The following is a 115,343-nucleotide window of genomic DNA, read 5'->3' as shown; positions in this document are numbered from 1 at the left end:
AATAGCAAGCCCCCGAAACAATTCCTTTTTTCCTAGGAAATAAGCTTCGAAGGTGGAGAGTAGCAGACTTTTTCCAAAACGTCGCGGACGACTCAAGAAGCAGGGAATACCCGCTTTTGCCAATTGGTAGACAAAGGCTGTCTTGTCTACATATAGAAAACCTTCATTACGAAGTTTCTCAAAGCTCTGTATGCCTACCGGAAGCTTACGGGATAAGGGTGCTGAAGTAATATTTGTATTCATAACGTCATCTTGGTTTCATATGATTGCAAGTATGCATCCACAAAAATACAAAAACTTTCAGGATATAGGGCTTTCTTCTGTCTTTATTTGATTCCAAAGAAATATCTGCCGGACAAAAGCCGCAATACCACCTTACCATCTTCTATTCCGACATACTCTATCCCTTTGCTTTTCTTTAAAGTTCTATTCCCCTCAACAATATTCTTCACTGAAGTTGCAGGAAGATGCAACGTTGCAGTTGTATTTGCCGGAACTGTACACTGATAAATAACTGTATCTTCTTCTACTCTCCAACTACTTTCGATACGTCCATACATAGAATCATAATAACCTTTGGCATAAGTCATATTCCCGGTAATATCCACTTCCGGTTTCAGCACAAAGTGTTTAAATCCGGGGAAGTCTTCATCCCGTTCTATACCTAAAGAGTAATTGTACATCCATGCGCCGACTGCGCCAAAAGAATAATGATTGAAAGAATTCATACGGTTATTTCCACCGAATCCATCTTCATGGGTATAGGAATTCAACCGTTCCCAAATGGTAGTGGCTCCTTGCTCCACCGAATACAGCCACGACGGATAGTTCGTCTGCTGTAACAACTTGTACGCCGCCTCACTGCAACCATTATCGGACAATGCTTTACTAATCCATGCCGTCCCGATAAAACCGGTCATCAACGAATAAGGAGGACACCATCTGCCTTGCTCTGTCCTATTTTCTCTGACGATTGTTTCCATCAGATTCTTGACAAATTTCGGTTTATTCTCTTCATCAATGATGCCGAATACCAACGGGAGGACATAAGAAGTTTGTGTATCCACCAGCGTTCCCTGCTTCTTCGGTACGAAAGCGGAGTGAATGGTCTTGCAGGTTTCCGGTTGCAGGTAAGTGCCATTGAAGAAAGCCTTTCTGTCACTATGCAACTTCCGGTATTCTTCCGCATCTGTAGTCTTACCCAAGATAGTGGCTATCTTGCTCATTAATTCGAGGTCATAAATAAAATAGGCTTCCCATAAGAGAGATTTATCATTCCTGCTATCTTCAAGACCGAGCCAATCACACAAATCACCCCATGCCCTGCTCTGTACAAGCAGATTTGTTTTCGGGTCGATGGTCTTGTCGAGGATATAGGAGATATATCGTTTCATGGCGTCATAGTGTTCAGCCAAGAGAACTTTGTCTCCGTATTGCAGGTAACACTCCCAAGGAACTGCGATTCCGGCACTTCCCCACAGCAAACCACCGAATCCTCCACCCAAAGGAGCAATGTCCGGAAAGCGACCATCTTCCCGCTGTACATCGCGCATAGAACGAAGGTATCTTCTCAAAAATTGAGGTACGTCCGCCAGGTACGTAGCCGTACGGGAAAATACGGAAATATCTCCTGCCCATCCCAAACGTTCGTTCCGTTGAGGGCAGTCGGTAGGGATAGACATAAAATTGGCAAAGGAAGACCAAGTAATATTCTCCCACAACTTATTTACTTTCTCGTCCGATGTTTCATAACGGGAAACCAACTCGTGAATGGAGCTAAGCACTACTCCTTTCACCGATGCTGCGGGAAGGGGTTCATCAATACCGGTTATTTCCACAAAGCGATAACCATGATAGGTGAAACGGGGAAAAATCGTTTCTTCACCTCCTTTAGCAATATAGATGTCCTGTGCCATGGCAGCACGGATATTCTCTAACATAATCATTCCGGTGTTACCTTTATATTCGGGCAAATCCGGATATTTCACTTCAGCAAAACGCAGACATATTCTTGTTCCGGGTTTCATACCGGACAGTTTTATCTTAGGTACACCGACCATATTCTGTCCCATATCATAAACAAATACACCGGGACGTACTTCCTCCACCGAGAGGGCGGTCAGCTCCTTTTTTGCTTTTACTGTCTGGCCGAACTGCCCTATCAGTTCAAAGTCGGAATAATCATTTACCCGAGGTTTATCCGGGTTTCCTTCCATACTGATGTTGCCTTCCAAAGCTACTTCACAGGCCGGTTTCCAGTCTACGGCATTATAGGAAGCCGTACTCCATCCTTCCACCCTCGCATCACGCAAAGCGTCGTATACTTCTCCCTGAAAGAAGCTACCATAACAGATAGGACCTCTATTATAATATTGCCAGGTAGAGGGTTCGGTTATTACAACCTTCTCCTGTCCATCTGCATAAGTGATTACCAGTTTTGCCAGTAATGACTGGCGGTCTCCGAAAAAGTTCCAATTATCTCCTGTAAAGGTTGCTCCTCCGCTCCACCATCCTTCGGACAGTAAAGCACCGAGTGCATTTTGACCGGAATGGATATATTCTGTTACGTCAAATGTCTGATATAAGTGCGTTTTGTTATATTGGGTGATTCCGGGATTGAAATAATCATTCCCTATCCGTCTGCCATTCAGATATACTTCATAGATACCGCGTGAAGTAACATATAACCGCGCCTTCTTTATCTTCGCCTCCGAAGAAGCAAAGACCGTTCTGAGCATGGGAGCCGAATGGGATTCAGGAGCAAAAGTAGTGAAAGTGTCCGATATCCTACCAACTATACGGCATACTGAATCTTGCAACGTAGTAATTACATTCGCCGGACTTCGAAAGTTTGCAATTTCTACTTTTGAGAAAGAAGCTGCCTGACCGGCAGGAACAAAATACCCCACATCTCCTACCACCGGAAAAGCGATAAAGTCACCGCCCTGCCCTAAAGGATTCAGATTGACAGAGCCGATCTGCTTGTCGGTATTGTCCACATAAAACTGTGTAAAACCTAAATTCGAGCGAAGGGTCACCGTGTGCCAATCATATTTATTATGTTCATTGACCATCTCCTGCGGAATAGCGAAACTTTTATAAGGAATGTCTTTCTTATCATCCGGATGGTAACCTACACGATATATATTCAACACCGCATCTTGCCCCGAAAGCAACGGAGTGATATTCAATTCAACCTTTATATATGATTCGTCTTTCTTGTTTTCCAGCTGATAGAGGTTCTTATACCGTTCCATCAAGCGCTCATCATTCGTTCCATAAATAAATCCCGAACAGGTGGTCTTTGTCGTTTCGTCCAACCGCAAGGAGAAGTTCAACTTAAAAACCGGAAGATAATGGGAATAGAATGTCCTATCCTCATCCCCTACTCCAATCCATTTCGCACCGCCCCATCCCTCATAGGCACGATCACTACTCATCAGCCCGGTTTCAAACCAGGAAGAAGCGGACATTTTTCTATGTTTCGTATCCCATACATGAACCGTCCACTGATAGCGGGTAGCAGCTTTTAACGGAAGTCCGGCATATTCAATATTCAAAGATTGATCATCGGTGATTTTCTTTGAATCCCATACTTGCACGCCAGCCTCATCGATTACAACGATTTGACGAGCTGTCTGCAACAAACCTCTTTCATCAGCACCTCCCTCCATTTGCCAACTGAAACGGGGGTTCTCTACATCAATTCCCAGCGGTGTCACAGCATATTCCACTTGCAATTTTTTCAATTGAAAAGGAGAATCAGCTACACTTGGTAAATTGTTTATCAATGTAAGGACTAGAAGGTAAATGTATCTTTTCATTTCGTATCAGTATAAGAATAAGAGCATTTCAGCTATGGGAATTAATATGATGGCAGCATGAGAGTAACTGTTTACTGCCCCATACTTCATATATTAACCTTTAATCAAACAGAGAAGCTCACAGCAGTGAGCTCTTCTATCCACAAATGTAAGCCCAAAAGCCCACTGCTGTGAGCCTGTCTATTCACACCTGTAAGCTCTTGAGAAACAAGGCAGCTTGCAAGAAGAATATAAGGAACCATCATTACAATACTACAGGCCGACATATTATCCAACGGGGTATGAGAGCAAAAGTTACCCTCATGCTACCATCATACTTACCCTCATAGCTCAAGCACCGATGAATAAGGGGATTCAAGAGACTATGAGGGTATGACAGCAAAATTGAATAAAACTTTTAGTTGAAAAGTTACTTTATTCTCACTTTTCCTACAAAATCTTTCTTATCCACGTTCAACTCTTCCAATGTAGTCACCCGTTTACCGTTCAATACGATATTCTCGAACAGAATATTCTCTACTTTGCGGTTCTTATCATAACCTTCTATCAAGGAAGGATTGATATACTTGCCTGTACAAGAGATATTACGGAACACAATATCCTTCACGCCTCTTCCCGGACCGGTATTATACTTTTGGTTATACATCACACGAAGATGGAACAGTTGCCCTTCCTGAATATTTTCGACCCGAATATCCTCGAACGTTATGTTGCGTGCCAAGTTATGGTCTCCAACGTTGATGGTCATACATCCTTGATAATTGCGGTCGTCTTCATCATGCTCCAAGATATCGATATTTTTGAATAACATATCTTCGAGCACTTCATCTCCCGTCTTTGTATTGCCATGCGTACCGATATTAATGGGGTGCGCAATATCAGCCCAAAGAGTAGAATTCTGAACACGTACTTTCCGGCAATCTCCATAATAATTCCAACGGTGAGTATAGAAAGCAAGACAATCATCGGAATTACGCAGAAACACATCATCAATGACAATATCGGAGCAAGACATGAAATCCAGTCCGTCACTCCACCCTTGATAGCTGAATGATTTCAGGTTTTTGATGGTTATTCCTTGACTTTGTCCGCCGGAAACGGTATAGTGACGTGAATTGACAACAGTAATTCCATCAATCAATACATTTTTGGAATATGCCACCGATATGCCCTGTTGCGGTTCGAGCAACATACCATACCCCAGAATCTTCACATTTTCCACGCTGTCACAATTAAGACAACCTTTCAGCACTGCCCCACCTTCCAAATAGACCGTAGTGTTGGAAGGAATACGGAAACACTTGCCTGCCGCATCGGTAGGTTCATGGATACCGGACTCAAAATACATCACGTTCGGATCATTCTTATCAGGTATATCCTTAATTATCGGATTGGCAAATACGTGTAGATTATTCAAGCGGTCACCGTTAAACTCTACAGATAGTTTTTGCGGCTTATCCAATGTGAACAGCAGAAAGTTTCCGTCTATCTTCGGCTGAATGCCTTTAGATAGTGGACGTACTATTGCCGAACGGATCTCTCCATTGTTCTTCCGTATTAATACTTCCACTTTACCGGAAAAATCAAACTGCACCATAGTTGCATCCGATTTTGTATCCATATCCACCTTTACGTTATATTCGAAAAGGTCTACCCAATCTTTTTCACCTGCTTGCCGTACTTTTACTGTGTAGTCGTCGTTGTGACGGGCATAGTAAATACCTTGCGGGACAGGGTATACGAGTATCTCCGCCCGTAAAATACTATTCCACCCTAACAACAATAAAAATACAACTATCAACTTTAATGATATCTTCATATTAAATAAATTCATTAAACACATTCTGCTTTTATCTTGCAAACATCAATGTACCGAATCCCAGTACATCGTAACCGCCGGAATTGGGATCATAATATCCACCGCCACCTTCTACGCCCACATATTCCGTAGCGATTTTAGTATATTTCAGTTTTTCATCCGATATATTTTTGATACTCTTGTAATGATAATACGGCAATGCCCAAATAGCACGTTTCATCCACTTTCCACCTCCTACAACTGTCTGTTCTTCCGGAGAAATACCATTCCACTGATTGTGTTTTTGCCATATATAAGTAGTGAAAGGCACGGTTTCCTCTGTATAGTTACAACATGCAGCATACTCACATCCCCGCAAGAAAAGATTATCATCATACGCAAAGAAATCATCTCCCTGACTCCAGGCTAACTGACAAATAACACCAACCAAACCGACACACATTAATGTATGTCCCTGATCACGTCCACTTTCCTGCCATTGTGCAAAATTATATTCTGGTGAATAATCGTGATAGATTGCACGACGCAAACGTCCGTTTGTCACTCCCGATTGGAAATGTTCAATACCTTCATTATAAATATCACGCCTATCGGTGACAATGCCAATAGCGATTGTAGAAGCAATGTTGCACAATCCCCAGTTTGCCCAATAATGCAAGTGGTTAGTATCATGATGACGCACCAGGAAATCCTTATTGGCCGGATAGAAAACCTTTAATAACCATTGTTGAAAAGCTAGAAAATCTTCGGGATCCCAACCTCTATATTCCCGCAATAATTGACCGGCAATGGCGAACTCATAACCATAAAGCCCTGCAGCCAAAGAAACATTAGAGTTACCAGTAACTCCAACACAGGTCTGGACCCATTTATTCAAGTTTTCAACAGCCTTAGCGGCATATTCATCATCATTTTCTATCTTCCAACGCAATGCCTGCTGGTAAGCTATTGACGCTCCACGTGCTGCATTGATATAGTTTTCCCCTACCGTTGCCCCATCTATAGTTACCGCAGCTCCACGTACAATATACGCAACCGGATATGTGTCTGTCCCTTTCTGAGAGAAAGAACTTTCCTTCAACATCTGATAACCTGTAATCCAAGGCTCTTCCACGTCTTTTTTCTCACGAATACGGGCAAAATCTTCTTCAGAATGTATACCGACCTTTTCCATAGGTACTGAATTATCTTTCAGCTCAACTTGAATAAGATTGATATTATTGTCCGGCAAAATAATTTTATTTAAATCGGTTTCTACACCTAAACTCGGCAAATCAATGCCATCACCGCATCCTGTCAATGACAGGAATGCGAATGTTATGGCGATATAATATATCTTTCTCATATTCTTCTATTTTTTAATTAAAGTCATGATATTATCACTATGCTTTTATTCCACCAATATAACTTTAAAACTCTCTATCTTAACATACCTCTCTTTAGAAGTCAAAGTGGAAACAAAACCGATTGATAACACAGAACATTTTGACATATTAAGTTCCATCTTTACCTCTCCAACTTTTGTTAATGAGGTCTGAGCCAAACTATTGCTGACATCTTCTATATCTAAAATTCCTTCATCTCCTACACATACCATTGCATACGATTGACCGGAAAGTTTGATATCACGCACATTAATAATAATGTCATATTGTCCTACAGGTAAGGACGTAACCTGCCATATTTTTCCATTTTCCATTTTATCCGGACATCCCCATCCTGATTGCATAGCAAGAGAAGTTACCGCATTATTCTTATCTTGCCATTGTACTCCAACAACTTTACCTTCACATGAAACACCTTCAACTTCCCAATCTTGTGGTTTCCACCATTCCCTTTTTCTTGCATCTGAACCTTCCATTACTAACCATTCATGCTTATAATTTTTCAACACATACTGAGTAATATCGCCATCTTCCGGCATTATCACAAGTTCAGGTCCTTCGATATCTACATCCACATCTTGTATCTTCATCAGCAATTTTCCGGAAGTAAAGTCATTAGGGACTGTTATAGAAATCGCATCTGCTGTAACATTACCATTAATATCAATCTGTTCCTCTCCAAGCATCACAACTATTGCATTTGCATCAGTACCAAAATTCTTACCTTTAATCGTAATATTACTACCGGCTTTTACTAATATTCCATACGGGAAATTATATGCACCTTCTATTGAAGTTATTTCCGGTGTATCGTACACCTCAAATACCCCATATTCACCCATTGAAATCGTAACACCTTGAATAGTCAATGTTAATGTGTTTGCTCCTGCCTGTAAGCCTGCAGGAACTCTAACAACAATATTTCCATCTTTGTCAAACGTAGGCACTTCACAAACTGTCTCTCCGAATTTAACTTCGATATCACTCGCTTTATTTCCAAAATCAGTACCGCTAATAACAACTTCCGCATTTACATACCCTTCCGTCTTAGAAATACCTGTGACTATAGGTTTAGGTAATATAGTATAGTCCAACCGAGTCTTTATTTCCTCAAACGGAGTAGAGACAGCAATTTTATAATTTCCAGCAGTCAACATTTCAGGTACTTTCAATGTAATTTTCTCATTCGACAATTGTTCCATATCAACAATACCCGTAGCGATAATCTCCGTACCTTGTAAAAACTCAACTTTCCATGTTCCCGGAAGTTCAATATCAGATTCCAATAACTCAGGTTTGAGATTTGTACCAGTAATAACAGATATACAGCCGGCTAATCCTTGATTACTGTCCTCTCCCGCAGTATTTTGCACTTTATCTACTGTAGCATGCTGCAAAACTGTAAACTGTCCGGAAACATTTACCGGTACATCAGCAATTGTCAAAGTAATAGCACCACTTTGCGCACCTTCCGGTACTTTCACAGAAAAGCTTTCCATTTCCGGTTCCGCCATAAATGCAGCACTTTCCTCTTTTCCACTAAACAGTACTTTATAATGAGCTGAAGGAACTCCTAAATCGTGACCATTAAATTTAATCTCATCACCGACAAAACCATACAAAGGAATCACCGTTCTAATACCCGGAACTCCGAGTACGTCGTACATCAATTGCGTATCTACACGTTGTCCATAAACTACTACGGAAATACGCCCTGCAGTAGTACCTTCCGGGATCTTTACAGTTAACTCTTCATCTTCACAAGATATGAGTTGCAATTTTGTATTGCCGACATACACTTCTACATCATTTGCCACTATACCAAAATTTGTCCCGTAAATCGTAAATTCATTTCCTACGTAACCAACAGCATCCGAAATAGATGTAACAGTTACAACAGGATCTTGATTCTGCATATGGATAATTTCTTCATCCTGTCCGTCGCAAGCAACCAACGAAGATATAAAGAATGCAGACAATATATAATTATATATTTTTCTCATAATAATCAGCTTTTACTTTAATGTCAATTTAAATTCTGATACTTCAAAATATTTCTTATCACCAACAGTCACTGCAAATCCTAATGATAACTCCGTTGCTTCACTCAATGTAAAATTCCATGTCACAGTTTTCGCTCCAATAGAATCATAGTCTTCTAATTTATAAACCTTCTTGACATTAGGATTTGACTTAGGATCCACCTCACTCGGATTAGGTATTGTGTTACCTTCCGCCAATACAGCATACACTTGCTGGTCGCCAACATTTCCTAAGAAATACGATATATCAAGGTCATATTCACCTGCAGGCAATGTTATGGTTTGATAGATTTTTCCATTTGTAATACTTTTCGCACTACCATTGCCACCCCATCCGGCTTGTGCACCCAGATAACCTTTTACCGTACCGCCAACTTTCCCATCATCAGCCGATGCATTTTTATTCACCATACATTTGATTTCATCAGAAACAGTCCAATCAGTAGGAATAGCAAACCATCCCATCTCATTACCTGAACCAGCCTGACTTCCGACAAAGTCATGTACTTTAAACGGATATTTATAATTCTTCAAATAGAATATAGTCACATCTCCCTTTGCAGCAGGATTCATCATCGCACCACACACTAATTCATAACCATGAATCGTAACAATAATACTACCGGAAGCATATCCCTCAGGAACTTCTACTTTTATTGTTTCAGAATCAAGCAAATCAAAGTTCACAGCTGGCGTTCCATTAAAGCTGACAGAAATATCTTCTTTGACATCTCCAAAATTTTGCCCTTTTATAGTAACTTTCTCACCTGCTTCCGCAATATTGGACCCTAAACTATTTTCTGAAGTAGTAGAAATATGTACCGGCGTAGGCAATACCTGATATTTTCCTATCACGCCTGCATCATTAGTCCAAATTTGCATCGTTACATCACCTGTAACCGCTCCCTCGGGTACTTCTACAGCTATACGATTATTCTTACACATTAATACTTTGTTAGCCTGTACTCCTCCAAAAAATATTTTTACCGGCTCTGTACGATCACCAAAATTAGTTCCGGTAATAACCACTTGTGAAGCGACAAATCCAACACTAGGAGAGATTCCTGATACTTCCGGCATCGGATATTCATATTTTTTTATCTGCGGATCTTGTTCGCAAGCATAGAACAGCAACACAAACAATGTTACCGCAAATATTCCAATCATATTTCTCAATAAATGTTTCATATATCCTATTTTTAATTAATAGATTATTAGATTTCGGCTAATTAATATCCCGGATTCTGTTTCAAATTCGGATTCAGATTAATCTGGTGTTGAGGTATCGGCCAGAGGTAATGTGCTTTACGTACAGTACTATTAGCCTTAGGAGAAATCACAACACAAGCATGTTCTTTTCCATCTCCTGTTATTACTGTTTCCTCACCATAAACATACGATTTAGCATCGTACTTAGAAGTTGGATTTCCAGATGCATCTTTAAACGGAGTGCTATATCCTGCTTCTCCGACTACTCTTCCCAAACGGGACTGATTCAACGTTTCTTCCAAGATTCCCCAACGTTTCAAATCATCATACCGGAAACCTTCCATATAAAGTTCTACAGTACGTTCACGACGAATCTCGTCCAACATAATCTCAGAAAGCTCCTTTTCTGAATTAAGTTGTTTTTTAATCTTCTCTACCAATGCATTGGTAAGATGAGCCACTCCGGCACGATCACGTAACTTATTGATTGATATCCCTAGTTGGGCATCCGTTATTTCACCATAACGTTCCATTATAGCTTCCGCATAATTCAAGCAGACTTCCGCCAAGCGCAGTACCGGATAATTGGCTGATTCTTTTTTATCACCCACAATAGGGTTACGGAACTTCTGGTCACCATACCCTGAAGTGCTACCAATAGATTCGGCCGGACCTCCTACATATGCCATCAGGCGATAATCACGATTCTGATACTCATCTGTAACATTCTGATATCCTTTAAACTGTTCATTATTAGTTGTCGGCATTCCGTTGGTGCACACAAACATATCAATAAACTTACGGGTAGGATAAATATAATTCATTTCATTATTCAAGGAGAATGCACCTGCATTCAGAACACGGTCAAAAACAGAGTAAATAATAAACTCTTTATTGCTATCTTTTCCATAACCTCCTGTCTGACTTCCATCTTCCAAACAGAAAAGATAACGACTGCTCAAATTATCAAGTTCGTTGTTATGGTTCCAAATTCTAAATACCTCATCATCCAATACATCTTTAGAAAGAGATATTGACTCCTCCAAAAACTCATTTACCTGATCACTTTTCGGACCTGCAGAGCCTTCATAATCGGTAGATGTTTTATTGTATTTGCGCCAAGTAGCTTCATACAGCAACACGCGGGCCTTAAATGCTTTTGCCCCTTGCTCACTTATATGTCCTTTATCCGACGTAGCAATGTTCTGCTCTTTCGGTAATCTGCTGATAGCATTTTGAAGGTCACTAAGTATCAGGTCCGCTACCTCATAACGGCTGTTACGCGTTTTTTGCAATTCCGGTGAATCCGTATCGAGAGGAACTGTAATAATAGGTACGCCTCCAAAATATTTCAACAGGTAAAAATAGTTATAAGCACGAAAGAAATACGCTTCCCCAAGATAGGGATCAATTTCACTCTGGTTACCACTATACGCTTCCCCACGTTGAAGCAATATGTTACAAGTACGTATGTTATTATAATGGTCCCAACGGGCATCATCATAACCGAGGGTCAATGTACCATATCCCAAATAAGCTTGGTTTCCATTACGGCTGTTTACTAAATCAGACTGCAAGTCCATGTGTTCCATTATACTCGAACGCCAGCCAAGCAGCTGTCCGTAAAATCCATTTGCAAACTCACGGAAATGTTCCGGTTTTTTAAAATAAACCGCATCAGTTCTTGAATCCAACGGTTCTAAATCAAGGAATGTATCTGCACAAGAAGCAAATCCCATCATGCAAGCACAAGCCAATATATAAGTTATCTTTTTCATACAATAGTCTATATCTTAGGTTGATTATAAAGTAACATTAAGTCCGAATGACCAAGTACGGGCAAAAGGATATCCGCTTGTATTGGAAGCGGAACCCATTTCCGGGTCAAAACCGTCACGAATACTAGTAGCCTCCCAAAGGTCGTTACCTGAGAAATAAAGACGGACTTTCTCCAATTTCACTTTACGTGTCCATATCTGTGGCAATGTGTATCCTACCACCAATGTCTTCAGACGGATATAACGACTATTCTGCAACATGAAGTCGTTATTCTGGTAATTCCAGGCAGAGCGGTTTGTATTATTTGTCAGACGCGGATATCTGGCATCTTTATGGTCTTCCGTCCAAGTTTGTCCGAGAAAAGTCGGATTCTGGTTTGTATAGATTGTACGGAAAGGATAAGCCATCCAGTCATTACGCATAATATATTGTTTGGCAACTCCTTGAAACATTGCGCTGATATCAATACCTTTCCACGATGCGCCAACTGTAAGACCATATACAAAATGCGGATTGGCATCTCCAATATACTGAAGGTCACTGTCGGCATTACCAAGATCAGTAATTTTATAATCACCGTTCAAGTCAAGACGTTTAGTATCACCGGGACGAAGTTCGGCAACCGTTCCCTTTCCTACATTATTTAGTGCTCCTACCTGCTCGGCATACAACGCATAATAACGGTCTACTTCCGCTTGATCCTTAAAGTATCCATCTGTACGATAAAGGAAGAATGAATTCAAAGGATAACCATTGACAGTCTTATTCACTCCTGCTCCATATCCGTCTGCTCCGGTCAGTTCTTCCAATTTGCTTTTAGTATCTCCAATATTGAAATTAGCATAATAAGAGAAGTCTTTAATCTGATCACGCCATCCGATAGTAAATTCCCAACCTTTTACATTCAGATGTCCACTATTTGTTTTCGGAGACTTACCTCCCAGTACACCGGGATAAGTGACTTCCGACAGCATACCGATATTATCCTTAATAAAGTAGTCGAAAGAAGTAGTCAGACGGCTATTGAAAAAGTGCAAGTCAATACCAACATTTTTCTGCTCTACCCGTTCCCAAGTACGATCAAGACTGATAATACCATTATTCCCCAAACCAGTACTTACCTGTGCTGCAGGAGAATAACCAAAGACAGTACTTCCTTGTGTTACAGCAACTAAATAGTCAAAATCTCCCAATCCCGCATCATTTCCGGAGTTACCGTAGCTGAGACGTAATTTTCCAAAATTAACAACAGGAGTAATAGCTTTTAAAAAGTTCTCTTCTGTAAAGATCCAACCTCCGGATACCGAAACAAAGTTTTTAAACTTATGTCCCTTTGCGAACTTAGAATTTCCGTCACGACGTCCGATCAATTCAATCAAATACTTTTCAGCATAATTATAATTCAACTTCATAATGTAAGAGTAAGAACCGTTGTGGGTCTTACCTCCTCCATTTCCTTGTGCACCGGAAGCAAGATTCAAATCATACACACCTGTATCTTCCATCTTCTCACGGGCTGTTACCATCTTTTTCTGTACCCACTTTTCAGCATTGATACCAGCCATCGCCTCAACATTATGCACTTTCGCAAAAGTACGTTTGTATTTCAGTAAGGCAGAATAATACTGATATTGCATATTATTGGCCTGCATCAAATAAGCAGGATTATGAATATCCTTAATATTCAATACATCTGTCGGATAAATCAATGACTGATTTGTATTGCTCACAACCTTATCGGCAGGATTTCCAAACCAATCATATGTCTGTACAGGAATCACATAACGGTCACGACGATATTCTTCATTTTGAAATGAAGCCATACCTTCAAAACTGATTCCTTTCCAAATATCAACAATGGCTTTCACATCAACGCGAGTAGTCAAGTTCATGCGTTCGTCACGCCCGCCATCAGAGGTTGCAGCTACAGGTTGACGGTCTCCAACTTTACCAAAATTGGCATACCACTGCCCATAGGGATTTTTAGCAGGGAAAAACGGAGGTTCGTTTCCATACAAAGATGTATCAATACCGGCAGAAGGTGATTCAGTGTTAGTCTTAATCATACTAGCCGATGTTTCCAATTTAAACCAGTCAGTAAGTCTGATTCCATAATTTAAACGCAGATTCAACTGTTTTTGACCATCATACGCTGTCGCCAAGTTTGCCTGATTATCTGCATATGCTAAAGATATACGATAATCTGTTTTCTCATTAGAACCTGATAAACTTAAATTATGCTGATAAGAAAAACGACGCGCAAACATCTCCTCCAAACGATTGGCATCTCCGATGAAGAGATCATATCCCCAGTCTTTAGCATTCGTATGATAAATACCGGAGATTCCCTGCTGCATTTTCAACATATTCTCTTCAGAAGTCCAGTTCCACCAGTCTTTTGTTTTCTGTTCTTTATTCGCTTCAATCCACATAGTAGCATATTCCTCCATACTTGGAGAGAAAGCCATGATACCGTTAGTCGTGAAACGCATATTGAAATTATAGTCTACTGTCACCTTTCCCTTACCTTTTTTCGTTGTTACCAGAATCACACCGTTGGCAGCCTTAGCACCGTAAATAGAAGCAGAACCATCTTTCAACACACTGATACTTTCTATATCATCCGGATTCAGATTCTGGAAAGAGGCATCATTCAATGTAGGAACTCCATCCACTATAATCAAGACTTTCCCGCCATTTACAGATGTCGCACCACGAATCTGGAAATTCAATCCTTCATTACCCGGGCGTGAACTGGAACGGGTAACAACCAAACCCGGAGTAGCTCCTTGTAAAGCTGCACCGACATTGGTGATGGCACGACTCTCCAAAACCTTACTACTTACTTGTTCTACCGCACCCGTCAAAGTAGCTTTCTTTTGTGTACCGTAACCAACAACCACCACTTCGTCCAATGCATTATTATCTTCTTTCAGTACAACCTTAAAATCCGAACGGTCATGAAGGGTAATAATCTGATCTACATAACCGATATAACTAATCTTTATTTGCTTAGCATCCGCAGGCACGTTCAATGCAAACCGACCGTCGATGTCGGTAATTACTCCTGCATTACTTCCTACAACCACTACGTTACAACCAATCAGCGGTTCGCCATTCACATCTGTGACAAGTCCTTTGATAGTACGTCCTGTCTGGGCTACAATCAAACTCTCTTCTACAGAATCATTCGCATAGAGCAATACACCGGGTGAACCACCCAGCAACATGGCAAAAGCCAATGCAACTCCTCTACTACATAAGAATTTGGATTTAATTTCCATAATACTATTAAATTATTAAAGTTAATATGCTTTATTCCGAGACGGTATTTAACCGACTTGGGAAAATTCATTCCGCAAACAACCACGTACAGTCTTACGCGCCAACAATAACTGGCACTCTACCGTACGAGGAGACAAAGACAATTTTCCTGCAATGGCAGGGCAAGACAATTCATGATTGAAGCTCAGCTCGTAAATCCGGCGGCGCTTGGCAGGAAGATTTTTCACCACCTCCTCATGCTTTTCTTTCAATTCACGATAACAGATTACATCTTCCGTCGTGTTTCTATCAGAGTCGTTCACCTTATTATATATATAAGCAACAAAATCTTCTTGCTTATAATAACGGCGTATCTGATCAGTCACAATATTACGGGCAATCGTAAAAAGCAAAGACCAGACAGTGTCGGGTTTTACAAACGTTCTGTATTCCCACAAGCGGACAAAAACATCCTGTGCCAAATCTTCCGCTTCATACGGACGGCAAATACGAAGAGCGATATAGTTTTTGATATACTCCCGATATTTCAGGTAGCATTCTGAAAAGAAGTCGTCAAATGTAGCTTGTTGTTTACTCATGGCATTAAATTTATCCGTTTAACGATGTTACAAAAGTAAGAACAAGTTTAAAAAACAAATAACACAAAAGTAACAGAAAACAAAACTATGGTAACAAGCATGTTTTTTTGCAAAATATCCCCATTCCATCGGCATAAATGCAGGTTTCATAGTAACAAAAAAAGGGAGGCCGTTACATTTGGCGACTCCCCTGTTCTGTACTTTGCATAAGTCTGTGGCATGATTCGCCACAGATGCAGATTATCTCTGATATTTGCTTTACTGCGCAGCCTGAAAATCCGGAATACGTTTCACATCCGCACCTTTCATGACACCTTTTTTAATGGCCTCATTTGTTTCGGTGATTTCTTTCTTGACACGCTTATAATATTCTTTTGTCAGCCCTTTCTCTATTGCATCCGATTCCGTTGCCGGCCAAAAATACTGGTAATCCATCAACATCAGGTCCGGAGCCACTACTTTAAAGAAAAGACTGTCCCCTGCAAACTTTTCACGCAAATCACCCAGATAGATGGTATCTGCCGGATTCACTTCCTGACCGTTCGCACTATTTTTTGAACTACCTCCGCAAGAGGACAACAACAAACCTCCTACCAATGAAATTAAAACTAATACTTTCATATCGCTATTTATTATAAATTGGCACAAATGTAATAATTAAACTAATAAACGTAACTATAATGTCATTCTTTTTTTCCAGACTCTTCTGCATATTGCTTAGGCAACATCCCAAACATTTCTTTAAAACACTTCGAGAAATAACTGGGAGAGCTGAATCCTACCCGATTCGCTATTTCGATGATCGGCAATCGGCTTCCTTGCAATAATTGCGCTGCCCGTTTCAAACGGATACTGCGGATAAAGTCCGTCGGAGTATGTCCGGTTATGGATTGCAGCTTACGGTAAAGACTCATGCGTACCATCCCCAAATCGCCACTCAACTCCTCTACACCATATTCCGGATTATCCATATTTTTTTCTATGTATTCCAAGCATTTCTGTATCAATTGCTCGTCTACGGAAGTAATTGTGATAGCACTCGGATTTACTTCTATATTCTTACGGAATTCCTGTTTCCTCCTTTCCTGCTGTTCTATCAACTTCTCAATGCGTACCATAAGCATATCAAAGTTGAAAGGTTTCGACATATAAGAGTCGGCTCCTACTTCGTAACTGTTTATCTTGATATCGTCAGCCGTACGGGCAGTCAGCAATATCACAGGAATATGAGAGGTCTGCACATTCGTTTTGATACGACGGCAAAGTTCGATACCATCCACTTTCGGCATCATGATATCACTGATAATGAGATCGGGATTTTCTTCAATCGCCTTTCTTTCCCCTTCTTCACCATCCGCCGCTTCCACTATCCGATAAAAATCCTCCAACTGCTCTTTCAGGAAAGTACGGAATTCCTGATTATCTTCTACCAACAACAATTTCTTCATATTCTCATCTGACGCAGACACAACGGTTTCCTTTTCTTTCATACCCGTCGATTCCATATCAGTTATTTCATCCGGCAGTTCATCCGGTTCCGGCGTCAAATCCATAGGTAACCAAACGGTGAAGACCGACCCGCGATCCATCTGACTGTCAACCTTTATACGTCCACCGTGAATATTCACATATTCCCTGACCAGATGGAGTCCGATACCACTGCCTATCTTTTCATCCCCTTCATTGCCAACCTGATAGAAACGGTCAAAGATGTAGGGAAGATCGGACTCGGATATTCCGATTCCTGTGTCGGATACCGATATTCTCACATAGTTTCTCCCTTCCACTTCCTCCGTCGCAAGTAATAAGTTCACGGTTCCTCCCTCCGGAGTGTACTTAAAGGCATTGGACAAGAGATTATTTACAATTTTATGTACTTTATCCCGATCGAAAAACATATAAAGCGCTCTGTGTTCCGACTGGTTTACAAAGTTAAGATGCTTCTCTACAGCCATCGGCATAAAATTATTGTAGGCAGAAACAATAAACTCCTCCATATCGCCATTCATCAAATGCAATCTCTCACCCTTCATTTCAAGTTTACGAAAATCCAGTAATTGATTTACCAATGACAAAAGGTTTTGAGCATTCTTATAAATTGTATTCAGTTGCTTTTTCATCGTCTCATCCGTCAAACGGCGTATCATCATATCCAACGGAGTGATAATCAGTGTCAGCGGAGTACGCAGCTCGTGACTGATATTGGTAAAGAAACGGAATTTCATCTGGTCCAACTCTTCTTTCTGCCTCAAAGCTTCCTCTTCTTGCATACGGATCATCTTCTGCCGGTTACGGCGGTTAATCACATAAATAAGACCGAAGACCAACAAAATACCCAAAACGGCATAGAGGATGCGGGCAGCCAATGTATCCCAAAACGGAGGATGAATCACAATTTTGAATTCAGACTCCGGCCCCCATATCCGGTCGTTTCCGGCTGCGGACACACGGAAAACATATTCGCCAGACGGAAGATTATTATACACAACACGTCCCTGTCCATTCTCAAACGATGTTTCAATCCATTCTTTATCAAAACCTTCCAACTGATAACGAAAAGAAGTCTGAGAAGGATTAGAGAAGTTCAGTCCCGAAAATTCAAGTGTTACATAATTCTCATCATATTCCAATTGCACTGCATCCGAATAACTCAATGCTTTGTCAAACAATATGCGACCATTATATTCCTCTCCCGACACTACCGGAACATTGAACAGGCGGAATGAAGTGAATAAAGGCCGATTGAGGCATTGGTTATCAACCATATTCTCAGGAGAAAAGACAATAAATCCATTCATCAAGCCTAAGAAGAGTTGATTGTCACGGGTTATCAGGGAAGGAAAGCTATATAAATCATCCTGCCGGATCTCATCTTCGGACAAATAACTGACAACGTGAAAACTGTATTTATCCGTCTTACGGTCTACTTTTATCTTATAGATAGAAGTGACTGTCGATATCCATATATCATGATTTTTATCTTCCACCACATTCAGGATAGCTTGTGACAACCCTTCTTCTTTCCCCAATGTATAACTTTGCCCATGATGGGTAAGGACATTCAAACCGTATTGGGTAGCAAACCATAAAGTACCTTCATGATCTTTCAATATCTGGTTATACTTCATACTTCCTTGATTAAAGATTGAATTGGCTTGTCCATCCTGTTCGGATATCCAGATTGTATTTTTTGCAGGATCATAGATATACAAGCCATTATCGCTACCCACTACCAATCGGGACCGGTCGTCAATAGCCAACGCATTGGCTACTTTATATTTCTTCAACTCGGGAAACTGTTCGGATAATAGTTTTATCTGTCCATTCTCCGGATTGAACAAGCCTACACCTCCGTATATACTCACCCACAACCGTCCGGAAGGATCCTCGACCATAACACGTATATTACTGAAATCCAACTCATTCTGATAATCCGTGTCCGGATAGTCATAAGATCTTACTTTCCCGTGTTCTATACAATATAATCCGTCATGATAGGTCCCCACCCAGATACGGTTTTCTTTGTCTTCGTAGAGGACACGGCAATTCTTTTGATTGAATTCATCATGCAGCCTGTTCAAGCTCCGTGTTGCCGGTTCGTAACGATACAGTCCCGAAGTGGTTCCCATAAGAATCTCGCCTTTCGAAGTCTCCAACATACAACGGATCTCCTCTCCTTTCCAGTCTCCGCGAATCATTTTCTTATTACACAGCATTATCTTGTTCATGCTGGGATGGTAATAGCACATTCCCTGATTGTAAAGCCCCATCCAGACGGAATTATTCTCATGATCGCAATAAATGCTCTGAACTGCATTTCTCACTCTATTGCCCGATAACAAAGGTATATCCAGTGTTTGAGTTACGGAGAAATTATGCATATCAATAACATAAAATCCATCAATAACGGTTCCTACCCATGCATTTCCACCTTTATCCACATCCATTGAGGTGAACCATGAATAATGTCCCAACCGGATACTTGAAATCGGGTTCCATTTTTTATTATAAACATCATAGTAACCTATCCCCCGATCCCACATCAGCCAGAAGTCACCGTTATCGAGTATCCGTAAGACAACACGGTCATCCGGTTTCAGCTGGCCTTTCAAGAAATCGAGTTCCTGAATAAAACGTTTCTTCTCCCAGTCATAGCAGCGGATAGCCCCTTTCTGATGCACCATCCAACTATAGTTGCCGTGACTTTCTATTCCCAACAGTCCGCCATAATATTCCATAAACTCATCATTCCTGCAAACCAGTTCTGCCGATTTCGTTTCCGTATCATACGTATAGACGGAAGATCCCGGCGTGAGAAACCAATAACGCTTCTCGGAATCAATAATCAGATCCTCCACCCTATCTTTCAGCCCGAACTGAAGAAACAGCGAATCTACATTATAGATATACTGTTCGGTAGTCAAATCAAAAACGCGCAGGCTTTTACGTTCTTTCATCCACAAACGTTTATCGGTATCAATATATTGTTCGGGAATGATGTGGTTATATACTATGGGATATTCACCATGAATATTGAAAGGGAAATTTGAATAGTTTGCACCGTCATACAGGCTTAGCAACACAGTGCTTCTCACCCCGATACGTCCGTCGGGAATAGGAAAAACACTCTTGACATAGTTATCCGGCAATCCTTCGACAACTCCGATTTGCCGGAATACGTAAGGGGATTCCTGCGAGTTCAGGTACTCCGGATATAATATCCCCCATATAATAATCAATATGCATATTCGAATCTTCATAGTTTTCTTTTTTGTAGTACTATTATTAGTACGAACGAAAAATGAAATCCCCTTATCCTACTCCACTATTATTTTGAAACAAAGATAACAGTTAGCAGACAAAATCAAGTAAAGAGCGACAAAACTTTCACTCTTGAATTTGTTTTTATCGAATATACAGCTGTATTTTTGTAAGTAGAATGCTAACTTTATTTAAAGGTAGGCATTTTAAACTTGTAAATCAATCCTCCCACCATAGAAGCAACGCGGTCGGGTCTTCCCTGATCCATACCATCATACGTGTCCGTGCGAATGCCCACTTTGGGTTCCACATAGAAGTCGAGGGAAGAGCCCAGTTTCAGTTTGACTTGCGCACCGGCGTCAATTCCCGGAACAGCTTTAAATTCACCTCTACGACGTACCAATCCGGCTGTCACTCCGACAAAAGGAACAACATCTATCACGTGATCCCGGCTATATCCCTTCGCCAAAGTAGCGAGACTCATCATATAATCCATTCCTAACCCCGCATAATGAAGATTCAACTTATCCGGTGTTTTCGCCTTATACATGATTGTTCCGTTCACACGCCATGCAGAAAGCGGAGTATACCATTTTCCGATACTACCCTTAGCTTCCACACCTATATTCTTTACCAAATCCCGATTGGCAACCAGCAGACTGCTTACGCCCAATGCTCCCGATATGAAATACCGTTTGTCATCTTTCTCAAACACACTGCGATTGGCCGCTTTGGAATAAGGAACAAAACGATAATGGAAACCGGCATTGATCCCCACCATCACATCCTTCTGCATGAAACCCAGATTTCCTTCGATAAACTTATCACGATACAGACGGATTTGCGGTTCGAGATACAAACCGAAGAAATCATTGATGTGCCATACTCCCTGTACCCCCGCATTGAGTCCCGGCTGGAACTTATGCTCTGAGTTCGACGTATAAGCCAGGTTAAATCCTACCGAACCGATCAGTTCAAAAATACGTTCCGGATCATATCCGCTCATAGTAGAAGTGATATTCCATAAATAATCCAATCCTCCGGTTATGGTGATATGTCTGAGTCTCTCCGCCTCCATATCTGTCGGAAGCAAATAATTGGAGAAGAAACCTCCCGTCCCTACCAGTCGCAGACCGGAATACGGAGTAAACCATTTTCCGATAGAAGCGGAAAGTTGCGGTCCCCATGCAGCGAGATGTTTCAGATTAGTCTTATTCAGGAATAACTGTGCCCCGATACCTGACGTCATGAATAGATTGTCGGCAATATGATTGCTTGAGAATCCATTCTGAGGACGGGCAGCACGGTCTATTGCGTGATACGTCACACCGAAGTTCAGTTCTCCGAGCTGGTCTGTACTACCGAAACCACATCCACCGGCATATCTCTTCTGATAAACATTAAGGCGGGGTTCCACAAACAAATCTACGGAACGGTTCAACCGGAAACTTCCTTGAAGCCCGATACCCAATCCCGGTGCATACTTGGCTGTCTGCGCCACTCCTTTTGTCCCGGACAGATTGACACCGGCTATACCGATCAAAGTGAAAAGCCTCTGTTCGTCATATCCCCAAAGTATATTATTGATATTCAGCAAATAATCGGCATGCAGGTCTACATGCTTGAAATAGCTGCTCGCACTACCGGCAGGCGTATCGCTGTAGCCAACGGTTCCGGACAAGCGTACTCCCGACGACGGACTGAACCATTTACCGATTCCGGCAGAGAACTGCGGTCCGAATCCTTTGAGTGTATTCTTTATCCCCGGCATTTTCAGCGTACTGATTCCACCGGACAACGAGACAAACATATGATTGAGGAATGAGCTGTTATCGAAGTTGTCAAAATGAATCTTCCTGCCCATCGCCGCAGCAGGCATATAGGTCAGACCCACCAAGACCGATCCTCCCATCTTATATTTTCTCCAACTTTCGGTATGCCCCAATCCATCGTTATACCATCCGATTCGGGGTTCGACAAATAAATCGAGTGTCCGTGAAAGACGGACATTCCCCTGCAATCCCATACGGACACCATAATAGAACTCATGTCCATTCTTCACAGCCGGATTATCACCGGCCGAATTGTCATTGGCTCTGGAATAGCCGGCTTCAACTCCCGCTATACCCAAAAGTTCGAACCTGCGCTGTTCGTTGTATCCGAATGTAAGAGAAGATATATTCAGCAGGTAGTCGAAGCTGCCTCCTACCATTTTTATCTTACTGTTATAGACTTCCGACGGCAAATAGCCCAAAGTCGCTCCCAGACGCGCGCCGTGAACAGGAGTGAACCATTTGCCTATAAAAGCATTGGCTGTCATTCCCATGCCATCCTGTCCTCCGCTCGTCAGCAAACCGTAAGGTCCCAGCCCGGCAGAGAAAAAGAGGTGTTCATTGAATTTATTACTTTCAAACCTCTCATTGGCAGGTCTTTTCTGCAACATATATTTCAATGCACCATAATCCTGTGCCTGCAAAGCAACAGACAACATCAAGAACAATGCCACTGCCGCATATTTATTTTTGATTCTGAGGATATCCATCATTTACTCTTTCGTTGTATTATCATTCTTTATTTTCTGCTCTTCGGGCAACAGGTCGATAATGTCGCCGTCCACTCTTGCGGTCTCCAGCAAGGAAGGATCCAGTTCCAGAGCTTTCTCAATATACGTAAGTGCTTCACCCACCTTTTCCATACGGTTGGCAGCGATAGCCTTCACATAATACTCGCGAGCCGAGCCCGTATTCAGCTGCGAAGCCTTCTCCCATGCTTCCTTATTCTTCTTCATCGCCAGCAACATGATCACTTCATTGAAAGGACTGGTAGCCGCCACTTTCTCAAACGCATCGTCGTAATAGCCTGCCATCGCCTGAACGATCGCCTGCAAATCATCGGCAACAACTCCCTCAGGAAGCAGTGTCAACACAGAATCAGCCTTCGTATATTTACCTTCATGCAACAGGGCAATCGCCTGATTGGAAAGCAATTCCACCGGAGCTGACTTGCTGACGAACGGTTCAAGAATCTTGGAATCCGGCGTATCTTTCTGAATATTCAACACAGCCAGCTCATTCGCCGCATACGTAAAGTTATCGTACAATTCAAGAGCTTCTTTACAATACCTCTCTTTTTCATCCGGCGTCTTAGCCGTTGCAATCATCCGGTAATATTCAAAACGTGTCAGCTCCTTCGGATCTTTCTTATAGAGCTGCATAATTTCCTCATCCGTCAAAGAACGGAAAATAGAATATCCGTAAGTGTACTGCACTTTTCTCAACTTAGGCAGATACACAGCAGCAACCTCCTTATAAAAAGGTTTCGATTTCAGCGCGCGATTCAACTGGTAATTCTTTTCTCCGTATCGCTTAATCAATTCCGTGATCTCGTCGGCCGTATCCTGTCTGGAATCTTTCCGCAGCAACTCCGCCACTTCTTTCCACGAAGCGACCGACGCGTCCGATTTCACCTCCAGAAGTTTGCGGGTCTCCGGGTCGAGTTGCGACAAGATACGGTCCAGCGCCTTGTCCGTACGCAACTTAGCCAGTCGCAGATTCGATTCATACGAACCGTCCGGCGAAGCGACACCCGTAATATGGAAACTTTTCAATGAAGCCTCCGGATTCATCTCGATAGCGTGCAACTCTTGATTCAAGCGATTCAGTTCCACCTGATTCTGTGGATTCTTATCATCCAGATCAGCTTTTCCCACAACGAAAGTCAAGTTGACTTCTCCTTTGGTATCCCTCAATTGCATCACAGGTTTGGGGAGATATTTCTCATCCGTCAGATTGAAAGCGGAGAATTTATATTCCAGGAAACGCAACGGATTGACAGTACCGCGTGCGATAGAGAAAGAATCCCGATAGATAATAGCACGGTAATTCTCCATCGCAAGATGCACATCCGCACGATAATCATGTTGCAGATACTCTATATAGATAGAATCATGATAGGCGATAATATCCCCGTTCCGCGAGGAAGTAGTCTTCACCTGTATGTATTCGTGCAGCGGGTCCTGTTCGATATTATAATCATACATACGCCGCTGGGTAGTATTATATGTACCTCCGTCGAACACCACGGGACGTAACAGCAAACGCTTCTTCTGTGTCACATCATAGATAGAAGGTTGCAATACCAGACGGCGGTTGGAAGTGAACATCTCCTTAGGCACCGGCACACGGGTTTTCAGATGGAAGTAATTGCCTTTTATCTCAATGTCCGTAGGCTCGGGCACCACTTTATCCTTCACTTTTGAAATCACAGTCACCTCGTCAAGTTCAATGACCGCATCTTTGAGCACCACGTTGATAATCTGCTTTCCGCCCACCTTGACCGTCTTGTCTTCATACCCGACACAGGTATATTTCAACGATCCGTGCCGTTCCGCCAGCACACTGTAGCGTCCGTCCTCATCGGAGATTTCAATGCGTTCATTCGTTACAGGATCTATAATATTCACGTTCGGAATGCTTTTTCCCTGTTGGTTGGTGACGTGTCCTTGCACACGCATACGTTGGGCGTACGCATCCGCACCGAGTAGCAGCATGGCTGCCAGGAGGATTCCGATTAATCTATCACGTTTACAATTGATTTTCATTCTCTTTTCTAACTATAAATGTTCGTTCCGTTACCGGATAATATACACAAAAGACACTCCCAGCTTCACCGGTGCCAGCGTTGTCTTACTGTCATTCGCCGCATCCGGTTTCGGAGCACCCTTGTCGTACTTAAACTGGCGGTAGTGCATCACCCCGATACCTGCCGTCGCCTCAATATTCCAATGATCGTTCAGCACCCAAGCATAACCGTACGTCAAACCGACTGCCAGCGCATCGCCTTTGTGATGCACATCTTTAACCAGCATATTAAAATTGTTCGCAAAAGCGGTGACACCTAGAAAATGGCTCACCATCGGACGGTTTAACCAATAACGTACTTCCGGCTGAAAATGTGTGAAAGTAGTTTTAAAATTGTCTGTACTGATCGGATTCGCAGCGACTCCCATATTGAGAGAGATATGACGACCCAAAACAAATTCGGCCTCGACATTAGGGCTGGCAGTCAGCCATCCCAACGTGTTCGTTTTCACAGCCACTCGTTGTGCGTGTACATGTACCCCACAACACAATAACAGAAATGACAACAGAGCGACCACTCTGCGACCATTTCTCAGTGCATATACCATAATTATTTTCCCACTAAATATTTCCCACTAAATATCCACCCTATATAAATAAGGACTTCTTGTCCGTTTCTTCCGAATCAGACAAGAAGCCGCAAAATTAGAAAAAATATGGCATTCACAACGTTTGCCTACGTTTTTTTTATTTTTTATTGCAATATTTCCTTAGCAGTCTGCCAATACATTACAATATTATCAATCTATGGACAGGATATACATCTTTTTGTCTTCGGTGCAGCTTTCACTTTCATCTTCTTGCCGCCGATCACCACCGTGCAAGAAGCGGAAGACAAGATATACCATTTCCCTTGCTTCTGTTCGAGCAGAACATTGGCGGGAACAGAAGTACGGATACTGACTCCCGGTGCTATCAGTTGCGTTCCGTTGCCCATAAACAGCGTACGGTTATCTCCCGCATACCGGTTACTGATTACCGCATAATCCGCTTTTACTTTCATCCCTTGATAAGTAGCCGTCTGCGTAGCGTCGGAAAGCGAGAAGATATGATCTGTACGCCCATTCTTGCTTTTCACGCAGATTCCGGCAAAATCCGTCAGAGCAGTCTCCTCCGCATCAAAGTAGGACACAGCCTGAATGGCCGACGGTTCTTTCCGTGTACTCGGTTCATAAACAGCGACAAAAGGACGGTTCCAAGCCTCTCCATGCTGGCGGGCAACAAAAGTCAATGTGGGTTGCTCCTTTATATTATAAGGCATACCGGGTGTACGGCTCAACCCTTCGGTCATAGGCGACAGAGCCGTAAAGACTTCACGGTCCGGCTCTCCCTTCATCCAGAGATTCATGGATATATCATCGCCTCCCTTATCTTTCATATCAATGGTAAAGGTCGCTTTCACATCCTTGCCGGTAGCCGCCACTTTCTTATCATATAAATAAGAATAGGCATAAAGATGCGCACCGGCAAACGCCAGTTCCTCCGTAGGCTGCAGATTCAGATCCGTTCCGTCGGCAGCGGTCAATGTGAGCGTCTGCCCGAGATTATGATAAAAATAATCATGCATTTTGTCCCCTCCTTTTTCTTTCCGGCTGCGGAACACATCCACATAATACCCCGTTTCCGGAGCGGTGGTGACGATACTCATCATACGCGTCTGATCCGCCCTGCTTTCCGGTTCGCGGAAATAGAGGTTGCTGTATGTGACAGAGGTAAACTCCCCACCCGGTTCCGCCGAAGCCGGAAAACAGGAGAGCAACTCAAAAGAATGATTGCTTTTCATCACCGGATAACTCGATATTCCATCTACGCAAACCGTATTATGACTCGGAAACTGAGAATAATATTCCGCATAATCCAACCCGCTATACAGGAAAAGACCGATACCCGCATCGGGTCCCAGCACATATCCTTTTCCGTAAAGTTCCATAGAAATGCCGTTGGCGTGCATGTGGTTGCCCTCACTCCCATTCTGCGAAATCATCAGACTGCTGCGCGGATCCATACCATTTCGCTGCACCAGCCAAGAGACGTTAGGTGCATGGAACAAAGGAGAGACATATTCTTCTATCTTTCCCGCCTGCACCTCCGGATTCAGCGTCAGTGGCTTATCTTCAAAAAAAGAATTGACAGACACCCGCACATTCTTCTTTTCCGCTTTCTCATTTCCGGCACCGGGATTCAGGCATTTCAACAAGGCAGTGAAATAGTCTTCCTGCTCCTTCTTCCCGTTTGCCTGTGCATTCTGTATCATACGGACAAAGAAATTAGTGTTCAGATACCCCGGATGCGTATCTCCGAAACCGCAAATCATACGGTTGGGAAACAGATATTGAGGGGTTGTCGCTACCGCTTTCGACAATACAGGCATCGCCTTCACCAAATCATATTGCAGGTTATTGTCAAACTGATTCACGAAATTGGCATAATCATTAATCACCACACTGCTATATCCCGGACATTCCGCCCAGATACCCGTTTTAGAGTCAAAACCATATTCGGCAAGACGCGTCAAGCTCCATTGACGAATGCCGGAACGGTTCATCACATAGTCTATGTAATATTCCCGTCCTTTCCCGTCGGCATACGCCTTGTTGTCTTCCAGCACCAGCCCCACATTCATGATAAACCGTGCCTGCAACAAATCCCAGTTATTATGCGGCACTCCGTTCGCTATGATATTGTCCGCCCATTTCTTGAATGCTCCGGCGTAGATTTCCATCTTCTGCGGGTAGTTTGCTTTCAGATAATCATACAGGAAGTCGTATAGAGGGACAGCGATATGCAACGCATCTTCGTGGATCACTTCAAAGGAAGTCAGCCCCACCAGTGTCTGCTGATGACCGTGATTCAGATCAACCGGAACATTCCTGTAATAAATACCCGTCATATAAGTATCGAACACTCCGGCTGCCAACTTTGCAAATTTCTCCTCCTCCGTCATCCAATAGAGGAAAGCAGCATCACGGGCTATTCCCAATATCTCACAATTCAGACTTTCGATGTTACGTCCGGTTTTAGACGGATGCACACTCTCCATAGGACGGTCGGGAAGCGCATTATTACAGAATGTCACATTCCCGTTATCATCATCATCGTACGGCACAATATCCGCCAGTCGGGGACGACCGTGAGTAGCGGCAGTTCCACGTGTTCCCGTATAGCGCACGGTAGGATACGGAGCTTTCTCACCGCCCGCATGGTCGAAAGTTTCACCTTTTATATATACCTCAGTAGCATGGGATTTCCAATACATAGCCAGACGCGACAACAACCAATCCGGCCGGGTGGCCGTCAGATCGGTATATTTCTCCGTACGCTCTCTCAGCTTATCGAAAACATCCTTTGCCCATTCTTCGGTCTTAATCAAGTTCCACGTTTCCTGCTTCCCTTCCGGTGTAGTCAACACTCTCGGATGAGCCTGCGGCATACTCTCCGGCAAGGGAATTTCTTGTCCGGACGCACTATTGAGGAAAGATAGAAAACATAGTCCCAGTAAAATTCGTCTCATACTTCAATATCTTTTTTAGGTTTGCTACCTATTAAATACGAAGATAAACATTTATTTACCTAAAGTCCCCGCCAAAGACAGGTTTATTTTCCCAGTATCTCTATACAACACAAAAAAACGGCTCTCCTGACAAATCAAGACAGCCGTTTTCGTAATCAAAAAAATAATGAACATGCGGAGAGAACGAGATTCGAACTCGTGATACCCTTTAGGGGTATACACGCTTTCCAGGCGTGCCTCTTCAACCACTCGAGCACCTCTCCTTAGGGGGAAAATTCGCTTCCCTATAAAATAAAAAAGCAGCTAACCTGCTGCTTTTCAGCGGAGAGAGAGGGTTTTGAACCTACAACTCTAACCGCTTATATTTCAGCTACTTCGCTTTCAAAATTTCAAATAGGTAACGAAACAGTAACGATTTTCAGATGTTGGGCTTGTCCAACTTTGACCGCTGTTTGTCTGCCTAACTTTCGGGTTCAAAGATACGGCTTTCTTTTGAAACTCGCAAATATCTGATAATAAATATTTTGGGGTTAGTGCAAGGTGCAAGCTATATATATAAATATATACTTGCACCTTGCACTAAAAAAAGCACTGGGGTACAAATGGTTAAAACAAAATCCGTATCTTCGTAACCGATTAAAAACAAACGTGTATGATAATAACTAACCGTGAAGAAGTAATAGATAAAGCGTTCGGCGTATTTATCAGGATGAACTACGAGAAAGCAAGCATCATCACGCTTGCCAAAGCCTGCGGGGTGACAAAAACGGGTATCGTTTATTATTTTCCGCACAAGTTGGATTTATTTATGGCTGTGGCGGACAAATACGTGTTGCAGATGCACGAACCGGAAAACAAGTTTGCCGCTCCCGCCGCTACGTTGGCGGAGTTCATCGGGCAATACGTAGCGGGGGTAGCCGCTTCCATGAAAAGGATTGTTGAACTGATTGGCGATAATAGCAGCCCGCATGATTGTAGTCCTAACTTCTACTACTTTCACTTTCTGTCACAAGTGCGCATGTACTATCCGGGCATCAGGCAGAAAATTGAGAAAATCTACCGACAAGACTATGACCTATGGGAGAAAGTCATACAGAAAGCAAAAGAAAGCGGGGAAATCAGGAGTGACACGGACGTAAAGAAAACGGCTATCATGTTCCGGCAAATGTTTTTAGGACTGTCATACGAACAAGCATTTCTGAACGGTCTGAACGTGGACGAACTGGCAGAAAACTTTCGCCATATCTATTCGCTGCTTAAAGCCTGATAGAGTTTTGTTTTTTTAACTTCTATTATTTTTGAACGAGTGTTCAAAATATGATGTTTTTGTTTTATCTTTGGAGCATGAAGCAAAATTCAGCGACATGGATAAGGTTCAGAAACAAAGAGGAAGCATCGTGCTGCACAAAGACGCAAGGGACGGTGCGGACTACATACGGATAGAATATGCGAACAGTCAGGCTGTCGCCCTGCTGCTCGCCCAAGAAACGGGCATAGAAATGGCTGGCAACGGCTCTGCATACATAGCGTCAGCCGCTTTCAGCCTGCCGGATTTCTATGACCGCTATTCACCCCACGCCTATATTGATTACAGCCGGGTTTACGTGCGGCATCCCAAACCTAAAAGGGAATACACACTGCCCAAAGGCTACCTCGAACTGCTGGAACAGAAGCGTTACAGCCCCTCGACCGTCAAAACATACCGTGCCTATTTCAGCGACTTCATGGAATATCACAAGGGACGGAACATCGACCGCCTGAAAGTGCCGGACATCAACAAGTACATACTCTATCTTGTGAACGAGAAGAAAATCTCGGTGTCGCAACAGAATATGCGCATCAATGCTATCAAGTTCTATTATGAGCAGGTGAAAGGCGGCAAGCGACAATACTACGGCGGTATCACCCGTGCCAAAGAGTACAAGAGCCTGCCCGAAGTGTTGAGCAAGAATGAAATTAAGCGCATCCTTGCACAAATTTCCAACATCAAGCATCACTGCATGATTTCGTTGGTTTACTCTGCCGGACTTAGAAGAAGCGAATTGCTTAACCTCACCCCGCAAGACATCAACAGTGAAACAATGTCGGTTCGCATTATGGGCAAGGGGAAGAAATGCCGTTATTCGCTCCTTTCGCCCAAGTTGCTGGAAGAACTACGGCACTACTTTCGGGAATATCGTCCACAAAAATGGCTGTTTGAGGGCGAAACACCCGGAGAGCAATATTCGGCAAGTGCATTGGTGAAAGTACTGAAAGAAGCCGCACATCGTGCAGGCATCAAACACCGTGTACACGTACACATGCTGCGCCACTCCTTTGCCACACACTTGCTGGAACAGGGAACAGACCTGCACACAATACAAGAATTGCTGGGACACAACGACATCAAGACCACAACCATTTATCTTCATGTGTCAAGTACCCATAAAGCAAAAATCCCTAATCCTCTTGATACACTGGATAATTCGTGAGGTGCAGTTATAGATGTGTAGGAACGACACCATAAGGTGCGGTTATAAATAAATTATAAGCAATAGTACACCAAATTATGAACGAACAAGTACAAGAACATTTTAGCTGTGCTGATTGGCTCCTAATACCTGCATCCGTTAAAAAAGATGTTGCAGACATATTGGGGCTAACTCTTTTGTCTGATAATGAGCAGTGGGATAACAACCCAATACTTTGTACTACTTATGAAAATGCAGACAATTATCTTAATGACCTTTTAACAAGGGTTGATAAGATATTGATTTCATCATTCATTAACGGATATTATATCGTTGAAGGAAAATGTTTACGATATATTTACGAAACATTGGGTAAAAGGCTTTCGGCAAAATGTGGTGTCTATTACTTCTCGATAGATTTATGGGAATATCGTTACGCTTATGGCTATTATGAGAGTAGCCAAGAAAAGCGTTTCTATTGTGCCGAATTAGATGCTACCGGAAATCTACAAGAAGAAGATAGAGGATGTGTATTGAATTGTGAAAATGACGCAGAAAGCCATATTCCAAAGGTAAAGATTGAGGACGAGCAAGTTCCTAACTCTTGGTTTCTTCCTTTAGGGATAATGTTCAACTTAGGGATAACGGATGCAGAGATACAGCAAGGTCTTAGTAAACCATGTGGCATTTATATGCTGAGTAGCACAGATGCTAAAATGATAAAGAATTTAATAACAAAGAAATTTAGCTTATAACAAGGTCGAGATAACAGCTAAACGCTGTTCCTCACCAAACCATTATCGTTTATCTAAGAATATGTAAAATGGAAGTATTTGAACAACTGATAAATGACAAGAAATTGAAGACACTTCGATATGAAAAAGAAGATGTTGATTTCGCAAAGATTATCAATCCTGAAAAGATTGAATGCCTTGAGATTGCTTTTTGCAGGCTCACTTCATTGTTCGGAATTGCCTGTTTAAGCAATTTACGCCGAATTTCATTATATTATTGCCGATTTCTTCAAGATATATCAAATATTGGAAATTTGCAGATGCTTGAAAACATAACCCTTTATTGCTTACCTCAAGTAGAGGAACATTTTAACATCCCGAAATTGGCTAATTTAGTAGCTCTTAGCTATACAAAAGTAAATAGAATAGAAACAATTAGAGGAATTGAAGAACTTCCCAAACTTATATATTTAGGTCTAAGTCAAGTCAAAGTTAAAGACAATGATTATTCACCAATCCTACAAAGTAAATCTCTTGAAAGAGTCTTTTGGTGTGGCTCTCCATTCAAGGTTCCCGCTTTGAAAGAATTGCGGAAACTAAGACCAGATATTGTAATCGGTGGCAATTTATATAATGAAATATACTTTGCAAAGAAAAGTAAACAAACGATAACAAGTGAATGAACTGCCCTAACGGTCAGTTATTCACAACCCATTACCAACAAATAGCGTACATATATGAATGATGTAACAAAAGTAAGAATAGTATATGAATGTAGCATAATAGGTATTGTTTTGCTGACATTCTTAAAAGGTATGTTCCCTTACATGGGAACATGGTGGCGAGTAGCCCTTATTGCTTCACTTGTAGGACTTTGGTTTTCATTGTCTTACCTGAAACGGCATAATTATAAATGGGGGTTCAATTACATAGGAAACCATTTATATATTAACCTCTTATTGAAAGTACAGAAGTGGTTTCAGAACGCTACAATCATAGCCTTATTGATACCTGTATTCTTAAAAGACCTCTTGTATAATCAATATTGCTTTGTAGCATATATATTGCTTGTAGGTATGTTCTTAGGCGTGAAGCTGGCTACTTACACAGTAGAGTACGCTATATACAAAAGTAAATTCATTGGTAACAAGGAAAGATAACCCCTGAACGGTGTTCCTTTCCAAACCATTAACATCAAAAACAGTGTACCATATATGGAATTAAGAGATAAACTTTTTACGGAAGAACAGTATTTAAAGCAATTAGCGAAATATACAAATAAAATAAGTGGCTTAGAAAATGAAATTAGCCAATTTGTTAATAATAAAGTGGAGTTTGACGCTTCAATCTATTATGGTCGCTTAGTTGATTATAGGGTTAATTCTATTGTTACAAAGTACTCTATGGGAATAGGATTAGAATGTATTCAACAAGATTATCTTCAAACAATAAAAGCAATGCACGGGAGTTGGACACCCTACGGTGACTATTTAAAAATGCTATGGTTACTTTCGATAGGTATCATGCTGGAATATGATGATAATGTTATCCACGAACTCCTTATGCTTATAGATAAGAAAGAAGTCAAAGACCGTGTTTATGATGTTTTGCTAAATTACCGCTTCCCCGAACGGAAGAAATTGGCAGATTGTGTCTTTGACAATATACCTTATAGGGCAATATTAGAAGTGTCGGATTTGGCTAAAACAGATAAGACACAGGCAATAAAACGATTAGAGAAGTATCTAAAAAAAGAGTGGTATCGTGGACACTCCGATTATTATTGGTATAACGACCATAAATATGGTATTGTACATGACGGCTATTGGAGCTTTGAAAGCGGTGCATTGGTTAAGGTTTTGGGGCTGGATGATAGCTGTCTGAAAGGATTGCCCTATTATCCATACGATATGGTACATTGGAACGACATTAAATAAAGACAAGATATGAGTTACTCGGTTTATTCTTATTTGACTGATGCCGATAAGGTAAAATCCGTTTACGGGGCTTGTGATAATTTGCTGATAACCCAACTGAAAATTGCGTTAAAGCAGGAACTTGATAGTCTGAACTATTATTTTAGTGACAGTCTAAATACGGATAAAGATGCTTATGCGGTATTAGCAGACATTGTGAACGGGGAAATCCGTTATCCCGAAATTGCTTTCATGTATGGGTATATATATGAAAAGATTTGCAACCATTACGGGACACAAATCTACCGTGCGGAAAACCTTTGGCAACTGGATAGTCAAAGTACATTCATCCCTATTCCTTTGAGCGGTGATTTTCCCTATATCATCAGCATACCCGTTTCAGATTTGGAGAGCAAGCGGACGGAATACACCTCGCTGAAAGAGGGTAACGGTCTCGGAGATTATGACTATGAGCAGGAAATGGACGACCTGAATTTTATTTTCGATGAAGCCATTGAAGAGCAAAAAGACCTCGTGATTATGGTTTATTGATATGGTACACTGGTATGAGAATAAAATATGATGTTAACGAAGCGTGATAACGCCTACCAGTGTTCCACGCTATCCCATTATCGGTAATCCAAAATAAACAAATGTATGAAGATATATGATATAGATTGGCTGTTTTGGAGTATCGGCTTGGTAATTGGAATATTAATAATAGTATGTGGTTACTTTCTGCTTATCCAGCTTGAAAGCTAAAAAACAATTATGAGTAGCCTTGTCACAGTAAAGAGATTTGGAAAAGTTCTAATATGGGTATGGCACAGATATATAAAGAAAGCCGCCATTCCTTATGAAGAACTTGATTTCCATTATTCGGATTGGGTCTTTCTCTTGACAGGTCTTGTCTTTTTTGGAATTGTACCGGGTATCACCCTGCTTTATTTTGCATTTTGGAGAACATAATTTATCGAATATATGAGCAAAAGAATAGAAAAGACCGACAACTATTTTGAACGGGTGAAACAACGTGTCGACCGGACGAATTATAGGTATTACCTTTTTGACTACCTGTATTTCAAGGGAGAGGTTTGGGGCAGGAAGTGGGGACGGATGTCAGGCTTCACGCTGCTACTTGCGTATTGGTGGTGGTTGGTGGTTCTGCCCGGCGACATTCTTCTGCGCAACAGCGTATGGTCGCATTTACGTTTGGATTATTTTATCGCAATGTTTTTGTTTTTTTGCATATTCATCCTTGTCCGATACCGGAAAGCCCGTGTGTCGGCACTGATGAGCCACTACCGCCGCTCCAAACGTATTGGCACAGCGCAGTTATTTTTCCTCTACCTGCTACCCGTTGCGCTTTTCTTCTTGGAAGCATGGCTGTTCGACAAATGGGGCTGGGCGGATGGCTGGAAGTGGTAACGAATCGTATAATCATTCATATAGAAAACATCAGATATGGAACACCGGATTACATCACTGCTGCTATCCGCTCCCGAAGCGGGGCTGGAAGCGTCCTGCAAGGAGTTGGACAAGAAAGTAACGTGGCTGCTGCACAACAGCTGGAAAATGGACAACTACTTGGAACTTGAACCGTTCAGCAAAGACGGGCGGCTGTGCGGCTGCGTGTGCCACACGCTCCGAAGCCTGCCGGAAACGCCGACACTGGCGGCATATAAGGACTACAAGGCAATCATCATCCTGCTGGGAATGTCCACCACCCATTACGCCATACTGGACGAACTGGCGGAACAGCACCGTAAACGGGACGACATACCCGAACTGACCGCCTACTGCGATGCGCTCCACTGGATGCGACCGGGGCGGCAGTACCTATGCAACGTGTACAACACCGTGTGCCACGCTTTTCACCTATTACGAAGAAACCCGGTCAAGGACAACCGACTGCGGGTGACGGAAAAGGAACTGCGCCACGCCGAACGGATGCTACCCGAACTGGGCAGGCAGACTTTCATCGAAATGGTGCGTATGAAAGGCTACATGGTATATGATGCCGAGGAACTAGCGGAAAAATGCGGCATGGAATACGGCTCGTTCCGGCGGAAGGTAAAACAAATGACAGGGTACACCCCAAAGCAATGGGTAATCAAAGAGCGGGCAAAGGACGTGGAACACTATCTGACAAATACGAACCTCACGCTTACAGAAGTGGCGTTCACCACCGGGTTTGCATCGGCATCGAACTTGAATGATTTCTGCAAGACTTACCTCTTGGACACGCCGGGCGAGATACGCAAAAAAGCAAAGGAAACAAAAAAATGCACAGTTATAGGAATGTAATGTGCAATATCAAGAATAAAACAGATTTTTAATGCCCATAACTTTGTGCTTCAAAAAAAGGCACAAAGTTATGGGACATCATATAAAACTGGAAACATACTTTGCCGGACTGCTGCAAAAAGTAGAATGGCAGATACAGGAATACGAGGACACTGCAATGGACACGCTGACACTGTGCCGCCTGTGCGTGGACTACCTGCAAGAGATACTGAGCGAACTCAAAGCCTTTATTGTCTCCTACCCGTTTGCCAGCCCGGAAGAAGAAATACATTTCTTCAAGGAACTAAAGCCGCTGATAGCGAGCAAAATCATCTATTACAACTCTGTTTACAAGATTGAGGTGCGTTTTCCCAGCGGTAGTGAGGAAGTGCAAAGGGACTACCTGCTGTCGGAAACCGACCGGATTTCAAAGTCGTTCCAGCGGAACTTGGCGTTCTACCAGTACCACCGCACGAAAGCCACTTACTTGGACGGGCAGTATTTCATGCGTGGAAAGCCTGACATGCAAATCATTGTGGACAGTTTCTATTACGAGACAGACCCACAGTTCAGCACCAGTTACGATTTCAAGGTAGCCAAGATTTTAGCCAACGAACTGCTGGAAATATACCTCACCAACCGCCTGCACGAACTGGAACGCCGGGAACAGCGCAAACAGGTGAAGAACGGCTTCATGGGTAAGATACTGCACTGGACTGGGACAAAACGGGCGTTGGTGGAACTTATCTACGCTTTGGACGCCTGCGGCTGTCTGAACAAGGGAACGGTTGATATAAAGGAGATTGTAGGCTATTTTGAGTATGTGTTCGACATAGACCTCGGCGACTTCTACCACACCTACATGGAACTCAAAGCCAAGACCAAAGACCGAACGGGCTTCCTCTCCACCCTGAAAGACAGGCTGCTGATGCGCATGAGGGAGCAGGATTAGGACAGGCGCACTTTAACAAAATTTATTTCGCCACAGGTGGGTACATCTGTGGCGTTTTATTTTTCAGGACACCCGAACTTTGCAGCGAATCAATCAGTTACCATTATGGAAATAATAACATTCGAGTCCAAAGCCTATAAGGAATTGGACAACAAGATTACCGCTATTGCCGATTACATCTTCAATCATGCGGAAATGGCAAAGCAAAGTGAAGAAGATATGTGGGTGGACAGCTACGAGGTCTGCACGTTTCTGAAAATAAGCGAAAAGACCCTGCAACGCCTGCGGGTGTCGGGTACTATCGCCTATTCCAACATCAGGGGACGCTATTTCTACAAGGTCAGCGAGATACGCCGGATGCTGGAAGAACGCCTGATAAGGAGCAACAAAGAGAACATCGACAACCTGATAACCAACCACCAACTGTATGCTAAGGAAAGAGGAAATCTTAGAAAGAACAAGTAACGGGCTGGCGATATTCAAACACTACCTGCCCGGAAACTGGCGCATAGGTCGCAACTTCCTTAACCCGCTGTACGAGGACAGCAAGGCTTCCTGCAACATCTACTTCGACCGCCGGAGCAGCATCTACAAGATGAAAGACTTCGGCAACGACAGTTACAGCGGCGACTGTTTCTTCCTCGTGGGGCAGTTAAAGGGGCTGGACTGCAACCGGGCGGCTGACTTCGTGGAGATACTGGAAATCATCGACCGGGATTTAGGCTTGGGGCTGGCTTCCGGCACTCCTGTTTCCATTCCTCCGGCAACCGTCCACCGGACAGTATCGGGCAAAACCGAAGAAACACCCGAAAAGCCCGTCAAGCCCTACCAGTTCCGGGAACAGAAGTTCCCGCTTGCCGAACTGGTGTACTGGCAACAGTACGGCATCACGCCCGAACTGCTGGAACGTTACAAGGTCTGTTCGCTCCGGGAGTATCACAGCGAAACGGCAGAGGGCAAACCGTACACCTACACTTCATCGGTGGCAGAACCCATGTACGGCTACAAGGGCAAACAGCACATCAAGCTGTACCGCCCGTTCTCCACGCCCCGCTTCCTCTATGGCGGCAGCTTCGGCGAAAACTACTGCTTCGGGCTGGAGCAACTGCCAGCAAAAGGCGACACGCTCTTCATCACAGGCGGCGAGAAAGACGTGCTTTCGCTGGCGGCACACGGTTTTCTCGCTATCTGCTTCAACAGCGAAACGGTGACTATACCGCCCACGCTGGTATATCGGCTGACGTTCCGATTCAAGCACATCGTCCTGCTCTTTGACATGGACAAGACGGGCAGGGAAAGTTCATGCAAGCAGGAAAAACTGTTGGAAGAATTTGGAGTGAAACGCCTGCTCCTGCCGCTTCCGGGTACGAAAGAGGAAAAGGACATTTCCGACTACTTCAAAGCCGGGAACACCCGTGAAGATTTCCTGAAACTGTTTATCGAATTTTTAGACAACCTGTATAGCGACACATTGATTATGCTAAAATCGTGCGAGATAGATTTCAACAACCCGCCCGCCAAAGCGCAAGAGATTATTTCGGCGGGTGACGTTCCGTTAGGAACACAAGGCAACCTGTTCGGCATTACCGGGGGCGAGGGAACGGGCAAGAGCAATTATGTAGCCGCAATCGTGGCGGGCTGCATCTGCCCGGCTGGTACGGACATAGATACGCTGGGCATACAGATAACCGCCAACGGCAGGCACAAGGCGGTCTTGCTCTATGACACAGAACAGTCGGAAGTGCAACTGTTCAAGAATGTAAGCAACCTGCTGGCACGAGCCAAACAGCCGGACAAACCCGATGAACTGAAAGCGTTCTGCCTGACGGGTATGTCACGCAAAGAACGCCTGAACGCCATTGTGCAGAGCATGGATAAGTTCTACTACCAGTACGGCGGCATCCAGTTGGTCGTCATTGACGGCATCGCCGACCTCGTAAAGAGTGCCAACGATGAAGCGGAAAGCGTGGCGGTGATAGATGAACTCTATCGGCTGGCGGGCATCTATAACACGTGTATTCTTTGTGTGCTGCACTTCGTTCCTAACGGATTAAAGTTACGTGGGCATTTGGGTAGCGAATTGCAACGCAAGGCGGCTACTATCCTTTCAATAGAGAAAGACGAAGAACCCACGCAGTCGGTGGTAAAAGCCTTGAAAGTGCGTGACGGTAGTCCGCTGGACGTTCCGCTGATGCTCTTTGCGTGGGACAAGAAAGCCGGGATGCACGTGTACAAAGGGGAAAAGCCCCGTGAGGAAAAGGAGAAGCGCAAGGAAAGGGAACTGGTGAATGTCGCACGTGACATCTTCGGGCGGCAGACACGCATCACCTACATAGACCTTTGCGAGCAGTTGCAGCAGGTCTTGGACATCAAGGAGCGCACCGCAAAGAGCTATATCCGCTTCATGCGGGAAAGGGACATCATCACCAAAGACACGGCGAACCAAAGTTGTTTTGTCATCGGTTCATATAATCTTCAAAGGAACGCAAGCTGCCCGTAGGCGTATGGGCTGAACTTGTGTATTTTTAGGTGCTTGTGTCCTGCCCTGTTGTGAAACACGGCAGGATTTTTTCTGTTTGCACGTGAAAATTCAGGGTATTTGCTTAACTTTGCAGAAGTTACACGAAAAGTAACGGCAGTTGAACGGCGGTTGCCGGAATATTGCCTTTATATATAACATATACGTTCGCCGAACGTCCCAAAGTAGAAAACTGGCACTTTTCAAAATGTGGGGATATTCAGCGCAGGATATGCTATGCGTTTGTCATAGCGTGGCTGCACTGTTTCCACATTTGGGTATGCCAGTACCTCTACTTTGAAACAGCGTCATGCCACGCTTTCTTTTTGGGGTGGCGGCTAACGTGCCAAGACAGTAGGGATTTATATCACTTTAATACCTGACAATATGGAACAAATCAAAGCGCACATCGCCGTATCGCTGGACGGGCATACCGCCACGCCGGACTATGAACTGGACTGGATGCCCCGTGAGGTCAAGGAACTGGCGGCAAGGGAATACGCCGCCGCAAGCTGCTTGCTTATGGGGGCGAACACCTACAATTACATCTTTGAACACTGGGGCGGGTGGCCGCACAAAAGCAAGCGGTCTTTTGTGGTATCACACTACGATACCAACATGACACCGGACTGCGGCGTGGAGTTCCTGACCGAAGAACCGCTGCAAAGGGTCTATGAACTGAAACAGGAAAATGACATACAGGTGGTGGGCGGCGGCAAGCTGCTTACTTCGCTGATAAAAGCCGGACTGTTGGATAGCCTGACTATCTACACTGTCCCCGTCATGGTGGGCAAGGGTATCGGTTTCATCGGGGAAACATTAGGCTCGGAATGGAAACTGTCGGAAAGCAGGGTGCTGGATAACGGGGTGGTCTGTTCGACCTACCTGTTTGGCGGGAGCGTATAAAAAATGCGCCCGGTTTCCCTCCGGGCGCAACCACTAAAATTTCAATTATCATAAGTGGCAAAACCTATCACAATGAAATTTCAGCGGTAAAGATAGGCTATTTCTTCGTTTTTTCTTTCTTTTCGGGAAATGAAAAGGCGACATTGAACTGTTCGTCCAGCATCAGCGAAGCATCGAAAGCCTTGCCGTTCTTGCCCTTGAAGCCCTTGATTAGCCCGGTCTTGCGTTTCGTCACCAGCTCGACAATCTGTTTGTCGGAAAGCTGCTTGTCGCACTTGTTGCGGAATATGGTAAGCGTACAGTCCACGTTGGAACACTTCGCCACTTTCGGGTAGAACAGGATGCGCCCGTTATTGCATTTGGGGCAGGGACAGGTTTCACTGCCCGCAACAGATAATTGTACCGAAAGCAGTTCCGCCGTGATTTGGGCGGCGTACACCTCGATACCCTTTCGGAACGTGTCGGCATCCATGTTTCCCGCTTCTATCTTGGAAAGGGCGGTTTCCCACATACCCGTCATTTCGACATCGGCAATCTTCTTGTCCTTGACAATCCTGTAAACGGCAAGCCCCTTGTCGGTGGGTACAAGGTTCTTCTTATCACGCACGATGTATTGGCGGGTGAACAGCGTTTCGATAATCGCCGCACGGGTGGCGGGTGTACCTATCCCGGCATCTTTCAAGCTGGCTTTCAGTTCGGCATCCTCCAGTTCCTTGCCTGCGTTTTCCATTGCGGCAAGCAGGCTGCTTTCCGTGTGCAGCGGTTTCGGCTTGGTCTGTTTCTCCAACAGTTCCACGTTGGAAATAGGCAGGTTTTCGCCCTTTTGGAGTGGCGGCAGGCTGGCGGTTTCTTCATCCTCTCCCGTTTCCTGCTCGCTGAATACGGCACGCCACCCGGCTTCTTTCATCACCGACCCTTTCACCGTGAAGTCGGTATCTCCGGCAGACAGCACAGCGGTGGTTACGTCTTTCACGCTCCTGCCCGAAAAGGCTTCCAGCATACGCCCGGCTACCAGTTCGTAAACCGCCCGTTCGTCTTTGGAGAGTTCACCGGGCAGGTTTTCAGTCACGATTAAGGCGTGGTGGTCGGTCACTTTGCCGTCATTCACGCTACGGCGGTTCAGCGTTACGCCGTTCAATCCGGCGGCATATCCGGCAAAGCGGGGGTACTGCCCCAGCATGGCGACACGTTCCGGCATTTCATCGAAAACGTCCTCCGGGATATAGCGGCTCCCGGTTCGGGGGTATGACATCACTTTCTTTTCGTACAGGCTTTGCGCTATGGAAAGGGTCTTGTCCGCCGAAAAGTTCAGTTTCGTGTTCGCTTCCTTTTGCAGCGTGGTAAGGTCATACAAAAGGGGCGGTTCTTGGCTGGTTTCTTTCCTTTCAACGGACTTCACCGCAAGCTGCCCGGTATCCTTTACCCGTTGCAGGGCGGCTATGGCTTCGGGCTGCTGCTCCCACTTGGCGGTAGATTGGGCGGTGAAACTGATTCTACCGCTGGCGGTATCGGCTTTGAGTTGCCAAAATTTGGCGGGTACGAAATTCTTGTTTTCCAAATAGCGGTTGCATATCATCACGAGCGTGGGTGTCTGCACCCTACCCAATGAGAATACGCCCTGCCCGGCTGCCACGCTCAACGCTTGGGTGGCGTTTATGCCTATCAGCCAGTCCGCTTCGCTGCGGGACTTGGCAGAGAGGTAGAGGTTATCGTAACACCCGCCCGGCTGCAAGTTGTCCAGCCCCTCACGGATTGCCTTGTCGGTAAGGCTGCTTATCCACAGGCGGACAAAGGGCTTGGTACAGCCTAAATAGTTATAGATATAGCGGTGTATCAATTCGCCCTCACGCCCGGCATCGGTGGCGACAATAATCTTGTCGCACTGCTCGAATACCTCTTTAATCACTTTCAACTGTTTCAACACGCCGGGGTCTGCCTTGTAGCCTTTCTCGGCTTTCACCTGACGGGGGATTAGCTGGAAATCGGGCGGCAGTATGGGCAGGCTCTCCCTGCGGAAGTTCGCCACGCCGTAGGCTTCCGGCATGGCAAGCTGGATTAAGTGGCCGAACGCCCATGTCACCATATACCCGTTGCCGGAAAGATAACCGTCATTCTTCTGTGTCGCTCCGATGATGCGGGCGATGTCTTTTGCCACGCTGGGCTTCTCTGCTATCAATGCAATCATAATTCTTTACTTTTTAAGGGTGGGTACTACATTTTCATTCCTTTGGACTTCTTGGGCTTGTCCGCTTTCAGGCTCTTGTCTTGCGCCTTGTCCTGCTTCTCTTTCTGCTTGGCGGTAGGCTTTTGCTGCCCCTGTTTCAACGGCTCTTTGCCCTGCTTGGTGGCTTCGTTGGTCTTGCCCTCTGTATTGACCGCTACCTGTGTCCGGCTCTCGGCGGCGGGGGTAACGTCTTTCGGCTGCACCTTGTCGGGTGATTTGCCTTGTGCGCCGGACTGCACATGACCGTTGAACTCAACGCCCTGCCCGTCCTTTAGTCCGGCTACTTGCTGCTGTCCCTGCTGCAAGAACTGGACGGCGGCACGGGGCAGGAACTCCAAGCCACGCTCTACCGCACTGACCTGCAAATAGGCACTGCGCCGTGTGCCGTCCCTGAATTGCAGGTTTTCCATTTTGACCGCTTGCCCGGCTTCAAAGGCGGCTTTCTGTTCCGGGCTTACTTTCACGTTACAGATTGTATCGGGGCATTTCCACTTGTCTGCCCGCATGTATTCCAGTTCGTGCGTGTACCTGTCCCGGCTGACGAACACGGGAATTTGTTCGCCGCTTTTCGGGTCTTTGATTTGTGCGATGCCGCCCAAGTTGCCAGTACCCTGCAAGTTGCCCTGTTCCTGCTTGGTGAAGTCGTGTTCATGGAACGGGCGTTGCAACAGTTTCTCGTCCTGCTGCACGCCGTGCAGCTTAGGTACTACCGTACCGTCCTTAGCCTGATAGAAAGAGAGCTTGACATCGGTAGGTTTGAGATAGAAGCCACCCACCGTCCCCGAAACGGTGTAGGTGTTGCGGGACTTGTAGCCACGCATCACCCGGTCGAAGTCCCTCGTGTTTTTCAGGGTGTCGGCGGTGATGCCGACTTTTTTCAGGTTCTCCCAGTCGATTTTTGCCGGGTCGAAGCGGTAGCCCTGCTTGAACTCGTGGAAGTCGGGCTTCGGAACTCGAAGCATTTCAGCCCGCTTGTTGCCCTCCGGTGTAGGGTTGCGGTGGTTGTCCTCGATTGCCTTTACGTGTAGCTCCACCTCGGAAGCCCTGACACTGAAAAGTTCCAGCCCGGAAGTGTCCTGGAACTTGCGGAAGAAATTGGAAATGAAGTTGCTGAACACATCGCTGTTCTTGTCCACCTGCATGAACTCGCCGCCGTGTGTCGGCGGCACGGTCTGCAAATTGCCCTCCTTGTCGATACCCTTAACGGCACTCACCTTGCACTGCTGTTTATCCAAGACCAGCAGCACGTCTTTCTCCTGCCCCTCTGCGGGCAGGGTCATTCTGTTTGCCATAAATAATTGAAATTTTAGCGGTTACGGGAATAGTCCCGCCCAAAGGTAGCGACTAAATATGCTATATTTGGACGGGCGGCAAGGGCTGTCCGAATTTGTCCTGCGCTGTCCCGATTTGTCCGGGTAGGATAAATTACTGCAATTAATGGTTGCAGAATTGGAAACGGGCATAAAAAAAAGAGAGCGAAGTTAATCACTCTCTTTAGATGAGCCATTTGTGAAACGTTTATGAAGCGTTTGTGATTTTAGCAAACGCCTTATAATAAGCTATATATAAAAATCAAAGCTAAAAAACAGCTTATTTTTGGAGCGTTTGTGAAGCGTTTGGTAAACCTTTGATTGTATAATATGTGTTTTTGCCAGTAACGCCCTGCATTTCCAACCACGTTTCCATTTGTTGCAACAAACGGTAAGCGGTGGTTCTATTGGTATTCAATATTCTTTGAACGTCCGAATTGGTAACACTTCCATTTTGGGCTGCATATTCGATAATAGGTATAAACCTTTCATCTGCCCGCTGCGCCAATAGCTGCGAACGTATATCGGTATAATAGGTAATCATCAGACCGCTTAACATTTCAAGTTTGGGCGGCAACAGCTTGTATGCGCTGACCGCTTCCAAAATACGCTTGTAACCACGTCCCCAGCTTTCAATGTCCCCGCTTCTGAAAAAGGCGTTGGCGATTAGCGGATTATAGGGAGTGGACGGGTGACTTTCAAAAAGTTTCTCGGTTGTCCAGTTCTCCGGCAACTGTCCGGCGTTCCAAAAAGTGATGTGGTCGGGGAACACGCTAATCTGAATGGGTACGGCACTGGCATAGTCTTTATGTGCCACACAATTCATCAGTGACTCCCTGACAGCTTCCACCGGGAACTGCGGTGTTTCACGCCGGGAAATACCCTCGTATGAAATGCGGTAAATCAAGTATTTGGTCTTTATCAAGTCCATTGCCTTATCCACCTGTTCCATTAAAGAGCCGTGAACCTCGTCCTGAAACTCCAAGTTACCTTTATCGTCCCGGAAGAAACCTATCTTGATGTATGCCCCGGTCACAAAGCGTTCCGGGTCGGAGTGGAACAACAGCAAGGCGGCACGGGTCGGGCATTTGGTTTGGGCATCTATCAGCCGCAAATCGTGCAACAGGTTTTCGGCTGTATCTTTCAACACATCTTCATCCACACGTCCGCTTCTCGCCGCTTCCTTGCGGAAACGGTCTAATGCACTGGTGGAAAGTTCCTCTATACCTGCCCACTCTACGGGAAATTCATCCCAATGCCTGCCAGTACGTTGCAGGATAAAGCGATTCAACGCCGCACCTTTCAACTCCTGCTTCGTGCTGCCACTACGGTAATGGTACTGCCCCTTGTAATTGATAGGATTTGAGTAAGGCGGCACGTCAATCTCGACATATTTCAGTCCGTTTTCTTCCAGCAGGTTCACGTCCACGATGATACCCAGCACGTCACGCACTTTGTTCGGTATGTCTTCCAGCAGTTTGTCGGCATCGGCAACGCCGACTACCTTACCGTTGTCATTCATACCTATATATATTTTGCCGCCTGTGGCATTGGCAAAGCCGCATATCCATTTCAGATACTCGTCACGCCAGCTTTCTTTCCATTCTATATTTTGGTTTTCATTCATAATCATTTCGTTGTCTGCAAAAATACATAAAAGTCTCCGGATTTTTACACCGGCAAGATAAAGAATCTGTTTTTTTCTTTAGAGGAAAATTAGTAAAAATCCTATGTATCAGGAAAGAATATCGGTTATTCTTCCTCTTTTATCAGGTGGCATAGCTCCGGGTCGTTCTTAATCCGGGTTATCTCGTCCTCAACTATCTGCCGGACTTCCTGCCGGATGCGGTCGTAGTTGGCTTGTATCTCTTCCTGCATCCGGTCGTTTCCGTCCTTGTCGGTGAAGTCAATTATCTGCGGCAACTTCACGTAGCGGGCGGTTTCCCACTTCACCTTTTCATTGTCCACCACGATTTCACAGTGGAAAATCTTCTGCTCTATCCGTTCATCGAAGTTGTCCGCTACCGCCCCCACGAACATGCCTTGCGTGAGGTTGGATATTTTACTGGCGGGTATCAGGCTGTCCATTTGGGTGCTTATCGAGGTGGACTTCTCCCGCTGGTTGATTGTCATGCTCTGCCGTTTCTGCAACACCTTTCCGAAACGCTCCGACAGTATTTTCGCCGTTTCACCGACTACCTGACCGCTAAACACGTTACCCACAGTATTTTGGATTACTTTGCTTTCCTTGTCCCCGTAGTCACGGGTAAGCTGGCTGTAATCCTGAAAGCCCAGCAGAACCGCAACCTTGTTACTTCGGGCGGTTGCAATCAGATTGTCAAGCCCACGAAAATATATGGTCGGTAGTTCATCTATTATCACCGAACTTTTAAGCTGACCTTTCTTGTTTATCAGCTTCACTATTCTGCTGTTGTATAATCCCAGTGCCGCCGAATAGATGTTCTGACGGTCGGGGTTGTTGCCGACAACCAAGATTTTAGGCTCTGCCGGGTTGTTGATGTCCAGTGAAAAATCATCGCCAGTCATTACCCAATAGAGTGCCGGGCTTATCATCCTTGAAAGCGGGATTTTCGCACTCGCTATCTGACCCTGCAACTGCTCTTGGGCATCTGATTCCCAAGCATCCACGAATGGGGAAAGGTAGTTTTCCAGTTCGGGATAGCTGCGCAAAATCGTGAACACATCGGCGTATTTCTTGTTCAACAGTTCTATGGCATGAGGGAACGTACAATATCTACCGCCCTGATAAATGCGCAAGTACCAAATTATAGCCGCCAAAAGAATAATCGGACTTTCCACGAAAAAGTCACCCTGCTTGCTTATATCGGGTAAGTCAAGGGCATTGCTGCCCCCTTCTCCCCTAAGAACCGTACATGAGAGTTTCCCCTCATACGGCTCAAGCAACTCAATATTTCTATTTGTTGTTAGAAATCGGCTCATACTTTCAACATTTTCGTTTATTTCGCTTGTAGCAGTTGTTGTGGACAAGTTGCCGTACAATCGAACCACCAACAGATATTTCGTTGACGTTCCATGCTTTTGTACAATCTATTTCCTTGCCACATAACGGACAAATCCGGTTCTGCTTGTTCCATAAATATAAGAGAGACTTACGTCCCTTGAGAGATTCCAGCATTTGTTGCTCCTTTCGCTGAAAGAAATAATCATCGTATTCCGGGTCGAAAGGGTTTGCCTCACCTTTGATTTGCTTGTACGGGGTATAATGTATATCCGACAACCTTTTAAGGGTCAGGTAGTTCACTTTCTTGCTCTTGGTTTCATATTTCCATGCAAACGTCCATTTACGCCCCGAATTTCATGCCAATATTTGTCTGCAACCCAAGACTTGCGTTTCTTTGGATGGCGACGTAAAGCCCATTTCTTCGTGAGATTGTAAATGTGATTGTCACAACCATGAAAAGCATCGGTTGATGCACCATATCGGTAATAGTTGCCCCAACCTGTGATTACAGGATTAAGCATTCGTATCAGCGATTCCTGCTTACACATTTTATGTCCTTTAACGATGTCACCGATTTTTGCCCTGAAGCGTTTCTGTGCATCTTTGGACGGGGATGTGTATAGCCTTTTGCCAAACTTCCTCACATTGAAACCTAAGAAATCAAAACCGTCGTATATGTTCGTAATGGTAGTTTTCTCTTCGGATAAGGTCAGCCCTCTTTCTTTGAGAAATTCTATCACGATAGGTTTGACTTCGTTTTCCAATAGCTCCTTATCTCGACCTGTGATTATAAAGTCATCCGCATAACGAATAAGGTTTACCTTGTAGTGGAATGTCTTATTGTTGCGCCATAATCTTTTGAATCTTTCAGCCAAGAGTGGTTGAAGTCCGTCAAGTGCTATATTTGCAAGTGTCGGTGATATGATACCTCCTTGTGGTGTACCCTCTTCTGTCGGAAATAGTTTGCCATTGAATACAGCTCCACATTTCAGCCATTTTCTGAGTATCGTCTTATCCATAGGGATATGATTAAGAAGCCAGTCGTGGCTGATATGGTCGAAGCAGCCTTTAATGTCTCCCTCCAAAATCCATTCGGGGGAATGCTGGCGGTTTAGAACCGTATCAATCTGACGGATAGCGTCCATTGTCCTGCGTTTCTTGCGGAAACCATAAGAAAAGCGGTCGCCTGTCGTTTCGGCTATCGGTTCCAATGCCATGAGATATAATGCCTGCATCGCCCTGTCTTTCATTGTCGGTATTCCCAACGGTCGGAGTTTACCGTTCTTTTTCTTGATGTGAACCCTACGAAGCGGCTGCGGATTGTAACCACGACGTTTCAGTTCACCGATTGCTTTGTACTTGCGCTTGGGAGAATCCCAAAGCTGTTTATCTACTCCAGACGTTTTCTTCCCTTTGTTGGAAGTAACCCTCTTTACCGCCAATGCCTTGGCGTAAAAAGAGTGGGTCAGCATCCACTGCAAGGCTTTCACCTTGTTATGTCTGCCTTCCTTTTGAGCCTTTACAATACGCGCTTGTAGCTTTCGGACATAGGCTTCACACTTGGACCAGTCCATGCCGTCCCAAGTTAGATTCCTGCTGTCAGCAGGCGCACACGATGTTTTAGTTTCGTTCATTTGCTTTCCTCCTTTTGAAAGTTCTAAAAGTTATCTTGTAAAGAGTTACCATATACGGAAGTCTGCCCACTTTCGTGTCGGATGATGTCACCAATAACAACCCGTGATGTTGATTCAATCCGTATCCACCCCATTACAGGGTGGCATTCGCTTTTTCCGTTATCTCATACCTGCACCCCATTCGGCTTGCCTTGCGGTTCGCTTACTCGCATTCTTACGAGAGAGATACAGGCTTGCCCTGTTCCACGTAATTGACAAACGGATAGTTTAGGTTCTGCCAAGTCCGCCGGCAGTGCTGTGTCCGTGTAACCCCAACATGGGCAAGGGTTATCCGACTGCTTACCTTTTGGTGAGAGCTAAAGTATCTTGCGCTCCTTCAAACCTTACGACGGCTAAAGTCAGTTCACTTACGTTAACCATGCTATCCAGCCTCGCCACTCAACGGTATGATACTAACCGTCCTTGACATTCCCTCACGGTTCAGTCTTGTCCTTTCGGAAAGTGTACTTTGTCCTATAAGCTTGGCACAACCCATCACTGGAGATGCACCTTATAGTAGGCTACCGCTGACGGAACAGCGGGTTAAATCATGCAATTAATATCACTGTCTAACAATCAATTACGTGACTTTACAGGTCACACCCAAGAGCGGTTCAAGTTGAGCATAATCGTGTAGCTGGCTTCGTAGGCATCCGCAATGTCTGACATGAAGCTGGCATTTATCGGGTTGCATCGGTGGCTCTTGCGTGGGTCGTCAAAATTGATAATGTAAAACCTCGGTTTTACCTTGTAACCGTCCAAGTGATTAAGTAGGTGATTGTAAGCAATTTCCGAAAGGTCGGGAAACTTGTAATCATAACAATAGAGTGCGAAACCTTTCTCGATTTGCTGTTTTATGTAATTATTTACCACCGCATAGGATTTCCCGCTGCCCGGAGTTCCTAACACGATGCTCGCACGAAAAACATTTACAACGTTAATATAGCCGTTGTTCCATTTCTTTTTATAGTAGAACCGGGTAGGCAAATTTACGGAATACTCGTTTTCGATAAGCCTTGTTTCCTGCATGAAACTTTCGTTCTCGGTATTAAAGACATCATCCATTAAATTGTTTTTCAATAATCGGGACATCCACGTACCTGCCATAAGCATACAGATGTAACCTGCCGACAGCGTGGCGATATAAAATACCGTACCTGCCGTGTGTGGCAGGGGAAGTTTCAGCAGCCACCAGTTCAGGAAAAACAGCACCACACCCGCCGCAAGGCTGCAATGTATCTTCGTCCATGTTATCTTTTCCTCTTTCACGCCCTTAGTGCCGATACACGACAGGGCGAGGAACACCACCGAAAATAGTTTTGTCCATAAGATAGACGAGAACAGCCCGGTAGTGCGCTGGAAGTTCCACAGTATCTTGTCTATCACTTCAAAGGTCATTCCCCACTCTTTCAGGGTGGAGTAACAGAACCAGTACACGTTTATTCCCACGAATAAAATACTGACAGCCCGCATAAAGTCCATGACCCTTGCAAGCCCTCTCAAATCATCCTCTTGCTGCATAATTGTATGTTTTTAAGTTAGTCAATGCGCCTTGTGCGCTTCTTTTTCTTCTTTCTCTTTTGGCGGGCGGTGTCCTGCGGCTCGTCACCGCCTGATACACCGCCGCCCAGCAAACCGCCGAAAGCACCCAGCACGGAAGCCACGCCCGAAACAATGTCGGCTTTCGGCGTGAAGCCCGGCTGTTCCTGATGTGCGGATTGTTCCTGCCGTATATCCGTTTTTCTTTCATCGGAATACAGGTCGTTGAACACGTTCGCCGAATACTCCTTGCCCAAGCGAGAACCGTTCAGCACCACCCGGCTGTCGTGGTCGATGAACGTAACGCCATAGATGCGCCCGCTGTCGTTCTGACGAAATACCACGTCAATGCCCCGCTTCTTTAACTGCTGTTCCAGTTCCTTGCGGCTGCGGGTATTCCTCACGGCATCGGCTACAATCTTCCGGGTACGCTCTTTCAGTTTCCCGTTCTTGATTGCTTCGCCCGATTTCTCCATTCTGCGCTGTACCGCTTCATAGCCCACCGACTTGCCTATACGGGAAGCCTTTACCGGGTTGCCCGCCTTTTCGCTCTTGTCATTGGTAGCGGAATAGACAATGCCCTGATAGGGTTTGCCGTTTACCTCGCCTTTGACTTCCTCGGCACATATATTATAGGTGGCAAGCAAAGCCTTGTACTCCCCGAACGACTGGAAACGGTAGCCGTAGCAAGCCGCTTTCACGGTATTGCCGATTTGGTGCTTCACGTCCCCGGCGGTGTAGTCCACCTTTTTAAGTTCCGGGCGTTCCGTCCTCGCTTTCTTCTCTGCCGGGTGCAGGTTATATTTCCGCTCCAGTTCACGGGTGATTTGCTTGCTGCGCCGATGCTCGAACCTGTCATTCAGCGGTCTGCCGTTCTCGTCCACCCGCAACCCGACGATGTGGATATGGTGGCGGTCGATGTCTGTGTGCTTGTACACCAAATAAGGCTGGTCGCCATAGCCCAATTTCCGCATATACTCCCGTGCGATGTCGGAAAGCTGCTGGTCGGTCAGCACGTCTTCCGGGTGCGGGTTTATGGAAATATGCAGTATCGGCTTCTTGGTGGATAGCTGGACGGGCATCTGCATCTCAAAGCTGCGCATACACTCGCCGATGCTGAAATGCCCGTCCTCGCTTAACAGCATCCGGTTGGAGAAAAGCACCTTTGCTTCCTCGCTGTCCACTTTGTTTTGGTTGTAAGCCAGTGCGCCGAACATATTGCCGCCCGTGCTTATTTTGGCAACCATAGCTCCTTACATTCATTGGTTAATGCAATGACTTGGCGGTTCAGTGCCGCCAGTTCGGTGGTCGCTTTCTCCAGTTTATAGAGAAAAGCCAGTGCCTTTTTCTCCGAAAAGTTACTGTGCAACGCCTTTACAACTTGGTTGTAATTGACCGCTACGGCTCTGAATTGTGCATAAAATTCAGTCAGCCGGGTGCAGTATTCTACCGCTGACTTCTCTACTTTCACCACCCGGAACGGCTCGCCGAACAATCGGGCGGCGATGAAACGGGACTTGCTCGTAACGCCCGACTGCTCCCATTGCGAGAGGAAGCGGGCGTTCTCCCGGTCGTTCAGGTAAAGGACATGGCGGTGCTTCGCCGGGTCTGCGAGGACGGGGCGACCGCCCCTGTTGGGTTTTCTTGTTTCCATACTTCTTTGAATTAAAAAATTACGACTTCGGAGTGATTTTTACCCCCGCAAGGGGCAAGGCGTTTTCAGGCACGGAAAACGGTTTTGTAGCATACAAAACACACCTTGCTATTTTCTGACGAAAATCGAAATCCGTCACGGACGGATTGGGGTTAGCGTGGAACGGTAAGCCCTGCCGCTCACCAGCCCGGTTTTACACCTCCGCCCCCTGCGGTTCGTTACTCCGCTGCAAAGTAACGGTGATTTATAATGCTGTAAAATAGGCGGTTGGTGGACAAATCGAGACAGCACAGGACAAATCGGGACAAGGTTTTCAGGGGACGTTTTTTCTCCCTTTTTTTGCATCGGATTTCAAGATTGAAAGAAAGATTGAAAGAAATATTTCAATCAGGAAAGAATGATTGAAAGCATGATTTCAAGAAAACATGATTGCAGGATTTCAATATTTCAAGAAAGAATGAAAGCAGGAAAGCAAGATTGAAATAAAACAATCTTTCAATATTTCAAGATTGTAACATGGAAAGAATGAATGATTGAAAGCAATAAATAAATCTATCAACCAATAATGAACGAAAGCAATATGGAAAACGAGAAAACACCCCTTTATGTCGCCTTTTCCACCCAAAAGGGCGGGGTCGGCAAAACCACCTTTACCGTGCTGGCGGCGAGTTACCTCTACTACCTCAAAGGCTACGATGTGGCGGTGGTCGATTGCGACTACCCCCAACACTCCATTGCCGGGATGCGCAAGCGGGATGCCGAGCAGGTAGGGGCGGATGAAGATTACAAGCGCATGGCGTATGAACAGTTCACCCGGCTGGGGAAGAAAGCCTACCCGGTGCTGTGCAGTTCCCCGGAAAAGGCAATCGCAACGGCTGACGAATATATAGCCGCCGGACACGTGCCGGATATAGTGTTTTTCGACCTGCCCGGCACGGTGAACAGCGAGGGCGTGATAAACTCCCTCGCTGGCATGGACTACATCTTCACCCCCATTTCAGCCGACAAGGTGGTGCTGGAAAGCAGCCTGTCGTTCGCAATGGCTATCCAAAAGCTATTGGTTAAGAATGAAGCCTGCCGACTTGCCGGGCTGTACCTCTTTTGGAACATGGTGGACGGGCGGGAGAAAACAGACCTTTACACCGCCTATGACAAAACCATAAAGGAACTGGAACTGCCGCTGATGAAAACCTTTATCCCCGACACCAAACGCTACAAAAAGGAACTGGTAGCAGATAAAAAGGCGGTGTTCCGCTCCACGCTCTTTCCCGCCAGCCGCCCGCTGTTAAGGGGAAGCAACTTGGAAGAACTGATAACCGAAATAGTGTACTACATCAAATTACAATGATATGGCAAAGCAAAGCGGCGGGATGCCGAAGATAGACGAGGATTTCATGAAAGAACTTATCTCGCAGGGCGTACCCGCCAAGCGGGAGAACCAGCCGGATGATGCACCGCAGCCCGGCGGCGAAACGGAAACCGCCCACGAGGGACGGCAGACTGAAACGGTGCGGGTGGAGAAAACGACAAACCGCAAGCGCAAGGGCGGTTCGGGTGACTACCGGGAAACCTACTTTCAGAAAGTGGAACTGGCAGACCGACAGCCCTTGTACGTGAGCCGTACCACGCACGAGAAGCTGATGCGTATCGTGACGGTGATAGGCGGGCGCAAGGTGACGGTAAGCAGCTACGTGGAAAACATTCTGCTGCGCCACTTCGAGCAGTACCAAGACGAGATAAACACCTTGTACGAAAGCAATTTTCAAAAGCCTGTTTGACTATGGTAATCTATGGCATATTTACCGGGCTTTTGGTGTACTATATCGCCCTATGGCTGTGGTATCGCTACACGGACAGCCGGACATTACCGGGCAAAACGGATGATGCGCCGCTTCCACGAAACGGGATTTCAGGCTACACGTTGATAGGTGAAAGCCGATACAAGGGCGGACTAATCGGGACAGCGCAGGACAAATCGGGACACCTCCCGCAAGCGGTTGAAAATGATACTATTTTTGCGCCGCAAGCTGACAGACAGCCGGAAGAAAACATTCCGGAAGCAGCAGCCGAAGCGGAAGAAACACCCGGTTACGAGAATGACGAACCCGACTACGAGGACGAGGAAATAGCCGGGTACATGGACGGTGACGATGATACCGGGCGGGCTACGGGCGTGAGCTTTGACGAACTGGGCGAAGCGGTACGCACGGCGAACACCGACAACTCCACCGAAGCGGAACAGCGGCAAGCCGCCGGGACGCTGGCAAGTATTGAGGGGACGAACCTCTACGATGCGGTGGTGGAGAACATCAACGGCGGGCTGGCAAAGGTGGCGGAACTGCTGGGGCGCAACGAAGCGGAACTGGCTACGGCTGCTGTCCCTGCCGGAACTGGCAATACAAGCAAGGAACACGAAGCGTTCGACATGAACGACTTCCTTTAATATAATAATGTATAAGACTAACAACATGAAACAGCGTGATTACGGTTGATTGGCAACCCTAAAACCAACAGACGGCATCCGTGCCGCAGCCACTAAAATTTCAAGTTATTCATCCGCCGGGTGACAGCGGACTATCCACCCGCTACCCCGGCATTAAAATCCAATTCGCAATGAAAAAGAAAATCTTTTTGTCAGCGGCTATCCTTGCCGCTGCGGTAAGTGCCTACGCACAGGGCAATGGGCAGGCGGGCATCACCGAAGCCACGAACCTAATCACCGGGTATTTCGACCCCGGAACAAAATTGGTGTACGCAATCGGGGCGGTCTGCGGACTGATTGGCGGGGTAAAAGTGTATAATAAGTTTAGTTCGGGCGACCCCGACACCTCAAAGACCGCCGCCAGTTGGTTCGGGGCGTGTATCTTCCTGATTGTCGCCGCCACTATCCTACGGTCATTCTTCCTATAAACCAGCGGCTATGTCTGAATATCCGGTAAACAGGGGTATCGGAAAGCCGGTGGAGTTCAAGGGGCTGAAAAGCCAGTACCTCTTTATCTTTTGCGGCGGCTTGCTTGCCGTGTTCGTGGTGTTCATCGTCCTGTTCATGGCAGGCGTGAACCAGTGGCTATGTATCGGTTTCATCGTGTCGGCTTCGCTGCTGCTCGTGTGGCAGACGTTCCGGCTGAATGCCCGATACGGTACACACGGGCTGATGAAAGCTGCCGCCCGCAAAAGACACCCACGCTTCATTATCAGCCGAAAGGCGATACCCCGGCTGTTCAACTACAAAAGAAGAAAGGAAGAAAGAACATGAGGAATACATTAAAGGCTACCACGCTGGAGAGGAAGTTTCCCCTTTTGGCGGTGGAGAACGGCTGCATCATTTCAAAGGATGCCGACATCACGGTGGCTTTCCGGGTGGAACTGCCCGAACTGTTCACCGTCACCAGTGCCGAGTACGAAGCCATACATTCGGCATGGTACAAGGCTATCAAGGTGCTGCCCGACTACTCCATAGTACACAAGCAGGACTTCTTCATCAAGGAGAACTACCAGCCCGACACCGAAAGGGACGAGCTTAGTTTCCTGTCCCGGAGTTTTGAACGGCATTTCAATGAACGCCCGTTCCTGAACCATTACTGCTACCTGTTCCTGACGAAAACGACAAGGGAAAGAAGCCGCCGACAGAGTGACTTCTCCACCCTCTGCCGGGGCAGGATTGTACCGCAGGAGATAGCCGACAAGGAAGCGGCAACAAAGTTCATCGAAGCGGTCGGGCAGTTTGAACGAATTATGAACGACAGCGGTTTTGTCACCCTTACCCGGTTGGCGGCATCGGAAATCACCGGGCAGGACGGAAAGGCGGGCATCATCGAGAAATACTTCTCGCTATCACAGACCGATACCACCTGCCTGAAAGACATCGGACTGTACCCGGAAGAAATGCGTGTCGGGGACGATATACTGTGCCTGCACACGCTTTCGGATGTGGAAGATTTGCCCGGCAAGGTCGGGACAGATACACGGTTTGAAAAGCTGTCCACCGATAGAAGCGATTGCAGGTTAAGTTTTGCCGCCCCGGTGGGCGTACTATTGTCGTGTAACCACGTCTATAACCAGTATATTTTCATAGGCGACCACGCCGAGAACCTGAAGAACTTCGAGCAGACCGCCCGGAATATGCAATCACTCTCCCGCTATTCCCGTGCCAACCAAGTGAACAAGGAGTGGATAGACGAGTACCTGAACGAAGCCCACAGCAAGGGGCTTGTATCGGTACGCTGCCACTGCAACGTCATGGCATGGAGTGACGACCGGGACGAACTCAAACGCATACGCAACGATGTGGGAAGCCAGCTTGCCTTAATGGAGTGCAAGCCACGCCACAACACGGTCGATACGCCCACGCTCTTTTGGGCGGGCATACCCGGTAACGAAGCCGACTTCCCCGCAGAGGAAAGTTTCTACACATTTTTGGGGCAGGCTCTATGCCTGTTCGTGGAAGAAACGAACTACAAGAGTTCGCTTTCGCCGTTCGGTATCAAAATGGTGGACAGGGTAAGCGGTCGCCCGCTACACATCGACATATCGGATTTGCCCATGAAGAAAGGCATCACGACTAACCGCAACAAGTTTATACTTGGGCCAAGTGGTAGCGGGAAGTCTTTCTTCACCAACCACATGGTGCGCCAGTATTACGAGCAGGGTGCGCACGTGCTGCTGGTAGATACTGGCAACAGCTACTTGGGACTGTCCCAGCTTATCCACAACCGCACGCACGGCGAGGACGGGATTTATTTCACCTACACAAACGAAAACCCGATAGCGTTCAACCCGTTCTATGTCGAGGACGGGGTATTTGACATCGAGAAGAAAGAGAGTATCAAGACCCTTATACTCACCCTGTGGAAGCGGGACGATGAAGCCCCGAAACGGTCGGAAGAAGTGGCGTTGTCCAATGCGGTAAGTGCCTATATCGAACGGATAGGCAATGACCGTTCGGTAACGCCCTGCTTCAACACGTTCTACGAGTTTGTCCGGGATGATTACCGACAGCGGCTTGTCGAAAAGAACGTCAGGGAAAAGGATTTTGACATCGACAACTTTCTGAACGTGCTTGAACCGTACTATCGTGGCGGTGAATACGACTACCTGCTGAACTCCGACAAGGAGCTGGATTTGCTACATAAACGATTCATTGTCTTTGAATTGGATAACATCAAAGACCACAAGATTTTATTCCCGATAACGACTATCATCATCATGGAAGCCTTTATAAACAAGATGCGCAAGTTAAAGGGAATAAGAAAATTAATCTTGATAGAGGAAGCGTGGAAAGCGATTGCAAGCGCAAATATGGCGGACTACATAAAATATTTGTACAAAACCGTCAGAAAGTATTTCGGGGAAGCGATTGTAGTCACGCAAGAGGTAGAGGATATTATTTCTTCGCCCATAGTGAAAGAGAGTATCATCAATAACTCGGACTGCAAAATCCTGTTAGACCAAAGAAAATATCTGAACAAGTTTGACAGCATACAAAACCTGCTCGGATTGACCGACAAGGAGCGTTCGCAAATATTGTCTATCAACATGGCGAACCACCCCGGACGGAAGTACAAGGAAGTTTTTATTTCGCTGGGTGGTACGCAGTCGGCGGTGTACGCCACAGAAGTTTCGTTGGACGAATACTACACGTACACTACAGAGGAAAGCGAGAAAATGGAACTGTTCGCCCTTGCCGACAAGCTGGGCGGCAACCTTGAACTGGCTATCAAGCGGCTTGCGGAAAGCAAACGTAATCCCCAATCATCAACAACTTAAAAATTAGGAGCATGAAGAAAATAATCCTCTTTATGGCGGTGTGCCTTTGCTTCATCGGCAAGGCATCCGCCCAGTGGGTGGTGTCAGACCCCGGCAACTTGGCACAGGGTATCATTAACACCACCAAGCAGATAGTGCAAACTTCCACCACAGCCAAGAACACGCTGGACGGCTTCATGGAAGCGCAGAAGATTTTCCAGCAGGGTAAAAAATATTACGATGCGCTCAAAGCGGTGCATGACGTGGTTAAGGGCGGTGTCAAGGTGAAGAAGTCCATTGAACTGGTGGCGGAAATCTCCGAAATCTACGTGCGCAATTTCCAAAACATGCTGGCAGACCCGAATTTCACGCCTGACGAACTTTCCGCAATATCGTTCGGCTATGCCAAACTGATGTCGGAAAGCTCGGACGTGTTGCAGGACTTGAAAAATGTAGTGAACATCACGGGTATGTCGCTGACGGATGCCGAACGGCTGGCAATCATCGACAACGCTTATCGAAGTTTGCTCAACTACCGCAATCTCGTGAACTACTACACCCGCAAGAACATATCCGTGTCCTACCTGCGGGCGAAGAAGAAGAACGACACCGACCGGGTGCTGGCTCTTTATGGCTCGGCGGATGAACGCTACTGGTAACATATAAATCGGTACGCCTATGTTATTAGCAGCAGTGGATTTTGACAACCTGCACCAAGTGTTGCGGGTGCTGTACGATGAAATGATGCCCTTGTGCAGCAACATGACGGGGGTAGCCAAAGGGATAGCCGGGCTGGGAGCTTTGTTCTATGTAGCCGCCAAAGTGTGGCAGTCGCTCGCTCGTGCCGAACCCATAGACGTGTACCCGCTCCTGCGCCCCTTTGCGCTGGGGCTGTGTATCATGTTTTTTCCAACTTTCGTGTTGGGGACTATCAACACGGTATTGTCGCCAGTGGTGAAAGGGTGCAACCAGCTTATGGAAACGCAGACTTTCGACATGAACGAGTATCGGGCGCAGAAAGACCGACTGGAATATGAAGCCCTGATGCGAAGCCCCGAAACGGCTTACCTCGCATCGGACGAGGAATTTGACAGGCAACTGGAAGAACTGGGCTGGTCGCCCTCCGACATGGTGACTATGACGGGTATGTATATGGACAGGGCGGCTTACAACATCAAGAAGTCCGTCCGGGACTGGTTCAGGGAATTGCTGGAAATGCTCTTTCAGGCGGCGGGGCTGATTATTGACACGCTGCGCACGTTCTTCCTAATCGTGTTAAGCATACTGGGTCCGCTGGCGTTTGCGATTTCCGTCTATGACGGTTTCCAAAGCACGCTGACCCAGTGGATTTCACGCTATATCTCCATTTACCTGTGGTTACCCGTGTCTGACTTGTTCAGCAGTGTGCTGGCTCGCATACAAACGCTGATGCTCCAAAAGGACATTCAGGAACTTTCAGACCCGAATTTCATTCCTGACGGGAGCAGCACCGTGTATGTAATCTTTATGATTATCGGCATTGTGGGCTACTTCACCATTCCAACGGTGGCAAGCTGGATTGTGTCGGCTGGCGGTATGTCCGCCTATAACCGCAACGTGTCGAAAGCCGGGTCGGTCGCCGGGGCTGCGGTTGGCGCAGTCGGTGGAAAAGTATCGGGAAAACTACTCAAATAAACAACATCAAATTTTTAAAGGATATGGAATTTAAGTCATTGAACAACATCGAAACGAGTTTCCGGCAAATCCGGCTCTTTGCGCTGGTATTCATCTGCCTGTGCGCACTGGTGACGGGCTTTGCCGTGTGGAACTCGTACAGCTTCGCCGAGAAGCAGCGGCAGAAGATATACGTCCTCGACAACGGCAAAAGCCTGATGCTGGCACTCTCGCAGGACATGGCACAGAACAGACCAGTGGAAGCCAAATCACACGTGCGGCGTTTTCACGAACTGTTTTTCACCTTATCGCCCGACAAGGGGGCTATCGAAAGTAATATCAAACGCTCGCTGTTCCTTGCCGACAAGACCGCTTTCAACTATTACAAGGACTTGGCGGAAAAGGGTTACTACAACCGGGTGATTTCGGGGAACGTCACGCAGACGGTGGAGATTGACAGCGTGAAGTGCGACTTCAACCAGTACCCCTACAAGGTGAACACCTACGCCCGCCAGTTGATTGTCCGGGAAAGCAGCCTGACGGTGCGCAGCCTTGTAACCTCGTGCCGCCTGCTCAACGCCACACGGAGCGACAACAACCCGCACGGCTTCATCATCGAAGCGTTCACCATTACCGAGAATAAGGATTTACAAACTGTCAAAAGATAACCGTATGGAAAGGAAACAGAGTTATATCGGAAAAGTACAGGACTGGACGGACGACCGCCTGCGCCGTATGTGCGGACGGATTACGCCGGGCAAAAGGCTGGCGGTTATCCTCGTGATGTTCTTCTTTTTTAGTGGCTTGTCTATCTATATCACCGTTTCATCAATCTACAACATCGGGAAACGGGACGGGCAACGCCTGCAAATAGAACATATCAGACAACTGCCATTGCAAGGCAATGACACAATCAACAGTATCAACCCATTAAACAGACCGGAATATGGAAGAAGTACAGAAGAATGAGAACGGCACGACCTTACCGCAGACGGACGGGAAGCCCGAAAAGAAGCCCAAACGGGAACTGACACCCCAACAGATACAGCAGCGCAGGAAAATGATAGTCTTCCCGCTGATGTTCCTCGCCTTTGCCGGGTGCATGTACCTGATATTCGCCCCCTCCGGCAAAGAGAATATGAATATGGAGAGCGTGGGCGGCTTCAACGCCGACATCCCCCTGCCCGCAGAGGACGGTATTATAGCCGACAAGCAAAAGGCATACGAGCAGGCGATGATGAACCGCAAGCAGCAGGACAAGATACAATCCTTGCAGGACTTCGGTTTCACGGGGGACAATGAAACCGAAGAACCGCAGACGGAAATCGACCTGATGCCGGAAGAAGATGCGCAACCCCGGCGGGGCGGCGGTGCTTCTTCGGCAAACGCCTACCGGGACATCAACCGCCAGTTAAGCACGTTCTACGAAACCCCGGCGGTGGACGAGGAAAAAGAGGAATTGAAGCGGCAGGTGGCGGAACTGACCGACCGACTGCAACAACAGCAGAACGCCACGCCCACCACTGACGACCAAATGGCTTTACTTGAAAAGTCCTACGAACTGGCGGCAAGGTATATGAATGACGGCAGGCAAGTGGCGCAAGTACCCGTAACGGGCGGCATTGAACGCAAGCCGGATGCGGTGGCGGTGCAGGCAATCCGAGAAACGACCGTATCGGGATTGCAGCAGCCCATGAGCGATGCCGACTTCATCCGGGCGTACAACCAGTCCCGCAACTACGGCTTCAACACGGCGGTAGGCACGGGTTACGTTATGGGAAAGAATACGGTAGCCGCCTGCATCCACCAAGACCAAACGCTGACGGACGGGCAGGCGGTGAAACTCCGGCTGCTTGAACCCATGCAAGCCGGGAACATCGTTGTACCAAAGAATACCCTTGTAGCGGGTACGGCAAAGGTGCAGGGCGAACGGCTCGACATAGTGGTGTCCTCGATTGAGTACGCTGGCAACATCATCCCGGTGGAGCTTGCCGTGTTCGACACGGACGGGCAAAAGGGGCTTTCCGTCCCGTCCTCAATGGAGCAGGAAGCGTTCAACGAAGCTATGGCGAACATCGGCAGCGGGCTGGGTACAAGCATTTCCTTTGCCCAAAGTGCCGGGCAACAGGTGGCTATGGACGTAACAAGGGGCTTACTGCAAGGAACGTCCGGCTATTTTGCCAAGAAGTTCCGAACCGTGAAAGTGAAGCTGAAAGCCGGGTACAAGGTGATGCTTTACGCCAAACAACAATAACCATTTTATCAACCGTTAAAATTTTAATTAACAATGAAACAGATTTTTGTAATGTTCGCCCTCTTGCTGGGTGTGTGTGCGGCAAACGCACAGGAAACCGATACCGTGAAGTATGTAGCGGGCAACGATTTGTACTGGGGGATTACCCGGAAACTCCCGTACCGCCAAATGGTAACGCCCTACGGCGTGGAAGTGACCTTTGCCAAGACGGTACATATCATCTTCCCCGCCGCCGTCCGCTATGTGGATTTGGGAAGCAACCACATCATAGCGGGCAAGGCGGACGGTGCGGAGAACGTAATCCGGGTGAAAGCCACGACAGAGGGCTTTCCGGGCGAAACGAACTTCTCCGTCATTTGCGAGGACGGCAGTTTCTTTTCGTTCAACGCCAAGTACGCCCGTGAACCGGAAATGCTCAATATCGAAATGAAAGACTTCTTGGAGAACGAGGACACCAGCGACTTTTCGCATACACGCATGAATATCTATTTTCGGGAACTGGGTAATGAAAGCCCGCTGTTGGTGAAGCTGATAATGCAGAGCATATACAAGAACAATGACCGGAAAGTGCGCCACTTGGGTAGCAAGCGTTTCGGCATACAGTTCTTAATCAAGGGGATTTACACCTATAACGGGATGCTCTACGTGCATACGCAGACGAAGAACAGTTCCAACGTGCCTTTCGATACCGATTTCATCAAGTTTAAGATAGTCGATAAGAAAGTACCCAAACGCACGGCTATTCAGGAAACGGTGTTGGATGCAGTCAGAAGCTACAACGAAGTGATAGAGATTGTCGGGAAATCGACCGTCCGCACGGTGTACGCCCTGCCGAAGTTTACCATTCCTGACGACAAGCTGCTGTTGGTGGAACTCTACGAGAAGAACGGCGGGCGGCATCAGGTTATCCGGGTAGAAAATTCCGACATCGTGAATGCGGAAGTGATTAACGAACTCAAAATCAAATAAGGATGAAACGGTTTCTATTTATCGGAATACTCTTTGCGCTGTGCCTGCATTTCAACCAGGCACACGCACAAAGATACCTGCCGGGTATGAAAGGCTTGCAGGTCACAGCGGGCATGGCGGACGGGGTACATTGGAACTCCGACACGGATTTTGCCTATCACATCGGGGCGGCATACAGCGTTTACACCAAAAATGCAAACCGCTGGGTGATTGGCGGGGAATACCTGCACAAGAAGTATGACTACAAGGATATGCAGATACCAGTCGAACAGTTCACCGCAGAGGGCGGCTATTACCTGAAATTCCTTTCGGACAGGCGAAAGACTTTTTTCCTCTCGCTGGGATTGTCGGCACTCGCCGGGTATGAGGTGAGCAACAAAAGCGAAAAACTGCTGCCGGACGGTTCTACCTTGCTGGATAAGGACTGCTTCATTTACGGCGGTGCGCTCACGCTGGAACTGGAAGCCTACCTGACCGACCGGGTGGCTCTGCTGCTGAACGCAAGGGAACGGGCGTTGTTCGGCTCGGACATAGGCAAGTTCCACACGCAGGTATCTTTGGGACTGAAATTCATTATCAACTGACCGCTATATAATAATGTATATGAAGAATGTAATGTATAAAATCATCATGGGCTGCTACATCGTGGCCGCCCTTGTGCTTGTCACCGCCTGTAATGACAGTTTGGATATTCAGCAGGCGTACCCGTTCAGCATCGAAACGCTGCCAGTACCCAAAAGGCTGAAAGTCGGGGAAACCGCTGAAATACGCTGCCAGTTGGTGCGTGAGGGTTACTATCAGCCGACTACCTATCAGATAAGGTACTTCCAGCCGGACGGCAAAGGGAAGCTGGAAATGGATAACGGCACGGTGTTCCTGCCCAATGACCTTTACCCGCTGGAGAAAGAAACATTCCGGCTCTACTACACCTCGGCATCGACAGACCAGCAGACGATTGACATTTATATTATCGACAGCTTCGGACAGATGCAGCAACTTTCGTTCTCGTTCAATAATGACAACAGCGAGGATGAAGAACCGGAATAGCCATGCGGCTGTTCGTTAGGATATATACCAGCCTTATACACAATGATACGCAAAGCGTAAATATTGGGCAGACAGCCCGCCGGGAAGCATCGGCGGGCTGTTTCCATGATAGGGAAACGAACGGCTTCTTTGTTACTTTCTTCACCCGCTGGCAGGCTCACGGAAGAAAGTAACGGCGGCAAACAGCCGCCGTTCTCTATCAACTGATTTTAAGGCTCTTTATGGACGTGTATTTCTCTAGCCACACCTTTACCTGTTCCATATTGTATTCGCCCGTGATAATTGCCGTATGGTCGTCTATGGCTACAAACCGGACACTCTCGTAGCTGTTTACCCAGCCTTGCAGGGAACAGACACCCCACGCCGCCGCATCTTCAAAAATACTGCGGTCTATTTGGCTGATTGGCTCACCGAAAACTACCGTCATTGTCTGAAAGTCCGGTTTGTCCTCCAGCAGTTGCAAATGGCGCAACGTGCCGAACTCGTCAATTTTACGCCCCCACGCCCCCACATCATTATATAAATCATCGCCCCACTGGTGCGGGTGGTCGAAGCGTACTTTTACCTCTATGGTGTGTTCGTTTTCTTCTGTGTCCTCGATAACGCCCGTTACCATTAAGCCCGTAAAAATACACTCGCAACGCTTGCCGATAAGCTCCTTGTTTACTTCTGTCGTTTTCATATCCCTAAAATTTACTTATTACTCTGTTCTTTTTTCGCTATCCACTCGTCACGTCTGCGGCGGCACTCGTCCAGCGTTTTGGCTACCGTGCTGAATAGTTCGCCGTCCGTGTGGCGGTAGTCATATTGAAAATAAATCTGTCCCCTGAATGCGCCTAAGCAACATTTTACGTATTTTTCTTCTCCCGGTGTTTGGGTGATGCTTACCCCGTTTTTGTTAAGTGACTGCATGATGTCTTATTTTTTTATGGTTATAAACTTGGTTGTTTTTAGCGGGCAGGGCTTTGACACCCCGCCCGGATTGGTTGTTATGCCGCACGGAACACAAAGCCGTCATCAAACCAGTAATCGCACATGAACAGGTCACGGGCAAACTTTTCATAATCGAAATAGGTCTTTGCGAACTCCGGCAGGTCGTAACATTCTTCTATAATTTCATAGGCGAAATCTTCTTCATCGTCATATTCCCCTTGATATTCATCCCGGAAATCACGTACAAGGTCGTCCGCATCTTCCTCGCCTAAATCATGGCTTTTATAGTTGCACCACACGAAAAAGGCTTCCTGCTCGGTGTCGCTCAAATCCTCCACCGCATCACGCAGGGAAAAGAAATTTTCAGAAATCCAGCTTTCGCCGATTAAGCCCTCCGGCACGTTCTCCCAGTCCTGAAACATATATTCCGCATCTTCCTCGTCCTTGTGAAGTTCCCGGCAGGCTTCGTAAAATTCTTCCTTGTCCGAATAATCCGAAAGGTTGAGCCATGCGCCGGACAATGAACCGTTGTTGTACTTGGCGTAAGTGCCTACATAAACGCTTGCTGCTGATAATGTCGTTGCTTCCATATTGCTGTAATTTTTAAGTTTTTAATTTTATGCGGATTCGAGAGGTGAGGAAGTTGAAGTTTCACTGAACTTTTTTCCTGTTTCCCGTAAATCCGACTTTTTTTTTATGCGTCTTCCGGTCGGGTCGGTCGTTTTCGTTTCACATAGGCTCAAAAGGGTAGTGTTTAGAGTTTGCAAAGTTTTGGGCAAAAAATACCTCGCAAGGCAGGGAAGATTTTTTCGCCAAACCGGAACGGCTCGACCTTGCAAAGTCGTGAAAAACACGTAACTACCTTTGCCTATTGAAATGATTAAAACGACTGTCCCGGCTGGGGGACTGCGTAAGAGGAAGATTTACAGATAGGGAAACTGGGGAAAAGTGCCTGTTCTCTTTCATCTTTTAGGGAACACTCCATGCGGGTGGGAAAGGCAAGGGTATGGCAAGTTTACCTTGCGGTACGCTTGTGCGGGTTTCCAACGGCTCTTTTCACGAAATACAGTCAGCCATGCCACGCACGGCTGGCGTTTCGGGGAATGTGCCAGTGGGAAAAGGATATAAAAAATGCGGGTAGTCGGTGGACTGCCCGCAAGGTGAAAGAATGTACTTTATTGGGATATAGTTTGTTAGGTGGAATTTCGTTACCGAAATCGTTACCTGTTCTGTTACCAACAGTATATAGGTAACTAAAAACTCACATGGCGACTTCCTTGTAAATTTTCTCGATGCCGACAAACTTCTTGTCAAGCCCCTGCATATCGCTGCCTATCTTGCTGTTGGTAATGCGGGCGTAAATTTGCGTAGTTTCTATGTTTGTGTGTCCCAGCATCTTGGACACCGTTTCAATGGGTACGCCCTTTGACAACGTGGTGGTCGTGGCGAACGTGTGCCTTGCAAGGTGGAATGTCAGGTTCTTTTTAATACCGCAAATATCGGCAATCTCTTTCAAGTAGGCATTTAGCTTCTGATTGCTGATTACAGGAAGTATCTTGCCGTCCGGCAACTTGCCCTTGTACTTCTTCAAAATCATCTTGGGAATATCCAACAGGGGAACATTCACGTCCGTGTTGGTCTTTACCCGCTTGGTGATTATCCAAAGGTTGCCGTCAAAGGACTTTTGGATATTCTCCTGCCGCAAGTTGGCAACATCACTGTAAGCCAAACCGCAGAAACAGGAAAAGACGAACAAGTCCCTGACGTGTTCCAGCCGTTCGGAAACCATTTTCTTTTTAAGGATAATTTTTATCTCGTCCTCCGTCAAGTAGCCCCTATCCACTTTTTCCAGCCTGATTTTGTAGCTGGCGAACGGGTCACCCACCAGTATGCCGTTGTTGCGGGCAATGATGATGATACGCTTGAAGAACTGCATGAACTTGGCGGTGGTGTTGTAACCGCACTTGCAGGCGGTACGCAAATACAACTCAAAATCGGTAATGAACATTGGGGTAATTTCCTTTATGGATATGTCCGATACGTTGTACTTGCTTTGGATAAATTCAGCGAGGTGGCGGCGGGTCACTTCATACTTGCGGTAGGTCGCTATCGTCTTGGATATGCCCACAAGCTGCTTCACATCGTCATTGTGCTTTTGGAACAATGAAAGGATTGTTTCGTGGCTCTCGCTGTGTCCCAAGAACTCGTTCTTCACTTTCTCGGCGGTCACGTAGTTGTCACGCCGCTGCATTTCGTGGTAAATGGTGTTCAGGGAAGAACGTATGTCGTCCAGCAGGGCGTTTATTCTTCCGGCATCCTTGCCTTTGGCTTTGCCTGCGGCAATGCTCCAGTTACCGGGCTGGATGCTCTGTTTCGTACTGAACTGGCACTGTTTACCGTCAATGGTGATACGTGCCATAATCATTACCTCGCCGTTTTTCTTTTCAGAACCTTTCTTCAAATAAAAAAGAACCTTGAATGTCGATTTCATAACTCACTTTTTTAGTTGCAAAATTACTTTTTACCTCTCGTTTTTGAGTTATGCAGACTATGGACTAATCAAGTCATTATCAGGTCATTTATGGACAAATCGTTACCGTTTTTGTCCGGTGGGGAATAGGTAACGATTTAGTAACGAAACTTTGTCTTTTACCGTACTTTTGAAGTCTTGGAAGCAGGACTTTCGGGCAATAAAAAAAGCCACAAATCATTGATTTGTAGCTTTTTGTCCGTTTGCTGACCATTTCTGTCCAGCACGTTCAGCGGAGAGACAGGCTCTCGAACCTACATATTCAAGAAATATCATAAAATTGCAAATCATTAATAATCAAGCACTATTTGGAGTACATAGTAAATCTAAATCTTTCTGAATATCTTTTGCTATTCCAAATATTGGGTGTATATTTGGGTGTAGAATTTCAAACACACCCAATTATGAATATCAAACGAAACATCATTTTTGCATTGGAAAGCCGGAAGAAGAACGGTGTGCCAATCGTGGAGAACGTGCCTATCCGTATGCGTGTCATATACGCAAGTCAGCGCATTGAGTTTACAACGGGTTACCGCATTGATGTAGCCAAGTGGGATGCTGACAAGCAGCGAGTGAAGAACGGGTGTACCAACAAACTAAAGCAAAGTGCATCTGAAATCAATGCCGATCTGCTGAAATACTATACCGAAATTCAAAACGTGTTCAAGGAATTTGAGGTACAGGAAGCCATGCCCACTACCCAACAGCTAAAGGACGCATTCAACCTGCGGATGAAAGATACAAGTGAAGACCAGGAAGACGTAAAGATAAGTTTTTGGGAGGTATTCGATGAATTTGTAAAAGAATGCGGCAACCAGAATAACTGGACTGAATCCACATACGAAAAGTTTGCAGCCGTTAAAAATCACCTCAAGGAGTTCAAGGAAGATTTAACCTTTGAATATTTCAATGAATTCGGACTGAACGAATATGTCAATTTCCTGCGCGACAAAAAGGATATGAGGAACAGTACCATCGGTAAACAAATGGGATTCCTCAAATGGTTCCTGCGGTGGAGCTTCAAGAAAGACTATCACCAGAATATAGCATACGATACGTTCAAACCGAAATTGAAAACCACCCCCAAGAAGGTAATCTTCCTGACATGGGAAGAACTGAACAGACTTAAAGACTATCAGATACCCAAAGACAAACAGTATCTGGAACGTGTCCGGGATGTTTTCCTGTTCTGTTGCTTTACCAGTCTGCGTTATTCAGATGTTCGCAACCTAAAGAGAAGTGATGTCAAGTCCGACCATATAGAAGTCACCACCGTTAAAACGGCAGATAGTCTGAGTATTGAACTGAACAAGTACAGTAAAGCCATACTTGAAAAATACAAGGACATCCATTTTGAAAACCACATGGTATTGCCTGTTATCAGCAATCAGAAAATGAATGATTATCTGAAAGAACTGGGAGAACTGGCAGAAATTAACGAATCTATACGTGAAACCTACTATAAAGGGAATGAGCGCATAGATGAAGTTACCCCGAAATACGCATTGCTCAGTACTCATGCAGGAAGAAGAACATTCATCTGTAATGCGCTGGCTCTAGGTATTCCGGCACAGGTTGTAATGAAATGGACAGGACACAGTGATTATAAAGCCATGAAGCCCTACATTGACATAGCCGATGATATTAAGGCTAATGCAATGAACAAGTTTAACCAACTATAAAAGTATCAGTCTGTTTCACAGATTATCCATTATTAGAGTTATCTTTGTTAAGTAATAGTTAGTAATATGGAAAATAACAACGAACATAATATAAAGAAAGGTCATTTTGATGCCTTTGTCCATGCTGTCGGTTCGGAAATAGAACAGGCACAAGTCCGGCTCATTACCGCAGCCAATGCCCAGATGTTGTTCCATTACTGGAAAATGGGCAATTATATACTGTACCACCAAAACCTGCATGGCTGGGGTGGTAAAATTATCAAGAAGTTGGCACAGGCAATCAGATTCAATTATCCTGAAAAGAAGGGATATTCGGAGCGTAATCTTACTTATATGTGCCAGTTTGCCCGTTTATATCCGTTAAATGTACTTCGTAGTTTTATTGAAACAGATTCAATACTGTCAGTCCCTAATATTCAAAACATTACTAATGAAGTCCTTAAACTCAACAGCGGGCAATTTACGCAGGAGCTTACTGCGCAAATACAATCAGCTGATAATCAATCTTTAGAAATTACGCAGGAGGTTCCTGCGCAATTTCAGAATGTAGAAAAAACAGTAGCAACCATCTATAAAATAAAAATAGAGGATATAGAAGATTTATTCTTGGCGTCACCGATTGCAAGAATAAATTGGGCAAGCCATATGGTCATACTCAATAATCCGCTACCATTAGGTGTAAGGTATTGGTATATGAAACAATCTGTAGAAATGGGTTGGAGCAGTAATGTGCTGAAAATGCAGATTGAAAGTAATCTGTATGACAGACAAATCAAGAGTAACAAGGTAAACAACTTCACTGCCACACTTCCGGCACCTCAAAGCGATCTTGCCAATTATCTGTTAAAAGACCCGTATATCTTTGACTTGGCAGGAGCAAAGGAAAAGGCTGACGAAAGGGATATAGAAGAACAGTTGGTAAAGCATGTAACCCATTACTTGCTGGAAATGGGTAACGGCTTTGCTTTTGTTGCCAGACAAAAACATTTCCAGATTGGGGACAGTGACTTTTTCGCCGACCTGATTCTATATAATATCAAGCTCCACGCCTATGTCGTCGTGGAATTGAAAGCAACGCCATTCAAACCGGAATATGCAGGGCAGTTAAATTTCTATATCAATGTTGTAGATGATAAACTGAGGGGAGAAAATGATAACAAGACCATCGGTCTTTTGCTGTGCAGGGGTAAGGATGAGGTCGTGGCACAATATGCCTTGGCTGGATATGACCAGCCGATAGGTATCAGCGACTATCAATTGAGCAAGGCAGTACCCGAAAATCTGAAATCTGCCCTACCGAGTATAGAAGAAGTGGAAGAAGAACTGACCTTATTCCTTGACAAGGACAAGAACCCATAATATAAAGTATATGGCAGGAAAGATACAGACGATGATTCCCCAATATGGAGAACTTAACAGAATATACAGAGACTATATAGATAATTACGCTTTTTCTTTTGACAGGCAGAAATTCATATCGGATTTCTATCAGGAGTATAATGACATGAAATCCTTTGAAGCCGCTATCCTTGAACTGGTGCTTGACAAGCAAAAAGAGCAATACACCTTGATACTCAACAGTCTGAAAACTGAAATAGAAAAGAGCATACAGGCTTATGAGATACGCCCGTTAAGTGACAGAGCCATAGAACGTGCTTGCTATCAGCACATGGAAAGGTATTCTCAGGAAATTGAAGCCCAGCTGGATGTTACAAGAAGTCTGAGCAAGCCGCTGAATGAAGCCAACAACAGGTATGATTCCATTGGTTACAGGGAGCATACAGCCGAAGAGGAAAAACAGGCAGAGAAAGAATATGAACGCTGCAAGGCTGAATATGACAGGGAAAAAGCCAAACTGAACAAACTCTATGACCAGCAAAAGGCTACAAGAACAGAGGCATTCCAATATATGAAGAACTGTTGTGCGGACATATACCGTCAAAGCTGCCTTTTTCTGGATATATTGAAGAAATACATTCCTGACGGAAAGCAAGAGAATAAATCAAGCGAGCCAATCAGTCAGCAGGAAACGACAGAAGAACAACAGGAATATTTCAGCATGAAATTACTTTCGCTCATTCATGAGGTGTGCAAAGGAGAACAGTTCGAAGAAATTTCCGCACCAGATTTCTATGCCAATATGAATCTTCACCCCTGCAACTGTAAGCTGAAAATAAAACCGAGAGAGAAAATACGTGTATGCTATCTGATATTCCTGATGAGCGAGAAACTCTCCAAACAGGACAGGGACAAATGGAAAGACAGAATACTGAAACTGCTGGATATTGACGACAGCTACTACAAATCCAAGTACAAGGAGCCTGTTTCAGATTTCCCCAGTGACAGCAACCAAAATTTCGCCAAGGAAATGGAACATATATTCAGATAATCCGTGATATATCCTGATACTTTACGAAAGTTCCACTTTTACCACTCAAAATAATTTTTGAGTGGTATTTTTGTTTTCTGATATTCAATAAGATACAATGATATTCAGTTTGTACCGTCCCCATCCTTACCACTCATAACCCTACCTAATTTTGCATCGTTCGAGAACAGAAATAACAGCCAGTGCGCAGGGCTGATTGTTTAACGACTAAATAGATTGGACGATGACAAATATCCAAGAATTATTATCAAAACCCGTCTGGCAAATGACAGGCGAAGAATTCATATTCCTGAGTAAGCACGCTTCAGGTCAGGCCGAAGCATTGCCGCAACCCGTTACAGACACGGAAAAGAAGTATGTGTACGGAATACTCGGTATAGCCAAACTGTTCGGGTGCAGTCTGCCCACTGCCAACCGCATAAAGAAAAGCGGTAAGATAGACAAGGCGATTACCCAGATAGGGCGCAAGATTATAGTTGATGCAGAACTGGCTCTTGAACTTGCCGGAAAGAAAACAGGAGGACGGAAATAATGGGAGGTATGCTTATGGACTATATGAGAGAAATAAAGGAAATATCTGCAGAACAGGCGATAATCCTTTGGCAAGCCTCACGTCTGAGCCTATCGAAAATCTATGAGAAAGCACCTGAGATTTTAAAAGTGCAAGGTTCGGTCATTGGCACACTGGGCAATTTCAGTGCATCCATAGGCAAAGCCAAAAGTAAAAAGACTTTCAATGTGTCGGCTATTGTAGCCGCCTCATTGAAAAACGGTACGGTACTACGGTATGTGGCAGAACTTCCGGAGAACAAAAGGAAAGTCCTTTATGTGGACACGGAACAAAGCCATTATCACTGCCTGAAAGTCATGAAACGTATTTTACGGCTGGCCGGTCTTCCTGATGACAGGGACAATGAACATCTGGAGTTTCTCGCTTTGAGGAAATACACGCCCGAACAGCGCATCAGGATTGTCGAACAGGCTATCTATAATACACCGGACATAGGGCTTGTAATCATAGACGGCATCCGTGATATGGTATATGACATCAACAGTCCGGGAGAATCGACACGCATCATATCCAAGTTGATGCAGTGGACGGATGACAGGCAAATACACATCCATACGATACTCCACCAGAACAAAGGCGATGAAAACGCAAGAGGGCATATCGGTACGGAGCTGAACAACAAGGCGGAAACCGTTCTTCTCGTGGAAAAGGACAAGAGCAACGGGGATATAAGCAATGTTTCGGCCATGCACATACGTGCAATGGATTTCGAGCCTTTCGCTTTCCGTATCAACGACAATGCATTGCCTGAACTCATAGAGGGGTACAGACCCGAAGCGAAGAAACCCGGAAGACCGGAAGAGGAAAAGTTCGACCCTTACAGGCATATTACCGAACAACAGCACCGCATAGCACTAGAAGCGGCTTTCGGACTGAAAGAGGAATACGGCTACAAGGATCTGGAAACCGCCTTAATCAAGTCTTATATGTCAGTAGGTGTAAAACTGAACCATCAAAAGGCGGTATCACTTATCACCATGCTCCGGAACAAACGGATGATAGTACAGGAGAACGGCAGGAAATACACGTTCAAGCCAGACTTTCACTATTAGACCGTCTAACCTGTAATCACTTCACTTTATTCGGCAGGTCTATATATTAAGGATAAAGCGAAGCGATTGCAGAGAATGTAAAACCGCTTCACTTTATTACCGTATCCTATATATACGAAAATAAAGTGAAGTGATTATACAGACCGTACTTCATAAAAAGGTACGGGCGAAAAGAGAAATAAATATTCCAACCATTATTCAAACACTCATCTTATTATGGATATACAAACAGCAAAACAAATCAGGATAGCGGATTTTCTGTACAGTTTGGGACATTCTCCCGTCAAGCAGCAAGGTATCAACCTGTGGTATAAATCCCCGTTACGGGAAGAGACAGAGCCCTCGTTCAAAATAAATACCGAACGCAACCAATGGTATGATTTTGCAATTGGTAAAGGTGGAAATATCATTGCACTGGCACAGGAACTCTACTATTCCGACTATGTACCTTATCTTCTACAGAAAATCGAGGAACAGACTCCGCACATCCGTCCCGTATCTTTCTCTTTTGGCAAGCAGTCATTTTCCGAACCGAGTTTTCAGGAGTTGGACATTGTACAGCTGACTTCTCCTGCCCTGCTTGCCTATCTACAGGAAAGAGGGATAAACACGGCACTGGCGAAAAGAGAATGTAAGGAAGCCCGTTTCACCCACAACGGCAAACGTTATTTCGCCATTGCTTTTCCGAACATATCGGGTGGATATGAAATCCGCAACCGATATTTCAAGGGATGTATCGCACCAAAAGAAATATCCCATATCAGACAGTCAGGAAAGCCAAGGAGTGCATGTTACGTTTTTGAGGGATTTATGGATTACCTTTCCTTTCTGACCTTAAGACTGGAAAGCTGTCCGCAATCACCCGACTTCGACAGACAGGATTACATAGTTCTTAATTCCGTAGCCAATGTTCCCAAGGCACTCTATCCGTTGGGAAGCTATGAGCGCATCCACTGTTTCTTTGACAATGACCGTGCAGGAATGGAAGCAATACAGCAAATCAGAAAGGAGTATGATGCTACCCGGTATATACGTGACGCCTCGCAAATCTACAGTGGATGTAAAGATCTGAACGAATATTTACAGAAACGAATAGCCGATAGGAAAGAGCAAGCGCAATCTGTCAAAAAGAGGAATGATACACTATCCAAGAAACCGAAAGGCTTCCGGTTATAGCCCACTATAACTACACGCTTCGCTTTCGTAGTTGTGGGCTCTCCCGAGGGGATTAGGGCTTTGCCCTAATGACCCACTCAGGGCGTTTCACCCCTGAGAACCCCGAGCAAAGAGTGACCCTCTCTTTGCAATCTCCGCTTATGGGTTACCCCTAAGAACCCCTCTGCGAAAGCGAGCAAAGTAAATCAATTGTAAACAAAGGAAAGAAGCTATGGCAACAAAATCAAGCATACATATCAAGCCTTGCAACATCGCATCGAGCGAGGCACACAATCGAAGGACTGCCGAGTATATGCGTAATATCGGGGAGTCCAGAATCTATGTCGTTCCCGAACTTTCCACCGATAACGAACAGTGGATAAATCCCGACTTCGGCACTCCCGAACTGCGAACTCATTATGACAATATCAAGCAAATGGTCAAGGAAAAGACCGGACGTGCCATGCAGGAAAAGGAAAGGGAACGCAAGGGAAAGAATGGAAAGATTATCAAGGTGGCGGGATGCTCACCCATCCGTGAAGGAGTATTGCTTATCAGACCGGACACCACACTGGCTGATGTACGCAAATTCGGTGAAGAGTGCCAAAGACGCTGGGGCATCACTCCGCTACAGATTTTCCTGCATAAAGACGAAGGGCATTGGCTGAACGGTCAGCCGGAAGCAGAAGACAAGGAGAGCTTCCAAGTCGGTAACAGATGGTTCAAACCAAATTATCATGCTCATGTCGTATTCGACTGGATGAACCATGAAACTGGAAAGAGCCGAAAGCTCAATGACGAGGATATGGCAACCATGCAGACCCTTGCTTCCGATATTCTCCTGATGGAACGTGGACAGGCAAAAGCTGTCACAGGTAAAGAGCATCTGGAACGAAATGATTTCATCATTGAGAAGCAGAAAGCCGAACTGCAACGTATAGAGGAAACCAAGCGACACAAGGAACAACAAGTAAGCCTTGCCGAACAGGAACTCAAACAGGTAAAAGCAGAGATACGCACGGACAAACTAAAGAAAACAGCCACCAATGCTGCTACCGCCATAGCAAGCGGTGTAGGTTCTCTTTTCGGAAGCGGTAAGCTGAAAGAACTGGAACATCACATCGAGCAGCTACATCAGGAAATTACCAAACGGGACAAAGCTACTGATGAATTAAAAATTCAGATACAACAAATACAGGAACAGCATAGCAGACAAATTCGTAATCTTCAAAGAATACATAATCAAGAACTTGAAGCCAAAGACAAGGAAATATCACGATTGAGCACCTTGCTTGAAAAAGCCCACAAATGGTTTCCCATGTTCAAAGAGATGTTGAGAATGGAAAAATTATGCGCTGTTATCGGGTTTACCAAAGACATGATAGAAAACCTCTTGACAAAGAAAGAATCCATACAATGTAGTGGCAAAATTTATTCCGAAGAACACAGGTGGAAATTTGACATCAAGAATGATATTTTTAGGGTTGAGAAACATCCGATGGATAGTGGTAAGCTTATGCTGACCATAAACCGACAACCCATAGTACAATGGTTTAAGGAACAATGGGAAAAGTTACAGCAGAATCTACGTAACTCGGTGCAGAGAGAGCAAAAATCCAGAGGATTTAGAATATAGAATAGCCTATTATTAATAAAATCAAGTATCTATGCATCCAAACAGATTGTTTTTATTACAGAATCAAAATCCTAAGAATTTATAAAAAATGAAGCCTAAAGAAGTTTTGGAAAAATGGATAGATTGCTTTAACAAAGCAGATGCTTATCATATAGCAGAGCTGTATGCTACTAATGCAGTAAATCATCAAGTCGCAAACGAACCAATAATTGGTAAAGAATCAATCTACAAAATGTTTGTGAATGAATTTGCCACTGCTAAAATGGTTTGTATGGTGGAAAATATTTTTGAAGATGGCGAATGGGCTATCATGGAATGGAAAGACTCTCTTGGACTTCGTGGATGCGGATTTTTTCATGTAAAAGATAACAAAATCGTCTTTCAAAGAGGGTATTGGGATAAACTTTCATTCTTGAAGCAACACAATCTTCCAATTGAATAAGTACTATCAGAATACGGACTGGGAAATTGAAATACCCAGTCCGAGTTATATAATGAATTTTACTTGTTAAACTATTTAAAGTCAGTTGGATAACAAACCATACCTTTCACATTCTCAGTAGCTCCAGGTATTAATTCAGCCACCATGCAATATTCATGAGAGACTTCGAAAGGAAATTCAATTCCTAAATCGATAGCCTTGCGATAGCCAAATCGAGGATAATACTCTTTATGCCCCAATACGACTGCTGTGCCGTAACCCAAAAGTGCTGCCCTCTGATGGGCTTACTGAATCAACATCCCCCCCAATTCCCTTACGCTGGAATTCCGGCAAGACTGCCAATGGAGCTACACTCAGGGATGTGACAGACTGGGTGTCACTATCTATCTTTACTTCTGTAAGTAAGATATACCAGACAATTTGTTTTTCTGTCATTTTCTTGTTCTTATCTAATTGTTAGGCTCATTGTTGTTATACATTGTTTAATTATAGATAAATCGTGAATATCCTTCTCTCTTAAATCGTAGCCCGAATGGAATACTTGTTGCCCTTTTGCAGAAATGCAAGGGATGCTTCTGCCTTCAAAGACTGCTGTTCCAAAATAGTCCGGTTGAAATTCATACCAGCCTCCATCCAAGTCGGCTTGTTTGGAAGTGCCGTCCGCATTCAAGACAAAAGGATGGATATCAATATAGCCTAATTCTTTGCTATACAGTTCCACACGGGTGGGCAACCAATTTGTTTCAATTTGATATCCTCTCTCCTGCAAAAGATCAAGGAGTTGGTCTGTATAATTGGCATCAAAATCAATGTCAATATCTCTATGCAAGCGGGTTTGCTGTCCGTACAAGACATCCACTCCCCAGCCTCCATCCAACCAAAACTGCATGTCCAGGCTTTCCAACAAGTCCAAAACTTGAAATAACTCTGTAATCGTAGTGTGTTCTTTCTTTGTCATATAATAATTCTTTAATAAATAATACTATGCGTAATTATCCAACTGCTTGATTGAAGAAATAAAATTTGCACCCACTCCAATCAGAAAGATAACCCATCCGCTGATCATAAAGACGGATGTGATACCCCATGCTTCCACCCAATATCCTGAAGCTACGATACCCAGCATTGATGGAAAGGTACTCAAACTAAAGATGAGAGAAAAAGTCCGTCCAAGCATGTCCGAAGCCAAGTTCTGCTGAATAATAGCGATGAAAAGCGCATGGTAAATGGAATAGGCTATGCCTCCTGTAAATGTTAGGCAAACAAAACCTATAAATGCGCTTGATGGTAAATAACTGGCGCTAATCAGATACAATCCCAATATCACATAAGCCGTATGCATCACTAATGTTTGCTTGCTTTTCAAAGCCTTACAGGCAAGTACTAAACCGCCCAACAATGCCCCTGAGCCCCAACCCATTTCCACAACTCCCATTTGCAAAATGTTTCCGTTGAAATGCAGAAGCGTCATAAAAGGAAATAACGTAAAAACAGGCATAAGGACAAAAGTCACCAGCGTAAAGCATACGAATAAAGGCAAAATGCCCATTGTACGCCGCAAGGTATGCCAACATTCCGTCAGTTCTTTTTTGAAATCTGGAAGAACTTTCGTTTTTTGAAGAGAAGGAATCTGGACACAAAGTAAGGTCAGACAAGCAGCAACAGCTCCGATCACATCTATGAGCAGAATATACTGTATGGGAAGCCAAACAACGAGGCTTGCCCCTACAACGGGGGCTATCACCTCACTGAAGGATTGAATGGAATGGTACAAACCTGATACCCTGACAAGATGGTGCTTGGGAACCAGTAGAGGGATGCTTGCCTGTAAAGCAGGTGCATGAAACGTACTGCCTATTGAACGACAAGCAGTCAATAGATAAAAAAAAGAAAGGTCTTTATAACCCTTGGTTATCACAATAAAAAGACATAGGGTACAGAACGCGATGAACAAGTCCGAATAAAACATCGTTTTCTTTCGATTCCATCTGTCAACATAGACCCCGGCAAACAAGCCTAATACAAATTGTGGTAAAAATCCAGCTAAAATAGCCAGAGATAAAGCTGTCGGGGATTTAAATTCGTTGCTAATCCAAAAAATAATGGAGAAGCCAACAATCGTACTTGTTAAAATAGATATGAGTTGGCCTATTCCTATCACGGCCAAAGTTGATTTCCAATGATTCATTGTGCTAATATTTCATGCGTTTATAGATAAGTACTTTCGTACATTAAGCAAAACGAAATTCTATCCACACAAAAAACTTGTATTATAATCCACTCCTGACGTTGGAATACAATAACAAATACTTTCAGGACGATGTAAAGTCCTGAAAAATCAAAGTGAATGGATAGATAAATATTAGTCTTTTCTCATCGGATTCTTTTAATATCGCTACTCTTTTATTATGTAGTGGTTGTATTATCTTAAATAAAACAAAAACACCCGACTTTACATTCTTGGGTGCAAAACTGGGTGTTTGTTTTGCAATCTGCTGATTTTCAGCGTTTGTTGCGGAGAGACAGGGATTCGAACCCCGGGAAGTGTTACCTTCAACGGTTTTCAAGACCGCCGCAATCGACCACTCTGCCACCTCTCCAAAACTCCTTTATCAGGAGTGCTTTTCGTCAAAAGCGGTGCAAAGGTACGAAGATATTTCAAATCTGCAAGAGTTTCTCTAAAAAAATCAGCCATCTATTTCCAAAAGATAGCAATTTATAGGTATTTTATGTTGGACAGCATAAAATCAGAGTATATTTATGCTGATTATATGAAAAATGATTGTAACTTTGTGCGCTCTAAAGAAAAGGATAACTACAACCTCTAATTATATCATTATGGAATTAAACAAGATCTTTAAAGACGGTCTTTGGAGCAGCGAAATCAACGTAAGAGATTTCGTAAGTCATAACATCACTCCGTACTACGGAGATGCATCTTTCCTCGAAGGACCTACCGAACGCACAAAAGCCGTATGGAACCGCTGCCTCGAAGCATTGGCTGAAGAGAGAGCAAACAACGGTGTCCGCGCACTGGATAATGTTACCGTATCTACCATCACTTCCCACAAAGCGGGATATATCGACAAGGAAAACGAGCTGATCGTCGGTCTGCAGACAGACGAACTGCTGAAGCGTGCCATCAAACCTTTCGGGGGTATCAACGTAGTAAGCAAGGCGTGTCACGAAAACGGTGTCGAAGTGGACGACCGCGTAAAAGACATTTTCACTCATTACCGTAAGACGCACAATGACGGAGTATTCGACGTATATACAGAAGAAATCCGTTCGTTCCGCTCATTGGGATTCCTCACCGGACTGCCCGACAACTATGCGCGCGGACGTATCATCGGTGACTACCGCCGTATGGCTCTTTACGGTATCGACCGACTGATAGAGGCCAAGAAAGAAGACCTCCGCAACCTGACCGGCCCGATGACCGAATCCCGCATCCGTCTGCGCGAAGAAGTAGCGGAACAGATCAAGGCATTGAAGGATATGAAAGTGCTGGGCGAATACTACGGTCTCGACTTGAGCCGTCCCGCCTATACCGCACAGGAAGCCGTACAATGGGTGTACATGGCTTATCTGGCTGCCGTGAAAGAACAAGACGGAGCAGCCATGTCATTGGGTAATGTTTCTTCTTTCCTCGATATCTACATGGAATATGAATTGAGCAAAGGAACCATCACCGAGTCTTTCGCACAGGAGCTGATCGACCAGTTTGTCATCAAACTGCGTATGGTACGCCACCTGCGTATGCAATCCTACAACGATATCTTTGCCGGCGACCCGACTTGGGTAACCGAATCTCTGGGAGGCCGTCTCAACGACGGACGCACGAAGGTTACAAAGACTTCTTTCCGTTTCTTGCAGACATTGTACAATCTCGGTCCTTCACCGGAACCGAACCTGACTGTACTGTGGAGCCCGGAACTGCCGGAAGGGTTCAAAGAATTCTGTGCTAAAGTTTCTATCGACACTTCTTCCATCCAGTACGAGAACGATGACCTGATGCGTGAAGTGCGCCAGTCGGACGACTACGGAATCGCCTGCTGCGTGTCTTACCAGGAAATCGGAAAGCAGATCCAGTTCTTCGGTGCACGCTGCAACCTGGCGAAAGCCCTGCTGCTTGCCATCAACGGCGGACGTTGCGAGAACACCGGTACGGTAATGGTAAAGAACATCCCTGTACTGACCAGCGACACGCTGAACTTTGAGGAAGTGATGAGTAATTATAAAAAGGTATTGACGGAAATCGCCCGTGTCTACAACGAAGCGATGAACATCATCCACTATATGCACGACAAGTATTACTACGAGAAAGCCCAGATGGCGCTTGTAGATACGAACCCGCGCATCAACCTCGCTTACGGTGTAGCCGGACTCTCCATCGCGCTCGATTCACTGTCGGCTATCAAATATGCGAAAGTAACCGCACGCCGCAACGACATCGGTCTGACGGAAGGTTTCGATATCGAAGGTGAGTTCCCTTGCTTCGGAAATGACAACGACAAGGTAGACCACTTGGGTGTCGACCTGGTATATTTCTTCAGTGAAGAATTGAAGAAACTTCCGGTTTACAAGAATGCCCGTCCTACCCTTTCGCTGCTGACCATCACTTCCAACGTGATGTATGGCAAGAAGACCGGCGCCACTCCCGACGGACGTGCCAAAGGTGTCGCTTTCGCTCCGGGAGCCAACCCGATGCACGGACGCGACAAGAACGGTGCTATCGCTTCTTTGAGTTCCGTAGCGAAACTTCGTTACCGCGACTCTCAAGACGGTATCAGCAACACGTTCTCCATTGTTCCGAAATCATTGGGAGCCACTGAGGAGGACCGTATCGAAAATCTGGTAACAATGATGGATGGTTACTTCACCAAAGGCGCTCACCACCTGAACGTGAATGTTCTGAACCGTGAAATGCTTTATGATGCGATGGAACATCCGGAGAAATACCCGCAGCTTACCATCCGCGTTTCCGGTTATGCCGTAAACTTCGTGAAGTTGAGCCGCGAACACCAATTGGAGGTTATCAATCGTTCGTTCCACGAACGATTTTAGTTGAGAGTTGAGAGTTGAAAGTTGAAAGTTTTGAGAATGACTAGGATATGGGGCAGGCTATAGTAGGAGGAAAATCGTACAGTTTTGCGCTTCGGATTATAAAGTTATACAAATATTTATATCATGAAAAGAAGGAATATGTTTTATCAAAACAAATACTTCGGAGTGGAACAGCCATAGGAGCCCTATGCCGTGAAGCAGAACATGCCCAAAGCAGAGCTGATTTTTTAAACAAAATGAATATCTCTTTAAAAGAAGCCAACGAAACGGAATATTGGCTCATGCTGCTGAAAGACAGCGACTATATTACTAACAGCTCTTTTGAATCAATCCACCAAGATTGCCGTGAACTAATAAAATTATTAGCAAGTATCGTAAAAACCACCAAAAACTCAATCACAAAGTCATGAACTTTCAACTTTCAACTTTCAACTTTCAACTCGTACGAGTTCATTCATACGAAAGTATGGGAACATTTGACGGGCCGGGCTTACGGCTCGTCGTTTTTCTTCAAGGTTGCAATTTCCGTTGCCTGTATTGCGCCAACCCGGATACGATAGCCGGCAAAGGCGGCACTCCCACCCCACCGGAAGAAATCATCCGCATGGCCATGAGCCAGCGTCCTTTCTTCGGTAAACGCGGAGGAGTCACTTTCTCGGGCGGAGAACCCACGTTTCAAGCCAAAGCTCTCGTCCCGCTGGTTCGCGAACTGAAAGAGAAAGGGATTCATGTGTGCATAGACAGCAACGGCGGTATCTGGAACGAAGATGTGGAAGAGCTTTTCAAACTGACAGATCTTGTCTTGCTCGATATCAAGGAGTTTAATCCGGCACGCCACCATGCATTGACCGGAAGAAGCAACGAACAGACGCTACGCACGGCAGCCTGGCTCGAAAAGAACGAAAAGCCGTTCTGGTTACGCTACGTATTAGTGCCCGGCTACAGCGATTTCGAAGAAGATATCCGCCGTTTAGGAGAGACTCTGGGAAAATATAAGATGGTACAACGAGTGGAAATCCTGCCTTATCACACATTAGGCGTACATAAGTATGAAGCGATGGAGCAGGAATACAAGCTGAAAGACGTAAAAGAAAATACCCCCGACCAACTTGAAAAAGCCGCGAAGGTATTTAAAGAATATTTCACTACTGTGGTGGTCAATTAATTCTCAAATTCTTCAATCACCTCGAAACAAGGGCATTCTTTGATCCGTTCCCACGGGTCCACGATTCCGTTATAATTCGTATCAGGACTCAGATCCCGGTGTCCCACAACTTTCGCTTCGGGATAACGCTGCAACAACTCTCCCACCAAGCGATGCAAAGCCTCTTTCTGACGCGGGGTGCGTGTATCTGCCGGTTTCCCGTTCGCGTCCAATCCGCCTTCAAAGCACACACCTAAACTGATCGAGTTGTAGCCACGCGCATGAGCACCTACCATATCCTCGTCCCGCATCGGTTCTATCTGCCCCGACTTACGCACGTAATAGTGATACCCCCAGCACGAGAATCCCCTGAAACGGTGAGCCGTATCCACATCCTTTGCCGTAAAATCACGGTCGGCACGGGTGGCGGAACAATGAATGACAATCAGACTAATCTTTCTCATCTTCCTTCGCCCTTTCCGTTGTTTTCACGTTGCACACCTCCTTGTGCGTAGCATTATAACGCACTTCCCTCACTACTCTCTCACGTTTTCCCTTTCCGAAGAAAGGAATGAGGCACATGATCACCTCCAGGATTTTACTTACGATCTCTTTCATATTTTTCCCAAATTAATGTTAGTACTATTATTCTGCCGGGTCCGGAGCTTCTCCGTTGTTGTCCGATCCGCCATCACCGGAACCGCCGTCACCTTTATCACCACTACCTCCGTCACCGTTGCCGCCGTCGCTTCCATCGCCCGACTGGGCAGCCGCGCGTGTACGCACTTGCTGATAACTAAGAATCTTCAGCAATTCCGCCAACTGTTTTCCCGGACGGAAAATGATATGCGCTCCCTTGATCATCGAAGTGGCGAACTCCTTAACCGACTCTGCTCCCTCACTGGTCAACCCGATCTGCAAACTGCCCAAATCACCCAGCCGCACAATACGCCCCGCCTTCAACGAACGCTTCGCCTCATAAAGAATACCGGAAATCGAGGCACGCACATCCGTTTCCGTACAGGTGGAACGACTGGTGATCGCCTCACACAACTCTTCAAAATCCAACTCGCCCGCTGATTGCGCTTGGGCATAATACTTGGCCGGTTCATCCTTTTTTGCAGGATTCTTACGCGGCACTACTGAATAAGAAACTGTCATTGCCATACTAAAATAATTTTAAAGTTTTTGTACATTCGAAATGCATTTCCTTCTTGTTAACGACACAAAGATACAACCTCTTCCACACTCCCTATTCCCCAACGAAGTTTCTTGATCTCGAATGAAGTTTCTTGATTTTCAATGAATAAAAGTGAGGTTATTCCTTTCTCAAACCGTTTATTTTCAGTAACTTTATAGCATACAACAAGAACAATCAGTTATGAATAACAAAGAAAACCTCTTCATCATCCGCACCTATACGAAAGCAGAGCTGGCACATCTTTACAACCCTACCGTATGTATCAAAGTTGCCTTACAAATTCTCCGGAGATGGATCCTCTTCAACCTCCCTCTCCTACACGAACTGGAAGCGGAGGGTTACCGTGCACGCAACCGCCTGCTCTCTCCCAAACAGGTGGCTACCATCGTGCAATATCTGGGAGAGCCCTGAAAGAACTTTTCACTATTTTCCCGAAAGTTTCGTTACATCTCGCTGCAAAAGAGTTATTTCGCAGCCGACTAAAAAAGTAAACTAAAGAAATGAATCAATTCAACATTTTTCTTGACTTCTATCGCATCATAGCAGAAATGACCGAAGAAGAAATCGTATCTGCCATCGGCAGTCCAAAGTATCGTAACATAGTGGAAAGCGTACGACGTACCTTCCTGGAGCAGGGAGAGAAAGCTGCAAACGAAGAGAAGAAGAAACTGCCTTCCGTCACATTCTCCGCCAATTATCGGGGTGGCCGTTCCAATGCGACCCTTGTCAAATATCTGGGATATATCGTGATAGATATAGACCATTTGAGTAAAGAAGAGTTAGCGCGTATCCTGCAAACGGTGAGAGCGTGCAGCTACACCCGAATCGCCTTTATCAGCCCCAAAGGGATGGGACTGAAAATCATAGCGCACACACAACGGCCGGACGGGACATTGCCCGACACCATTCAGGAAATAGAAGATTTCCACAATGCAGCCTACAATAAGGTCGCTTCTTTTTACTCCCAACTTTGTCAGACCGAGATTGACACCTCCGGTCAGGATGTGGGGCGTACCTGTCTGTTGTCATACGATCCGGGCATCTATTTCAATCGTGACGCCACTCCCTTCATCGTGGAACAGCCCCCTCTGTTCTATAAAACGCAAAAGAAGAAGAAAACACCCGGAAGGAAAAAGCAGGAAACGGACAACAATCCGGTCAGTGAAGAGACCGCACTCAACTATCATTCCTCACACGCTTCATTAATGGTGACCCTGAACTACTATCACAACAAGTCGGAAAAATACACCGAAGGAAACCGCAACAATTACCTGCATCATCTGGCGTGCAAATACAACCGTCACGGCATTCCCGAACAGGAAGCGGCAGCTTTCATAAAGAGCCTGTTTACCGACCTCCCGGCGGAGGAAACGGATTCGCTGATTGCCAGTGCTTATGCACATACGGAGGAGTTCAACACGAACAAGCTGAACAGTACCCAAAAACGAATGCTGCAAATAGAACAGCATATCAGCGAGTGTTATGAGACGCGCTATAACGAGCTGCTTCACATCATGGAATATCGCCGGAGGGTTTCCGAAACAGAGCAGCCGGATCCTTTCCGCATTCTTGATGACAGGATGGAGAACAGCATTTGGATGGAGATGAATGAGCTGGGCTATGCCTGCAACGTGAAGATGATTCAGAATCTGATTTACTCCGATTTCAGTAGCAGCTACCACCCTATCCGCAAGTATTTTAAGGAGCTTCCCGAATGGGACGGGATAGATTATATCCGTATTCTGGCGGACAGTGTCCGTACCAACCACCAGAGTTTCTGGACGGAGTGCCTGGAGCGTTATCTGGTAGGGATGTGCGCTGCCGCCACCCAAGACGATGTCGTCAACCACACCGTGCTTTTACTATGCAGCGAGGTGCAGAATATCGGCAAGACAACCTTTATCAACAACCTGCTTCCGCCCGAACTGCGCACTTATCTTTCTACCGGCCTTATCAATCCGAACAGTAAAGACGATTTGGCCAAAATAGCGCAATCAATGCTTATCAACCTTGACGAATTCGAGGGAATGAGCGGGCGCGATCTGAATACATTCAAGGATCTGGTGACCCGCAAAGTAATCAGTATCCGTCTCCCGTACGCACGCCGTTCGCAGAACTTCCCACACACCGCTTCCTTTGCCGGAACGTGCAACTATCAGGAGATTCTTCACGACACGACAGGCACCCGCCGCTTCCTTTGTTTCCATGCCGATTCCATCGAGTTTATCAAAATCAATTATACTCAACTGTATGCGCAGATAAAGCATTTGCTCAACACTCCGGGTTATCAATATTGGTTCACGCAGGAGGACAACAACCGGATCGAAAAGAATAATGAAGATTTCATTTTCCATTCACCGGAAGAGGAACTGGTACTCACCCATATCCGCAAGCCGGAACGGTTTGAAAAGGTACAGTACCTCACTGTCAGCGAAATTGCCGAACTGATCCGTGAGCGTACCGGTTATCAATATTCCATCGGAGCGAAGATCCAGATTGGCAAAGTAATGGTTAAGCATAATTTTGAGTCTAAAAAGGGAAGAAACGGTAGAAGATATGCCGTATTTATCATTGCCCCCGAACAGGTAAAATCGAACAGGCTATACGAATAAGAAGAGCGACCCATGATTGGGTACAGTAGCTAATAAAAATGCAGAGTTGTCAAAGATAACTCTGCATTTTTTTATCCCTACAAATTCATCGAAAATTCGATTCTACACCCTAAGGCATTCATTATCCGATAAAAAGTAGATACCTTAGGTTCAGTCTGACCACTCTCCACTCGGGATATATAAGAACGATCAGAACCTATACGCCGGGCTAATTCAGCTTGACTGATTTTAGCCTTCTTCCGTGCATCCTCAATAATCTGCCCTGTATAAAAAGCATAGGCTTTCTCCTCTGCTTCCGCACGCTCAGGAGTTCCTTCTGCACCAAATTTCGCATCAAGAACTACATCATAATCTACTAGCTGATGATTGTTTATCTGCATAATACTCCTCCTTTATTTTTAATGCTCTTTCTATTTCAATATCCGGTGTCTTTGTGGTCTTTTTTTGAAAGCCATTGAACAGTACCACAATATTACCATCATCAAAAATAAAAAATACTCGATATATATTACTATTATATTCTGTACGAAGTTCAAAAACTCCATCCCGAATAAATTTTACAAATTTAGCGGAGAGCCTTTCTTGTGTTTTTAACAAAAGTAGTCCATATTGGATCTTATCTTGTTCCTTTTCGGTTAAAGTCTCCATGAAAGCCTCAAAGTAACCCCCGTATGTACGGATCTTACGTTTCTTTTCCATACTGCAAATATACGAAACGTTGTTCAACTATACAACAAAATTTCCTGTTTTTTATCTATTTTCATTCTATTTACCAAGAAAGTGTGAGAGGTGTGAGAGAGGATTTGTAACATTTGTATTTTTTTTAATTGAATATATAGATAATAGAATTAAATAATAGAAAAGTAGAAAGTTGAAAACTCTCTCTCACACCTCTCACACTTTTGTATTCTCTTTCTGAAAAAGACAGCGGGAAATCTGAAAAAGCCCACCGTCTTTTTCAAATTTCCCGCCACGTTTTCAAATCAACTCACTATCCTATTTAATTCGTCGAAATCTCCTTCACGATAATCAGTGAAATCTCCGGTGTGTTCCTTCTTCTCATAAGACACCAGTGTTTCCACGCTAAGTACCTTGCCCGTTTTCGGGCTTATCACATCAATCAGAGTCGCCAAAGCGCGAATGGTTTGTTCACTATTAGAAGCCCCGTCATAAGTCAGGCGCCCCCGGTCAATGGCATTCAGAATAACGGCGACATACCTTTTCGGATTTCCCCGGTATTCTATGACAACAGGTGTCTGCGACTTTACTTCCCGAATCAGTTGACCGATAATTCTTTTTTTTGGTCAAGCAAGTTCATCAATTGTTCACTATGCACATCAATTTGTGCGTTCACTTCACGAAGTTCGTCTTTCAACGAACAATACAATTCATCATTAAATGAATTTTCCATAAAACAATCCTTTTAGTTATAAAAAAGCCATTCCGGAAAAGGCAGAAAGCTGCGGTATTTCCGGAATGACAAAAATAGATATTTGTTTAACTAATTGATGCAAAAAGTTAAACTTAATTATTTACAAATTTCTTATTGAGTCAAAATAGCTGATCCATGAGGCATAATTGGCTGTTGATGGAATATACACCGTACGGCCCGTTTTGCATTCAGGATCAAATGTTTGCACACCAATAGTAGGGGCTGTCGGAGCATTGGAATAAACATATTTCAACTGTGCACACTGCCAGAAAGCATAGCTGCCTACGGAAGTCACGCTGGCGGGCAATGTTATTGCTATCATTGGACATACCGTGAACGCCCATTCTCCTATTGTCTGTAAATTATTGGGCAAAGTGATGGCAGAAAGCTTTTCACAATGAGCAAAAAGATACTCCGGTATAGCTGTAACGGCTGTTTCCGACATATCAACAGCCAACAGGCTATTGCAGTTTTGGAATGCTCCGTTATCCAAAGTCGTCAATGAGGAGGGAAGCGTAAGATATCCTCCCACCGGATCTCCTGCCAAATTAATGCAATAACCAAACGCCCGTTCTTGAATTTCGGTTATGCCGTTGTGAAATGTCACACGTTGCAAGCTCTGACACTCATCAAACATATTATTGCGAATCACGGTGACTCCTTTCGGGATACGAAAATCTTTCAAAGAATAGCAGCGGAGAAACACAGCTTCACCTATCGAGGTAATTCCATCATGCAGGGTAATATGCTCCAAGTTGTGACACTCCTGAAATACCCAATCAGGAATTTCGGTCACGGTGGAGGGAATAGAGATTGACCTGATGCCACAGCCATAGAATGTGCTCGGTGAAAGATTCCGCACTCCCTCGTTGAGAGTGATCGTTTCCAGATTCTCACAACCCTCGAACAACCATCTTCCCAGCGTCTGCACACTTCCGGGAATATTGACAGTCGCCAAAGCGGTGCAATTCATAAATGCCGAGTTGTAGATGTTCTCAGTTTTTTCGCCTATATGGACATTCCGGAGACTTATGCAGTTCTCAAATGCCCACCGCCCGATGCTTTGGGCATTCTCTGTATCCATCGTTTCCAATGCACGGCAATTGGCAAAGGCGGCTTCTTCAATCGCGGTAACGGTGGCCGGAAGAACGACTCGTTTGAGCGTGGTGTTCGCCGATAGAGGTTTATTGAATGCCAGTCCACGATTGGGCATGACGGCGAGATCGGTCATCGACAAGTCTAATACTTCCAAGGCATTCAGTGATTGTCTGATATATGTAAAGTCGTCTGCATTCATGCTGCCTTTGATAGCGAGTTTGCGTACAGAGCCATCTGTAACCTCAGTACTTAAGTTCCCTGCCGTACTTTCAACAATGAGGCCATCAAAATATTTCACAGGTCGGGTAACTGTGAAGTCTTTGCCGTTTTTGTCAGTTATGGTTACTTTCAGCAGGGCTGTTGCCGAGAGTTTGATATTAGCAGGTGCGGTGAGCGTCACTTTGGCACTTCCCGTAACGACAGCACCTTCTGCGAAGCTCGGTTTAGTGACCTGCACACCCCATATTTCCTGCGTAGTGGCAGAGCGGGTTTTAACGTCCATGCCTGTCCCACTTTCGTTGGTAACGGTAGCTGCCAGGGTGGTATAATCTTCTTCTTTGAGAGTAAACGGTAGCATCAGAGTGATTTCGTTGTTGGTTGCCGAAGCATAGAAAATTTCGTAGCTGTCAAAGCCGACCGTCACAAAACTTGATTTGGGAAGCGTTATTTTCGTTGTTCCATCGGCAAGCGTAAAGATGACGTTTGCAGAGTCAGTGGTATAGTCGATCCCATTTTCTGCGAAAATAGCATCTCCCTGTTCGCCTGTCACAGGTACTTTCTTGCCATTATCAAGCAGCCATTCACCATCTATCTTCCAATAGAAGCATTCTTCGAATTCGGCAATGCTGATAACGGGGGAATGACCGTCAGCACCGGTAGTAGAGATTTTATTTCCCGAGACATCAAGCATCCAATCCGGTGCGGCATCGCCTGTTTTCACCGTCCAATAATAGTTTCCGTCCGTATCCTGCTTCACACCGATGACGGGAGTAATGCCATCCGTACCTTTTTCTCCGTGCCGAATGGTGATAGGACCGCTTTTACTGAAAGAAATAGTATAGCCCACTTCTTTTGAATTTTCCACAATTGGGGTAACGCCTGTCACAAAGTCTTTTTGCTCTAATGCAGTGACAAGTCCTTGCAATGCACAAATTTGTGTGTTTGCCGTGTTACACCACGTTTCTAGTGTTGTGACTCTCGACTGGAGATCTTTTACATCTCTTTGCAGCTGCACAAGCTCGCCGTCATCACACCCGATAGCCATTACTACGAATAGTAGCATCAAACAGAGACTGTTTCTTCTCATACTTTACTTTGTTTTTTTTATTAAATAAATGATTACTCATACCTGCCTTGAATTACTTGCTAAGTAACGGAAACAGATTCTACAGTCAGAACAGGGCGCTGTGCACTGCAATCATCTCATTTGCTGTGATTCTCGTAAAAGAATATACACAAGAATAGTAGTCTGCACCAAAGTGAAGGGAAGCAGATAGAGGAGAATTTTGTGTTTTCCACGGCTCAATCTATATTTGATATGTGATAAGTGTTTTTTCTAACTGGGTTTTATAGTCTTTTTCTGTTTGTGAGTAAGAAATCAATAAAAAAAGAATGATTCATCCATATATTTCATATATTTGTCGTACCATAATACCTTTCCGTTACTTAGCAAGTAACGTCTTTATTTTGCCGTTCTTGTGTTTTTATCAGCTATTCCAAAGCCTCTGATTTCCCTTAAACACGTAATCCTTTATTATCAGATTAGCCTTGCTAAGTTTATCGTTTTCAAAACGTTTCAGGTAAGTGCGTGTCACTTCGAGTGAAGAATGTCCTAGCCCCTCGGAAATGATTTCTTCGGGGACTTCACAGTATTTTGCCAGCGTCGCCCAGGTGTGCCGGGCGGTATAGGAGCTGACAGGAGAGTCCACACCGCAAAGGATGGCCAGGCGGGAAAGGTTATAATTGAATATTCGCAGTTGTCGGCGGTATTCGCCATACGCTTCCTCTCCCCCGCTTTGTCCGTCAAGCAGATTGAGCAGATAAAGAGAGGAGGAATCTTTGCTGCGATAGCGTTCGATGATTGCCATCGCTTCCGGTGGAACCTGAATACTTAGTTCCGCACCTGTCTTCTGTCGGCGGAAGTGTAGGAAATATTGTTTTCCACCGTTCTTCTTCAGGTTCACGTTCCGCAAATGGATGAGGTCGGAAAAGCCAATGCCTTGTAGTAGCAGCATCAATGCCAGCAAATCACGTGCACGTTGCAGGCTTGGGGATAGCTGTGTTTCACAAAGCATTTTCCGGCTGCAATTTTTCGCTATCAGTTCACGCATCTCACAGACTTCCAGCGCCAGCTTCTTTTCCGACGTCACGCCTGTGAATACATGATGAAACAATCGAAGTTCTCCTTTTATGATTTCTTCGTCCACTGCCCGATTATAAACGGCACGCAAAGCGCGGAAATAAGTGGAAATGGTGTTCCAACTTCGTTTGTTATTGAGCAAGTATTGCTCAAAATGCTTCATTTCCATCTTGTTGAAGACACTGAAAGGTAAATCATTCTTTCCTTTATAAATACGGAGTGCCTTGAGGGCATAGCTGTAAATGTAGGCCGTTCCATAACGTTCTTCTTTTTTCAGGTTTTCAATCACCCGACTCATGTAATCCGTAAAATTTTCTATTTTCATCATTCCTACAGTTTTTAGGGTTTATTATTTTGTTCTCGTATGCAAAGATTCAACTCCTTGCGTACAAAGAGAAAAAAGAAACAGGGAAGTTGTTTACGCAAATACAATTATTATATAAAAATATCATTATTTTTGATACATAATATTCAAATAAACATCGAATATGTATAACTCGATGCGTAAACTTCCCATTGGTATACAGACTTTTGAAGATATCCGTAGGAAAAATTATCTTTATGTGGATAAGACCGTACTTGTATGGCGAATGGCTAACTTGGGAAAAACGTATCTTCTAATTTGACAATTAAGAATTACGATAGACGCTTCAATAATTATTTTCTAGACTTTCCTAACGATGAGGTACGTTATGGATTCATTAATTTCCTTGTACCATTCTATACTCCAATGAAGAACAACGATCAGGGATTTTATATCAGAAAGACCACCGGAAAATAGTAAAAATCGGTGTGGAATTTAGTGCGGAAACTCGCAATATCAATCGTTGGTTGGTAGAGACGAAGTAAATATGATAAAAACATAAACAAACACTTGTTATCCTCTTTTGGAAACAAGCTTTTTCAATCTAATCTAATATACCCGAAACTAATCCACTTCTTTCGACTTCGCATTCCAAACCAATAAGGCAAAGAAAACAGATAGTAAAGCCGCACCAATCCAGAACCAATTGATATAGGTAAAGTCGTAAACCTCCACTCCATTTTGAACCGTCTTCTGACCTTCTATTAAAATGCCACTCATCACATCTTGCAATCCGGCTCCGATATAACTGGCGATACCGACTACTCCCAAAGCCGCTCCGGAAGCATTACGGGGAGCAATATCGACAGCCATCAGACCACCTAGAAAACAAATGAGAACTCCGATACCCAACCCGAAAAGAACCATCGCAAGCACATCTACCCAGAAGTGTACGCCCGGAACCAATAGGAACAGGCTAAGTGCAAGAACATTCATCAATCCGAATACTAAAGCGGGAACATTACGGCTACCGGAAAAAAGCCTGTCTGAAATGATTCCGGAAAATACCGTACCGATGATTCCACAAATGGAACTGATAGATATGATAAAACTTGCATCCAATGTAGAGTATCCCTTTTGAGCTTCCAGATAGAAAACACCCCAACTGTTCACAGCATAACGACTGATATACATAAATGCGCTGGACAAAGCTAAAATCCAAATTGCAGGATTCTTCAAGACTGCTTTTTGAGCTTTGTTGAAATCTTCCGTTTGTTTGCCGGATGAAGACCGGGAATCCTCAAAGGAAGATTTTTTATCCAACAAGAATCCCTGACTTTGTGGTGTATCACGCATAAAGACAAGCATCATCAGGAATCCCAAGATACCAATTACTCCGGCTCCAATCATTCCATATCTCCATCCCATCCCACTGACCAGTAATGCTATGGAAATAAACGTCAATGCCTCACCCAAATTATGGCTGGCAGACCAAAAGCCATAAAAAGTACCCCGCTCCTTACTGCTATACCACCGGGTCAGCGAAACCACACCGGACGCTGCTCCCATTGACTGAAACCAACCATTCAGTCCCCAAAGTATGGTAAATGCATAAAACGAATTGGTGAAACCCAAACATAGGTTTATCAAAGCGGAACACAATAATCCGGTAGACATAAAACGCCGTACATTACTACGGTCGGCAAGAAATCCATTCGTCAACTTGCCCACTGCATACACGAAGAACAGGCAGGATCCTATGATTCCCAATTGAGTTTCGGAGAATACTCCCTCCTCTACAATCGGCTTGCGCACTACGTTCATACTAAGACGGCAAACATAATAAATACCATATCCGGTAGTAGCCGACAAGAACGTTGCCCAACGGATACGCTTGAAACGTGAAGAACGTTCGGAATCAGTCTCTCCCCCGGCTGCCGGAGGAGAGATTCTATAAAAATCCAATATTTTAAATGACATAAACGAAATTTACATATTAATGAAATGCATCTGCCTTATGCTCATTACGTTTCTTACGTGCTTGCAGATATTCCAATAAATAGGCGGTACGATCGGTCTGAATGATGGTTGCACCAAGTGTGTCTATCAAATATCCGTAGCCTTCATCCGGATTTTCCAACGATTTATCATCGTCATGCCCGCCTGCCATCGTATCCCAAAGGGTATTATACCAAATTTTACTTTTTCCTTCGAGTTTAGCTCGCACCTGTTTGGGGAGTTGACAAGTATCCGATTCAAACAGCAATTCAAAAGCTACGGGATGAAGTTCTTTCATAAAATCATCTATTTGCTGCATAGCTCCCGGCCTGTCCAAATGCACGATAGGCATATATATAATCCGGTCTAAATATTTTCCCAAATCCTTCTTTACTTCCGCAACAGGTTTGGAGCCTTTCATAATGATCTGCCCGACAGTTCCGGTTTTCTCCAAGATGGGGAAAATCTCGTCGAATATGGGATATGCCTTATCCAAATTTACCATCACACGCCCTTTTGCCGTCAATAATGCTTCTTCCAATGTAGGCACACGATGTTTGGTTTTCAATGCGGCACCATTCTTCAGGCGGAGAGTCCGGATGGAGTCCAGTGTCCATTCGGCAATCTTGCCCTTTCCGGTTGTCGTTCTGTCCAACGTCTTATCATGCATAAGGATCAACTGTCCGTCTTTGGTTTTCTGAATGTCCAGTTCCACCACGTCGGCTCCCAACCGGATAGAACTTTCAATCGCTGCCAGCGAATTTTCAGGTGCAAAACGCCAGTCCGCCCGATGGGCTACGACAGTGATTTCTTTATTATCGGGATCCGTTATCTTTGCGTAAATTGCCTTTACCGGTTCATCTGCAAACAGACAGAGAGGAAACAGCAGAACAATTGCTATGATTATATATTTCTTCATATTCATTCTAGTTATCTATAATCTTTGGATTTTAAATACTTGGCTGCCAATTCGGCATAATCGGTTTGTACGATATTAATGCGTTTGTTTATCATACCTACAAGCCCCGAATAGTTCTCTGACAGCATATTCGCATCATTCGCCCCTACAATATTGGAGAAAATAAGCCAGCCTTTAGACTTAATGTCTTCGGTCATTGTGCCCGACAGAGCATCTGATGTAGATAGTTGCATCATCTGTACATTGTCCGTATAAGAAGAAGCAAAGTAAGTAATATCATCGGCCGCTTTTGCCATCGGATGCAGCAACAGGCTGCTGTTTGCCGCTCTTAAATCATACGCATAATTGCGATTATTGGAAACATACAGTAGCACTTCGCTTTCCATATCCAACCTTTTAAGTAATGACACTATTGTAGCTACGGCAACGTTTTTGTTGACAATATCCAAATTGAAATACACCTTTCCTTTCCCCTTTTTCAATGCATCCTCTAAAGTCGGAATCCGTTCGCTCGTCAGATTACCTGCTGCATCTTTAAGATAGAACTGTTGTAGTTGCTGATAGGTATAATTTCCTACCGCGCCGCTTCCGTCGGTGGTTCTGTCGATAGTATTATCGTGCATCAGCACCAATATCCCGTCCGATGTGGGGCGTGCATCCAGTTCGATCATCTCTACTCCGGCATTGATGGCATATTCTATAGAAGGCAATGAATTTTCCGGTATACCGTTGGTTATCCCCTTCTGGGTGTTCGCCCGATGGGCACAGAGCCAGACTTTATATGAGCTGTCCTCAAACAAGTTCTTCAAATCGGCCTTCATATTTCCTGTGATAGGTAGCTGTCCGCCCGGATCACCACCCGGATTTTCACCCGAACCGCCCAACTGTGCACTGGAATGACGGCTGTCTTTCCCTTTCATCGGCCATGCGGAAGCTGCACATCCGCTAATACCTTCATCTTCCAAAGCTACCAAAACACTCTTTGACGGATCTACGGTATTCGTGATACCGATATAGATAGTGCCGTCCGGACCGATTGTCGGTGAACTCCATATCTTCCCGATACCTGCTTCCCAGTTGTCCTTCATAGGGGAGTCACTTTCATTAATCAGTGCGGCGAGGTCTTTTTTCAGGATTAGCTGTTCTTCCGATGCTTCGGGTTTAATGATATAATAATTGCCGGACTGGGTTCCAAAATGAATATTTCCCGCCTGGTCAATTGCCGCACATCCGCTGACATCTTCCGGCACACCGTAATGCCATTGGATAACTCCATTAGGAGATAAAGAAACAATTCCTCCCGTAGCTTCGCCCGGAGCACGTTTTACCGTTACAATGATGCTTCCGTCCAAACCTATCACAACGCCACCCTGATCTAGTGTTCCTACATTTCCCAACGAGGTGCGCCACTTTTCGACTCCGTCGCTTCCCATAGCATAGGCACTGCTTCCTATTGCCGGGAATGTGGCAATCCCATAAATTGTTCCGGCTCCATCCACCGCTACGGAACCATTCATGTTTTCCGAAGGTTTGTCATTTCCCGAACTATATACCTGCCATGCCCACATCACATTACCGCCTGCATTCAAGGCAGATGCCGAAACACCGAATAATCCATTCTTTCCGCCTGACCAAACCAACGTATTGTTCGCCAATGCAATTCCGGCAGATACTCCACCCGAAGGACCTCCCGAATTGTCCGCATTTGACACATAGCCAACTCTATGTCCGGTGTTCTTATCAACGGCAAGTACCGACCCGGTAGATCCGCCATTCCCCATATAGATATGATTCTCTCCAATCGCACAAGTCAGATAATTAATACGAGGCTTTGAAGCCTGTCCTTTATTCCAAAATCCTTTTTCGGCATCTCCGGCAACTACCCATTTTTTCGTTCCATCGGGATTAATGGCATATACACGGCCTACCTTACCACTGGTATCGCCAGTCCCTACGTAGACAGTACCATCTGTATCGATGCTCGGAGTTGTATGCGTATTGCCGGACGGAGAATCGCCGTCGGCGGAAGTCCACAAATCGAATTCCCAAAGCTGTTCGCCCGTCGTGGCAGAGAATTTACGCAAATAATGGTCGTTAGAAGTCATATACACATTGTTATCATCACTGACTGCCGGAGCCGTGGAACGTATTTCTCCCAGTACATGGGCACCTACCCACTTCAGTTTCACATTCCCGACTTCGGGCAGAGGCTCCGCTTCAATCGTCAGCAGTTTATGAGCCATTGCGTAATTTCCTTTGCCATCTTTGACGTGCAAAGTCACTGTATAGGCACCATTCGTTTCGTAAATTACTTTCGGAGCCATATCGGTCGAAGTCTTTCCGTTTCCTAAATCCCATTGGCAAGCATAGTTGCCTTCTCCGCCCATCGTTTCATTCGTGATACTGACTTCTTCGCCTACATAATAGATCGTCTTGTCAAAAGCAAATTTAGCTGTCAGCGCATTTTCTTTCCAATCATCCGAGCATGCCGAAAGTACCAGCAGGCAGATGAAAAACGTTGCAAATATCTTTATATTCTTCATACTCTGTTCTTTCTAAGATAGTTAATAACCTGGATTTTGAGGATAGTTTTCTTCTCCCGCCAAGTCGCGTTCCGATTGGGGAACCGGATAATACATCAGATAGTTTCTGCCGTTCAAGGAAGTAAACAAGTCCAGTCGGTTGGTCCGTTTCAAATCATACCATCGTTGACCTTCCGCGTACAGTTCACGGTGACGCTCATCAAGTATCTGGTTCTGAAATTCGGTATCAGTCATGCTTGAGGGTAGCGAAACAGTAGCGTAGCGTTTGTTCATAAACTCTTTCAGTGTAGACAGTCCGTTGGTAGCTCCCAATGCTTCTGCTTTAATCAGATACATCTCTGCTACGCGGGTAACTACAATCGGGGTTTGTGACGGCTGTTCATTGGTGACAAACTGTCCGGTACTTCCATTCGGGAATTTGATAATGCGACTATTATCCGCACCAAACACGGCTTTTGCACGTATATCTTGTTTCTTGACGGTTGTATCATCGTAGAGATGCCCGTAACAGTCAGTAGAGGGAGAATAATCCCAAGTGGGGTCGATATCATTCACCGTTTGGTAGAATAGCAGTAGACTTGTGCTGCGCTTGTTGGCTAGCGCAAAGACCAGTTCTTTACTACTGCTGTTGGAGACAAAGGCATTGGCATACTCGGTCGAGGTAGCACTCAATGCAAAATTAGATTTGGCAATCACCTTGTCGGCATAGGCGGCTGCGTTTGTATAGTCTTTCAAAGACAGGCATACTTTGGCATTCAGTGCATCACAAGCGCTAATAGATACATAAAAACGGTCTGTAAATTCAGGTAATAATCCTTCCGCTTTCGTCAAGTCTTCTTTTATGAAACTCCATACTTCAGTTTCGGGAGAGATGGGCACAACGTCATAGGTACGTTTACGTAAGATAGGAGCTCCACCCCAACGAGTGACTAAATGATAGTAAATCAAGGCCCTGAAATAATATCCTGTACCGCCTGTCTGCTTCACTACCTGGTTTTCTTTATGAGATGATGCTTCATATGTTTCGACCAGAAAGTTTACTTGCTTCAGGGTTGTGAAGCATTTTTGCCACTGACTCAAAACTTCTTTGGAACTAGGAGCCATCAACATCGGGTCATTCAGGGAGAAACCGGGACCTGCCTTGAAATTCTCACCCTTTACGTCACCGTCCATATAGAACTTGAATATCAGTTCTTCCATTTCGGCGTACACTCCATTCAATAACTTTTCCAAATCGGATTCACTCAACATATCTTGAGGGATCTGATCTTTAGGCCGCATATCGTCCAGCATACCTGAACAAGCCGTCATCCAGAAAAGGCAAATGCTACACAGCAAATAGTTGATTATAGTATAGTATCGTTTCATACATCTATGTTTTTAAAAGTTTAGATTCAGACCAAAAATAAATGTTCTCAATACAGGTTGCAGACCGAAGTCAACGCCATAATTTGAATCGCCCGGACTGCCGGAGAATGATGTTTCGGGATCATAACCGGAATACTTGGTGAGAGTCAGCAGATTATCTGCCGAAATGTAGACTCTTAATGAGTTCACGCGAAGTTTCTTAACAACCGATTCCGGCAAGGTGTAGCCCAAAGTCACTGTTTTCAGTTTAAAGTAGGAAGCGTCTTCCAGATAACGTGTTGAGGTCTGTACGTTGTAGTCATAATCGTATCCGGTATGCACTCCAATTCGTACAGGACGGGGGATTGTGTTGCTTGTTCCTTCTCCGCGCCAGTATCCGTTGGCCACTTCTTTGCTTACATTAAAATATTGTTCCACAGATTCGCCCCGGTCGCTTACTTTAACATTCGACAGTGCGAGTCCCAAATGGTCGGTACCTTCGGAGCCATTCACTCCCCGCCATGCCGACATCACTTTGCCGCCTACGGAGAATTGTCCAAACAGAGACAGGTCAAAACCTTTGTAAGAAAAGTTGGAAGTGATACCTCCGTAAAAGTCAGGGATAGCTTTTCCTACGTTCATCCGGTCGGCATCGGAAATGTCGCCGTCTTCGTTATAATCGAAATATTTCACGTCACCGGCACGTACGCCTTTAGCGTAAAGTTTCGCAGGCACTTCGTCGTCACGCTGGTAGATGCCTTCCATCTTCAGCATATAAAATGTACTGATGGGCTGGCCGTTGATTAGAGCATGCATCGAACCGCCCAGAAGGTTACTTCCGCTACTGGGTACTATATACATATCATTTCCTTCGATCAGGGAAAGTAACTTGTTCTTTACGAAAGAGATGTTTCCTCCCAAATCCCATTTGAACTTTCCGGTAAGGATTTTGCCATTCAAAGCCAACTCGAGTCCTTTATTCTCCAATGAGCCGATATTGGATTGCAAAGTAGTATATCCGGTGGTTGCATTGACCGGTTTCTTGAACAGCAGGTCGGTGGTTTTCTGATAGAACATATCTACGTTCAGAGTCAGGCGGGACTGGAACATTTCTATATCAAATCCGATATTGAACTGGCTGGCTTTCTCCCAAGTCAAGGCACGGGCGTCTTGTGAAATCTGGAATCCGGCGGAACCGTTGTAAGAAGCACCGCCCGCACTGATAAGTGATAGCGGAGCATAATTGCTCACTCCTGCCATGCTTCCTGTCATACCCCAGCTTAATCTTAACTTGGCATCATTGACATATTTGTTTTTCGGGAAGAATTCTTCATTGGATGCCCGCCATGCAAAGGAGGCAGAGGGAAAATAACCATATCTCTTGTTCTTCGCAAAACGGGAGGAACCGTCACTACGCAAAGAGGCGTTCAGTATATATTTGTTATCCCAGTTCAAGGCGATTCGTCCGAAATAGGATTCCAAAGCGTAAGAGGTATAGCTGATGTTTCCGGCATAAATATTGGGGCCTGCATTGATCAAATCAAAGTTTGAGGAAGGAAATGCGCCGTTGGCGTAGTTGTCACTCTTTGCACCGAATTGCTCATACGTGTATTTTTCAAACGAGTGTCCCAGCATGACGGAATAGATCAGTTTGTTCCATTCATTGTTGTAAGAGAATATGTTGTCTATCACATAGCGGAAACTCTGGTCTTTTTGTTCCGCCAATGCTCCCCAACCGCTGCTGTTTTTGCGGGCGTCATGTTTGTCCGACAGTTTTTTAGAGGTGTTATCCAAAATGCCATATACGCTTACGGTCGGTGTGTATTTGAACCCTTTGAAGGGGGTAACGTCTATACTGAATACACCGGATAGTTGGTATTTCTTTGCCACCCAGTCTTCTTCATTTATCAGCATTACGGGATTGTGACGCAGAATATCCGTTCCGTTCACTTTATAGGATGTTCCGTCTTCTTTGTAGGGTGAATACCAGGGTTGTTCTTCGCGTGCCGTACGCAGCACTTTCAGACTGGTGCTCGTTTCTTCCAACAGGTCTGAACGGCTGGCGGAACCTGCCAAATTCATATTCAGCTTGAAGATATTATTGATTTTATGAGTGAATTTCGCACGCATATTATATTGGTCATAACTACTTTTATTCAAATATCCTTCTTGGGTATTGGCTCCCAAAGAGGCGAAAAAAGTAGTCTTTTCGTTTCCACCGGAGATGCTGATGGAGCCGGTACCTGTCTTTGAGTTTTTTCTTGATATTTCTTTCACCCAATCGGTTTCCTGAATTTGAGAAGGAGTATACAGTTGAAGGTTAGCTCCCATCTGTACATTGTAATTGTCGATAGCGGCTTGCATGGTATTCATATATTCCGTCGAATTAGCCATTTCAATGTCACTGGCGAGATAGGCAAATCCGTAGCGGCCGGACACTTCTACCTTTGTCTTGCCTTGCTGACCAGATTTGGTGGTTATCAATACGACTCCGGCATTGGCACGCGAACCATAGATAGCAGCGGCGGAAGCGTCTTTCAAGACTTCCATGCTTTCAATGTCATTCGGATTCAGGTTGGGATATTTTTCGCTCGGGATACCGTCAACGACATAAAGTGGCGAGCTTCCTCCACTGACGGAACCAATACCACGAACGGTCACATTGGGGGCTTCTCCCGGAGTGCCGGAAGCAGAGGATATATTCACACCTGCTACACGTCCTTGCAGCATTTTTATCGGGTTATAGTCATTACCTTGGTCTATATTTTCCATCTTTACTTTACTGATGGAAGTTGTCACTAGTTTTTGTGACTGAACTCCGTAGCCGACCACGACAACTTCATCAATCATTTTGCTGTCTTCCTGAAGTACAACTTTCACTAATGTCTGACCAGTGGTAGAAATATCGACTGTCTTATACCCTATATAAGAGATTGTCAATATTCCTTTTTCCGGCACATCAGCCAATGTGAACTTTCCATCGAAATCTGTGATCGTTCCGTGTGACTTGCCTTTTACCACAATGCTTGCGCCGATAACAGGTTCTCCTTTTTCATCTACAACGGTACCTGTTACTTTTTTAGCAACTGACTTCTCCTCGGCTTTACGAATCAATACAATCACATTGTCTTGTTCTTTTCTGTATGTCAGATCCATTCTGCCTAAAAGTTGAGTCATTGTATAGTCAATCGTCGCATTTTGAACATTCAACGACACTTTCTGATTTAATTCAGACAGACTTTCACTGTAGAAAAATTTGTAACTACTTACTTGCTCAATCTTCTTTAAGGAGGCTCTTAAAGACAAATTTTTCAAATTAACCGTTATTTGAGAATAAGCGGCAAAAGAGATGCTTAGGAACAATAGCAGGCATACAGCCCGTAGTGTTCTCCAGTTCTTACTTCTCTCCCTGTGGGTTTGAGGGAGATTTACAAGGTGTTTTCTGTTTTTCATATATCCAAACTTTTTAAGTTGTTTGATAGGTATACAGACTGCTATATCCTCCCGTCCAAGCGCCTATCTATCTTTAACTCTCGTTAACTTATTTGATTGTGTGAATAAAAAAGCCATTCCTTAGAAGTGAAACTCCGAAATGGCTTTTACTATTATTTGAAAGAATGCTTATCTATTTATTTCTCTTTCAAGACAATCACCGAACCATCCATCTCATAATAGAAAGGTGAAGTTAGCATCAGAATATTCAAAGCATTCTGTATACCGCCACCCGGAATAGTTCCCGTGAAGTATTCTTTAGGTAGTTTTCCGGAATCGAAGCGGATCTCTACGTCATAAATACGTGAAAGGGTTTTCATGATATTTTCCAAAGATTCTTTCTCAAAGTACATATTTCCTTTTGTCCATTCGATGTAATCATTCGGATGCACTTGGGTGGTTGTTATCTTATGAGTGACTTTATTGTACTCAATTTTATCTCCGGGCTTCATTATATGCGAGGTTGCTTGCACATAAACACCTACTTTCCCTTCCAACAGAACAACTGTCACATCCCTGGAGTCTTCATAGGCGGATACATTGAAAGATGTACCAAGTACTTTCACTTCCAAATCACCGATTTGCACGACAAAGGGATGTTTCTCATCATGGGCTACTTTAAAATAGGCTTCACCATTCAGTTGCACACGACGAACTTTTTCTCCGAAATTATTCAGATAACTTAATTGGGAAGCTGAATTGAGCACGACATTCGTGCCGTCCGGCAATTCAATAGTCGCTTTGTCCCCTTTATTGGCTTTCACCACAAAGGGGGCTTCCATTGTCCGGGAAGAATCTATAAGATAGTAGGTGAAAAAAGCGATACAGACAGGTAGAAGCATAGCGGCAACCCATCTCCAATAATTCGGGCGAATGGTTCTTTTTTTCTCTTTTCCTTGTGTCTTTTCTTTGATACGTGCAAAGAGTTTATCACGCAGTATCGGGTTGATATCGGTATCCGACCGGGAGAATTCATTTTCCCACCAGTCCTGCAACCGACGGTCGTTCTTTATCCAGCCGGACAATTCCTTTATTTCGTCATCCGTTATATTTCCTTCGAAATATTTCTCAATCAGTTCCTTATAATATGTCTTATCCATCTTCTTGCCTACTTATTTATTGGTATACATTTTCATCTTATCCTTTATCTAAAAGAGCAGGTTATAATTACATTTCATTAACACAAAAAGCGAGCAAAAGCGCAATTATCTTATCGTAATGTTTCATCAACTGCTCGCGCATAAACTTTACCGCCAAAGATAGTTGGGTAGCAACCGTACTTTCGGAAATTCCCATTACCTCGGCTATTTCCTTATTTGTATAATTCTGACGCTTGCTTAATATAAAGATTTTCTTGCGTTGTGCCGGCAGTTCTTCCGCCAAAGAATCAATATAGTCGTTCAGAAAACGTAAATCGATGTTATCTTCGGTTTGCGAATCACGGTCTACCCCGTTTTTCATCAAGTATTCATTGTAAACATATTCAACAGTCTGACGCTGGTACATATTCATCAACAGGTTCTTGGCTATCGTACAGAGAAAGGATATGAATGAAGCATCGGGATCTACTTTCTCCCGCACTTCCCATATACGGATGAAAGTGGACTGCACTATCTCCTCTGCCATATATTGATTGCCGGAAGACAACCGCATAATGAAATTGTACAGTTTACCACTATACATATTATACAATCTTTCGAATGCTTGAAAAGAACCGTCTCTTAAATCTATTAATAAATGTTTTTCATCTGTTGAATCCACCATATCCTAGAATTTTGCAACATTACACTACTTTATATTCGCGTGTATAGGTTCAATAGTTTATCAAAGTTTTTAATAGTCAGATAACCGCTTTGGTAAATCATCGGAAGGGGATTCTTTGTCTCGGCACGGTATTCCGCAAAACCGGAACTACCGACTTCCAACCCATCTATCAACAAGCGTAAGTCATAGTCACTTTGCTTCAACAAATCCACAAGATATGTGGGAGTACTGGTCTGGAACCAATAGTTATCAAACATCAATCCAGCAAAAACATTGAGCACGCTGAAAGGATTAAACAATCCTTCCTCGCTATATGTGAAGTGGTAGCCATCATACATGGCTGTCATTTTATCGACTGTATCATCGAAAGACATCTCCTGCACTTCTGCCAGCCGTTGCAGTTCCGGTGTGAACGTGGCCAACAATTCCTTTTTGGTAATACCGCAGATATTGGCATAAGGAATCTTCATGCTAATATCATTCAATTGATTCAAATCGCTGAAAACACTGACTTGCGCAAATTTTGTGACACCTGTCAGAAAGATAAACCGAAGATAGCGATCGGAGCTTTTCAACACACCGTAAAAGGCTTTCAGAATACGACGGTATTCCCCCATTAAATTCTCATCCCCAAGGGCTTGCAGCAAAGGTTTATCGTATTCGTCTATCAACACAACGACTCCTTTTCCTGTTTTCAGACAGGCTTGTTCGATGACATAGCTAAAACGTTCTTCGGGACTGCGGTCTTTTTTTTCGTCGCCATAGAAATCTTCCCATTTCTCCAAATATTGGTTTAACATGGCCACCAAATCCGCCGCCGTCTCATATTTTCTCGCATTCAAATCAAGATGCAGAACAGGATATTGTTCCCATTTCGTTTCCAGTTTTTCAATAGCCAAGCCTGCAAACAGGTCTTTCCGACCTTGAAAGTAGGCTTCGAAAGTGGAAAGAAGCAGACTTTTGCCAAAACGACGGGGACGACTTAGGAAATAAGGAACTTTAGTAGCTGCTATCTGATATATGATGTCGGTCTTATCCACATACAGACATCCTTCTGTACGCATTTTCTCAAATGTCTGTATCCCAATCGGCAGTTTACGTTCTAATGTATCCATTGCATCTTCAAATTAGTATCCCACAAATATAGAGGTTATTCGATGAATAAGCAAAGATACCGCATGAAAGTTAGACTTATTTCTTTTCTAAAATTCAAGAAAGTTTCTACTGATTTCAGAGATATTTCGTATCTTTGCAGAGTAATGACGTATAAAAGCATACAGTATAATAATGGGCAATATAAAAACGAAACAAATAAAAATGCTTTCTCAAAAGCAAAAGACCAAGATAAATCCCTCAAAAACAAATGGAGGGAAAAAGTTTGTATTGTCTGACGTATCCAAAGAAGAATTAAATAAAAGAAGGATTCCTGTATATCCTTATATACTCTAAATGTTAGAAAGCGCATATCCATTCCTCTTCATCCAGAAAGATGGAGGAAATGAGGATGGACTTCTATCTATATCATTATACAGATTCAAATCCACTAAATCAAATCTAGTTTATATCGTCAGAGTAGAACAATATAAATGTAATATCTATGCGGTAAAGTTTTATCAGAAAAGTCATAGATTGTCCCCTAATAAGTACAGGATAATGACCAACACATTCGAACCGAGAAGAATCATTAATACTTGTATAAATATAATGCTGTCTATCTATAAAGAGAACCCCAAAGCCTCATTCGGTTTTATTGGAGCCAATGGGTTCAATGAAGATACTGTATGTACAAAAAGATATAGAGTTTATGCAAGAATTATTGCAACTTATTTTAGTGACAAGTTTTTCTATCATAAAGAAAACATAGAAAAGAGTGCATATATGCTCATCAACAATATAGCACTAAAAGAAAATCCCGATTTGACTCAACAAATCGAGACTTTCTTTATCAATCAATATGATTATTTTGAATAGTTACAGTCTGATTAATAAGTTAAACGGACACCCGCCTGTATATTGAAATTGAACGGATTCTCCTTTCGTATCGTCTGAATATCCGAACCATCATCGAAATAGTAAGCGACACCCGGTTCTACATAAATACCGATATGTTTCGTGGCATTCAACTGCGCACCCACTGCACCGGATACCGAGAATTGCAGAGGTTTCACCGTCTCCTTGTCCGAACCGAGCTTGCCATAAACACACTTCTCGACCATACCACCACCGGATACATAAAGAGTCACGAGTTTCTTATCCAGAAAATTCCAGTTGGCACGCAATGGGATACCGACATAGTGCAGCTTCTGTTCTATCTGATGTTCTTCATTTGCAAGTTTCGCGTCCGAAGAAAGTAATGTATAGGTCAGCCCCGTCTCAAGGGAAAAGCCTCTCGCCAAAGCTTTACGGACGGATAATCCGAAAGAGATGGGTTGGTGATGCTTAATGTCTACTACCCGCCTTTCTTTTTGAAGCAGATAAGGTACTCCACCCTCAAAAACCAATGTCTGGTCGTTAGGAATCTCCATCAAACCGTCTGAAACAGAAAGCATACTCACACGAGACATGTAAGGATTGATTCCTGTCCCCACTTCCGTCGAAGCCCCTCCTGAATTGCCGACTGAAAGCCCCATCGACCATGTCCCTTTTCGGGAAGTCGCTTTCTCTGCCGGAATATGATATTTATCCTTACCGGAAGGCCGGCGAGGTCTTCTGACAGTAGATCGGTCATCATTCTCAGTCTGTGTCATATCCGAACGCTTTTCTTCCATCTTTTCCGCTTCTTCCTTCACCGTAGGTTCAACTTCTTCCGAAACAGATTCAACCTCCTTCACTGCAAATCCGTCTCCTATCGCCTTATGTTCGGCAACTGCAGGAGCCGCCTTCGCCAACCGGTTCTCACGAGCCACCGGTCTCAATACAGGTTCCACGGAAGAGCCCTGTACATCCGGTCGTTGTACTCCCGGCAACGCATCGGACATAGAAGCCAATGCCGGAGTTTGCGTATGACGTATATGATCCGCAGCAGGTGTTCCCAGAAAATACAGGCTTACGGACGAGACAACGGCCAGTAATATAACGGCTGCAGCAGCCATCATCCATCTTCGATAAGGATATATTCTCCTCTCCACAGGAGGCATAAGCTCTTTCTCCAGTTGTTCCCAACCGGAAGCAGGTACAGGCTCGGAATAATCCGCGAGCTTCTCCTTCAACTTATTCATCCACAATTCTTTCTCTTCCATCTCTATCTATCCATTATGCATTATCCATTCTTTTACTCTTTTTGCCAATACACTCTTCGCGCGAAACAGTTGCGAAGCCGAAGATTTTTCATTGATACCTAATGCTTGGGCAATTTCCTTATGCGACTTGTCTTCGAAGGTATAAAGGTTAAACACGGTACGGTATCCGACGGGCAACTCTTCGATAAACTGCATCAGCACTTTTTGCGGAATCGCCTCTACATCGGATGCAGCCGGCTCTTCATATTCCTCTGGCAGCTCTTCCAAAGGTGTCGACTGATTCATCACATCGTTCTTGCGAAGATACTGCAATGCAATGTTGACCATCACTCTCTCCATCCACGCCCGCAGGGAACCTTCACCCCGCCAGGTGAACTTGTCGAAAGAATCGAATATCTTTATAAAACCGTCGTGAAGCAGGTCTTGGGCAGTATCACGGTCGCCGGTATACCGAAGACAAATGCCAAGCATACGCCCCGCATACTGCTCATACAGCTCCTTGCGGGCACGGTTATTGCCTAGCCTGCATTGTTCCGACAACTCAAATTCTTCCATTCTCCTATACACGTGTTTACCTTATAAATACAGCAAAGATAGAAATACTGCACCTAGAGAACAACTCTTTTTGCACTTTTGTTTCTTTAACAGATTCGAATGCAATATTTCCGTTCTCTACGCATTTCTCCAATACAAAGCAATAATTAATCAATCTAAAACCTAAGTATGTATATGAAGAAATTTAAATTCATTGCCTTTATCTTTGCTATTATGACCACTACGCTGATTCTTCAGTCATGCCTGGACGATAACGACGGTCCGGCCGACCTGCTGGTTATCAGCACGATCAACAAAATCAGCCAGGATAGCAAGGATTTTTATTTCACTCTCGATAACGGTGAAAAGATGTATCCCAATAATGGCCAGGAATGGAACAGTGCGGAATTTGCAGAGGGGCAACGCGCCTTTGTCATTTTTAACGAACTGGAAACTCCCGTAAACGGATATGACTACAATGTGCTAGTAAAACAGATTAATGAAATACTTACAAAAGATATCGTCGAGATGGATGACGATGAAAATACTGAAGAGAAAATCGGAGATGATAAAATAAACACTACTGATATGCGTATCAACAAAGATAACAAATATCTGACGATTGAATTCCAATACTACGGTACGCACAGTGCAGATAAAAAACATTTCCTGAATCTGGTAATCCCCAAAGCGGAAGCCGCTCCTACCGCAGAAGACGGTAGCGGAAAGGATGAATATATCAATCTTGAATTCCGTCACAACAGTGAGGGAGACTATCCCCAGACTTTGGGTGAGGGATACGTATCTTTCAAGCTGGATAAAATCAAGGACCGGATGGAAGGAAAGAAAGGACTGAGAATTCGCGTAAATACCCTATATAGCGGCATTAAAACTTATGAAGTAAAATTTCCCTAATCTGCTAATCTAAGATGAAAAACACTCTTTTTTTAATATATTAATTACGCAAAGAGGACGGTAGTTGTGAAACTGCCGTCCTTTTCTTTTTTTTTATGAGTTATTTCTTATCTCCCAAATAATTCCATACGGCAGCGCTCAAGGCAGCTCCGACGAAAGGAGCAATGATGAATAGCCACAACTGCGACAAGGCTTCTCCTCCCTCGAACAATGCCGGAGCAATACTGCGTGCCGGATTGACAGAAGTGCCCGTAATAGGAATACATACGATATGCACCAACACCAGAGTGAGACCGATAGCAAGTCCTGCCAAATTACCTGCCCCCTTCTTCGAGTCGGTAGCACCAAGCACTACCAATACAAAAATGAAAGTAAATACCGCTTCCGCAATGAATGCCTGTAACATCTCCCCGTCACCAAAACTGTTCGATCCCGTTGCCGTAGGACCGTCATGGGCTCCGGTAGAAACCAAAGCAAAAAGAATAGCCGAGCCGATAATAGCTCCGATCACTTGGAAAAGCATATACATTCCTGCATCTTTTCCATTCATACGTCCTGTCAGAAATACCCCTAAAGTGATAGCAGGGTTAATATGACATCCCGAAATGCCTCCGATAGCATACGCCATCGCCACTACTGATAATCCAAAGGCCAAAGCCACACCTACCGTGCCCACACCGGCACCTACTGTTCCCGCCATACTGCCCGCAAAAACGGCACTACCACATCCCATAAGGACAAGTACCATTGTCCCGATCATTTCTGAAATGTACTTCTTCATAGTAAATCAATATTGTTATTTGTTTATTTTCCAAAAATAAGCAATTAAGTCTGAAAATCAAAGTATATCTATACAATTATAGCTATCTTTGCAACATTTTTTAAACAAAGGAATTATTTCAAATGAAAAAAGGACTCTTTTATGCTATATTGGCCTCTGTTCTATGGGCTATCGTCAATCCCTTTATCAAACAAGGGCTGAGCTACGATTTCACTCCCATGAATTTTGCCGGACTCCGTTTCACGACTGTGGGGATTATCTTATTCGCATATACCTGGCACAAAGGAATGTGGCAGGAAATACGGCAACACAGCAAACTATTTCTGAACCTGGTGCTTATCAATATGTTTATGGGATACACGGCCTTTTATTTTGGCGTGGACTTTGTAAGCGGGGCCATCTCATCTATCATCATGGGAATGACTCCCCTTATCAATGTATTGTTGGCTCATCTGCTCGCAAGCGATGACCGCCTAAACGCGCATAAGATTATCAGTCTCATTGTCAGCCTTATCGGACTGTTCCTCATCATCGGAATGGGAAGTGACGGCGAGCCGCTCGACTGGAAAGGAATTACGGGTATCGTGCTTCTGCTGCTTAGTATCATTTTTCAAGGCTATTCCGCCATCTCCGTTTCGGAAGATAAGGGAAAGGTGAATCCTATTTTCCTGAATGCCGTACAGATGTTTTTCGGAGGCCTACTTATATATATGGTAGGATTGGGCACGGAAGGTTATCATTCTTTCATCGGAAAGCCAAGCGGATTCTATATCAGTCTCGGCATTCTCGTATTTATCTCGGTCTTCGCCTTCAGCTTCTGGTTTATCGCCTTGCAAAGCAAAGGAGCGAAAGTCAGCGATATCAATATGTGCAGGCTGATCAATCCCATTCTCGGTGCAGTACTGAGTTGGGTTATGCTGCCGGACGAATATCCCACATTCAGTACAGTGGCAGGAATGATTATTATTGTCAGCTCCTTGATTATCTATTTCAAAGGAGCTGAAATAAGCCAATGGCTCAAGAATAAAACGGCGAAAGTAAGTTGATACGGCAAACACCGAGTTGACAGATTACGGCAAACACTGAGTTGACAGACTACAGCAAACACTGAGTTGGCAGACTACAGTAAACACTGAACGGACTGCAACATCAGCATTTCTTTAGGGACCGCTGATTTTATCTCTTCCTTGAGGACGCAAAGCAAAGTGTGGCGAACGAAATCTTTGCTTGTAGCCAACACAACCTGGCGTGTAGGACGCGGGATAGCGAAGGGCCGCACTAGTTTACGTTGTTCTTCCGTCAACTGCACGACAGCCAGTTCGGGGATAAACGTGATTCCTTTTCCGCTTTCCACCATCCGCATGAAGGTTTCCATACTGCCCAAACGATAGGCCATCTGACTGACTTTCACCGCTTCCATCTGGCAGAAGCGAACGAGTTGGTCGCGAAAGCAATGTCCCTCATCCAACAGCCAAAGCCGTTCACCGGTTATATCGGAGGTGCGGATAACATCATGTTTGAAGGAGGGTTCTTTCTTGGATACATACGCATAAAATTGCTCGTAAAACAATGTTTCTTCCGTCAGAAAACTATCCTCCAGCTTGCTGGCGATAATTCCCGCATCCAGATCTCCGGCGTGCAAGGCCTGCTGAATATCCTGCGTCTTCATTTCCGTCACCCGAATATCCAACTCCGGATACTTCTCCATCAATTGGGGGAAAAAACGCGGAAGCAGGTAAGGAGCTACCGTCGGCAATACTCCTAAACGGAATATGCCGGACAATGATTGTTTCTCTTCACTGATTATCTCTTTTACCTGAGCTGCCTGAGCTAAAATCACCCGTGCCTGATCAATCACTTTTTGCCCGATAGTAGTAGGGCAAACGGGTTGCACGGTTCGGTCGAACAGTTTCACGCCCAACTCGTCTTCCAACTTCTGAATCATGGCACTCAATGTAGGCTGCGTCACCCGGCAATATTCAGCCGCCCGGGCAAAATGCCGGAACTGATCTACCGCTAATATGTATTCCAATTGTTGTATTGTCATCTATCAAATTATTTAAAGTTATAGATTTCATCTATGCAAAGATAGAAATTTTCAGTTTGACAGCAAGCATTTTACGCCTTATCTTTGCAGTACAGAAAAAAAATAAAACGAGTATAAATCATTAAAAATAAAACGAATATGAAAACTTTAGAATTTATCAAACTGAATGAATCGGGAGCAAACAACGTAGTAGCATCTTTGCAACAACTATTAGCGGACTTCCAAGTATATTACACCAATCTTCGCGGTTTCCACTGGAATATCAAAGGACATAATTTCTTCGTTCTCCACAGCCAGTTCGAGAAGATGTATGACGACACAGCCGAAAAGGTGGACGAAATAGCAGAACGAATCCTAATGTTGGGCGGAACTCCTGCCAACAAATTCAGTGATTATCTGAAAGTGGCTAATATCAATGAAGTGGACAAGGTGAGCGATGGTGACGAAGCTTTGAACAGCATTCTCCAGTCTATCAGCTATCTGATCGGTGAGGAACGCAAGATTCTGTCTATCGCTTCTCAAGCCGGAGACGAAGTAACCGTTTCGATGATGAGCGATTATCTGAAAGAACAGGAAAAACTGGTTTGGATGTTGGTGGCTTATAATAGTAAGTAATTTTATAAGGGTTTAGGTTTTAAGTGAGGAAGAGAGGTTTCTCTCTAAAGTAAACAAGGATATGGTACATATAACCATATCCTCGTTCTTTTTTACTTATCTGGGCACTATAAAATATTTTGTGTAAATGTAAAATACGGGATTCAGTACGAGTTTCGTATTTTTTTATTTAATAGATTTGCAAAATGAAAAAGATTATGAAAGAGAATCATGTAGTGCCTGATGAGGTTTTAACCAAGGAGTTCCTCAGCCATTTCAAAACTGAGGCAGACGTAAGCAAGTTCCTAAAGCAGCTCCACGCCCAAGTGCTGGAGAAGATGCTTGAAGGTGAGATGGATGCTCATTTGGGTTATGAGAAACATTCTGTTTCCGGCAATAACAGTGGTAATTCCCGTAACGGCAGTTACCCCAAGAAAATCCAGACCGAGCACGGCGAGGCTGTCATACCCATCCCTCGTGACCGCAACGGTCAGTTTGAACCCATAGTAGTCCCCAAGCATGAAAGCCGCGGGCTTTCCATAGAAAAGCTTGTTATCTCCTTATATGCCAAAGGAATGAGTGTGTCCGATATAGAAGAAGAGATGCGCGAGATCTATGAGATAGAACTCTCCACCTCTGCCATCTCCATCATCACAAACAAAGTAAACCAGGCTGCTCAAGAATGGCAGAACCGTCCTTTGGACCCGGTCTATCTCATCGTTTGGATGGACGGTATTGTCTTCAAGGTCCGTGACAACGGGAAGATTATCAACAAGACTGTCTATCTCTGTGTCGGCCTGAAACAAAACGGCTTGAAGGAAGTTCTTGGCATGTGGGTGGGTAAATCAGAGAGTTCCGCCTTCTGGATGGGTGTTCTCACTGACTTGAAGGCCCGTGGGGTACAAGATATACTGATAACCTGTACCGATAACCTGAACGGATTTACGGACACTATACGTACCGTATTCCCTCAGTCATCAACTCAGATTTGTGTTGTACATCAGATAAGAAACTCATGTAAATATGTCGTTTACAAGGACAAAAAAAGTTCACGGCAGATATGAAGAATATCTATAATGCGCCAAACAAGGAAGTTGCTGCCGCGGAGCTTGATAATCTGGAAAAGAAATGGGGAGGGAAGTACCCTTATGCCATTCTTTCATGGAGGAACAACTGGGATGATCTGACTGTTTTCTTTCAGTTCCCATTGGAAATCAGAAAAATAATCTATACCACAAATCTCATTGAAAATCTGAATGGAAAAATCAGAAAGTACACTAAATCAAAGCTTTCATTCCCGTCGGATGACGCAGTGAAGAAGATGGTATACCTTTCCTTGATGGAGATTGAGAAGAAATGGACAATGCCGATTACTAACTGGGGATTGATTATGAACCAGTTTATGCTTATTTTTGAAAACAGAATCCAGATATAAGAGAACTTATAACTGAATCCCGTTTACATTTACACAATATTATGGACACTGCCCTTATCTGATTTTTGCAGATATTTTTTTAATGTATAAGACTCTATAAGTTCTTTGGGATTTCGCCTGTCTCGATAAAGTGAGATAATACTGTCCGGTAATGCCGGACGATAATAAAATGTATCACTTCTCATTATCACGTAAACCAACGAGTTCTTTATATCCCAACAACCTTTTTGCGATGTTGCTTTCTGTTGATTCGGCGAGGAATAGAACCATACTGTCCCATCTTCTTCAAACGTTATGCCGGAAAAGGCACCGTCGCAATCAGCACAAGGGGCTAATCCGATATAAGTACCGGGCAATTGTGACTTAAGCATAGTCTCTTCTTTTAATCTGCAAGAGGTCATGCACAGAATCAACAATAGAATATATAGTATTTTTGCCATTATTACAGTTACTTGATAAAGGTCACTTCATTAACATCTACCGTAAATCTATTAGTAATAGACATAATGTCTTCAAATCGTATCCCGACGCAATCAATCGGAGTCTTAAACTTAATATACGCCACTCCCTTCACATGCCCTTGTTCATATACACCGTTACTCAACCATTGCCCATTTCCTTTATCTACCATTACTTTCACACTCTTCAATGCATAATTACTCGTAACACTTGGATTAGTATCCACCATAATACCCTTTAGAGTCACAGAATTTGAGAATTTCATAGTCAAATAATTTTGCGCATTAGAAGTATACCATGAATTCTTCTTACGATCTCCATCATTCAATGTTGATAACTTATCTGGTCGTATATCTGATTCAAATGTTACAATATCATTAAATAATTCTCCTTCAATAGGTTCATTACTAGCTTCGATATTCTCGATTTGAATCGCAGTATCTACTTTTATAAAAAAAGTTCCACGCGATTTTGATACCCCCAAGTGTTCTTGTTGGTTTTCAATAACCAAGGTCAAAGCCAATACATAACCTGGTAATTCGTTTAATTTATCGATGTCCTTGAAACTAAATTTAATTGTAGTCTCTAATTCCCCGGCTTTCAATACTGCTGTTCCTAATATACAATTATCATCCGCCACTTTTGTATATTCTTCTACTGCTACCGGAAATTGGGTATTAGAAATCGTCGTCAACTTCAGTTTCAAATCTTCCTTGAAAGGTTTCGTTATTTTCACATTGAAAGAAAAATCATTGTCACCGACAAGTGTCACGTGCTCCAAATCGTAATTCGCTTTGACCGACATTAACGGAGTACTGTAATAACTGAAATAAACCAGATCCATAAACGGATTGATACCCAATTCTTCGCGCACGTCTTCCTCTATATATTGACTATCCATAGTCCAGGAAACATCTTGAGATACAACTTCTACCCCATCATCTCCGCAAGAAGTGACGAAAAGAAGACATCCTATACATAAAATACTTTTTATATATGTTATTATGTTATTCATATCTTTCATATATTATTATTAAAAACTACTTCTCTACGATTACTAAATCATCAGAAGGGAATTTTACATTCTCCACATATTCAATTTTTCCGGTAAATTCGACAGGTGTTGCACCTTCCGGAGCTACCAAATCTTTTGTTCCTGCTTCCTTAGTCAAAGGAAGATAAGCTCTCAAGTCCGGAGTGTCAGGAGATACAGGAGTATAAAGCATGTCATTGATTTCTGCTTCGGTCAATGCCTTACTCCAAAATCGCAATTCACGCAGATAATCATTTTTATATCCGTCATTACCAACTTGAATCCAGCTATCCTCTGTCATCCAAATTGCACCCGTAGGAAATACCTTATGTACTTTTCCATTGACATAAACGGTCACTGTTCTATCTTTATGCACATAGGAGATATGTAACCATTTATGCGGTTGTAACGAAACCTGAGTCCATGTATCATCTCCGTCACGTCCGTTCTTCACCTGAATTCCCTGGTTAGAGTTAATACGCGTGTAGAATTCACTACCCGCCCAATTGCTGATAAAGGCAGTTGTCAGATTGCTTCTGGATAAAGAAGAATACATAGCACTCATCTGAATAGTCCATTCCGGTTGTGTCCATACATTAGCTGGTTTATACCTAAAATAACCGGATACTAAAGCGACAGAAGTTACTAGTGGACGATTTAATAACAAAAGTACCGTGCGTTGCGAAGGTATCAACGTATATGCAGAAGCACTGGTTATCAACAAGGGTATAGCATATTTCTCAGTATTCGGGAATTGCTCTTCATCCAGTTTTCCCACTTTTACAAATGCCTGAGTGGCAAAATCTCCCTTAGCAACTTTAATGTCAATGCCTCCTGTCATCTCTTTCTGACCGCCATCAGACAGTTTAAAAGCAGAAGCCGGCAACGCGACATAGGAGGTAGCATTTTTCTTATTATATGTGTCGAGCACTGATTTGTCATACTCTACTTTAATCGTAACTTCTTGACCGGTAATATTGGCTAACC

At 44.6% G+C, this 115,343-nt stretch carries 95 protein-coding genes, 2 tRNA genes and 6 pseudogenes (2 of these 103 running past the window's edge); 48 read left to right on the top strand and 55 right to left on the bottom strand.

The annotated features are described in order from the left end of the window. From GD630_RS03695 to GD630_RS03620, 16 genes are all read right to left on the bottom strand, one after another. A protein-coding gene (locus GD630_RS03695) for an ATP-binding protein (protein WP_143868236.1) crosses the window boundary here: on the bottom strand, positions 1-243 show its start. The gene continues 1,335 nt to the left of window position 1, outside the view; the window shows 243 of its 1,578 coding nt (coding positions 1-243); it begins with the start codon at positions 241-243; its stop codon lies beyond the left edge, outside the window. An 83-nt stretch (positions 244-326) separates the two neighbouring features. Next, positions 327-3,824: a family 78 glycoside hydrolase catalytic domain gene (locus GD630_RS03690; protein ID WP_143868235.1), complete on the bottom strand. Its 3,498-nt coding sequence runs from the start codon at positions 3,822-3,824 to the stop codon at positions 327-329. A 409-nt stretch (positions 3,825-4,233) separates the two neighbouring features. Next, on the bottom strand, positions 4,234-5,658 hold the full coding sequence (locus tag GD630_RS03685; RefSeq protein ID WP_373148705.1) for a glycosyl hydrolase family 28 protein: 1,425 nt from the start codon (positions 5,656-5,658) through the stop codon (positions 4,234-4,236). A gap of 16 nt (positions 5,659-5,674) precedes the next feature. Further along, positions 5,675-6,988, bottom strand: coding sequence for an alginate lyase family protein (locus GD630_RS03680; protein WP_143868233.1), 1,314 nt, complete (start codon positions 6,986-6,988; stop codon positions 5,675-5,677). Between the two features lie 45 nt (positions 6,989-7,033). Beyond that, positions 7,034-9,031 carry an IPT/TIG domain-containing protein gene (locus tag GD630_RS03675; protein ID WP_143868231.1) on the bottom strand — a complete coding sequence of 666 codons (1,998 nt, stop codon included), beginning with the start codon at positions 9,029-9,031 and terminating at the stop codon, positions 7,034-7,036. Between the two features lie 12 nt (positions 9,032-9,043). Then, a complete protein-coding gene (locus GD630_RS03670) occupies positions 9,044-10,258 on the bottom strand; it encodes a DUF5013 domain-containing protein (RefSeq protein WP_143868230.1) in 1,215 nt (404 codons plus the stop codon). A 41-nt stretch (positions 10,259-10,299) separates the two neighbouring features. Continuing rightward, positions 10,300-12,057, bottom strand: a complete 1,758-nt coding sequence (locus GD630_RS03665; RefSeq protein WP_143868229.1) for a RagB/SusD family nutrient uptake outer membrane protein — start codon at positions 12,055-12,057, stop codon at positions 10,300-10,302. Between the two features lie 24 nt (positions 12,058-12,081). Further along, the gene (locus GD630_RS03660) at positions 12,082-15,342 is read right to left on the bottom strand and encodes a SusC/RagA family TonB-linked outer membrane protein (RefSeq protein ID WP_143868228.1); all 3,261 of its coding nucleotides are present in this window, start codon (positions 15,340-15,342) and stop codon (positions 12,082-12,084) included. Positions 15,343-15,390: 48 nt separating this feature from the next. Continuing rightward, a complete protein-coding gene (locus GD630_RS03655) occupies positions 15,391-15,921 on the bottom strand; it encodes a sigma-70 family RNA polymerase sigma factor (protein ID WP_143868227.1) in 531 nt (176 codons plus the stop codon). A 258-nt stretch (positions 15,922-16,179) separates the two neighbouring features. Beyond that, positions 16,180-16,542: a hypothetical protein gene (locus GD630_RS03650; protein ID WP_143868226.1), complete on the bottom strand. Its 363-nt coding sequence runs from the start codon at positions 16,540-16,542 to the stop codon at positions 16,180-16,182. A gap of 62 nt (positions 16,543-16,604) precedes the next feature. After that, positions 16,605-20,681, bottom strand: coding sequence for a hybrid sensor histidine kinase/response regulator transcription factor (locus GD630_RS03645; RefSeq protein WP_143868224.1), 4,077 nt, complete (start codon positions 20,679-20,681; stop codon positions 16,605-16,607). A gap of 188 nt (positions 20,682-20,869) precedes the next feature. Next, the gene (locus GD630_RS03640; RefSeq protein WP_143868265.1) at positions 20,870-23,224 is read right to left on the bottom strand and encodes a hypothetical protein; all 2,355 of its coding nucleotides are present in this window, start codon (positions 23,222-23,224) and stop codon (positions 20,870-20,872) included. Between the two features lie 3 nt (positions 23,225-23,227). Next, positions 23,228-25,282: a tetratricopeptide repeat protein gene (locus GD630_RS03635; RefSeq protein WP_143868223.1), complete on the bottom strand. Its 2,055-nt coding sequence runs from the start codon at positions 25,280-25,282 to the stop codon at positions 23,228-23,230. A 30-nt stretch (positions 25,283-25,312) separates the two neighbouring features. Next, positions 25,313-25,870, bottom strand: coding sequence for a DUF3575 domain-containing protein (locus tag GD630_RS03630; RefSeq protein WP_007759007.1), 558 nt, complete (start codon positions 25,868-25,870; stop codon positions 25,313-25,315). A gap of 197 nt (positions 25,871-26,067) precedes the next feature. After that, positions 26,068-28,833: a heparinase II/III domain-containing protein gene (locus tag GD630_RS03625; protein WP_143868222.1), complete on the bottom strand. Its 2,766-nt coding sequence runs from the start codon at positions 28,831-28,833 to the stop codon at positions 26,068-26,070. A 175-nt stretch (positions 28,834-29,008) separates the two neighbouring features. After that, positions 29,009-29,096: transfer RNA gene (locus GD630_RS03620), tRNA-Ser, on the bottom strand. A gap of 389 nt (positions 29,097-29,485) precedes the next feature. On the opposite strand from GD630_RS03620, the gene GD630_RS03615 reads away from it, so the two are divergent. The 14 genes from GD630_RS03615 to GD630_RS03555 all read left to right on the top strand — a co-directional run bounded on the left by GD630_RS03615 (position 29,486) and on the right by GD630_RS03555 (position 40,595). Then, the gene (locus GD630_RS03615) at positions 29,486-30,100 is read left to right on the top strand and encodes a TetR/AcrR family transcriptional regulator (protein WP_143868221.1); all 615 of its coding nucleotides are present in this window, start codon (positions 29,486-29,488) and stop codon (positions 30,098-30,100) included. A 97-nt stretch (positions 30,101-30,197) separates the two neighbouring features. Beyond that, entirely contained in the window at positions 30,198-31,304 is a 1,107-nt protein-coding gene (locus GD630_RS03610; RefSeq protein WP_143868220.1) for a tyrosine-type recombinase/integrase, read from the top strand. Between the two features lie 77 nt (positions 31,305-31,381). After that, positions 31,382-32,038: a hypothetical protein gene (locus GD630_RS03605; protein WP_143868218.1), complete on the top strand. Its 657-nt coding sequence runs from the start codon at positions 31,382-31,384 to the stop codon at positions 32,036-32,038. A gap of 68 nt (positions 32,039-32,106) precedes the next feature. Then, positions 32,107-32,700: a leucine-rich repeat domain-containing protein gene (locus GD630_RS03600; RefSeq protein WP_143868217.1), complete on the top strand. Its 594-nt coding sequence runs from the start codon at positions 32,107-32,109 to the stop codon at positions 32,698-32,700. Between the two features lie 54 nt (positions 32,701-32,754). Continuing rightward, complete coding sequence (locus GD630_RS03595; RefSeq protein ID WP_143868216.1) at positions 32,755-33,177, top strand: hypothetical protein; 423 nt, start codon at positions 32,755-32,757, stop codon at positions 33,175-33,177. A gap of 54 nt (positions 33,178-33,231) precedes the next feature. Continuing rightward, entirely contained in the window at positions 33,232-33,954 is a 723-nt protein-coding gene (locus GD630_RS03590) for a PoNe immunity protein domain-containing protein (protein ID WP_115472984.1), read from the top strand. Positions 33,955-33,963: 9 nt separating this feature from the next. After that, positions 33,964-34,485, top strand: coding sequence for a DUF7691 family protein (locus tag GD630_RS03585; protein WP_143868215.1), 522 nt, complete (start codon positions 33,964-33,966; stop codon positions 34,483-34,485). Between the two features lie 219 nt (positions 34,486-34,704). Beyond that, positions 34,705-34,902 carry a hypothetical protein gene (locus GD630_RS21295; protein WP_032585707.1) on the top strand — a complete coding sequence of 66 codons (198 nt, stop codon included), beginning with the start codon at positions 34,705-34,707 and terminating at the stop codon, positions 34,900-34,902. A 12-nt stretch (positions 34,903-34,914) separates the two neighbouring features. Further along, positions 34,915-35,361, top strand: coding sequence for a hypothetical protein (locus GD630_RS03580; protein WP_143868214.1), 447 nt, complete (start codon positions 34,915-34,917; stop codon positions 35,359-35,361). A gap of 36 nt (positions 35,362-35,397) precedes the next feature. Beyond that, positions 35,398-36,240 (top strand): helix-turn-helix domain-containing protein, encoded by an 843-nt coding sequence (locus tag GD630_RS03575; protein WP_143868213.1) that lies wholly within the window; start codon positions 35,398-35,400, stop codon positions 36,238-36,240. Positions 36,241-36,271: 31 nt separating this feature from the next. Next, on the top strand, positions 36,272-37,171 hold the full coding sequence (locus GD630_RS03570) for an RteC domain-containing protein (protein ID WP_143868211.1): 900 nt from the start codon (positions 36,272-36,274) through the stop codon (positions 37,169-37,171). Between the two features lie 36 nt (positions 37,172-37,207). After that, complete coding sequence (locus tag GD630_RS03565) at positions 37,208-37,636, top strand: helix-turn-helix domain-containing protein (protein WP_171028079.1); 429 nt, start codon at positions 37,208-37,210, stop codon at positions 37,634-37,636. Continuing rightward, a complete protein-coding gene (locus GD630_RS03560) occupies positions 37,599-39,671 on the top strand; it encodes a bifunctional DNA primase/helicase (protein ID WP_143868210.1) in 2,073 nt (690 codons plus the stop codon). The genes GD630_RS03565 and GD630_RS03560 overlap by 38 nt, the downstream gene beginning before the upstream one ends. A 405-nt stretch (positions 39,672-40,076) precedes the next feature. Beyond that, positions 40,077-40,595: a dihydrofolate reductase family protein gene (locus GD630_RS03555; protein ID WP_143868209.1), complete on the top strand. Its 519-nt coding sequence runs from the start codon at positions 40,077-40,079 to the stop codon at positions 40,593-40,595. Positions 40,596-40,692: 97 nt separating this feature from the next. Here the strand turns inward: GD630_RS03555 and GD630_RS03550 are convergent, their stop codons facing one another. The 8 genes and pseudogenes from GD630_RS03550 to mobA all read right to left on the bottom strand — a co-directional run bounded on the left by GD630_RS03550 (position 40,693) and on the right by mobA (position 51,978). Continuing rightward, positions 40,693-42,780, bottom strand: a complete 2,088-nt coding sequence (locus tag GD630_RS03550; RefSeq protein ID WP_143868208.1) for a type IA DNA topoisomerase — start codon at positions 42,778-42,780, stop codon at positions 40,693-40,695. 26 nt (positions 42,781-42,806) lie between these two features. Further along, positions 42,807-44,111, bottom strand: coding sequence for a DUF4099 domain-containing protein (locus GD630_RS03545; protein ID WP_143868207.1), 1,305 nt, complete (start codon positions 44,109-44,111; stop codon positions 42,807-42,809). Between the two features lie 298 nt (positions 44,112-44,409). Next, positions 44,410-45,756 (bottom strand): RNA-binding domain-containing protein, encoded by a 1,347-nt coding sequence (locus tag GD630_RS03540; RefSeq protein WP_143868205.1) that lies wholly within the window; start codon positions 45,754-45,756, stop codon positions 44,410-44,412. 125 nt (positions 45,757-45,881) lie between these two features. Next, a pseudogene (locus GD630_RS03535) lies at positions 45,882-46,973 on the bottom strand (TraM recognition domain-containing protein); the annotation flags it as partial. Positions 46,974-47,094: 121 nt separating this feature from the next. Continuing rightward, positions 47,095-48,746: pseudogene (gene ltrA, locus GD630_RS03530) on the bottom strand (group II intron reverse transcriptase/maturase). Between the two features lie 639 nt (positions 48,747-49,385). Next, a pseudogene (locus GD630_RS03525) lies at positions 49,386-50,306 on the bottom strand (YWFCY domain-containing protein); the annotation flags it as partial. 17 nt (positions 50,307-50,323) lie between these two features. Next, on the bottom strand, positions 50,324-51,571 hold the full coding sequence (gene mobB, locus GD630_RS03520) for a conjugal transfer protein MobB (protein ID WP_143868822.1): 1,248 nt from the start codon (positions 51,569-51,571) through the stop codon (positions 50,324-50,326). Beyond that, entirely contained in the window at positions 51,556-51,978 is a 423-nt protein-coding gene (mobA, locus tag GD630_RS03515; RefSeq protein ID WP_143868820.1) for a conjugal transfer protein MobA, read from the bottom strand. Before mobA ends, mobB begins: the two co-directional genes overlap by 16 nt. A gap of 565 nt (positions 51,979-52,543) precedes the next feature. On the opposite strand from mobA, the gene GD630_RS03510 reads away from it, so the two are divergent. The 14 genes from GD630_RS03510 to GD630_RS03445 all read left to right on the top strand — a co-directional run bounded on the left by GD630_RS03510 (position 52,544) and on the right by GD630_RS03445 (position 63,646). Then, positions 52,544-53,326, top strand: a complete 783-nt coding sequence (locus GD630_RS03510) for a ParA family protein (RefSeq protein ID WP_143868816.1) — start codon at positions 52,544-52,546, stop codon at positions 53,324-53,326. A gap of 1 nt (position 53,327) precedes the next feature. Then, positions 53,328-53,756, top strand: a complete 429-nt coding sequence (locus tag GD630_RS03505) for a DUF3408 domain-containing protein (protein WP_143868815.1) — start codon at positions 53,328-53,330, stop codon at positions 53,754-53,756. A gap of 2 nt (positions 53,757-53,758) precedes the next feature. Further along, a complete protein-coding gene (locus GD630_RS03500) occupies positions 53,759-54,421 on the top strand; it encodes a hypothetical protein (protein ID WP_143868813.1) in 663 nt (220 codons plus the stop codon). 170 nt (positions 54,422-54,591) lie between these two features. Continuing rightward, positions 54,592-54,888 carry a DUF4134 domain-containing protein gene (locus GD630_RS03495; protein WP_005856081.1) on the top strand — a complete coding sequence of 99 codons (297 nt, stop codon included), beginning with the start codon at positions 54,592-54,594 and terminating at the stop codon, positions 54,886-54,888. Between the two features lie 10 nt (positions 54,889-54,898). After that, the gene (locus GD630_RS03490) at positions 54,899-55,234 is read left to right on the top strand and encodes a DUF4133 domain-containing protein (RefSeq protein WP_010803765.1); all 336 of its coding nucleotides are present in this window, start codon (positions 54,899-54,901) and stop codon (positions 55,232-55,234) included. Then, the gene (locus GD630_RS03485) at positions 55,231-57,744 is read left to right on the top strand and encodes a TraG family conjugative transposon ATPase (RefSeq protein WP_143868811.1); all 2,514 of its coding nucleotides are present in this window, start codon (positions 55,231-55,233) and stop codon (positions 57,742-57,744) included. The genes GD630_RS03490 and GD630_RS03485 overlap by 4 nt, the downstream gene beginning before the upstream one ends. A gap of 11 nt (positions 57,745-57,755) precedes the next feature. Next, positions 57,756-58,382, top strand: a complete 627-nt coding sequence (locus GD630_RS03480; protein WP_143868809.1) for a DUF4141 domain-containing protein — start codon at positions 57,756-57,758, stop codon at positions 58,380-58,382. A gap of 19 nt (positions 58,383-58,401) precedes the next feature. Then, the gene (gene traJ, locus GD630_RS03475; RefSeq protein ID WP_085931159.1) at positions 58,402-59,397 is read left to right on the top strand and encodes a conjugative transposon protein TraJ; all 996 of its coding nucleotides are present in this window, start codon (positions 58,402-58,404) and stop codon (positions 59,395-59,397) included. 23 nt (positions 59,398-59,420) lie between these two features. Continuing rightward, entirely contained in the window at positions 59,421-60,044 is a 624-nt protein-coding gene (traK, locus tag GD630_RS03470) for a conjugative transposon protein TraK (protein WP_143868807.1), read from the top strand. 4 nt (positions 60,045-60,048) lie between these two features. Then, positions 60,049-60,345: a TraL conjugative transposon family protein gene (locus GD630_RS03465; protein ID WP_143868805.1), complete on the top strand. Its 297-nt coding sequence runs from the start codon at positions 60,049-60,051 to the stop codon at positions 60,343-60,345. After that, complete coding sequence (gene traM, locus GD630_RS03460) at positions 60,323-61,630, top strand: conjugative transposon protein TraM (RefSeq protein WP_143868803.1); 1,308 nt, start codon at positions 60,323-60,325, stop codon at positions 61,628-61,630. Before GD630_RS03465 ends, traM begins: the two co-directional genes overlap by 23 nt. Before the next feature lie 33 nt (positions 61,631-61,663). After that, positions 61,664-62,599 carry a conjugative transposon protein TraN gene (traN, locus tag GD630_RS03455; RefSeq protein WP_143868801.1) on the top strand — a complete coding sequence of 312 codons (936 nt, stop codon included), beginning with the start codon at positions 61,664-61,666 and terminating at the stop codon, positions 62,597-62,599. Between the two features lie 2 nt (positions 62,600-62,601). Next, entirely contained in the window at positions 62,602-63,183 is a 582-nt protein-coding gene (locus GD630_RS03450; RefSeq protein ID WP_143868799.1) for a conjugal transfer protein TraO, read from the top strand. A 13-nt stretch (positions 63,184-63,196) separates the two neighbouring features. Continuing rightward, entirely contained in the window at positions 63,197-63,646 is a 450-nt protein-coding gene (locus GD630_RS03445; protein WP_143868797.1) for a DUF3872 domain-containing protein, read from the top strand. A gap of 199 nt (positions 63,647-63,845) precedes the next feature. Here GD630_RS03445 and GD630_RS03440 read toward each other — a convergent pair whose 3' ends face one another. The 4 genes from GD630_RS03440 to GD630_RS03425 all read right to left on the bottom strand — a co-directional run bounded on the left by GD630_RS03440 (position 63,846) and on the right by GD630_RS03425 (position 67,070). Beyond that, positions 63,846-64,328 carry a DUF7258 domain-containing protein gene (locus GD630_RS03440; RefSeq protein ID WP_143868796.1) on the bottom strand — a complete coding sequence of 161 codons (483 nt, stop codon included), beginning with the start codon at positions 64,326-64,328 and terminating at the stop codon, positions 63,846-63,848. An 11-nt stretch (positions 64,329-64,339) separates the two neighbouring features. Further along, positions 64,340-64,558 carry a DUF3873 domain-containing protein gene (locus tag GD630_RS03435; RefSeq protein ID WP_054349996.1) on the bottom strand — a complete coding sequence of 73 codons (219 nt, stop codon included), beginning with the start codon at positions 64,556-64,558 and terminating at the stop codon, positions 64,340-64,342. A gap of 77 nt (positions 64,559-64,635) precedes the next feature. Then, positions 64,636-65,169, bottom strand: coding sequence for an antirestriction protein ArdA (locus tag GD630_RS03430; RefSeq protein ID WP_054349995.1), 534 nt, complete (start codon positions 65,167-65,169; stop codon positions 64,636-64,638). 671 nt (positions 65,170-65,840) lie between these two features. Continuing rightward, a complete protein-coding gene (locus GD630_RS03425) occupies positions 65,841-67,070 on the bottom strand; it encodes a site-specific integrase (RefSeq protein WP_143868792.1) in 1,230 nt (409 codons plus the stop codon). A 443-nt stretch (positions 67,071-67,513) separates the two neighbouring features. On the opposite strand from GD630_RS03425, the gene GD630_RS03420 reads away from it, so the two are divergent. The 8 genes from GD630_RS03420 (at position 67,514) to GD630_RS03385 (ending at position 76,039) form a co-directional block, all read left to right on the top strand. Beyond that, a complete protein-coding gene (locus tag GD630_RS03420) occupies positions 67,514-68,794 on the top strand; it encodes a site-specific integrase (RefSeq protein WP_118935547.1) in 1,281 nt (426 codons plus the stop codon). Between the two features lie 66 nt (positions 68,795-68,860). Then, a complete protein-coding gene (locus GD630_RS03415; protein ID WP_005795596.1) occupies positions 68,861-70,153 on the top strand; it encodes a PDDEXK nuclease domain-containing protein in 1,293 nt (430 codons plus the stop codon). Between the two features lie 10 nt (positions 70,154-70,163). Continuing rightward, positions 70,164-71,183, top strand: coding sequence for a hypothetical protein (locus GD630_RS03410; protein ID WP_005795598.1), 1,020 nt, complete (start codon positions 70,164-70,166; stop codon positions 71,181-71,183). Positions 71,184-71,406: 223 nt separating this feature from the next. Next, positions 71,407-71,715 (top strand): DUF3853 family protein, encoded by a 309-nt coding sequence (locus GD630_RS03405; RefSeq protein WP_007842330.1) that lies wholly within the window; start codon positions 71,407-71,409, stop codon positions 71,713-71,715. A gap of 14 nt (positions 71,716-71,729) precedes the next feature. Continuing rightward, complete coding sequence (locus tag GD630_RS03400; RefSeq protein WP_009319341.1) at positions 71,730-72,806, top strand: AAA family ATPase; 1,077 nt, start codon at positions 71,730-71,732, stop codon at positions 72,804-72,806. 216 nt (positions 72,807-73,022) lie between these two features. After that, a complete protein-coding gene (locus GD630_RS03395) occupies positions 73,023-73,982 on the top strand; it encodes a toprim domain-containing protein (protein WP_005795604.1) in 960 nt (319 codons plus the stop codon). A 211-nt stretch (positions 73,983-74,193) separates the two neighbouring features. Then, positions 74,194-75,597, top strand: coding sequence for a hypothetical protein (locus tag GD630_RS03390; RefSeq protein WP_004308779.1), 1,404 nt, complete (start codon positions 74,194-74,196; stop codon positions 75,595-75,597). 88 nt (positions 75,598-75,685) lie between these two features. Continuing rightward, positions 75,686-76,039: a nuclear transport factor 2 family protein gene (locus tag GD630_RS03385; protein WP_004308780.1), complete on the top strand. Its 354-nt coding sequence runs from the start codon at positions 75,686-75,688 to the stop codon at positions 76,037-76,039. A gap of 445 nt (positions 76,040-76,484) precedes the next feature. Here the strand turns inward: GD630_RS03385 and lnu(AN2) are convergent, their stop codons facing one another. The 3 genes from lnu(AN2) to GD630_RS03370 all read right to left on the bottom strand — a co-directional run bounded on the left by lnu(AN2) (position 76,485) and on the right by GD630_RS03370 (position 78,639). Next, the gene (gene lnu(AN2) / locus GD630_RS03380) at positions 76,485-76,997 is read right to left on the bottom strand and encodes a lincosamide nucleotidyltransferase Lnu(AN2) (protein WP_004308783.1); all 513 of its coding nucleotides are present in this window, start codon (positions 76,995-76,997) and stop codon (positions 76,485-76,487) included. Between the two features lie 24 nt (positions 76,998-77,021). Continuing rightward, the gene (mef(En2), locus tag GD630_RS03375; RefSeq protein ID WP_005786079.1) at positions 77,022-78,227 is read right to left on the bottom strand and encodes a macrolide efflux MFS transporter Mef(En2); all 1,206 of its coding nucleotides are present in this window, start codon (positions 78,225-78,227) and stop codon (positions 77,022-77,024) included. A 327-nt stretch (positions 78,228-78,554) separates the two neighbouring features. Beyond that, positions 78,555-78,639 (bottom strand) — tRNA-Ser (locus GD630_RS03370). Positions 78,640-78,877: 238 nt separating this feature from the next. Between GD630_RS03370 and pflB the strand changes: the two genes are divergently transcribed. From pflB to pflA, 3 genes are read left to right on the top strand one after another with little or no spacing between them, the layout of a single operon-like run. Next, positions 78,878-81,106 (top strand): formate C-acetyltransferase, encoded by a 2,229-nt coding sequence (pflB, locus tag GD630_RS03365; protein ID WP_007759003.1) that lies wholly within the window; start codon positions 78,878-78,880, stop codon positions 81,104-81,106. A gap of 47 nt (positions 81,107-81,153) precedes the next feature. Continuing rightward, positions 81,154-81,516, top strand: a complete 363-nt coding sequence (locus GD630_RS03360; RefSeq protein WP_007759001.1) for a four helix bundle protein — start codon at positions 81,154-81,156, stop codon at positions 81,514-81,516. Next, positions 81,513-82,271, top strand: a complete 759-nt coding sequence (pflA, locus tag GD630_RS03355; protein WP_143868790.1) for a pyruvate formate-lyase-activating protein — start codon at positions 81,513-81,515, stop codon at positions 82,269-82,271. The genes GD630_RS03360 and pflA overlap by 4 nt, the downstream gene beginning before the upstream one ends. Here the strand turns inward: pflA and GD630_RS03350 are convergent. The 3 genes from GD630_RS03350 to GD630_RS03340 are packed head-to-tail and all read right to left on the bottom strand — an operon-like array spanning position 82,268 to position 83,417. After that, positions 82,268-82,714 (bottom strand): N-acetylmuramoyl-L-alanine amidase, encoded by a 447-nt coding sequence (locus GD630_RS03350; protein ID WP_143868788.1) that lies wholly within the window; start codon positions 82,712-82,714, stop codon positions 82,268-82,270. The two genes, pflA and GD630_RS03350, sit on opposite strands and share 4 nt — an antisense overlap. Beyond that, entirely contained in the window at positions 82,701-82,868 is a 168-nt protein-coding gene (locus GD630_RS03345; protein WP_007754099.1) for a hypothetical protein, read from the bottom strand. The genes GD630_RS03350 and GD630_RS03345 overlap by 14 nt, the downstream gene beginning before the upstream one ends. Positions 82,869-82,895: 27 nt before the next feature. After that, positions 82,896-83,417, bottom strand: coding sequence for an HU family DNA-binding protein (locus tag GD630_RS03340; protein WP_007758995.1), 522 nt, complete (start codon positions 83,415-83,417; stop codon positions 82,896-82,898). A gap of 214 nt (positions 83,418-83,631) precedes the next feature. On the opposite strand from GD630_RS03340, the gene GD630_RS03335 reads away from it, so the two are divergent. Together GD630_RS03335 and GD630_RS03330 are read left to right on the top strand one after the other, a co-directional pair. Further along, positions 83,632-83,862, top strand: coding sequence for a DUF4248 domain-containing protein (locus tag GD630_RS03335; protein WP_007754094.1), 231 nt, complete (start codon positions 83,632-83,634; stop codon positions 83,860-83,862). A gap of 89 nt (positions 83,863-83,951) precedes the next feature. Beyond that, positions 83,952-86,063 carry a BT4734/BF3469 family protein gene (locus GD630_RS03330; protein ID WP_182505696.1) on the top strand — a complete coding sequence of 704 codons (2,112 nt, stop codon included), beginning with the start codon at positions 83,952-83,954 and terminating at the stop codon, positions 86,061-86,063. A 77-nt stretch (positions 86,064-86,140) separates the two neighbouring features. Here the strand turns inward: GD630_RS03330 and GD630_RS03325 are convergent, their stop codons facing one another. From GD630_RS03325 to GD630_RS03305, 6 genes are all read right to left on the bottom strand, one after another. Next, the gene (locus GD630_RS03325) at positions 86,141-86,443 is read right to left on the bottom strand and encodes a helix-turn-helix domain-containing protein (RefSeq protein ID WP_143868786.1); all 303 of its coding nucleotides are present in this window, start codon (positions 86,441-86,443) and stop codon (positions 86,141-86,143) included. Further along, positions 86,409-86,762 carry a type II toxin-antitoxin system RelE/ParE family toxin gene (locus GD630_RS03320; RefSeq protein ID WP_143868784.1) on the bottom strand — a complete coding sequence of 118 codons (354 nt, stop codon included), beginning with the start codon at positions 86,760-86,762 and terminating at the stop codon, positions 86,409-86,411. Before GD630_RS03320 ends, GD630_RS03325 begins: the two co-directional genes overlap by 35 nt. 284 nt (positions 86,763-87,046) lie before the next feature. After that, positions 87,047-87,340: a hypothetical protein gene (locus GD630_RS21485; protein WP_394368254.1), complete on the bottom strand. Its 294-nt coding sequence runs from the start codon at positions 87,338-87,340 to the stop codon at positions 87,047-87,049. Beyond that, positions 87,340-87,474, bottom strand: coding sequence for a hypothetical protein (locus GD630_RS21440; RefSeq protein WP_255421189.1), 135 nt, complete (start codon positions 87,472-87,474; stop codon positions 87,340-87,342). Before GD630_RS21440 ends, GD630_RS21485 begins: the two co-directional genes overlap by 1 nt. Before the next feature lie 121 nt (positions 87,475-87,595). Continuing rightward, positions 87,596-89,899, bottom strand: a complete 2,304-nt coding sequence (locus GD630_RS03310; protein ID WP_143868780.1) for a leucine-rich repeat protein — start codon at positions 89,897-89,899, stop codon at positions 87,596-87,598. A 400-nt stretch (positions 89,900-90,299) separates the two neighbouring features. Next, positions 90,300-91,280, bottom strand: coding sequence for a tyrosine-type recombinase/integrase (locus GD630_RS03305; protein WP_317168846.1), 981 nt, complete (start codon positions 91,278-91,280; stop codon positions 90,300-90,302). A 160-nt stretch (positions 91,281-91,440) separates the two neighbouring features. Here GD630_RS03305 and GD630_RS03300 point away from each other — a divergent pair, with 160 nt between their 5' ends. Together GD630_RS03300 and GD630_RS21565 are read left to right on the top strand one after the other, a co-directional pair. Next, positions 91,441-91,578, top strand: coding sequence for an AAA family ATPase (locus tag GD630_RS03300; protein WP_143868778.1), 138 nt, complete (start codon positions 91,441-91,443; stop codon positions 91,576-91,578). Then, positions 91,566-91,718, top strand: a pseudogene (locus GD630_RS21565) (AAA family ATPase); the annotation flags it as partial. The gene GD630_RS03300 and the pseudogene GD630_RS21565, both read left to right, overlap by 13 nt. Positions 91,719-91,880: 162 nt before the next feature. On the opposite strand, the gene GD630_RS03295 reads toward GD630_RS21565, so the two are convergent. The 8 genes and pseudogenes from GD630_RS03295 to GD630_RS03260 form a co-directional block, all read right to left on the bottom strand. Next, positions 91,881-93,236: an MFS transporter gene (locus GD630_RS03295; protein ID WP_143868776.1), complete on the bottom strand. Its 1,356-nt coding sequence runs from the start codon at positions 93,234-93,236 to the stop codon at positions 91,881-91,883. Positions 93,237-93,252: 16 nt separating this feature from the next. After that, positions 93,253-94,173, bottom strand: coding sequence for a glycerophosphodiester phosphodiesterase family protein (locus GD630_RS03290; protein WP_007758987.1), 921 nt, complete (start codon positions 94,171-94,173; stop codon positions 93,253-93,255). Positions 94,174-94,184: 11 nt separating this feature from the next. Then, positions 94,185-96,716, bottom strand: a complete 2,532-nt coding sequence (locus GD630_RS03285) for a glycerophosphodiester phosphodiesterase family protein (protein ID WP_143868774.1) — start codon at positions 96,714-96,716, stop codon at positions 94,185-94,187. 21 nt (positions 96,717-96,737) lie between these two features. After that, on the bottom strand, positions 96,738-98,084 hold the full coding sequence (locus tag GD630_RS03280; protein WP_143868772.1) for a RagB/SusD family nutrient uptake outer membrane protein: 1,347 nt from the start codon (positions 98,082-98,084) through the stop codon (positions 96,738-96,740). A 12-nt stretch (positions 98,085-98,096) separates the two neighbouring features. Next, positions 98,097-101,516: a TonB-dependent receptor gene (locus GD630_RS03275; protein WP_143868770.1), complete on the bottom strand. Its 3,420-nt coding sequence runs from the start codon at positions 101,514-101,516 to the stop codon at positions 98,097-98,099. A 176-nt stretch (positions 101,517-101,692) separates the two neighbouring features. Beyond that, a complete protein-coding gene (locus tag GD630_RS03270) occupies positions 101,693-102,655 on the bottom strand; it encodes a FecR family protein (protein WP_143868768.1) in 963 nt (320 codons plus the stop codon). Between the two features lie 67 nt (positions 102,656-102,722). Continuing rightward, positions 102,723-103,319, bottom strand: coding sequence for an RNA polymerase sigma-70 factor (locus GD630_RS03265; protein WP_143868766.1), 597 nt, complete (start codon positions 103,317-103,319; stop codon positions 102,723-102,725). 38 nt (positions 103,320-103,357) lie between these two features. Beyond that, a pseudogene (locus tag GD630_RS03260) lies at positions 103,358-104,434 on the bottom strand (ATP-binding protein); the annotation flags it as partial. A gap of 538 nt (positions 104,435-104,972) precedes the next feature. Between GD630_RS03260 and GD630_RS03255 the strand changes: the two are divergent. Beyond that, positions 104,973-105,290 (top strand): hypothetical protein, encoded by a 318-nt coding sequence (locus GD630_RS03255; protein WP_229092608.1) that lies wholly within the window; start codon positions 104,973-104,975, stop codon positions 105,288-105,290. Between the two features lie 11 nt (positions 105,291-105,301). On the opposite strand, the gene GD630_RS03250 is transcribed toward GD630_RS03255, so the two are convergent. Beyond that, complete coding sequence (locus GD630_RS03250; RefSeq protein ID WP_143868764.1) at positions 105,302-106,558, bottom strand: porin family protein; 1,257 nt, start codon at positions 106,556-106,558, stop codon at positions 105,302-105,304. 6 nt (positions 106,559-106,564) lie between these two features. Further along, the gene (locus GD630_RS03245; RefSeq protein WP_143868762.1) at positions 106,565-107,113 is read right to left on the bottom strand and encodes an RNA polymerase sigma factor; all 549 of its coding nucleotides are present in this window, start codon (positions 107,111-107,113) and stop codon (positions 106,565-106,567) included. 174 nt (positions 107,114-107,287) lie between these two features. Here GD630_RS03245 and GD630_RS03240 point away from each other — a divergent pair, with 174 nt between their 5' ends. Beyond that, entirely contained in the window at positions 107,288-108,007 is a 720-nt protein-coding gene (locus GD630_RS03240) for a NigD1/NigD2 family lipoprotein (RefSeq protein ID WP_143868760.1), read from the top strand. A gap of 100 nt (positions 108,008-108,107) precedes the next feature. Here GD630_RS03240 and GD630_RS03235 read toward each other — a convergent pair whose 3' ends face one another. Further along, entirely contained in the window at positions 108,108-108,788 is a 681-nt protein-coding gene (locus GD630_RS03235) for an MIP family channel protein (RefSeq protein ID WP_143868758.1), read from the bottom strand. Between the two features lie 122 nt (positions 108,789-108,910). Between GD630_RS03235 and GD630_RS03230 the strand changes: the two genes are divergently transcribed. Beyond that, a complete protein-coding gene (locus tag GD630_RS03230; RefSeq protein ID WP_007754063.1) occupies positions 108,911-109,834 on the top strand; it encodes a DMT family transporter in 924 nt (307 codons plus the stop codon). 74 nt (positions 109,835-109,908) lie between these two features. Here GD630_RS03230 and GD630_RS03225 read toward each other — a convergent pair whose 3' ends face one another. Continuing rightward, complete coding sequence (locus tag GD630_RS03225) at positions 109,909-110,835, bottom strand: hydrogen peroxide-inducible genes activator (RefSeq protein WP_143868756.1); 927 nt, start codon at positions 110,833-110,835, stop codon at positions 109,909-109,911. 138 nt (positions 110,836-110,973) lie between these two features. Here GD630_RS03225 and GD630_RS03220 point away from each other — a divergent pair, with 138 nt between their 5' ends. Beyond that, positions 110,974-111,450, top strand: a complete 477-nt coding sequence (locus tag GD630_RS03220; RefSeq protein WP_143868754.1) for a Dps family protein — start codon at positions 110,974-110,976, stop codon at positions 111,448-111,450. Between the two features lie 197 nt (positions 111,451-111,647). Continuing rightward, a pseudogene (locus GD630_RS03215) lies at positions 111,648-112,864 on the top strand (IS256 family transposase). Between the two features lie 29 nt (positions 112,865-112,893). On the opposite strand, the gene GD630_RS03210 reads toward GD630_RS03215, so the two are convergent. The 3 genes from GD630_RS03210 to GD630_RS03200 all read right to left on the bottom strand — a co-directional run. After that, positions 112,894-113,235 carry a copper resistance protein NlpE N-terminal domain-containing protein gene (locus tag GD630_RS03210; protein ID WP_182505695.1) on the bottom strand — a complete coding sequence of 114 codons (342 nt, stop codon included), beginning with the start codon at positions 113,233-113,235 and terminating at the stop codon, positions 112,894-112,896. A gap of 77 nt (positions 113,236-113,312) precedes the next feature. After that, positions 113,313-114,338, bottom strand: a complete 1,026-nt coding sequence (locus GD630_RS03205) for a DUF1735 domain-containing protein (protein ID WP_143867930.1) — start codon at positions 114,336-114,338, stop codon at positions 113,313-113,315. 25 nt (positions 114,339-114,363) lie between these two features. Then, positions 114,364-115,343: the 3' portion of a BT_3987 domain-containing protein gene (locus GD630_RS03200; protein WP_143867928.1), read on the bottom strand. The gene runs 193 nt beyond the window's last position; the window shows 980 of its 1,173 coding nt (coding positions 194-1,173); the start codon falls outside the window, past its right edge — the gene reads right to left on this strand; its stop codon occupies positions 114,364-114,366.

It is taken from the genome of Bacteroides zhangwenhongii (assembly GCF_009193325.2).
GTDB classification, from domain to species: domain Bacteria; phylum Bacteroidota; class Bacteroidia; order Bacteroidales; family Bacteroidaceae; genus Bacteroides; species Bacteroides zhangwenhongii.
This window is presented reverse-complemented; position numbering and strand designations above follow the sequence as displayed.

Bases quoted from the DNA above. Each gene is read 5' to 3' on its own strand.
- GD630_RS03690 (WP_143868235.1), bottom strand. From the start codon at position 3,824: ATGAAAAGATACATTTACCTTCTAGTCCTTACATTGATAAACAATTTA.
- GD630_RS03685 (WP_373148705.1), bottom strand. From the start codon at position 5,658: ATGAATTTATTTAATATGAAGATATCATTAAAGTTGATAGTTGTATTT.
- GD630_RS03680 (WP_143868233.1), bottom strand. From the start codon at position 6,988: ATGAGAAAGATATATTATATCGCCATAACATTCGCATTCCTGTCATTG.
- GD630_RS03675 (WP_143868231.1), bottom strand. From the start codon at position 9,031: ATGAGAAAAATATATAATTATATATTGTCTGCATTCTTTATATCTTCG.
- GD630_RS03670 (WP_143868230.1), bottom strand. From the start codon at position 10,258: ATGAAACATTTATTGAGAAATATGATTGGAATATTTGCGGTAACATTG.
- GD630_RS03665 (WP_143868229.1), bottom strand. From the start codon at position 12,057: ATGAAAAAGATAACTTATATATTGGCTTGTGCTTGCATGATGGGATTT.
- GD630_RS03660 (WP_143868228.1), bottom strand. From the start codon at position 15,342: ATGGAAATTAAATCCAAATTCTTATGTAGTAGAGGAGTTGCATTGGCT.
- GD630_RS03655 (WP_143868227.1), bottom strand. From the start codon at position 15,921: ATGAGTAAACAACAAGCTACATTTGACGACTTCTTTTCAGAATGCTAC.
- GD630_RS03650 (WP_143868226.1), bottom strand. From the start codon at position 16,542: ATGAAAGTATTAGTTTTAATTTCATTGGTAGGAGGTTTGTTGTTGTCC.
- GD630_RS03645 (WP_143868224.1), bottom strand. From the start codon at position 20,681: ATGAAGATTCGAATATGCATATTGATTATTATATGGGGGATATTATAT.
- GD630_RS03640 (WP_143868265.1), bottom strand. From the start codon at position 23,224: ATGGATATCCTCAGAATCAAAAATAAATATGCGGCAGTGGCATTGTTC.
- GD630_RS03635 (WP_143868223.1), bottom strand. From the start codon at position 25,282: ATGAAAATCAATTGTAAACGTGATAGATTAATCGGAATCCTCCTGGCA.
- GD630_RS03630 (WP_007759007.1), bottom strand. From the start codon at position 25,870: ATGGTATATGCACTGAGAAATGGTCGCAGAGTGGTCGCTCTGTTGTCA.
- GD630_RS03625 (WP_143868222.1), bottom strand. From the start codon at position 28,833: ATGAGACGAATTTTACTGGGACTATGTTTTCTATCTTTCCTCAATAGT.
- GD630_RS03615 (WP_143868221.1), top strand. From the start codon at position 29,486: ATGATAATAACTAACCGTGAAGAAGTAATAGATAAAGCGTTCGGCGTA.
- GD630_RS03610 (WP_143868220.1), top strand. From the start codon at position 30,198: ATGGATAAGGTTCAGAAACAAAGAGGAAGCATCGTGCTGCACAAAGAC.
- GD630_RS03605 (WP_143868218.1), top strand. From the start codon at position 31,382: ATGAACGAACAAGTACAAGAACATTTTAGCTGTGCTGATTGGCTCCTA.
- GD630_RS03600 (WP_143868217.1), top strand. From the start codon at position 32,107: ATGGAAGTATTTGAACAACTGATAAATGACAAGAAATTGAAGACACTT.
- GD630_RS03595 (WP_143868216.1), top strand. From the start codon at position 32,755: ATGAATGATGTAACAAAAGTAAGAATAGTATATGAATGTAGCATAATA.
- GD630_RS03590 (WP_115472984.1), top strand. From the start codon at position 33,232: ATGGAATTAAGAGATAAACTTTTTACGGAAGAACAGTATTTAAAGCAA.
- GD630_RS03585 (WP_143868215.1), top strand. From the start codon at position 33,964: ATGAGTTACTCGGTTTATTCTTATTTGACTGATGCCGATAAGGTAAAA.
- GD630_RS21295 (WP_032585707.1), top strand. From the start codon at position 34,705: ATGAGTAGCCTTGTCACAGTAAAGAGATTTGGAAAAGTTCTAATATGG.
- GD630_RS03580 (WP_143868214.1), top strand. From the start codon at position 34,915: ATGAGCAAAAGAATAGAAAAGACCGACAACTATTTTGAACGGGTGAAA.
- GD630_RS03575 (WP_143868213.1), top strand. From the start codon at position 35,398: ATGGAACACCGGATTACATCACTGCTGCTATCCGCTCCCGAAGCGGGG.
- GD630_RS03570 (WP_143868211.1), top strand. From the start codon at position 36,272: ATGCCCATAACTTTGTGCTTCAAAAAAAGGCACAAAGTTATGGGACAT.
- GD630_RS03560 (WP_143868210.1), top strand. From the start codon at position 37,599: ATGCTAAGGAAAGAGGAAATCTTAGAAAGAACAAGTAACGGGCTGGCG.
- GD630_RS03555 (WP_143868209.1), top strand. From the start codon at position 40,077: ATGGAACAAATCAAAGCGCACATCGCCGTATCGCTGGACGGGCATACC.
- GD630_RS03550 (WP_143868208.1), bottom strand. From the start codon at position 42,780: ATGATTGCATTGATAGCAGAGAAGCCCAGCGTGGCAAAAGACATCGCC.
- GD630_RS03545 (WP_143868207.1), bottom strand. From the start codon at position 44,111: ATGGCAAACAGAATGACCCTGCCCGCAGAGGGGCAGGAGAAAGACGTG.
- GD630_RS03540 (WP_143868205.1), bottom strand. From the start codon at position 45,756: ATGAATGAAAACCAAAATATAGAATGGAAAGAAAGCTGGCGTGACGAG.
- mobB (WP_143868822.1), bottom strand. From the start codon at position 51,571: ATGGTTGCCAAAATAAGCACGGGCGGCAATATGTTCGGCGCACTGGCT.
- mobA (WP_143868820.1), bottom strand. From the start codon at position 51,978: ATGGAAACAAGAAAACCCAACAGGGGCGGTCGCCCCGTCCTCGCAGAC.
- GD630_RS03510 (WP_143868816.1), top strand. From the start codon at position 52,544: ATGAACGAAAGCAATATGGAAAACGAGAAAACACCCCTTTATGTCGCC.
- GD630_RS03505 (WP_143868815.1), top strand. From the start codon at position 53,328: ATGGCAAAGCAAAGCGGCGGGATGCCGAAGATAGACGAGGATTTCATG.
- GD630_RS03500 (WP_143868813.1), top strand. From the start codon at position 53,759: ATGGTAATCTATGGCATATTTACCGGGCTTTTGGTGTACTATATCGCC.
- GD630_RS03495 (WP_005856081.1), top strand. From the start codon at position 54,592: ATGAAAAAGAAAATCTTTTTGTCAGCGGCTATCCTTGCCGCTGCGGTA.
- GD630_RS03490 (WP_010803765.1), top strand. From the start codon at position 54,899: ATGTCTGAATATCCGGTAAACAGGGGTATCGGAAAGCCGGTGGAGTTC.
- GD630_RS03485 (WP_143868811.1), top strand. From the start codon at position 55,231: ATGAGGAATACATTAAAGGCTACCACGCTGGAGAGGAAGTTTCCCCTT.
- GD630_RS03480 (WP_143868809.1), top strand. From the start codon at position 57,756: ATGAAGAAAATAATCCTCTTTATGGCGGTGTGCCTTTGCTTCATCGGC.
- traJ (WP_085931159.1), top strand. From the start codon at position 58,402: ATGTTATTAGCAGCAGTGGATTTTGACAACCTGCACCAAGTGTTGCGG.
- traK (WP_143868807.1), top strand. From the start codon at position 59,421: ATGGAATTTAAGTCATTGAACAACATCGAAACGAGTTTCCGGCAAATC.
- GD630_RS03465 (WP_143868805.1), top strand. From the start codon at position 60,049: ATGGAAAGGAAACAGAGTTATATCGGAAAAGTACAGGACTGGACGGAC.
- traM (WP_143868803.1), top strand. From the start codon at position 60,323: ATGGAAGAAGTACAGAAGAATGAGAACGGCACGACCTTACCGCAGACG.
- traN (WP_143868801.1), top strand. From the start codon at position 61,664: ATGAAACAGATTTTTGTAATGTTCGCCCTCTTGCTGGGTGTGTGTGCG.
- GD630_RS03450 (WP_143868799.1), top strand. From the start codon at position 62,602: ATGAAACGGTTTCTATTTATCGGAATACTCTTTGCGCTGTGCCTGCAT.
- GD630_RS03445 (WP_143868797.1), top strand. From the start codon at position 63,197: ATGTATATGAAGAATGTAATGTATAAAATCATCATGGGCTGCTACATC.
- GD630_RS03440 (WP_143868796.1), bottom strand. From the start codon at position 64,328: ATGAAAACGACAGAAGTAAACAAGGAGCTTATCGGCAAGCGTTGCGAG.
- GD630_RS03435 (WP_054349996.1), bottom strand. From the start codon at position 64,558: ATGCAGTCACTTAACAAAAACGGGGTAAGCATCACCCAAACACCGGGA.
- GD630_RS03430 (WP_054349995.1), bottom strand. From the start codon at position 65,169: ATGGAAGCAACGACATTATCAGCAGCAAGCGTTTATGTAGGCACTTAC.
- GD630_RS03425 (WP_143868792.1), bottom strand. From the start codon at position 67,070: ATGAAATCGACATTCAAGGTTCTTTTTTATTTGAAGAAAGGTTCTGAA.
- GD630_RS03420 (WP_118935547.1), top strand. From the start codon at position 67,514: ATGAATATCAAACGAAACATCATTTTTGCATTGGAAAGCCGGAAGAAG.
- GD630_RS03415 (WP_005795596.1), top strand. From the start codon at position 68,861: ATGGAAAATAACAACGAACATAATATAAAGAAAGGTCATTTTGATGCC.
- GD630_RS03410 (WP_005795598.1), top strand. From the start codon at position 70,164: ATGGCAGGAAAGATACAGACGATGATTCCCCAATATGGAGAACTTAAC.
- GD630_RS03405 (WP_007842330.1), top strand. From the start codon at position 71,407: ATGACAAATATCCAAGAATTATTATCAAAACCCGTCTGGCAAATGACA.
- GD630_RS03400 (WP_009319341.1), top strand. From the start codon at position 71,730: ATGGACTATATGAGAGAAATAAAGGAAATATCTGCAGAACAGGCGATA.
- GD630_RS03395 (WP_005795604.1), top strand. From the start codon at position 73,023: ATGGATATACAAACAGCAAAACAAATCAGGATAGCGGATTTTCTGTAC.
- GD630_RS03390 (WP_004308779.1), top strand. From the start codon at position 74,194: ATGGCAACAAAATCAAGCATACATATCAAGCCTTGCAACATCGCATCG.
- GD630_RS03385 (WP_004308780.1), top strand. From the start codon at position 75,686: ATGAAGCCTAAAGAAGTTTTGGAAAAATGGATAGATTGCTTTAACAAA.
- pflB (WP_007759003.1), top strand. From the start codon at position 78,878: ATGGAATTAAACAAGATCTTTAAAGACGGTCTTTGGAGCAGCGAAATC.
- GD630_RS03360 (WP_007759001.1), top strand. From the start codon at position 81,154: ATGGGGCAGGCTATAGTAGGAGGAAAATCGTACAGTTTTGCGCTTCGG.
- pflA (WP_143868790.1), top strand. From the start codon at position 81,513: ATGAACTTTCAACTTTCAACTTTCAACTTTCAACTCGTACGAGTTCAT.
- GD630_RS03350 (WP_143868788.1), bottom strand. From the start codon at position 82,714: ATGAGAAAGATTAGTCTGATTGTCATTCATTGTTCCGCCACCCGTGCC.
- GD630_RS03345 (WP_007754099.1), bottom strand. From the start codon at position 82,868: ATGAAAGAGATCGTAAGTAAAATCCTGGAGGTGATCATGTGCCTCATT.
- GD630_RS03340 (WP_007758995.1), bottom strand. From the start codon at position 83,417: ATGGCAATGACAGTTTCTTATTCAGTAGTGCCGCGTAAGAATCCTGCA.
- GD630_RS03335 (WP_007754094.1), top strand. From the start codon at position 83,632: ATGAATAACAAAGAAAACCTCTTCATCATCCGCACCTATACGAAAGCA.
- GD630_RS03330 (WP_182505696.1), top strand. From the start codon at position 83,952: ATGAATCAATTCAACATTTTTCTTGACTTCTATCGCATCATAGCAGAA.
- GD630_RS03325 (WP_143868786.1), bottom strand. From the start codon at position 86,443: ATGCAGATAAACAATCATCAGCTAGTAGATTATGATGTAGTTCTTGAT.
- GD630_RS03320 (WP_143868784.1), bottom strand. From the start codon at position 86,762: ATGGAAAAGAAACGTAAGATCCGTACATACGGGGGTTACTTTGAGGCT.
- GD630_RS21440 (WP_255421189.1), bottom strand. From the start codon at position 87,474: ATGGAAAATTCATTTAATGATGAATTGTATTGTTCGTTGAAAGACGAA.
- GD630_RS03310 (WP_143868780.1), bottom strand. From the start codon at position 89,899: ATGAGAAGAAACAGTCTCTGTTTGATGCTACTATTCGTAGTAATGGCT.
- GD630_RS03305 (WP_317168846.1), bottom strand. From the start codon at position 91,280: ATGATGAAAATAGAAAATTTTACGGATTACATGAGTCGGGTGATTGAA.
- GD630_RS03300 (WP_143868778.1), top strand. From the start codon at position 91,441: ATGTATAACTCGATGCGTAAACTTCCCATTGGTATACAGACTTTTGAA.
- GD630_RS03295 (WP_143868776.1), bottom strand. From the start codon at position 93,236: ATGTCATTTAAAATATTGGATTTTTATAGAATCTCTCCTCCGGCAGCC.
- GD630_RS03290 (WP_007758987.1), bottom strand. From the start codon at position 94,173: ATGAAGAAATATATAATCATAGCAATTGTTCTGCTGTTTCCTCTCTGT.
- GD630_RS03285 (WP_143868774.1), bottom strand. From the start codon at position 96,716: ATGAAGAATATAAAGATATTTGCAACGTTTTTCATCTGCCTGCTGGTA.
- GD630_RS03280 (WP_143868772.1), bottom strand. From the start codon at position 98,084: ATGAAACGATACTATACTATAATCAACTATTTGCTGTGTAGCATTTGC.
- GD630_RS03275 (WP_143868770.1), bottom strand. From the start codon at position 101,516: ATGAAAAACAGAAAACACCTTGTAAATCTCCCTCAAACCCACAGGGAG.
- GD630_RS03270 (WP_143868768.1), bottom strand. From the start codon at position 102,655: ATGGATAAGACATATTATAAGGAACTGATTGAGAAATATTTCGAAGGA.
- GD630_RS03265 (WP_143868766.1), bottom strand. From the start codon at position 103,319: ATGGTGGATTCAACAGATGAAAAACATTTATTAATAGATTTAAGAGAC.
- GD630_RS03255 (WP_229092608.1), top strand. From the start codon at position 104,973: ATGACCAACACATTCGAACCGAGAAGAATCATTAATACTTGTATAAAT.
- GD630_RS03250 (WP_143868764.1), bottom strand. From the start codon at position 106,558: ATGGAAGAGAAAGAATTGTGGATGAATAAGTTGAAGGAGAAGCTCGCG.
- GD630_RS03245 (WP_143868762.1), bottom strand. From the start codon at position 107,113: ATGGAAGAATTTGAGTTGTCGGAACAATGCAGGCTAGGCAATAACCGT.
- GD630_RS03240 (WP_143868760.1), top strand. From the start codon at position 107,288: ATGAAGAAATTTAAATTCATTGCCTTTATCTTTGCTATTATGACCACT.
- GD630_RS03235 (WP_143868758.1), bottom strand. From the start codon at position 108,788: ATGAAGAAGTACATTTCAGAAATGATCGGGACAATGGTACTTGTCCTT.
- GD630_RS03230 (WP_007754063.1), top strand. From the start codon at position 108,911: ATGAAAAAAGGACTCTTTTATGCTATATTGGCCTCTGTTCTATGGGCT.
- GD630_RS03225 (WP_143868756.1), bottom strand. From the start codon at position 110,835: ATGACAATACAACAATTGGAATACATATTAGCGGTAGATCAGTTCCGG.
- GD630_RS03220 (WP_143868754.1), top strand. From the start codon at position 110,974: ATGAAAACTTTAGAATTTATCAAACTGAATGAATCGGGAGCAAACAAC.
- GD630_RS03210 (WP_182505695.1), bottom strand. From the start codon at position 113,235: ATGCTTAAGTCACAATTGCCCGGTACTTATATCGGATTAGCCCCTTGT.
- GD630_RS03205 (WP_143867930.1), bottom strand. From the start codon at position 114,338: ATGAATAACATAATAACATATATAAAAAGTATTTTATGTATAGGATGT.